The organism is Methermicoccus shengliensis DSM 18856, assembly GCF_000711905.1.
Classification (GTDB): domain Archaea; phylum Halobacteriota; class Methanosarcinia; order DSM-18856; family Methermicoccaceae; genus Methermicoccus; species Methermicoccus shengliensis.
Genome location: NZ_KL543983.1, coordinates 32,370 through 142,706 on the forward strand (window position 1 = coordinate 32,370; position 110,337 = coordinate 142,706).

Consider the following 110,337-nt stretch of genomic DNA (forward strand, 5'->3'; position numbering starts at 1 on the left):
CCTTCTTCGATGACTTTCTGACCGATGAGTACTACAGGGCAGTAAAGGAGAAACTGGATGCCAATCCGAACTGGGTGCCAGAGAAGGTGTCCCCCTCCGAGACCGTAAGAGTGGGACACCTTGCTGCCGACCTGCACGAGCTCGCGGTGTACGTTGCCCAGAAGGAGGGCTACTACGAGCAGGTCGGACTCGTGAGTGGCGAGAACCTCGAGATAAAGCCCCCATTTGCAAATGGTGTAGCAATAATGGAGGCATTCAAGAATGGGGAGATAGACGTTGGATATCTGGGCGGAGCCCCAGCAACGCTAAAGCGCATCAATGACGACGTTAAAATACGCATCATCGCCGGCGCCAACAATGAAGGGTCATCTATTGTTGTAGGGGCACAGTCAGGGATAAACACTCCAGCACAACTTGCAGGGAAGACCATTGCAACTCCGGGCTTCGGTACCGTTCAGGACTTTATCCTCAGACAGCTGGCAGAGGAGAACGGGCTGAGGGTGGTGCTGAAGTGAGGGTGAGGTGAGGGTACCCCCAGAGGGTGCCCCCGCCCTCTTTTTCACCCCGCCCTCTTTTTTAGCATCATTCTTTTATAGGTTGTGGCTCAACACCGAATCGAGGTGCCATTAGGTGAGCATCGAGCACTCGGAAAAGCATCCAAAGAGCATGCAGCTTCCAAGAGAGGTGGTGATAGGAAGAGACGTGCTGGATGGCATCGCAGAGGTGTGCAAGAGATTGGGGGTGATTCCCAGTGGCAGGTCTGCTCTCGTGGTGGCAGACTCCAACACCATGCGCATTGCCGGCAAAAGAACGCTGGAAAGCCTTGAGGATGCGCACATAGATGGCGAGCACATCCTCGTGGAAAGGGCGAGCATGGACGAGGTGGAGAGGGTGGTGGAGGCCTCACAAAGAGCTTCACTGCTCATAGGTGTGGGGGGTGGAACGGTAATAGATGTCACAAAGCTCGCCTCCACCAAGAGGGGCATTCCCTTTGTGAGCGTTCCCACCGTGGCCTCTCACGATGGAATCGTGTCATCGAGGGCGTCCATAAGGGGTGAGCATGGCACCGTATCCGTGGAGGCTCAGGCCCCCATGGCCGTGGTGGCCGACACTGGAATCATCGTGAGGGCTCCATACAGGTTTCTGGCTGCCGGATGTGGTGATATCATCTCCAACAAGACTGCGATACTGGATTGGAAGCTCGCCCACAGGCTCAAAGGAGAGCCCTACAGTGAGTATGCCTCTGCCCTCTCGGAGATGAGTGCAAAGATAATAATGGACTCTGCAGAGAGCATAAAGCCCAACCTTGAGGATGCCGTAAGGATTGTGATGAAGGCACTGGTGTCGAGTGGTGTGGCGATGAGCATCGCTGGAAGCTCGAGGCCTGCGAGCGGCTCGGAGCACAAGTTCAGCCACATGCTGGACATGATAGCCCCGAGACCCGCGCTGCATGGTGAGCAGTGTGGGGTTGGGAGCATAATGATGATGTATCTGCATGGAGGAGACTGGCGGGCGATAAGAGATGCACTCTCCACCATAGGCGCCCCCACCACCGCCAGGCAGCTTGGGATACCCGAGGAGCACATAGTGGAGGCACTCGTGAGAGCCCATGAGGTGCGCCCAGAGAGGTTCACCATACTCGATAGCGGGCTCACGATGGAGGCCGCAATCGCCCTGGCAACGCACACCGAGGTGATAGAATGAGTGTACAGGACGAGGCAGAGTACGCATACGAGTGCTATGTTAAGGCGGGCAAGATATGGCAGAAGGTCATGGAAAGGGCTGTCCCGATGGTGAGAAAGGGCGCAAAGCTGCTCGATGTGGCAAATTTCGTGGAGGAGTACATAGCAGAGCTTGGGGGAAGGCCCGCCTTTCCATGCAACATATCGCTCAACGAGGAGGCTGCCCACAACACACCCTCAGCAGACGATGAGCTGGTGTTTGGAGAGGATATCGTCAAGCTCGATGTGGGTGTGCACGTGGACGGATACATCGCAGACGGCGCCATCACGATTGACCTCTTGGGCCATCCAGAGCTAAAGAGGGCATCTGAGGATGCGCTCAGGGCAGCCATCGAGGTGGTGGAGGCTGGGGTGAGTACTGCAGAGGTGGGGGCAGCGATAGAGAGCACAATCCTCGATGCCGGGTTCAGACCAGTACACAACCTCACTGGCCATGGACTGGAGCGATACATCGCCCACGCACCCCCCACAATCCCCAACAAAAACACCAAAAGGGGCGTGCCCCTCGAGGCAGGAATGGTCATAGCCATAGAGCCGTTTGCCACCACGGGTGTGGGCAAGGTGGCAGATGGCGACAGGGTGGAGATATTCCATACCGTGTCCTCGAGAAGGGCAAGACACCCCACGGCACGAGCCCTTCAGAGAGAGATAGAGCAATACCACACGCTTCCGTATGCGAAAAGGTGGCTGAAGACCGAGAGGATGGAGTACGGGCTTCTCACTCTTCTAAAGGAGGGCATAGTGAAGGGCTATCCGGTGCTGAAAGAGGTCTCGGGAGGGCTGGTATCTCAGAGTGAGCACACCCTCATCGTTATGGATGGGGGATGCGAGCTCACCACGGGCAGGTGAGATATGGCGGCACTGGGAAGCATAGTGGCAGTGGAAGGGCTGGACAGATACGTGGTGGCTGCGAGCGGAGAGGAGAGGGCCACCGTGGGAAGCTTCGTAAAGGTGATGTCCTCTCCAGAGGTCGTGGGCATCATAGTGGGATATGTGAACACCATCAAGGAGGAGCTCATACCATACATGCAGCCCCAGCTGAGGGAGAAGTATCTCCCATACAACATCGACCCAGAGCGCACATACTACACCGTTCTGGGCGTGGGCACGCCATCCTCGAGAGACGTGAGTGTGCCACCCCGTATAGGAGATGAGGTGCACATGCTATCGCCAGAGGAGCTGAGGAGCTTCTACATGACCCATGGAATGTACTATCTCACACAAAAGAGGGATGCCATTGGCAAGGACGTGGCGTTGCTCATCGTGGACAAGCTCGCAAACATCATTGCCGAGGACAAAAGGAGGCTCGAAATAGTAAAAAGGCACATAGGGACATGGTAGCATGTCTGTGCTTGTCTCCCTCTTTGAAAGCGTCGCTGGGCTTCCTGCCCCACTCGCCGTTATGCTGGTTGCCATGCTACCCATCGCAGAGCTCAGGCTGGCAATACCCTTTGCGCTCGCTCCCTCCAGCCTCGGGGGGCTCGGAATGGCTCCAGCAGAGGCATTTTTCTTTGCGGTAATTGGCAACCTCATCCCTGTTCCGATGGTGCTAAAGCTCCTCGAGCCCGTGTCCATCAGACTTCGAAGGTTCTCCCTCTGGGAGTGCTTCTTTGACTGGCTGTTTGACAGGACGAGGAGGAAGACGGAAACCAAGTTCGAGCGCTATGGGCTGGTGGCACTGTGCATGTTCGTGGCCATCCCCCTGCCGTTTACAGGGGCATGGACAGGATGCGTCGCAGCCTCGCTGTTCGATGTGCAGTTCGTCAGGGCGCTCATTGCGATAGCACTGGGCATACTCGTGGCTGGCGTGCTCATAACGCTTGCATCCACTGGAGTGCTCACGGTGCTGAGCGTCTGAGCACCAGTGCCAAGAGGGCGAGCATGGCAAATACGAACTCAAACCCAGGAGTTATGGGAAGCTCCACATCGGGTCTTAAGCCCCCCAGTGGGAGGGTCGAGGTGGCGGTGGGCGAGGTGGCGGTGGGCGAGGTGGCGGTGGGAGTGGATGTGGGAGAAGGTGTGGGAGCGGGCTCTCGTGGTGTGAGGGTGTGCTTGGGTGTTGCAGAAGAGGGTGCTTTCGATGTGTCGCGCTCGACTGGCGGTGGAAGTATGGGCTCGACTGCCCGCGTGAGCAACCACACCTCTCCTGATGCCAGCTGCCTGTCGTACAGTCTCACATGAGCAATCTCGCCCCAGAACCCCTGCTCGCTGGGTGCCCCTCCAATGAACAGCTGGGGTGAGCCATGAAGACCGCTCACGGGTGGGAGGGTGTCTCCCTGCCGCACGCCACTGACATACATCTTCGCCTCATCAGGACCAAACGTGAGGAGAACGTGTATCCACTGGTCCAGTGTGAGGGGGTGCTCTGCATACGCCCCGTGCTCCCACTCTGGCGTGGATATTCGATACAGCAGCTTTCCGCTCTCCCCATCTCTCTCCAGCCTCAGCGTGGTGTGCTCATCACTCAGCATGGCGATGAGCCCACCGCTGGAGTTGTTGCAGTATATCCACAGCGACAGCGTGCCATTGGAGAGAGAGCCCAGTGGCACACTCACATACGCCCTGCCGTCAAAATAAAGGGAGTTGAAATTGCCCCTGTCCACCCACCTTGTACCGTGCAGCACGCCATCGAGACCGCTTCCAGAGTAGTCGTACAGGATGTTTCCACCGCCCTCCTGAAGCGTCCAGTAGCCCACGAGCCCCTCCCGTATCCCAGCCTCACACGTGGGAAGGGTCGCGAGCACCACCAGAGCGAGCACCACCAGAATGCCAACCACCCAAATCCGCATCACTGCACGTTACGCACCCACTTTATATATATGCTTCCATATTTTAGCCCTCGTTCAGGATGTGCACCTCGAAGCGCCGTCTGTATCTTTCGAGCATGGCGATGGTCTTTGGGGCAAGAAACAGCATGAACACCGCATTGCCCAGCGCGTGCATCGTATCAAACCATATGCTCGTCGCCTGAGTGAACAAAAGGGTCTTCCATGTGAGGGGGTAGATATACGTCACCCAGTGCCACACGTTCATTATAAAGCCAAACAGGTAGCCCCACATCACCCCGTACCCCACGAGAAACACCCTCGAGTAGCGCAGGGGCTTTCCAATCCCAAAGAGCACACCACTCGTAAGTCCAGCCAGACCCCACCCCAGTATCTGAAACACCGTCCAGGGTCCCTGCCCCAGAAAGATGTTGGACACTGCTGCCGTGACCGCACCCACCATGAAGCCCGCGATGGGTCCAAACACGATGCCAGAGCATATCACGAGGTACGTGCATGGCTGCACCCCGGGCAGAGTCGCAAAGGGCACTCTGGATACAGCCGATATCGTGCCCAGCATGGCAATGAGGGATATGTGCTTGGCAGAGAGCTCCTTTTCCTCAAACTCGAGAAGGAAGGCACCAATCACAAGCACCACGATGGCAAGCGATACCAGAGACCAGCTTGAGGTGATGCCTCGGCTGAGTTCCATGCTCACTGTGGGTATCACGATGTCGAACAGCCCGAGCAGGAGGGCAGCCATCAGCAGCAGGTGGCTCTTTCTTATCATGCGAGCACATCCATTGCCTCGTCCACCGTGAGCAGGTCGGTGGGCACCCCATACCGCTCGAACGCCTGCACCAGCCTGTTGATCTGGGGAGAGAACAGCAGCGCCTTGGAGAGAGCCTCCCGCTTGGGGGCATCCACCACCACCCTGCCCTCGCTCATAATCACCACCCTGTCGGCACACTCCGCAACGGTCTCAACATCGTGGGTGGAGTATATCACCGCCCTTCCCCGCGTTCTGTACTCATCCAGTATGTCGAGCAGCCTGCGCTTGAGGCCATGGTCGAGACCCCTCGTGGGCTCGTCGAGCACCAGAATCTTTGGCTCAAATGCGAGCACCGAGGCGATTGCCACCCGCTGCTTCTCTCCCCCAGAAAGGGAGCGAGGGTAGGCATGCTTGTAGCACTCGATGCCCAGCATTCTGAGCACCTCGCCCACCCGCTGGTCTATCCTTTCTTTCGGGTATCTGAGGTTCTTCAGTGGAAACCGAATCTCCTCTGCCACGGTGTCTGCAAACAGGTGGTCATTGGGGTTCTGAAACACAAACCCCACATACCTTGCGAGCTGGGCAACCGTCGTGCTCCTCGTGTCCAGCCCACACACCTCAACACTCCCCCTCTGGGGGATGTTCAGCCCTATCAGGTGCTTTAGCAGAGTGGTCTTTCCAGAGGCGTTGCGACCCAGCACCGCCACGAACTCCCCCTCCCTCACCGAGAAGTCCACGCCCCTGAGCACTGGGGTGCTCCCATCATAGGAAAACCACACGTCCCTCATGCTCACCACCTGCTTCCCGTACTCCCGGCGGTCATTGAGCTCGACATCCTTCCCTGAAGCCCTGAAGATGGGGCGCAGTATCTTTCTGCCCTCCTTCACGGTGAGGGGCACCCTGCCGACGCAAACGCCCCTCTCCTCGAGCCTTAGCACGAGGTCGATGATGGGGGGGATGCCCACACCCGTGCTTGCAAGGGCACGCTCTCCCATCACCTCTCTTGGCTCACCGTCCATCACGATTCTGCCGCCCTCCATCACCACCACCCTGTCCACCAGATGCACCACCCTGTCCAGCCTGTGCTCTATGAGCACCACGGTGATGCCCAGCTCGTCGTTGATGCGCTCCACCACTCTGAGGACATCCTCTGCTCCCTTGGGGTCGAGCTCGCTCGTGGGCTCGTCGAGCACGAGCACCTCTGGATGAAGGGCGAGCACCGAGGCGATGGCTATCTTCTGCTTCTCGCCTCCAGAGAGCTCATTGGGCTGCCTGTTTCGAAGGTGCACGATGCCCACCGCATCCAGCGCCTCTTCAATCCTTCGGGCAATCACGCTGCGCGAGAGCCCGAGGTTCTCCAGCCCGAACGCAATCTCCCTTTCAGGGTCAATCGATATCAGCTGGTTTTCAGGGTCCTGAAACACCATGCCCACACGCTGAGAAAGCTCCTTGGTCGAGCTCTTGAGCACATCCAGACCGCACACCACGATGCTGCCCCTGATTCTCCCCCCATAGAAGTGGGGCACGAGCCCGTTGAAGCACCGTGCGAGAGTGCTCTTGCCAGAGCCAGAGGGGCCCGTGATGAGCACGAACTCCCCCTCCTCCACGTGGAGGCTCACGTCCCTCAGGGCAGGGGCATGCGCATCCGAGTAGCAGAACGTCAAGCCACGAACGTCTATCATGCAACACTCCTCCTCGCCAGTGTTGATTACTTCGTAATCAACAGTTGCTTACTTTGTAAGCGGCTCTGTGGAATGGAAAGCATGTTGAGCACCAGCAGAACCACGAGCAGCGCCACAGCGCCCATGGGCTCGAGTGTTATGGGCTCGAGAGAGGGGTAGTAGCGATACGTTCCAAGCCCAAACAGCAGCCTCCCCAAAAGCCCCAGCACCAAGGGCGTGAGCATGAGCAGGGCCATCGCCTTGTCCCATCTGCTCAGCTCCAGCTCCCTGTAGAACGTGCGCTTCTTGGATGAGCCAAATGCCCTCGACTCCATTGCCTCGGCTATCTGCACAGCGCGGTCGAGCGAGTTGGCAACGAGTGGCACCAGAATGGGAACTCTGTTCTTTATCCTCTGGATGATGTTCCCCCTGTCCACCTCCAGACCACGGGAGCGCTGCACATCTGTTATCGTCCTCGCATCCTCAATCAGTGTGGGCAAGAAGCGGGTGGACATCGAGGTGACGAGCACAGAGCGATAGGGCACCTTGAGCTTCAGCATGAGCAGCATGAGGTCATCGGGATGCACCGTGAACGTGAGGATGGCAAACGCCGAAAGTATGGCAAGGAGCCTCACGGACATCATGAGCCCGTACACAAGGGCCTCGAGCGTGATGGTTGGGGTGCCCAAAAAGGGAAGGGCAACACCCGCCTGATATAACACGTGAGAGCCGTTGTGGTTGAACGCCACGTTCAGCGCCACAATCATGGGAGCAAGAAACACCACGAACCTTATCACAGAAAACCACTCCCTTGCGATGTGGCCCACGTACACCACGGGCAGCGTGGCGGCAAACAGCAGCACGAGGTAGATGGGGTCGTCGAATATGAGGCTGAGGGTGAGCACGTCCACCACCCATATCAGCTTCACAACCGCGCTCGTCCTGTGCACCGGCGTGTCCCTGTCCTCATACCTGAACGTAATCATTGGGGTACCCTCACCACATCTCCATTCACCACCGCCACCGAGTAGAAGTAGTGCAGCCTCTCGGGGGTTTTCGCCACGAGCTCTGCAGCGGCATTTGCCTCCTCCTTGGAGGTGCCCGCCACCACCCATACCATGTTCTCATTCACTCCAGTGCCCCTTGGGTTCCATGGGCTGTTGGTGGCAACGATTATGCCACCATCGCCAAGCACACTCTTCTTTCCTCCCACGTCCTCCATCACCACCTTGCCATTCTCGATGTAGGTGTAGATGTTCAGCCTCGCGTGCAGACCAAGCACGAAGTGTATGGGCTCGAATTCGTATGTGCCCACCAGTATGATATTGTCCTGCTCCCTCTGCTGCTGAGTGAGCTCGTCGTATGTAATCACCGACACCCTCGTGGCACCCTCCTGCCGCAGCCGCTCTGCAATCTGCTGTGCACTCTCCTCAAGCCCATCCTCATACACGATGAGGGTGTCCCTTACCACACCATTGTAGCCATGCACGAACGGCTCTGGAAAGGCACCCACCACACACGTGCGCCCATAGTACGCCCACTCGTGATAGTCCCATATCTGCACATCTCCGGGGTGCAACACGTATGCGGGTGCCCCCCTGTCCACGGGAAAGCCATTTACCGTGTAGAACCAGTCCACCTTCTGCCCACCTCCACCTGTAAACTTGGACACGTACCCGTTGATGCCGTTCACAAAGCCACCTCCATATGCGGTTTCCACGCTGGCAACCTGCCTGAGCGCATCCATCGCCGTAAGCCCCTTTTGCCATGGAACGCTTTCATTGAGCAGCAGCACCTTTCCAAAGTAGAGGGTGACCACCACCCTTGTGGGCTCGATGGAAGATGTGCCAGAGGTATGCGCGCCAGCGGGCTGCTGGGTGGTGAATTCAAACCCCTGCTCCTCCTGAGGAGTGGTGGCTGGTGTGGACGTGGGAGCCTGCCCACTCCCATCATCCACACAACCCGCACCTGCCAGCACCAACAGGAACACCATCAACGCCAACCATCTTCTCATATCACATCCTCCTCAGGACAACTATCAGCAGGGCCATAAACGAGGCGATAATGCCGAACGCGGGAGTGGTGGGTGGCCGCGCTGGAGGCTGCGATAGAGGCTGCGCTGGAGAATCCTGCTGCTGGAACACATCCCCCATCTCCAGCATGCGGGGATTTCGTAGATTTCGTTCTGGAGTGGGCTTGCCAGAGGGGGTGGGCAGCACTCGAAGTGTGAACTTCTCGCTCGTGGCAAAACCATCCTTGGTGGCCACAATGTCATACGTTCCCGGCTCATCGAGAGTGAGCGTGAGCCTTCCATCTGCATCCGTGATGAACGTCCTTTCGCCCACCAGCACTTCCGCACCCGGAAGCGGGCTCCACCTCCCGGCGGGGTCGTGATAGAACACCGAGATGTTGACCTGCTCGCCAGCATACACGCTCGTCCTGTCTGCAAATATCGTGGTGGCAACTGTGGTGGCAACTGTGGTGGCAGCTGTGGTGGCAGCTCCAGCCTGTGCAAGCGCCATCTGTGTCCCAAGCAGTGAGAGCACGAGCATAGCAGCCCACATCATCCTCACCTCCTCCACCTCCCAAAGAGCAGCAGAGCCGCCAGCAGGGCACCAAGAGAGAGCACCGCTCCACCACCTCTGGCAGCGGGCTCTGGCTCTCTCCAAGCTGCCTCATCCTCCACGGCACCATTCTCAAGATGCCCTTCCCCACCGGTGGGAGATTCGTTCATATACAGCATGCTGGGCTTGGAGTGCTTTTCGAGCATCCTTTCCACCTCCTGCTGCACCTCTGTCGGGGGAGAGAGCACCTCTATCCTGAACTCGCTGCTATTGTAGTACCTCTTGGATGCCCTCAGCGTATAGGTGCCCGGAGTGGTGATGTTCATCGAGAGGGTGCCAGAGGTGTCCGTGACGAGTACCTGCCCGCCAGCCGACACCTCTGCGCCCGGAAGCGGACGCCATCTCCCCGCATCATAGTAGTACACAAAAACGGTAAACTGCTCACCAGCATACACGCTCGCCCTGTCGGCCCATATGGTGGTCTCGGGAAACACCAGCGTGTAGCTGGGCTCTGGCGTGGGCGTGCTGCTGCTCACCACCGGAATCCTCTTTCCCATAAGAGCGATGATGGCGTATGAGGTGGACATGACGGGGCTCGAACGAGTGTTGGGAAGGTGGAAGAATGCGCCATCCGAGTCCTGCATCGACTTCAGAAAATCCACTGGATTGTCGTTCTTCGTCCACTCACCCGATGTGGGGGACTCTCCCATTGCCAGAATCGCCCATATCGCCCACGAGGTTGCCTCAGAGGTGGGGCTCGTGCCAAACGAGGGGTCGGACACGAACCCCCCGCTGGCGTCCTGAGAGTCCCTGATGAACTGCATGCCCCTCTTCACCTCATCCGAGGTGGTGGACTCGCCTGCCATGAGCAGGGCGAGCACCGCAATGGCGGTGTCATCAGTGTCGCTCGGACCCCCCACGTTCATCGACCAGCCTCCATCTGCATTCTGGTTGTCCTTGATGAACTGCACGCTGTCCTTTATGATGGTGGAGTTGGAGGGGTCCACACCAGCCGCCACCAGCGCAATCACACCCCAGAAGTCGTCGTTTAGCAGCGATGGGTCGCCAATCTGACCCTGCTTGTACAGGTCGCCCAGCTTTTGCACATAATCTATGCCGCTGGAGTTCCGTGGGTCCACACCAAGGCAGAGCAGCGTGAGGATGTGCCGCTCCACATCCGTGGCAAGGTCAGTGTCCACAAGATGCTGGTTTGCAAGGATGTAGTCCGCGAGCGAATTTCCGCCCACCGTCCAGTTGGCGGACGACGCGTTCTCCCCTGCGGCGGTGATGGCCATCACTGCCCACTCGGAAAGCGCATACCCCCCTATCTTACCGCTGGACTTCTGCTGTGAGTGGAGGTAGTAAAGGGCATTTGCGATCACAGAGTCGTTCGCCTGAAGCGGGTAGGCAGTGGCACATGGAAATGTCACCATAGAGGCCATGAGCAACAGCGTCATCCACACCCCTGCCCTCACCGCCCCATCCCCCTCCCCAGCCTGTATGCAATAAACCCGAGCAGCACGACTCCAATGCCAGCCATGAGCAGCAGCCCCCCAACATACGTGCTCATTGCCCGCTGGGATGCCAGCTCGCTCATCCTGGCAGGGTCGAGCACCTGCACCACATACTGGGCATCTGCCTCGTTGAGCTGGAATGTGTACGTGCCAGCCTGCGTGAACACCACCCTCGGGCCAGCTCGCTCATCAGAGCGGAGTATTATGGGAGCATAATAGGGTCTGCCATCCACCCACACCGCTGGGGTATCCTCAGAATCCTCAGATCCATAAATCTTCACGTACACATAGCCCGCCCGGGCATCTGGACCCGGCTCGAGCGCCAGCCTCAGGGTGTATGGAATGCCCACCTCTGCCAGCCTCACCACCCTCCCAGAATCGTCCGATAAGCTCAGCGCACCACTGTAGCCCCTTGCCCTCTCCATTCTCTCCAGTGCCTTTGCGTGGGTGGCGAGGGCATCCTCGAGACTTCCAGAGCGATACTGGGCATACGAGAGCTCCACGAGCAGGCTGATGTTCTCTGGCTCCACATCCAGCGCCCGCTGGTAGTACTGGATGGCGCCCGTGTAGTTTCCCCTCTCCATAAGTGTCCTCGCTGTGAGGATGTAGGTGGGGAGCCTCACCCTCTCGAGCTTCTTGAGGGTGGCATCTGCCCCCTCGTAATCGCCAGCGGCATACTGGGCGTTTGCGAGGTTCTCGAGCACCACCTCGTTGGCTGGGTCCACCCGCAGCGCCCGCTCATAGTACGCAATGGCATCCTCGTAGCGCTTCAGCGCATAGTAGGCATTGGCAATGTTGTTGAGCAACACCACATTATCTGGCTGAACGTCGAGGGCGCGCTCATAATACTCTATGGCCTCAGCATAGCTTTCGAGGGCATACAGGCAGTTGGCCACCCCATACAGGGCAAACACATTGCGCTCATCGAGCTCGAGCACCTTGAGGTATATCTCCTTGGCCTCTGCATACTCGCCGAGGTAGTACTTGGAGCCTGCCTCCTTCAGCAGCTCATCGACAGAGGAGGGTTGGGCCATGGCCGATATAGCCACCACATGCACACACATGAGCACAGCCATCGCAGCCACTACCCAAGCCCTCAATCACACTCCTCCATCCATGTGTTCCAGTTCAGGACGACCCACGTTGTCTCCAGTACATTCACCCCATCGTGTTGTTATCTGATGTGCTGCTGGCACTTTGCACGCCGATATTTCGCAACCTCACTTCAAGCTCCATATTAGCCCCCATCATTCTGCCCGTCGGTTCCAGTTCAGCCCCACGATTGCGGCGTCTAGGATGTTCACTCTGTCGTCGTTGTTCAGGTCTGCTCCATCGTCGTAATCGGCGTTGCCATAGTGGGAGTTCCAGTGCAGACCCACCAATGAGGCATCCAGTATGTTCGATACGCCATCGCCGTTGGCATCCCCAGCCATGTACACCATCACGGGAATGTGGGTGTAGTTGTAAGCACTGGCGTTGTCGTACACTGTCATGTTGACCATGAATGGAGCATAAGAGCCATTGTTCCACATGTAGTGAGTGTACACGTGTGAGGTGGTGCTGTTGTTGGTGTGCAGCCAAGTACCATCTCCAAAGTCCCACACCCATGAGACGATGGAGCCGTCAGGGTCGTAAGAGCCGGAGCCATTGAAGAACACTGGCGAGTCCACGTTGTTGATGGCGTGTCTTACAGCGGCCACGGGAATGGGGGGTATACCGGCGTTGACCATTACCTTCTCACTCCTTATCACATACCTCCAATCACCCCCCGGATAGTCGGCTGTCTGTGCTCCAGCACACCACAGTGTGTAGTTGCCGCTCGCATTGAAGGACATGCTCACGGCACCAGAGGCGTTGGTGGGCCCAGCGATTGGCGCGCCGTTTGCCCACACGTACGCTCCCTCGAGCGGCATCCATCTGGACTGGTTGTAGTAGAGTGCGTGAGCCACAAACGTCCTGTTGACCTGCACGACCTCGGGCACCATGAGAGCGCTGAGCACCGCCTGCTGTGAGCCATAATACCACACCACCCCATCACCGGGTTTTAGCACACAATCCTCTGCCGAAACACTCGCCTTCCCATAGTTCACCGCATACTGCCATCCGTCCGCACCAGAGTTGTTCTCCCCTGCTATGCCCACCACGAAGTAGTTGCCATATGCATCCGTGGTATACACTGGAATGCCGAAGGAGTCGTTCATCGTCTCGAGCTGTGCGGCTACACAGGGCTCGGTGAACGCATCGAACGCATCGCCGCTGTTGTCCGCGATTGCCACATATGGAACGGTGTAGAACACATCGCCCTCGAACAGCGTGGCATTCTTGCCCTCAACCCTGAGGTGGTTGGTAAAGCCGTGGAGGGGGTAGAACTTGCCCAGGAGGGCAACGATGGCGTCTGGCGTGGAGTCTCCAGTGCCATTCCATGCAAAGCTGCCATCTGGCCTCTGAAGGCTGAGCAGATGCTCAACTGGATTGTACCCCTTTGTCCACTCAGCACTGGTGGGGTCCTGTCCAGCCGCCCAAATCGCCATTATGGCATAGGCATCGGAGTCCCCGTTGGACTGTGTATATGTGGCATCCCATCCAAAGCCACCATCGCTGTTCTGCCTGCTCTTTATGAAGGCAAGGGCATTGGTGATGGTGCTCGAGCTCTGTGGCTCGCCTGCCGCAAGAAGTGCGAGGATGGCTGCTGCCGTAGTGTCTGTGTCGCTCGTGGAGCTGAGTGACCAGCTCCATCCACCATCTGCGTTCTGATGGCTTTTGATGTAGTGGAGGGTGGTGTTCACCGTCGAGTTGCCCGTGTTCATACCCACCGAGCACAGCGCGAGCAATGCATAGATGTCGTCATTCAGCCCGCCCGCATCTCCAAACTGGGTGCCATCGAAGTATGTCAGAAGCGTTTGCACATACTTATCGGCAGGCTCGCCAGCTGCCGAGAGAGCGAGTATCTGCCGTGCATAGTCCGTCGCACTCGAAAGAGAGTCCCCCCTCGCGAGCAGATAGTCCACAGCGCTCGGGCTCGTGGGGGACGTCTTGAGAGTGTGCGGGTCTATGCCCGCAGAGGCAAACGCCATAACCGCCCATGCAGTTGTTGAATCGGAAACTATCTTACCATCTGCCGACTGATTCACCTTCAGCGAGTTCAGGGCATTCTGTATCACGCTGTCCGCGGGAGCTATGGGATAATCCGTCTGAGCAGCAGCACACGAGCTTACGAGGAGAATCAAAAACAGGGATGCACACAACCCCCACACAATCCTTCTGGAGCCTTCATCCATACACACACCCTCCACGCCTTAAGGAACTCAAATACACTGAGTCTGTGAGATAATACAAGTAGAGTGAATGAATATAAAGGTTGCTTAATTGTGTGTTGGCCCACAAGCGCTGACTCACAAGCGCTGACTCACAAGCGCTGGCTCCAAGAGGATTGGAGCACGATAAAGCAGAGTAGATGCACGATAAAACAAAGTAGATATGTGATGAGATACGAGCCCGTGGCGTGAGAGAGCTCGGCGTGTCCACGTACATCGACATGCAGGCATCGCTCGAGCAGGTGCTCCATGTGGCAAGGGACGAGCTTGGGCTTGCGTGTGTGGAGATTCTGTGCGATGGTAAGCACGACATCACCCGCGTGGACACCGAGGTGTGCGAGAGCTTTGATTTTACGTACTCGGTGCACGCCCCCATAGATTGCAACCTCGCCTCACTTCGAGAGGTGATGCGAAGGGCTGCGGTGGACCTCGTGGAGCAGGTGCTCATCGCTGCATCAGATATCGATGCACAGCTCGTGGTGGTGCATCCCGGCTACTACATATGGAACTACGAGAGAGAGGAAAGCTACGGGGCATGCCGCCGCTCGCTGCGGGAGCTGGAGGGGCTGCAAGCGGAGTACGGCATCGAGATAGGAATCGAGAACATGACTGGATGGGCGAACACCATTCTCACCCAGCCAGAGGAGCTCGACATGCTGGGAGGGCTCGGGCTCGTGCTGGATGTGGGGCACGCCAACGTGATGGGAAGGCTGTACGACTTCCTGAAGAGCGACAGAATAGTGCACGCCCACATCCACGACAACTCGGGAGAGAACGATGAGCACGCACGGCTCGGCAGTGGAGAGATAGACTTTGAGCGTGTGCTTGGGGTGCTGGAGAGGCTTCCCATCCTGTGCATACTGGAAGTGCAAAGCATAGAGGATGCGAAGGCGAGCATCGAGTGGCTGTGTGGCAATGGCATGCTTCATCTCGTCTCAGATGTCGAGCACCACAGTTAGCTCGTATCCCCCGTTCATCCGCCTCACCGAGAGCTCGTGAAAGGTGATTGCCTTTACCTCTGTTCTCGAGTGGTGGCGGGAGGGGTCAAACGGCTCGCCTCTGCACTTGGCAAATAAATGCCATTTTTCATCGCGCTCAATGCTCACATCAAACTCAGAGAGAGCCATCCCATCGGCATCGAACACGAGCAACAGCTCTGAGAGAAAGTCATACAGCAGTGCCTCTGCATCCTCTGCCTCGATGTCCACAGCGATGCTCACAAGGGGCCTCACGCACGAGGTGTCCAGCATCGTCTCAAAGAGTGCCATTGCCGCATTCCCAAACGCCTCCTCGAGTGTCTCTCCAAAGGCATGGAACTTGACGTCTGCGGTGTGCTCCTCGAACAAAAAGCCCCCGCTCATCTTTTTGTGGCCTCCTCTATCCTTCTTGCAGCCATGAACGCACCCACATCGCTCCATGTCCTGTCTATCAGCTGCGCCACCACATCGGTTTTTCTCCTAAGACCCATGGTGATGGCATCTGGATAGTCCACCTGCACCAGCCAGTGGTGTATCTCCTCGCACACCGAGAGCATGGTGCGTGCATGCTCTATCCTGCCCGCGGCAAGCAGCCCGAGTATGTGTCTTCTGAGCTCGCCCACCGCGTCTGCAACCCCGCTCAGGTATGCCGCATCCATCACACCCAGCTCTTCTGGAGTTGGAATGCGCTCCCCCTTTATCAGCGATATGAATATACAGCCCTCTGCATACTCCTGCTGCGCGTGGTGCACAAAGCCTGCATAGTACACCATGGGATGTGGAGAGAGTGTGCTCTCGATATCGTCCAGTATCTTCCTCGCGCGGGCGAGCATGCGCTCTGCCTCATCGAGATGTGAGGTGTGGGCAGCCCTGATTGCCCTGCTGGAGAGCCTCACCACCTCACGGGTGAGCTTGAGTCCCCTCTCCCTTGCCTCATCCATCACCTCGAGCCGCTCCAGCATCGCTGAGAACAGTTCGTCGAGCACCTCACACCACCTCAAACGTGTTGACAATGCCATGGCACACACATGCCGTGGCAACTGCATACGTATCTCCGCTGCACATCATCTCGAGCTCATCCAGCATGGCACGCACATCCTCGCCCATCACCCCTCCAGAGCCGTCCAGCTGCCAGCTCACGAGCACCTTTGCACGGTCAACCACGTGTGCAAGCGAGCTGGAGATGAGCTCGTGCATGGGTACGTCCTTTCTAAATCCCGTTATGGGACACACGAGGGGCTGGGTGCACCCTTCGGCACACATCTTCCCAGAGGGCATATAGCTCACGATGAGCACGCCGCTTGGAGTGTCAGCCACGAGAACGCTCTCCTTTGGCAGACAGGATGCGAGCTGCGCCGCCAGTGTGCCGCTGACCCGCAGGGGGATGCGCCTCGATGCAGCATGGCACAGGAGGAGCTTTGCAGCCATATGCCCCGGAACTGCGGGCACCACGAGGGCTGGAGTGAGTGTGCTCATCAGCTCGAGCAGCCCACGCACACCATCGCCCACCCAGAGCTGCACATTTCCCGCAACTGGCTCGAACGATGAGATGTCATCGAGCATGCTCTGGGCGATGCGAGATGCCCTGCACCTTGGGTCAGAGTCCATCACGAGCACGCATGCCCCTGCTTGTGCTGCAGCCTGTGCTGCCCTCGTTCCCATTACTCCTCCTCCGACGCACACCACGACGTCCCCATCTCTCACGCGCGCTCGCTCCATCTCCCACCCCTACCTCTACCTCTACTTCTATATGCCGCCAGATGATATAGCTTTTCTTGCTCAAGAACCATATAGCTGGCAACAGATGGTGGGTATATGGGCAGCACTATCAGCGAGAAGATTATCGGCATGAAGGCTGGAAGGGACGTGGAGGCTGGGGAGTTCGTGGAGTGTGCAGTGGACTTGGCAATGGCACACGATGGCACGAGCGTCATCGCCCTCAAGGTGCTCTCAGAGATGGGTGTGGAGAGGGTATGGGATGCGAGCAAGATTGCAATTCCGTTCGACCACATCGTGCCAGCCAACTGTGAGCGCACCGCCATGCTCCACCGCAGGGTGAGGGAGTGGGTGAGGGCACAGCACATCCAGCACTTCTTCGATGTGGGCGAGGGAATATGCCACCAGATTCTCCCAGAGCGGAGGCTCGTGCGTCCGGGGATGCTGGTGGTGGGGGCAGACTCCCACACATGCACATATGGGGCGCTGGGTGCGTTCGCCACGGGGCTCGGCGCGACCGACATAGCAGACGTGTTTGCGCGGGGCATCACGTGGCTCAGAGTGCCAGAGACCATCCGCATCGAGGTCAGCGGAAGACTGCCGCGGGGAGTGGTGGCAAAGGACGTGATACTGAGCATCGTGGGCACGCTCGGTGCAGATGGGGCAAGCTACAGGGCACTGGAGTACTACGGGGACACGATAGCCACGATGTCCATGGACGAGAGGCTCACGCTGTGCAACATGGGGGTGGAAATGGGAGCAAAGGCGAGCATCGTGCCGCCAGACGCCACCACCCTCGAGTACATTGGAGACAGGGGCAGGGACTGCACTCCCGTGCACTCCGACGAGGATGCTCACTTCTGTGAGGAGTACGAGTTCGACGTCTCCAATCTTGCCCCACAGGTGGCGGTGCCCCACAGGGTGGACGATGTGCACCCGGTGGACGAAGTGGTGGGCACTCCCGTTGATCAGGTGTTCATCGGCACGTGCACCAACGGAAGGCTGAGCGACCTCGAGGGGGCTGCCCGAATATTGAAAGGGAGGAGGGTAAAGGTCAGAACCATCATCGCCCCAGCTTCAAGGCGCATACTCGCAGAGGCCTGCAGGAGAGGAATCATCACCACGCTCGTGGAGAGCGGGGCAACAATAATAAACCCGGGATGCGGTCCCTGCCTTGGGGCACATGAAGGGGTGCTCTCGGAGGGCGAGGTGTGCCTGTCAACCGCAAACAGAAACTTCAGGGGCCGCATGGGGGCTGGGGGGCTGATATACCTCGCATCACCGCTCACTGCAGCCGCAACCGCCCTGCACGGCATGATAGCAGACCCTAGGGAGTACGTGTGAGTGTGAGTGTGAGCATGTCCACAGATGACGTAGAGAATGAGGTGCTGGCCATCTCCATCGTGAGAAGAGCGCTCGAGGATGCGGCATCGCTCACTGCCAGGCACATTGAGGACAAAAGGGCGGCGATAGCGTTTTCTGGAGGGCTCGATAGCTCCATTCTGGCATCGCTGCTCGATGTGCCCCTCGTGAGCATAGCGCTCGAGGGCTCGAGGGACGAGCAGTGGGTTGGGCGGGCGGCATCGCTGCTCGGTGCAAGGGAGCGCACAACGATTCACGTGGTGGGTATCGAGGAGGTGCAAAGGGCTCTCTGCGAGGTGGTGGGCATGCTCGACACCTCCTCGGTGCTCGATGTGAGCATAGCACTTCCCCTTTACATGCTGGCCCAGAGAGCCGAGGGAACAGACGTGCTCATCACGGGACAGGGAGCAGATGAGCTGTTTGGTGGATATAAGAGGTACGAGGATGCCGAGGATGTGGGCGAGTGTATGCAGTGTGACCTGAACGAGCTGCTCCAGAGGGGTATTCACAGGGATAAGAAGGTGGCTGCTGCATGGGGAATCGCCCTCGAGGCTCCATACCTGAGTCCCCCCATCATCGAGGCTGCCCAGCGCATCTCCCCCGAGCTAAAGCTCAAGAGGGTCGGCGGCGAGGTGATAAGAAAGTACGTGCTGAGATGTGCAGCCCTCCAGTATGTCCCAGAGGAGATTGCATGGAGAAAAAAGCATGCCCTCCAGTATAGCACCGGCCTGATGCGCGCCATATCGAGGCTTGCCAGCATGCACGGATTCACGAGGGGCACTCCCATGCGGCTCTCACGCTATCTGGAAACTCTCAGAGGCTAATGGAACATGCGAACGCTAAATGCAATCCCAGCCTCCGTCTTTCCCGTCACATACCAAAAAAGTTTATATACATTCACATGTTTACACAATAACTGGTGTGTTCACAGAAATTGTGAACATTCCACATACAGAGGGGATGGGTGCAGAGATGAGGAGGCCCTGCACAAGGATGTGCCATGAGAGTGAGGGTCGAGATAACTACGGACGAAGGAAGAACAACCTCCGCAAGCTTTGAAGCAACTCCGATGCCCCTGTCCATGCTGGAGGAGATAAAGCAGCAAATTTGTTCTTTCCTCGATACTGTAGCCCAATGCCCCCATTCGAGCCCTCAGCTCTCTGGCACATCTTTACACTCGCTACCCCGAATGCCCACTGCTGTACCTCGTGAGAAACCTCCCACTTCAGCCGCTGCCTGGAAAGGTCAGAGTCAGTCTGACCTCACCCTCAGGCAGAGACTGGAGATGTTCATCAAGTACGACTTCGATGCCGAGTGGTTCACCTCCAAGGACGTGAAGAGGGCGTATGAGGAGAAGTTTGACACGATACCTCTGAGCACGGTGTCCACATATCTCGCGAGGATGTATCAGGAGGGCATTCTCGAAAGGCGGGGAAACCGCAATGAGCGAAGGTACAGACTCTCACCACAGGTGGCAGAGGCGCTCTCACAGATAGCCAGCTGGCAGGAGCACGAGTGATTTATAAGCGTGGTCGTGGTGCGTGGATCCTCCCGCTTTCCTCTGAGCCCAACCAGAGTGTTCAGTGGCAGGGTACTTCACCAACAAAGAACTGCACCTCAAATTATACGTCTCAGGCATCGTCAAAAACTTTTTCTATAACAAAGGCGAAGGATAGAACTGTAATAAAGATAAGCGAAGAATAGAATGGTAAAGAATTCGCATAGGAAGGAGGGGGTAATGAAGTGGAGCTGGTGTGTGTTCGTAATACTAAGCGCCTATATGACCTCATCTCAACCAATGAGAGATGGTTAATGCGAAGGGTGGTTGACTACGCAAAAAAGCACGGGTACATAAAATACACTTCTCCTCGTGAAAAGGACTGGGAGGCATCCATTAGAGGCCTCTCAGAATCCATCCTCAAGGCTTTGGAGCACCATCTTGATCTTGGATTGAATATAGCAATCATGGCAGCATATCATAACTCTGTCATCAAACTCTATAAAATGAGGATCAATGCCAGTTCTATCAAACCTCTCTGCTGATTGACGGTGAAGTAGATCTTACCTGTGTAATGCCAGCCCTCGTGAGATTGGATGATTGAAAGCTCAACGTGTGGTTTTGTGATACTTGGCAACTTTTGTCACTTTAGTCACCATAAAACTTTTTCATAACTTCCTCGACCACTTTAGCCTCCTTTATGTGTCCATTTTTAATCAAAACTTCTCTCTGTCTTTCAAGATACCTCACTACACTTTCATCACTCAAATATCTAAACAGTCCAGTTCCCCATGCCATGGAGCCGTCGCTATTCCTGTAGAATTCCCAGAATCTCAACCTTGAATCTCTTGGGATTTTCAAGGTATATTCGGGGTACCCTATGATTTTGGTTGCACCATAGCCGTCTACGTAATCATCCTTTATAACAAAGAAGCCGAATATGTACCTTGTATCACCGCCTTTACCCGGATCAACAGTTGTGAACAGTGCGATTTTTCCGGGTACAACATACCTTATCCTCCTACCAATATTTTTCCTTGGTCCTCTGTGATTAACTCCTGCCCCATATTCAGATTTGGAAAAAATCTCAGTTTCGTAACATGGATAGGGTGGAATTTCTTTTCTCAATCCCATCTCATACTGATAACACGGGTTCTCCGGCTGGATACACCAGGGGAATTGTTTGATATATATGTTCCACCTTCTGCCAGCTTTTCCGCAAGGACCCTCATAGTCTGTATCGAGCCAGTTGCATTTGAATGCAAGATTTCCGTCAATAAAAGGGCTTTTCGGGATCACTCGAGTTGGCTCAGGATTGCAGAGTTTACATTTGTTTCGAAGATAACCATGTTCACAGAACATAATTACAGTTCCACCTCCTCTTTTATAGCTTTCTTCATCGCTGAAATCATTGGACCCATTCCACCAAGACCCTTCAGCGGAGTTATGATTTTCTTCTCTGCAAACACCTTCTTGACTATATTGATATAATTGCTTCCAGCAACAACCACTATCTCATCATATCTCATCAATCCTTTTTGCTCAGCCTGCTTTCTGAGCTCCTCAACGCTTATCGGATTTGTCTTAGGATCGTTAAATGTTACGTTGTAGTTCTCCGGAATGATCTCGTCCGGAAACAGAAATCCATACTTGGCTGAGAGAATGACGTAAGAATCAGGGTAGAATTTCTCGGCATACTCGATACAGGTTCTGGCGAAACTGCCGATGTAGACATCTCTCGCCATTGTAGCTCCTGCATCAGGATACCTACTCCAGATTTTCAGGCTCCCGCAGGGAACTACACATAACCTCATCTCATCACCTCCGCAATTTTTTCTCCAACCTCTCTCAAACCCAGCTTTGCAAAATAGTCCACGATTTCAGTCTTGCTAAGCACACCAATCTGCCATATCAGAGAGTCAAGATGAATCATGTTTATTTCCACTCTACTCCTTATCCCCTCCAAAACTTGGCTCCAGAACCTTCTCACTTCTTCATCATCTATGCTTACGCCAAGCCTTTTCGTAAACTCCTTAACCCTGTAATCGACAGGAATCGGAATTTTTTCAAAGCTAAAGTTGCTCTCCCCAGTCATAAGAAGCGATATGCCAAGGCACTTCATCGCAAAAGCGATGGTTTTTGCGTCCCTGTTCTGCCTCATCGTAGCAGCGAGCTCATACCATATCCCGATAAAGTTCTCCACAACTTCTTTTGGCTCTGCAATCCAGAGCTTATCGGCAAGCTCACTCGAAAGGAAGCGATTTAACCTCTTCAGCTTTAAATCAGCCAGTCTTTCCTTTGTGTAGAACCCTTTAAGCATATCTTCCATCTCTTGTGGAGAAGCAGGGACTTCCTTTCTCTCAAGCAAATCTCTAAGCTTGGGCCAGTAAGCAATCTCAGCCTTTCCTTTGAGCTGAAAATCATTCAAACCAGCAGCAACCATCAAAACGGCAAATCTACCAAATCCGTATTTTTCGAGGAATCTATGCATGTAGCGCCATTCCGGCTCCTCTTCGACTATCCTGTCCCATACTTCAATGGGGATTTGGACAAGTAAACCCTCAATACCCATTCCCATCACCCCCTACTTCACAGTATTCTGGCAGAAGCAGCAAATTATTTTAGTCTTTTCACGATAACATCGATAACAATGAAAACAATCGAAAAAGTCCACATCATACCCCTCGGATTTGAGAGGAGTGTGGCTGTTAAACCGATAAGAGTTCTTGGCGGAGTAAGAGCACATGTCATAACGATAGGCGGAAAATTTGCGGAAAAGTATGAGCTCCATGAGAAGCAGAGGTATTTTGAAAGAGCTGTAGTGGCTGATCTGGAGAAACTTGGACTGGAGGTGAAAGTTCACTATGCAGATCTTTTTGACTTCAGGATGGCTGTTGGAGCGATAGCTGAAGTGGTGGTTGAAGAGAAGAGCGCTGGTAGTGAGGTTTACCTCAATCTTTCATCACACGGCAGGCTTGTGTCAGTAGCATCAGCTCTTGTTGGATGGTATCACGGAGTTAGAATGTTCTACGTTTTCGCTGAAAGATATGCGAGAGATGAAGAGGAAGAGAGAATGTACGGCAGGAGTGTATGTGAGAAGCCAGTTATATTTGAAATACCCAGCCTGGAGTTCGTCAAACTGAGTGAGGAGGAGAGATATGCTATTTCGCTTATCTATTCCCAAAGGGAACATGGTAAGGACTACATGAAACTGCGGGATCTGTCAGAAAGGCTTGAAATACAGTTTCCACACATTTACTCGTTCTCAGGCGAAGGGAGACGCAAAGGGCAAGAGCTGCTAAACAAAGTCAACAGGCGGGTTGTCAGCAGGCTTGAAGCGAGAGGGCTTATTGAAAAGGAGAAAGTTGGCAGAAATGTAATTCTCATGCTAACTAAACTCGGCGAGTTCTTTGCATTGTTAGGTTAGCTGCATGTAATTTGGCAGGTAGCAAATTTCAACGTGTGGAGTTGAAGGTGGTGGAGCGGTCAAGTTTTTCCAGCGAGTTTCATAACTGCAGATTACTTTCTCATCTCCCTGAACAAACTCGAACACAGGAAGTAAATCAGGATAAAGAAGGCAGACGGGAGCACCATAATGACATACTCCAGCTCCCTCATGGGACAGATTCGCAAGACAGATTCGCAAGAATGATAGTTTCCTTTGGTGTCACTGAGGCAAGGAATCACCGCTTGCGCGGCGTCACCCTTCCCATGTTCCTTGGACTTCTGAAGTACTATAGATTGAGCTACATTGACCTCATCCAGCAAGCAGGATTCGAAGGGGACTACAAGGAAGAGTGTGTGTTGTTCATTGAGCGCATATTTGACCTTATCGAGCTGGGAATCATCACAGAGTGGGCGGATTTCTCGCGAAGCAAACTGCTTGGGGGTCTGCAGAAGGCTAACCGGCTCTTAGCGTTGGAGAAGCACAAATACCTCAACATATTCGAAAAAATACGAGAACCAGTGATAGTGCTGGATGATAAAAACCGCATAAAAGAGATGAACCAATCTGCAGCAAAATATTCTAAACAACGCCGCATTCATCATCAAGGGCGGGAAGGTGGTGGCTGGTGGCGGAACAACCGAATTCATCCTATCGCAGATGCTGAAGAGCTACGCCTGCACGCTGCCCCGCAAAGAGCAGCTCGCAGTACTGGAGTTCGCAAGGGCGCTGGAGGCCATACCCATGGCGCTTGCTAGCAATGCTGGAATGAATCCGACCGATGCCCTCGCAGCAATGAGAAACTACTACACACGGGGAATAGACACCATGATCGACTCTTCTGGAAGGGTGACCACGCCTTCAACCATAGAGCCAGTGATTGTGAAGAAGTTGGCTCTCACCTCGGCCACGGAGGCAGCAAATCGCGTCCTCATGATAGATGAGATCGTGCCGAAAAGATAAATAGTGGGCAAGCCACACATGGGCCGGGCGGTGCCATGTCCACAAAGCCCCTTCCGTGAGGAAGGGGCAGAAGGGATGCCCTGCCACTCAGCAGAACCTCTCCTTTGGCACAATTGCCCACGCACACCCGGAGGCGAGCACCGCCTTCAGGATGTCGCCCGGAAGGAATGGCAGGACGCCCTTTATGAGCAGCTCGAGCAGAGTGGGCGGGGTGGAGTGCGCACAGAGCCACGCGTAGAGTTGAAGAAGCCCGAGTCCATATATCACCACCGTTGCCAGAAGGAAGAGCCCGAGCAAGGACGGTGCCCTCCTCGTGCTGGGATGGGTGTCTGAAAGATAGCCCACGAGCCATGCGGCAACCACGAATCCAAGCAGGTATCCACCACTCGCTCCCAAGAGATGCTCATAGCCACCGCTCATGCCATAAAACCACGGCACTCCGATGGCGCCAAGGGCAACATATATGAGCTGTCCAACACCACCCCAGTGCCTTCCCAGCACCACCGCACCGACGAGCACCGCAAACGTCTGGGCAGTGATGGGCACGGGAGTCCAGGGCAAAAAGATGACCACCTGTGCCGCAAGCCCTGTGAGTGCTGCAAACCCGAGGGCAAGCAGCAGCTTGTACTCCCACTCGAGACAAGAGCGCCACTCAAAGAGTCTGAGCCGTGCACGCCTGTAGCCGCTTAAAAACTCCATGCAACCACCCACACTCTCACGGCGAGTATAGTATAAATTCTTTACTATTGGGTATGAGCACGAGTGGGGCGGCATTGGGCGCGACGCTCTGCAAGACCAAAAGATTGTAGAGCCCTCAGAAGAGACACGGGCCACCCTTGCTCTCCTCTCTCCTCGAGAGAGACAGAGAGCAGTTCATACTTTCAATCCTAAGTCTGATTTCAACATGCCTTCTTTTCCCTTATTTCTCTATAGTCTTTTTCCCATGCCTCCTCTCAGACCCCTTCTGTCGTCGACCCCCACTAATCGACATTATCCCAAGAATCTTCTCAAGTTTGCTGCTCTTAGGACATACTCTCCCAAATCTTCGGTTTTGTTTTCCTTTAATGACCCTATAATATGATCTGTTAGTTCTTTATGCTCTTCATCTGGCTGAAAGTCCACTGGAAAATCACTGACTATTGTTTCAAGACCCTTTGGTAAAAACGGTGTATCTTGGTTAAAGTATCTGAGGGCTTCCCCTAAATCATAATCAAAATTTACATAAACTTCTCTGATAAATTGAATGTCCTCTTCATCCAGTGCATTCAAACCCAAAATTTCTGGTGGCAAACCTAAGGAATAAAGAGCGGCTGTAAACGTTATCGCCCGTGGCAATGAGATTTTCCCTATACTACGTGAATACCCGAAGAGACCTATATGCAACTTCCTCCTCCTTCTACTCGGAACATACCTTGCAACTCTGTTGATTACTGGTGCTAATTCTATGATTTGTTTTTGGTATTCTTGAGAGTATTTCCCAATTATCTCCAAACACCTTTCTTCGTATATTTCATGGGGTGAGCGTGTTTTTCTTTCTTGGAGCTTTCTTATGGCCCTTTTAACTTCGTCAGGGGGATTGTCGTATTTGAATGCCGATTGAACGGTAAGGGTATGGGTGCTTGGATACTCTTTTGCAACTCTTTCTACTGTTTGTGGTCTGAGATTGCCCCTGAAAGGGGCCGAGCCAACACCCACAATGGGGTAAATTTCAACACCTATATCCTCAGATAAAGTTTGTAATCTCTGGAGAGCTATCTTGTTTAAAAGAACAGCGCTGACATGTCCGTAATTCATTGCTGGGTCTGACCTTGCCAAGAAGACTCTTTGATGTTCCACATCCTTATCTTTCAAATATTCTCTGGTCATGTTGTGTGCATCAAGCATGTGTTCCATATCTTCAAAAAGAGGTATCACGTTAATTATTTCAGGCTTGAATTCCCCAATCCATTCAGCGATTGTGATATCTCCCTCCCTAAATAGCTTATTCTGTTTCCCCACAACAAAATCGCAATAATACCTGTAGATTCTATCAAGACACATGGGAGAGGCAGTCATTGGTAAGATGACCTCGAATATTGGGGGTGTGTCATCCCCGTAAAATAGCTTGGCAGCGTCAAAAGACCTCGGTATGCTTTCCAATGTTTCCAGTAAAATTTTTGCCTCGGCTTTCTCCACTGTTGGATTTGGAACCCTTAAAGTTATGAACACGTCTCTACCCAGTCGTGTCTCCCGGAAGAACGATTCATATTTTGTCAATAATTTTTTGACCACAAAATTATCGACTTCCTTGCCTTCACAATCCCACATCTGCTCATCACAACCCAGATGAGAGAAGACGTAGTATGCCTCCTGTATTTCGTCTTCCCCGCCAAGTTCAGTGCTCTCTGCAAAAAACGGTAAATGCACATTATCAGGGTGCTGCGTGCTCATGCATTTTGGTATCTTCATAAATAAAACCTCCTCTTTATTTTTTGGTTATCTCTTCAACCTTTCCTTCATTCGATACCCATAATCCTAGTGGGGAATGTCTTAATCTTTTTATTTTTTCTACAGCGATAAGAATTTGTTTCTTATGCGTTTCATCGTCCACGGGATTTCCCCCACCATCATGGTGTCCTACGATAAAAATAATGTTCGAGTTGTGTTTCGTAAGCGATATATCTATTCTGTCCATATTTGAATAATTTTCATCCACTAAAACACCATCCATTCCAGCCTCTGTTATCATATCAACATAATCAACAGCATAATTCTCCTTTATCCAATGGATAACAGGTAATTGCACTCTACCATCCATACAATTTAAGCAGGTGGCAAATTTCATTTTTACCGCTTTGTGGTTTTCTTACAGATAATATAAAACATCTTCGATGTGTCATGTTTTGTGAGGTGGCAGTTAAAATTGCCCAATGCTGGCACGTCCCACACCTCTCAACGCATCCACCACTGCCCGCAGGAAAACCCTTTTAAATTGGGGAGCGCTCGTAGGTTCAATGATGCTGGCACACCCCCTTAAGGTGGTGGCATGGGAGCTCACGGGTGCGTGCAACCTCAGATGCACCCACTGCAGAGCGTCTGCCGGGGCTTCCTCCAAGGACGAGCTCACCACCGATGAGGCTCTCTTCCTGATAGACTCGCTCGCCCCCCACAGCCCGATGCTCATCATGACAGGGGGCGAGCCCCTGATGAGAAAAGACCTGTTTGAGTTGCTCGCCCATGCCAAGCGAAGGGGCGTAAGATGCGTGCTCTCCACCAACGGCACGATGCTCACACCTTCCCTTGCCATGCGCATACGAGAGAATGGTGTTGAGAGGGTGAGCATAAGTCTCGATGGAGCCACCCCCTCGACCCACGACCACATACGGGGGAGGGGAGCCTTTGAGGGAGCCATTGAGGGAGCAAGATGCGCCCTTGAGGCTGGGCTCGAGCTTCAGATAAACACCACCTTCACGAGGGGGAACATCCATGAGAAGGAAGCCATACTGGAGCTGGCGAGGGAGCTGGGGGCAGTTGCCCTTCACGTGTTCATGCTCGTGCCCACTGGAAGGGGTAGGGGTGGGGAGGAGATGAGCCCACCTCAGTACGAGGACACATTGCGATGGCTCCATGAGGCTGCTCTGTGCCATCCAGAGATGGAGATCAGGCCCACGTGTGCCCCCCACTACGTCAGGATAGTGAGCGAGATGGAGGGCATCGTGCCCACAAGGAGGATGGGATGTCTTGGGGGAATCACATTCTGCTTCATATCGAGAAGGGGGGAGGTGTACCCATGCGGGTATCTGCCCCTCAAGGCGGGCAGCATACGAGAGAGCTCAATCGATGAGATATGGGAGAACTCCCCTCTCTTTGCCCGGCTGAGGGAGCCAGAGGCCCTTGGTGGAAAGTGTGGAGAATGCAAGTATAGGGTCGCATGTGGGGGGTGCAGGGCAAGGGCGTACGCCCTCACAGGGGATGTGCTGGGACCAGAGCCCTTCTGCATCCACACCCCCATACCCGTGGAGGAGAGGGAACGATAGTGGACGAGCTGGATAGAAGGATTGTGGACGTGCTGCACACTGGCTTTCCGCTCGAGGCAGAGCCCTATGCCAAAATCGCAAGGGAGCTTGGCATCAGTGAGGAGGAGCTAATGGACAGGGTGCGCTCCCTCATGGATAGGGGAATCATACGCAGGATTGCCCCCATCCTGAACACCCAGAGGGTGGGAGTATGCAGCACTCTCGTTGCCCTGAAGGTCCCAAGCGAGGAGATGGAGAGGGTGGCAGAGAGAATCAATAGCTATGAGGAGGTGTCCCACAACTACGAGCGTGAGCACGAGTACAACATGTGGTTTACAGTCTCTGCCCCAAACCAAAGGCGGCTCGAGCGGATACTCTCCGATATCAGCGCACTTGGATATCCCATGCTAAACCTTCCCACCGTGAAGGTGTTCAAGATAAACGTGAGGTTTGATATAGTATGATTGCACAAGGCTATCTTACCATCTCATGTCCAGTTGCCACCTCTGCCATGTCTGGCATCACCGATGCCTCGTTCGTGAAGAGGTTCGAGGATGCGGGTCTCGTGACGATAGGTGGGTACTCCATCGATGAGCCCACCATCGAGGCATCCAGAAGGATGAGCGAGAGGGGAAGAAGGGAGTTCCTGATAGATGAGCCCTTTGAGCACATCGAGCAGGAGCTTGAGCAGCTCTCTGGCAGGACGGTGGCAGTGAACGTGAGGGCGTCCTCGCTCACACCCCTGATGGAGCTTGCACCCATCATCGCAGAGCACCGTGGGGTGCTGGAAATCGACGCCCATTGCAGACAGCCCGAGATGATGGAGGTCGGGGCTGGACAGGCCCTGTTGCACCAGCCCCACAGGCTCGTGGAATGGGTGAGAAGGCTCAAAGAGACGGGTGTGGTGCTCTCCCTGAAGATGAGGACAAACATCACCAATGAGGTCGCGCTTGCCCGGGCGCTCGAGGGTGCTGGGCTGGACATGCTGCACCTCGACTGCATGGGAGCCCAGAGAAGGGGTGAGTACGCACCCACAGACCATCGCCCCCTGAGGGCGGTGAGGAATGCCACATCGCTTCTCATCATAGGCAACAATGGTGTGAGAGATTACGAGAGCGCCAAGAAGATGTTCTCTAAGGGAGCCGATATGGTATCGGTGGCGCGCCCTCTCGTGGAAAATCCAGAGGTGGTGGGTGCGCTTTCGAGAACCCTCAAGAAGATGGAGGCAGCCTATGGATGGTACAACATGCCCTCCCACATCTGTGCCGGAGGGGACCTGAGGGGGCTCGCGTTCTGCTGTGCTCCTGTGAAGAACTGCCCTCTCCAGTCCGTGCTGAAGCAGATTGGTCTCTCGCCAGCGGAGTTCATGCGCCTCAAAGAGAGCCTTGTGGCAGGCACGCCACTCGAGCAGGGAGAGGGCACCTGCTTTGGCTCGCTCGCTTACTGCTGCAAGCCCACGAGGGCATGTCCCTACAGGGATGCCGCCCTCGCCCGTGCTGGTATCTCCCTCAAGCAGTATGCTCAGTACAAGCGCAAGCTTGCGCAGGACATCGTGCACGTCCTAAAAAGGCGCAGTGCTCGGCAGAGGGTGAGCAAACATAGATAAGGAAGATGAGATTCTGATAGCTTTAAGCCAAGCAGATGGTGGGGACTGATGCTCATGAAGAACATCGAGGTAGAAGCAATCCATCAGGTGCCCATGGAGGAGCAAAAGATAGAGATTGTGGAGAGAAAGGGGATAGGGCATCCAGACAGCATCGCCGATGGTATAGCAGAGGCGATGAGCAGAGCACTGTGCAAGGAATATAAAAAGCGCTTTGGGGTGATTCTGCATCACAACACCGATGAGACCCAGATAGTGGCTGGACGCTCTTTGCCAGCATTTGGGGGAGGAGAGGTGATTTCACCCATATACATTCTTCTCGTGGGCAGGGCAACAAACGAGTTCGATGGGCACGCCATTCCCACCAACAGGGTGGTGGTCAGGGCAGCGAGGGACTACCTGCACGAAAACTTTCCAAACCTTCTGGATGAGTACGTGATAATAGACTGCAGGCTGGGTGTGGGCTCATCTGACCTGAGGGACGTGTTCAACCGAAAGCACAACGCTCCCCTCGCCAACGACACCTCGTTTGGGGTGGCACACGCACCCCTCTCCGAGACAGAGAGCCTCGTGTACCACACCGAGAGATTCCTGATAGAGAAGCTCAGAAAGCGGCTTCCCGCCATCGGTGAGGACATAAAGGTGATGGGACTGAGAAGGGAGGATAGAATATCCCTCACAGTGGCATGTGCCATGATAGACAAGTATGTGGAGGACATTGACCACTACGTGCAGATAAAGGAGCAGATACGGGACGAGATTGAGGGCATCGTGCCCATGTACACCCAGAGGGAGGTGGACGTGTTCGTAAACACCGCCGATGATATCGACAAGGGGTCGTGCTATCTGACCGTGACGGGCACCTCGGCAGAGATGGGGGACGATGGCTCAGTGGGCAGGGGCAACAGGTGTAATGGACTCATCACGCCCTTTAGACCCATGAGTATGGAGGCAACGAGCGGAAAGAACCCACTGAACCACGTGGGAAAGCTGTACAACCTGCTCTCAAGGGAGATTGCCAACGAGATTGCAGCAGAGGTGGAGGGCGTGAAGGAGGTATATGTGCGGGTGCTCTCTCAGATTGGAAAGCCCATAGACGAGCCCCTCCTCGCCAGCGTCCAGTTCATACCCGATGGAAAACAGCACACAGAGCGCATCAGAAGGCAGAGCGAGGAGATTGTGGACAGATGGCTCGACAACATACCACAAATAACCGACATGGTGGCAGATGGCAAGCTCTCCACATTCTGAGGAGGAGTTCATGATTCTTCCCCGAGAGGACTTCGAGGTCATCACGCGGGCGCTGGGCAGGGAGCCCAACATCGTGGAGCAGGGGTGCTTTCTGAACCTGTGGAGCGAGCACTGCTCATACAGGTCGAGTGCCTCGGTGCTCTCCACCCTTCCCACCACTGGCGAGCGTGTGCTCGTGGGGCCCGGTGATGATGCTGCAGTCGTACGACTCGAGAACGGATGGGCGCTTGCCATAGGCATGGAGTCCCACAACCATCCCTCCTATGTTGACCCCTACAACGGTGCGGCAACTGGGGTGGGGGGCATAGTCAGGGACATACTATCCATGGGCGCAAGACCAATTGCCCTGATGGACCCCCTGTACTTTGGAGGGCTGGAAAAGCCCAAGAATGTGTATCTCTTCGAGCACGTGGTGGCTGGCATCGCCGACTATGGCAACTGCATAGGTGTGCCCGTGGTGAGGGGCGAGGTGTTCTTCCACGACAGCTACAGCGGCAATCCCCTCGTGAACGTGGTGTGCATAGGGCTCGTGAGGGAGGAAAACATCACGACCTCTGTGTCCAAGAGGGCGGGGGATGCGCTCGTGCTCATCGGCTCCACCACGGGCAGAGACGGTCTGGGGGGCGCCTCATTTGCCTCGAGAGACCTTTCGAGCTGCTCGGATGAGGACAGACCAAGCGTGCAGATTGGAGACCCATACACCGAAAAGCTGCTGATAGAGGCCACCCTCGAGGCGATTCAGAAGGGGCTCGTCAGGGCGTGCAAGGACCTTGGTGCGGCAGGGCTCACGGGGGCGTCCACTGAGCTTGCCGCCAAGGGCGGTCTTGGCTTGCGCATATATGCGGACAGGGTACCGCTCAGAGAGGAGGGGCTCACCGCATACGAGATTCTCATAGCAGAATCACAGGAGAGAATGGTGCTCGAGGTCGCCCCAGAGAACGTGGACGAGGTGCTCTCAATCGCCGAAAGATATGACCTCGCCCATGCAGTGGTGGGCGAGCTCACCGAGGAGAAGAGATTCGTGGTGATGTTCAGGGGCGAGGTGGTGGTGGATGTGCCCATCGACCTGCTCGTGGGAGGCGCACCCATGTATGAGCGAGAGAGCACCCCACGAATAGCCGTGAGCGCTGAAAGGGCGCCAGAGGCGCACGACCTGAAAGAGGTGCTGCTCGGGCTGCTCTCCAGCCCCAACATCGCCTCAAAGGAGTGGGTGTATCGTCAGTATGACCACGAGGTGCAGATACGAACGCACACCAAGCCCGGGGAAGATGCGGGGGTGCTCGTGTGCCCAGAGGGATTCACGCTGGCGCTCTCCTGCGGGTGCAACCCAAGGCACGTGTCCCTCTCTCCATATGACGGCACCGCCCTGTCCGTGCTGGAGAATGCCTCCAATCTCGCGGTAAAGGGTGCTGAGCCCATAGCAATCGTGAACTGCCTGAACTTTGCAGACCCAGAGGATAGAGAGGTGTACTTCGATTTTGCAGAGAGCGTGAGGGGACTGGCAGAGGCAGCGAGGCTGCTCGGGGTGCCCGTGGTGGGTGGCAACGTGTCGTTCTACAACGAGAGCGAGGAGTTCGACACCAAGGTGCTGCCCACGCCCTCCATCGGCATGGTGGGCATCGTGCGCTCGAGGCACATCCCACCGATGCACCCAGTGGAAGGGCTCGAGCTCGTGCTCGTGGGAGACACCCATGCCGAGCTTGGCGGAAGTGAGTACTGTGCCCTCATGGGCTCCGATGGGGGCGCTGCGCCCACTATGAGAAGGGAGTATGTGAAAAACATCGAGGCAGTGAGAAGGGCCGTGGAAATGGGGCTGGTGAGCGCCGCCCACGACCTCTCCCTTGGTGGCCTTGCGGTGGGAGTGTGCAAGATGGCAGCCAAGTGCGGTGCAGTGGTGGAGCTGGACGAGGCTGCAAATGGGCTCACACCCACCGAGCTGCTGTTCTCGGAGAGCTACGGGAGGTTCCTGCTGGCAACCAAGGAGGCAAGCACCCTAATCGAAGAGCTTGGCGACGTGCCTGCATGGCACATCGGTCACACCGGGGAGGAGGATGTCCACATATCAGTGCGAGGGCAGAGGGTGGTGCTCCATTCGGACGAGCTCCTCCGTGCCGATGGCTCGCTCACACGGCTCATGAGAGTATGAGGCAGACGAAGTTACAGGTGCTGCTAAAAAGGCGACCCGTGGAGGTGCCAGCCGATGCCAGAGTGCTCTACCTCGGGGCGGGCTCGGGCGCCAACATCGGCGTGATGCGCTCCCTGCTACCACACTCGGTGATATATGCAGTGGAGGTTGCTCCTCTTCCCATGAGCAGGCTCCTGAAGGCATTTGCCAACGACGAGATGGTGATACCCATATATGCAGATGCACGCCATCCAGAGCGCTACGCCTGCATCGTGGACAAGGTGGACATGCTCTATCAGGACGTGGCTCAGCCCAATCAGGCAGAAATCGCCGTGAAAAATGCACAGTACTTTCTCGACGAGGGTATGCTGCTCATGATGTGCAAGCTCAAGAGCATAAGCAGCACGCTGCCAAAGAAAAGAATAATAGAGGAGGAGGGCAGCATACTGCAGCGGGCGTTTGAGGTGCTCGATGTGGTGTCCCTCTCACCAGCATTCAAGGAGCATGTGTGCTTTGTGGCACGGAGGGTGAGGACATGAAGGTCGAGGTGCTCGATGAGGTGCACACGTATGATGGAAGCCAGATGAGGCCCCTGTGGGCACACTCGGTGGGTGTGAAGGGCAGCTCCATCGTGGCGTTTCGAGGTCCCATGGATGTGAAAAGCATCTTGGACATGGAGGATGTGCACACCGATATCAGGGGAGACTGCCTCATTCACTTCATCGTGGAGAGGTTTGCCCATCCTCCCACCATGTGGGGTGCATACATGCTTCAGCGGCTGCTGGTGCTCATCCTGTGTGAGGTGCTCGAAGGATATGGCATAAGGGCTGTGCGTGAGGGGGACGATGTGTACGTGAACGGGGGCAAGCTCACGGTGTGCATCGCATCGGCATCCCCCTCATCCGAGAAGGTGCACTGCGGGGTGAACATCACGACCAGCGGCGTGCCAGAGGGTGTTTTGGCATCTGCCCTGAGCGAGATTGTGGAGGGATGGAATGAGGAGCGCTGGAAAGAGTTTGCCATCGCAGTGTGCCACAGGTTCGCACGGGAGATGCACGATATAGAGGAGGACATCGCGAAGACGAGGCCGCTGGGAGGCGAACCATGAGAACCATGAGAACCATGAGAACCATGAGGGCAATTGCGTGGGTGCTTCTCGGGTTGATTGTGCTCGCCCTTCTCATGGTGCTCTCTGGCGCTCCTGGGCAGTGGGGAGGGGTGGTACTCATAGGCCCCATACCCATAGTGCTCGCATCCTCCCCCACCATGGCGGTACTCACCATCGGCATGGCAATCGTGCTCATCGTGGTGGCAATGCTGCTCATGTATGTGAGTCCGCTCCGCCATGAGATGCATATCCCCACGGAAGAGAAGCATGCTGAGGAGCCTGCTGAGGAGCCTGCTGAGGAGCTTGCTGAGGAGGAGCCCAAGAGGAGGGTGGAGGGTGCGGCGGTGATTATGATAGGGCCCATTCCACTGGTGATTGGCTCAGATAAGCGCCTCGCACTCATCGCCATGGGGCTCGCTCTTGCCCTCATGGTGGTGTGGCTCATCTTCTTGCTTCTGCTATGAGAGCCTCGAGCGCCCTTAGCACCTCATGTGCCTGCTGCTCGTCCAGAACCCCCCTCAGATTGACCATTCCACTGCCATACACCATCAGCTCAACCCCCATCAGTGAAAAGCGGGCAACCTCCAGCCTTGGAGAGCATCTCACATTCCCAACCCCCTCTGCGAGTGAGAGCGTCTGGCACAGCCTTGCAAAGCCCACCCCAAGCTCCACCCTTGCCTCTGCGATATACCCCTCTCCTTCCATACAGGGCCTCAGCATCTTTATGTCCATCTGCAGAGCGCTCTCATTTGGGGGATATAGAGCTTGCCTTTGGGCGCAATGTTGAAGTAATCTTCCATGGTGCTCCCCTATGATGAGGATAGGGGTGGTGGTTCACGGACCTGAGGTGATATACAGCGGCTTTGCCAGCCATGTGCTCGATGTGCTCGAGGGATACGGAGAGGTGGAGGCAAGGCTCGGTGGCACGATGGGAAAGTGCGCGCTGTTCGATGTGGGCGAGCACAGGATAGATATGCTCAGCGAGGCGCCAAGCGAGTCCGTGAATGCCCTCTCTGCGTGCGATGTGGTGGTGCTCGCAAATCAGGCAAAGAGCATGGAGTCCGCACTCGCATTTGGGTACATGGTGGCCCAAAACTCCAGCTGTGATGCACTCTGTCAGGTGGAGCCCGGGATGTGCATTCCATGGAGGGGAAGAAAGGAGGGAGAGCACATCGCCAGCATACTCTCTCTGAATATCGTGGAGCCCATTGTGGAGCCCTCTACCATATCGGGTGTTAAACGGCAGGGCTCCACTGTGATGAGAAGGGTGAATGGTGTGAGGGCTGGAGAGAGCATACGGGTAAACGGCATCGTGGTGGGAAGGGCAACGAGCAGCAATGTGGTCCTCGTGGAGAGAAACGGAAAGATTGTGGACATAGTGGGAGGTGTGCTAAAGAGGCACGGCGTGGAAAAGCTCGGACGCGTGAACCTCGAGAATGCCATCGTGCGCACGGGCATGCTCAGACGGTGTGTGGCAAGACGCCGCGTGGTGTCCACAAAGGGAAGCACGATATACCTGATAGACCACGATGCAGAGCACTGCTTTGAGCTCGCTCCTCGAGCTATGGGGGCAATAACGGTGGGGGACGACACCACCACGATATGTGCAGACATCCTCTCGAGGTTCTCGGTGCCAGTTTTGGGCATAGTGGACGGCGATCTGGATGGCAGCCTCGTGGACAGCACGATTTGCCCGGGCTCACTCATCTTAAGGGTAAGAAAGGGGTGTGATGATATCGTGGGAAAGCTCGTGAGAAGGCGGCTGTTCAAAGGGGGCACATTCATCTCTGGCAAATGCTTTGACGAGGTGAGGGCAGAGGTGCTCGATATCGCGGATAGATGGATTGTGGATGCTGCTCATATGTAGCAGCAGTTGATTACTCTGTAATCTCTGTGACCTCCTCCCCCACTAAAGTCGGGGGCTTCCACCGGAAGCCCTTGGGGGAGGTTGGGGAGTGTGCCAAAGGCGCTCCCCTTCGGGCTGGGTCACAGCAGCCCCTGCCATGAGCACGGCTCGTTTCAATTTTTAGCTCCGTTAATACCGGCATTTACCTGATAGCCGCAATCCTCGCAGATGAAAACTCCCTGAGAAGGTCTTTCCGTGTTCATTGAACCACAACGGGAGCATTGCTTTGAAGTGTTGTACTCTGGAACTTCTATTACTGCAATTCCTCTTTCCATTGCTTTGTATTTGATGTATTCCTTTAAGCGGTAGAAGGGTATCGAATTAACCTTTCTGTTCACCTTTCTTCCTTTGTTGTTGTTTCTGACTCCGTTTAGATTACCTATGGCGATTATTGCGTTGTGCTTCTCTGCTTCATCAACTATATCTTTGGCTATCTTGTGTAGCTCATTATTCACAACACCTCCCCTTGCGGAAGGGGGTCCTGCAAGCAACGGGAAGATAAACCTTTTTAGTCTTGGGCCCATGTGCACGTCATGGGCGCTCCCACGATGATGCTAAGGGCCCTGTGGCAGCTCAAGGTAAGGCACAGACCCGTGATACTCTCCCACACGATAAACGCGAAATGTAACCTCAGATGTGCGTTCTGCCCCTACTCGAGGCGGAATGGAAAGGAGATGAGCACAGAGGAGGTCAAGCGGCTGCTCAGCGAGGCTCGGGCAATGGGCATCGTGGTGTATAACGTGTGGGCAACTGAGCCCCTGCTGAGGGCAGACCTTCCCGAGTGTCTTGGATATGCGAAGTCGCTGGGAATGAGCACGTCCATGATTACCAACGGGCTGCTGCTCTCAGAGCGAATAGACGAGCTGGTGGACGTCGTGGACTACCTCTCGGTCTCGCTGGATGGCATTCAGTCCTACAGCGAACTCAGGGGGGCAGATGTGAATGTGGTGCTGGATGGAATACGCATTGCAAGAGAGCAGGGAATGGACGTGCTGCTCAACTGTGTAATCAACGAGCGCAACCTGCATGAGCTTGGAGAGCTGGCAGCGCTCGCCCACAGGCTCGGATGCCTCATATCCTTCGAGCCCGTTGCGGAGTATGAAGAAATACCCAAGAGCACGTGGGAGGAGCTGGGAATACGAAGCAGGGAGCGATACGAGCAGGCGATAGATGGGCTGATGGAGCTAAAGAGAAGGGGACTTCCCATCATGAACTCGTATGCCTATCTCAGAATGATTCGAGAGCTAAAGCCCACATTCCGATGCCGTGTGGGCGAGCTGTTCTTGCACGTGGGGCTCGATGGCGAGGTGGTGAGCTGCAGGGAGAGGGAGCTAACGCTGGGCAGGGTGAGTGACGGGCTGAAGAGGGTGTGGCAAGAGACGAGCCAGAGAAGAAGGGAGATATCGAGCACGTGCGGGGGGTGCCTGTCGTTCGGATATGCCGAGTCGAGCATGGCGCTCGATGGAAATCTCGAGGTGATGCGAAACTACGGGAGGTATCTGTGAGGGCGTGAGTTTATAGCTCGGAGTGAATCTCCTTCATCGCCTCCACCACTCTTTTGGTCTGCTCCCTCGTACCCACACTGATGCGCACATAGGACTTGCCCATTCCATAAAAGCCGGTGCAGTCTCTCACGATGATGCCCTTCTTTAGCAGCCTCTCGCACACCTCTGCAGCGGTAAAGGGAGCAACGTCCACGAGCACGAAGTTTGCCTCTGAGGGGTACGTTTTGAACGGAATGTCATAGAGCAGCTCCCTGTCCCGCCTTATCCGCGACACACACTCTCTCATGTATTCGATGTCCGCAAGTGCCCCCTCGGCTGCTGCCTGCGCCACAGAGGAGAGGGCGAACGGCGTGGCAACCCTCTGGCAGGGCTCCATGAGACAGGAAGGGAGCACGCCATAGCCCACCCGCAAGCCCGCAAGCCCAAACGCCTTGGAGAGCGTTCGGCCAATGACCACGTTATCGTAGTCCAGCAGCTCACCGAGGAGGCTGCACGACGAGAACTCCACATACGCCTCGTCCACGAAAACGATTGCCCTTAGGGAGTCTGCCAGCTCCTCCACCACATCGAGGGGCACGGTGTTCCCGGTGGGGTTGTTGGGTGAGCACACGAACACGACCTTCGTGCGCTCTGATGCACGCTCGAGCACATCATGGGCGCACACCTCAAAGTGCTTCCTTGGTACGTGCACGACCCTTGCCCCACAGGCGAGGGAGGCAATCTCGTAGTACGAAAAGGTGGGTGAGGTGATTATCACCTCGTCTCCATCGCACACGAACGCTCTCAGCACATACTCTATTAGCCCGTCCATGCCGGGGGTGGGCAGCACCCTCTCTGGCTCTGTGCCCACGTACTCTGCCATCCGTTTCCTCAAGCCATGCATGGACTGGCTGGGGTACATATGCACGGTAGAGGCCACACGCTTTATTGCCTCCACCACCTCTGGAGAGGGGCCATAGGGATTCTCGTTTGACGCCAGCTTTGCGATGCTCTCTGGGACGAGCCCATATGCAGCAGCTATCTCCTCTATGCTCTTTCCAGCCACATATGGTGCTATGCTACCCACCTGTGGCTTGGGAGGGGGTGGGGGAGTCATGCAGCCCCCTTTGCTCCTCACAGCTACAAAAGCCTAACCCATGAATGGTGTGGAATGAGCCACGGCGTGCACACACAAAACTATCGTATATATACGATGGAAAAGCTTATATACTTAACAATGTTAATTATGTGTGGAGGCAGAATATGCAGAGAGGAGAACTCAAGAAGGATGTGAGCAGAGAGCAGATTGAGAGGCTGCCCCCGAGCGCCAAGCTGGTGTACAAGGTGCTCGAATACTCTGGGCCACTGACGCAGAAGGAGATTGCAAAGGAGACATATCTGCCAGCAAGAACGGTGAGGTATGCCCTCGACAGACTCAAGAGCGAGGATATGCTCATCGAGAAGTTCTATTTCAAGGATGCAAGACAGAGCCTCTACGAGCTCAAGCAACAGCACATCCCTCCCAAAGCCAGAACAAGAGGGATGGATGATACCTCTTTTCCAGTAGCACAACCATTATAAGTATTCCAGTAGAGCCCATGGATACATGGTAAAAGTAGACAGGTTCATAGAGAAGGCCATAGAGAACATAAGAAGACAGGTGGATGGAAAGGCCCTGCTGGCACTTTCTGGTGGAGTGGATAGCTCTGTATGCCTCGTGCTAGCGAGAAGGGCAATCGGAGACTTGCTCATCCCCGTGTACATAGACACGGGTCTCATGCGAGAGGGCGAGACCGAGAGGATTGTGGAAATTTTTGGCGATGCGGGGCTCAGGGTGGTACATGCGGAGGAGCAGTTTCTCGAGGGGCTAAGGGGCATCACTGACCCAGAGGAGAAGCGAAGGGCATTTGGCGAGGTGTACCTCAGGGTGCTCGAGGATGTTGCCCGCGAGGAAGAAGTAGAGTACCTCATTCAGGGCACGATATATCCCGATTTTATAGAGTCGCTCGGGGGCATCAAGTCCCACCACAACGTCAAGGGGCTTCCAGATGTGTACGAGTTCAAGGCAATCATAGAGCCCATCCGAGACCTGTACAAGGACGAGGTCAGAGAGGTGGCAAGGGCTCTGGGCCTGCCTCCCGAGATTTGCGAGAGGATGCCGTTTCCAGGTCCAGGTCTGTCGGTGCGCATCCTCGGAGAGGTCACCCGTGAGAAGGTGGAGATTGCAAGAAGGGCGAACAGAATCGTGGAGGAGGAGCTGCTGGAAAAGTTCAGACCATGGCAGACGTACGCAGCCCTCGTGGGCAAGGGAACGGGTGTGAAAGGGGACGTTAGGGCATATGGCTGGATTGTGGCTGTGCGGGCAGTGGAGTCGAGAGATGGCATGACTGCCCAGCCTCTCGAGATTCCCCACGAGGTGCTGATGAGGCTCGCATCGAGGCTCACCAGTGAGATACCAGAGGTGACCCACGTAATGTATGACCTCACGCCCAAGCCCCCGGCCACCATAGAGCTGGAGTAGCGGCGACAGTAAAACGCTTAAACTATCAGCACCCATACACAATAGGAGTGATGTGAGTGTGTGAGCTTTCCGTGTACCTCAAGAAAGGTGGTGAGCAAAAGCTGGTGGCAGAGAACATCATCCGCATCGTCCAAAAGGACGATGGCGTGGAGATGTACGGAGTTCTGGGAGATGTCCACACCTCTGAAGGAAGGCTAATCGAGGTGGACATCACCAAGGAGAGTGCATACCTGATTGGGTGAGAGCATGTCCAAGGTCAAGGTCGCAATAAATGGGTATGGAACGATAGGAAAGCGCGTTGCAGACGCCGTGAGCCTTCAGGACGATATGGAGGTGGTGGGCGTTTCCAAGACGCGCCCCAACTTCGAGGCAAGGTTCGCCAAGAAGAGGAAGTACCCACTGTATGCCCCCAATGAACGCATCGAGGCGTTCGAGAAGGCAGGACTCGAGGTGGAGGGGGACGTGCGGGCGATGTGCGAGGCTGCAGATGTCGTGGTTGACTGCACACCGGGCGGTGTGGGTGAGCAGTACAAGGACATGTATATCGATGCGGGATGCAAGGCCATCTGGCAGGGAGGAGAGAAGCACGATATTGCGGGCTTCTCCTTCAACGCCCTCAGCAACTACTCACATGCCATCGGAAGGGACGCTGTGAGGGTGGTATCGTGCAACACCACTGCCCTGTGCAGACTGCTATACCTGCTGGACGGTGCATATGGCATAAAGAAGACGAGGGTCGTGCTGATGAGGAGGGGGACCGACCCGGGAGATGCAAAGAAGGGCCCCATCAACGCCATTGTGCCCAACCCCATTACACTGCCCTCCCATCATGGCCCAGACGTGAACACAGTCATCCCTCACATACCCATAACCACACTGGCTGCAAAGCTCTCCACCACGCTGATGCACATGCATGCAGTCAACGTGGAGCTTGAGAGCTCCCCATCCCGAGAGGAGGTGGCAGAGCTGCTCTCGAGCGAGCCCAGAATGCTGCTCATCGGCTCCGATGTGGGTTCCACTGCCGAGGTCATAGAGATGGCGAGGGACGCAGGAAGACCCAGAAATGATGTGTGGGAGAACGTGATATGGGAGGACTCCATCACCGTGGAGAATGGGGAGCTATACCTGTTTCAGGGAGTGCATCAGGAGTCCATCGTGATACCCGAGAACATCGACGCCATACGGGCGATGTGCGAGCTGGAGCGTGATGCGGCAGCCTCCATGAAGAAGACCAACGGGGCGATGGGCATCGGGGTGCTGTGAGAATGCCCAAAGACGATGTGCGGGCATCCAAGCTGCGCTCGATTGGAATACGCATAAGTGAGGATTCAAACGCAGAGAGCTGCATCCCCATTGCGATGGCCGTGCACTACCTCACGGGCCTGCCCGTGACGATGCGAAGCAAGAACAAGCCCGGCGTTCGAATAGAGAGGGGAACGGTGCTCGACACCGAGTATGACGGGCCCATGCTCCAGCGGGTGTTCGAGGAGAACAGAGTAATCAGGGGAATTCCCTCCACTGGACAGTACAAGGGTGTGCCAATCGTGGCATCCCCGATTCGAGATGCCGGTGGCACCGTGGTGGCAGTGATTGGGATGGTGGACGTGGTGGGAAGCCTGGACATTGGCACGCTGTTCTACGACTACGCCCATGTGCTCCAGCAGGTGAGCAGCTACATAGAAAAGAGCAGAAAATGAAGGGTCAGATGAGCCTCTCCCACCTGTCCCTCGCCTTGCAGATGGGACATACACTGGGTGGTGCATCCCGAGCGCACAGATAGCCGCACACCCTGCACCTCCACACTGGATATGCAAGCTCCATACCAGATAACACCACCTCTTCCCCCTTTTCTCCTTACATCTTTCTCATACTCTCCAGAGGCAAGCCTGCAGGGGCATGAAGGATGGCCATACCTCTCGGTGTTCTTCACGAGTCCCTCCACTATGTCCAGCACGACCTCCTCGTTGGGGTGTAAATGATAGCCCGCAGCCTCAGCATCCTTTTTGAGCTTTTCATACGGCCTGATGACCTCTCCGTAATCAACATAGCCCATTTCCCATCACTTCAGCTTGAGTGCATTCCTTATCCTCTCTGGCTCATAGCCCACGATCACCTCGTCCCCCACGACAAGCGTGGGCACGGTGCAATCTGGGTTATACTGTGCAAGCTCCTCGAGAACGTTCTGCTGCTCGTCCTCATCCATTAGGTCTATGTACACATACTCACACGTCATTGCTCTCGAGAAGCTGCCTCGTCTTTCTGCACCAAACACAGGTGCTCGCAGCATAGAGCTTGGGCTTCATACGGGATATGCGGGCGCTTTTTTTGAGGGGAAAAGCGCACACGAGAAAGACGAGCTTTGACATTCTCGCAGTGCACGACGGTGCGTGGATGCCAGAGTGCCCAACATGCTCGAGGGGTTCGAGGAATACAGGGTGGTGGACAGGGACCACCATGTGGGCACAAGTCGCATCGACCTGCTGCTCGCAGAGCCCTCCTATCTTCTGGAAGTAAAGTCGTGCACGCTCGTAGGGCACGGCATCGCGATGTTTCCGGATGCCCCGACCACAAGGGGAGCAAGGCACGTGGAGAAGCTCACACGGTTTGTGGACGAGGGGGGCAGGGCAGGGGTGATGTTCGTGGTGCAGAGGGAAGATGCCCGCTCCTTCTCGCCCAACACCTCAGATGTGCCCTGAGGCACGTGGGAGGCACACTTTCCATCGAGATGGGCGATGGTCTAACAGTCCTCCACGAGGGGCATCGCCAGCTCTAAGATGCGGGCATGCACCCTCTGAGGAGAGAGAGTGCCATCCACCAGCACGCCCATCCCCTCCTCCACAATGCGCCTGAACACATCCCTCACTGCCCTCAGATACTCCTCCTCCTCGAAGTGGTTGGGACGCTCCCCCCTCTTCAGTATTCTACTCACCCCTACCTCTGGGGGCACGTCGAGCACCACCACCAAATCTGGCACCGGAGCTACGCGCTCGCTCCTCTCCCGTATGAGCTGGGGGTCGATGCCGAGCGCGCCCTGATACGCCATGCTCGATGGATAATACCTGTCCATTATCACCACACGCCCGCTCTCAAGCGCGGGAATGATGTGCTGCTTCGCATTTTCCTCCCTGTCCCTCAAGAAGAGTTCGAGCTCCTCCTCGGGTGACACGTGCCTTCCGAGCTGTGCCAGCCTTCTGACCTTTGAGCCCCACACACCATTGGTGGGCTCCTTTAGCAGCACCACCTCATAGCCCCGCTGCTCCAAAGCCCGCTTGAGCAGCACGGACTGAGTGCTCTTTCCTGCTCCATCTATGCCCTCGATGGCTATCAGCACACCCCTGTTCTTCGCCATCGCCACCCTCATCACCCGCGCCCTGTCCTTCCGCTCTTGTTTCCAACATACACCAGCGAGAGCGTGGTGGCGAGTGCCTTTAGCTCTGGCAGGCTTACATGGGGATGGGCCCTGTAGTACTCTGCCACCTCCCTGATGTGCAGAAGGTGGCAGTCAATGCAGCTCCACACCACGTTGCCCTTCCTGCCTATCACCCAAAAGCCCAGCTCGTAGTCCTCGCATGGATAGAAAGGGCAGTAACAAAAGTCGCACACCTGCCCCTCAAAATGGCATGGGTAGTACTCACAGCTGTGGTCATCACCCTCTTCCATCTACTGCACCCCAAGCCTCTTCATCATGGACTTTGTGAGCCTTCCGCTCCCAAGGCTCTTCATCGCCTTTTGCATCGTCCTGTAGTACTTGAGCAGTGCCCTCACATCCTCAGGGGTGGTGCCAGAGCCCCTCGCAATGCGCACGATGCGAGACTGGTCGATGAGCTTTGGGTCATCGAGCTCTGCACTGGTCATCGAGTCCATGATTACCTTGAACTTGGAGAGCATGCTCTTTGTCATCTCATAGTCCTTCTCAGTGAGCTTGATGCCCATCCCACCAAAGGGCAACATCTGCATCACCTGCTTTAGGGGACCGAGCTTGTTCATCGCCTCGAGCTGCTTGTAGAAGTCCCGTAAGGTGAACCTTCCACTCACGAGCTTGTTCACGTCAATCTCGTCCTCTCTCAGGGTCTCCTGCGCCCTCTCTATGAGCGACTGTATGTCCCCCATGCCCAGCAGCTTGGAGATGAACCTCTCCGGGTCGAATGGCTCGAGCTCATCTGGGGTCTCCCCAGTCCCTATAAAGGCAATGGGCGCTCCAGTCTCGGCAACTGCCGAGAGGGCACCACCCCCCTTTGCCGTGCCATCGAGCTTTGTGATGATTATGCCCGTGATGCCCACCGCCTCGTTGAATGCTCTCGCCTGCACCGATGCCCCCTGCCCAAGGGCAGCATCCAGCACGAGAAATGTGTGGTCGGGATTGGATACCGCATGGATTGCCTTCATCTCCTCGATGAGCTCACTCTCGAGGGCATGTCTTCCCGCGGTATCGATGAGCACCACGTCATGGCCAGCTGCCTCCTTGAGCCCTCGCTCCACCAGCCCAACGGCATCCTTTGTGTCCTTTTCGCCATAGAATGGCACTGCAAGCCGCTCACACAGGGTTGAGAGCTGCTCATACGCCCCAGGACGGTAGGTATCCGCACATATCACATAGGGCCTTAGCCCCTTCCTCTGAAAATAGCGAGCGAGCTTGGCTGTGGTGGAGGTCTTTCCACTGCCCTGCAGCCCCACGAGCATGATGGTGTGCTTGCCGAGCGTCAGAGTGGTGCCCCTGCCGAGTATGCCCACGAGCTCCCTGTACACCACACTGAGAACGTGCGCCTTGGGAGAGGCTCCAGCGGGTGGCTTGGTGTGCAGTGCCTGCTGCTTTATGTTGTTGGACAGCTGAAGCACGAGCTTGACGTTCACATCCGCACTCAGCAGTGCCCTCTGGATGTCCTTGACCACGTCGTTTACGAGGGGTTCGCTTATGTGTCCTGCCCCCATCAGCTTGGAGAGTGCACCCTGCAACCCCTCACTCAGCTTTTCCAGCATCACGAGCTACTTCCTCGATACCTGTATATAAAACCTGTATCTCATGCGATGGTTACACCCCATCGAGCAGCACGCTTGCACTCCTCACCACGAGCACCCTCGGGTCATTCTTGTGCACTGCGGCACGTGCGCTCTCCAATGCCTCGTCCAGTGTTGCAAAGGGTGTAAAAAAGCACGACATTGCCGTTTTTTCAGAGAGTTCGGAGACGAGATAGAGCCTGAAGGTACGGGCGAGCATTGCGAGCCTTGCGAGCTTGTGGGCGCCCATCTCAAACCCCACTTCCCAAAAGGCACGGATGGCCTCCTCCGGGGTGTATCCCCTCCTCGCCCAGCTCTCGAACACGGCATTTCCAAGCCCCTCTGGACACCGTGCCACCAGTATCATCACACCCCCTTCCCTCAGCGCTCCCTTGGCATGCTCCATCGCTTTGTGTGCCTGAAACAGGTTGATGTCCTTTGGATGCCCCCCCGCACTCACCACCAGGATGTCGGCCTTGGGCACCTTTATTCTGGCGGTGCTGTCAAGCAGCCTGCACCCCTCCCTATGGGCGAAAATGCCGTGCCCTGCCACCACACTGCCCACATCACCCACGACGTTCACCAGAAAATCCAGCGGTCGGATGCGGGATAGCTCGTCGATGTCTGCCCTCACGGGACCATCGAGCCTTCCAGCCTGTGCCCCGCTCTCGAGCATCATCGAGTGGTTGCTCACAATGCTCGTCCTCGATGCGATGCCCGGAAGGAGTGCCTTGTATCCCCCACTGTAGCCAGCATAGTAGTGATAGTCTATCCGTCCGAGGGCAATCACTCTGTCGTGCTCGAGCACCTCGTCGAATAGCTCCACGGGTGTTCCACGCGATGTGATGCCCACACGAGTGCACCGGTCGGGGTCGTGCTGAATGCACTCCATGTCTCCCACTGCCGCCACAACCTCATCGTGCGTCATTTTTCTGTGAATCCCAAGACACGCCACGCACGTTATGCAGCCAGCCCCAGCCCTCTCAAGCTCCTCCATGACAGAGGAAAGCATCGTGCGTGTGGGGCAGCTTCTCGTGGCATCTGGAATGAGCACTGCCACGCTATCCCCCCTTCTCACGACCTCAAAGAGGGGCTGAGAGCCGATTGGATGTGAGAGTGCTCTTCTCGTCTGCACATGAATATCCCGATGGGCGCTCTGGAGGGGGCTCACCACCTCGATGCTCGAGGGGCACCGCATGCAAAGGGTGCCCTCCCCATATGGCAGCTCCACCGTCCTCATTGCACATCACTGCTCTGCGGGCTGGAGCACAGCTCCCTCAGGTGCTCCTCACCCGTGATGGTGCCCCTCGCAATCAGCCTATCTCCAGCCCTGAGCACGGTGCTCGCACTCGGGTCGTATATCCACCACCCCCTCCTGCGTATCGCCAGCACGTACATGCCCGTCTCAGTGCCAAGCCTGAGCTCTCCCAACGACCTGCCATCCGCCTGTGAGCCCTCTTCCACGACCACCTGCGTGATAATCTCCTCGGAGTCCCTGACCGCAAGCTGCAAAAGCCTGCTGGGAACCATTCCCCGCAGCACCACGTTTGCCATGTCCAGCGCCGCATCTGACACGAGCTCAGAGGAGCTTGCAAGATGCAATAGCCCCCTGAGCTTTCCCACATCGTCTATTCTTCTCGCAGTCTGAAGCACCCACCTCTGCAGGTCGAATTTCATGTCATCCATCTTTTCCTCTAAGAACTCCACCTCCTTTGCGATCTCCTCCTCGTTGTACAGGAGGGCAAAGTAGGCAAGTCCCACCGAGAGCTCAGAGATGTTCTTCATCTCCACGATGATGTCCACTGCGATGCTCAGGTCATCTATCACCGTGGACGGCTTGAGCCTCGTGGACTCGTACTTCTTGCCCGTGGCCATCTCCACGAAGTGGGGCACACCCTCGTCGTGCCCCCTCGCAAAGAGCACGTCCTGTGGCTTTAGCACCACCTCGTGCCCGGGGTTGTATATCCACTGGCTGCCCCTGCGGATGGCAATCACCCACATCCCTGTCTCGGCCTCAAGCTCGAGCTCCTCTAAGCTCTTTCCACACATCACCGAATCCTCGGAGAGCTTCACCCTGACCACCGTTTCCTCTGCCTGCCGAAGGTCGAGCTTGAGCTCCAGCGGAATCTGCATGTCCCGAAGCACGATGTTGGCGATGTCCGCGGCCGCAGAGGATATCTTCATGGCAGAGTAGGCAGCTCTGAGCACGCCCGCCAGCTCTCTCGCAGTCTCGAGGTTGCGGGCAGACAGCATGGCGGCTATCCACATATGGTACTCCAGCTTCTCCATCTTCTCCTCGAGGCTCATGACCTCCTGTGCGATGTCCCAGTCCTCATAGATCACCGCAGCAAAGGATAGATCCACCATGAGCTCCGAGGTGTCCTTCATATCGATGAGAAGCTCCTTCACACTCTTGGGACAGTAGTCTATGCCTTTGTTCATGTCCCCTCACCGCCCACATCACCTGCTAAGCGATGTGGCTTGTTGGAGATATCGTGCTAAAATTATTCCAATTAGATAAAACATTATGCACCCCTCCCATGCCCATCGTCTGCCCATGGAGACAGCACCGCAGTGGACAGCACAATGAGGGCATTTAGCCCTATGAGTCTGGGGAGGGAAAGCATGGGATGCAGCATGCCAAAGAGGAGGGGCAGGGTGGCAAACCCCAAATACACCATGGTGCTCAGCGTGCCCATCATAAGACCATCGGGTGCAGCCGTCCTTCTCGCCATCTGAGAGGCATAAACCACGGCACCCACGAATACAAACCCGCTGCCCAGCCCAAACACCGTGGGACCCAGGGGGGTATAGATTGTGAGGAGCGTTCCCAGCGCCGTAATGAGCACTCCCCCCCTGAGCATGCGAGCAGAGGAGATGGGGACGTATGCTGCCATGAGGGAGGCGAGTATCCCTCCCACATACACCCCTCCAAGGGCAAGCCCCTGTACGTCCCTGGACAGCAACTCCGCAGTATAGAATGGATACATGGCTATAACGGCCCCAGTGCACCCAAACGTGGTGATGCACACCACCCAGAGGGGGACGAGCTGTCTGCTGAAAAACATGCCAATTGAGGCTCGCACCACATCCCCCACATCCTGAGCTGAATGCGAGGATGCCCCCCCTCTCATGAGGGAGAGCAGTGCATAGGGGGTAAGAAGCAGCATCGGCAGCGTGAACAGATATATGCCTCCCTTGGGGGTGAGAAGGGCGAGCGCGCCGCCCAGAATGACGCCACACGCAAGCCCTGCATTCAGCAGAAGGTTGAATGCTCCCGTTCGCCTCTTGGTCTTGGGAAGATGCGAGAGCATCGAGAGGCTGGGAGGAAAAAATGCCCCGCATCCAACTCCCTCCACGAGCCTTGCAACCGAGAGCACCGCCACGTCCGAGAACAGCGAGAGGGCGATGCCAGAGAGCGTGGTGAGCACAAGACTGATGGCGAGCGTTCTTTGTGCTCCGTATCTGTCGGTGAGCACGCCAAAGGGAATGAGGGATACGAGCGCTCCTCCAAAGTATGCTGAGAACAGCACGCTCGACCAGAATGGTATCCCGCCCAGAATGTCCAGGATGGGCACCACGACGCCAGAGAGCCCCATTATGAGGAACACTCCAGCATACACCAGCACCATCCAGCCCGCATCCTGCTGGCTCATGGGCTCACTCAAGCCGCACGGTCTCTAAGTTCATGGGGGACTTTGTGGATATCTTGAGCTTCTTGTAGATTGAGGAGGCAAGGTCAACGCAGCACTTCTCATCACCATGGTTGGTGAGCACCAGGCTGGGTCTTGGATACATCCTCTGGACAAAACTCATGAGCTGACCTCTATCCGAGTGGCCCGAAAAGCCATCCACGGTCTCCACCTGCATCCTAAGCCCGATGGTCTCAGTTCTGCCATTCCCCGTGGAGAACGGTATCTCGCTCCATCCTTTCTGTATGCGCCTTCCCATCGTGCCCTCTGCCTGATAGCCCACAAACACGAGGGTGTTTTTCTCATTGGGTGCCATTGCCCTGAGGTACTCCATCACAGGTCCACCATTTAGCATTCCAGAGGTGGCGAGTATTACCGAAGGGTGCATCTCGTCTATTATCTCGCTTCTCGTCTGTCTCGAGTCAACGCGCACGAAGCACTCGTTCAAAAATGGGTTCTGGCCCCTCCTGAAAATCATCTCCCTGAGCTCGTTGTTGAGGTACTCAGGATGCGTGGTATGGATGGCAGTGGCCTCCCATATCATACCATCCAGATAGACGGGGATGTCCTGAAGCCTGCCCTTCCGGATTGCCTCCTCCAGCACCAGCATGACCTCCTGACTCCTTCCCACCGCAAAGGCAGGTATGAGAACGCTCCCACCTCTCTCAATCGTGGTCTTCACGAGCTCGATGAGCCTGCGCTCTGCCTCCCTTCGCGGGGGCTGCACATCGCCACTCCCCCCATACGTCGCCTCTATGACGAGCGTCTCGGCCCTTGGAAACTTGTGCACAGCTGGGTCAAACAACCTCGTCTTTTCGAACTTGAAGTCCCCGCTGAACACCACGTTGTGCCTTCCATCGCCTATGTGGAAGTGACATATGGAGGAGCCCAGGATGTGACCAGCGTTGTGGAACGTGAGCTTGATGTCCGGGGCGATGTCCGTCACCTCTCCATAGCTCAGGGTGATGGTGTGCTTGAGCATCTTCCTTATCAAATCGGACTCATAGGGAATCGTTCTGCCCTCTCTGCTCGCCACCTCTATGTAGTCCATCTGAAGCAGCGCCATGAGGTCTCGGGTAGGCGGTGTGCAGTACACCGCCCCCTCGAAGCCATACTTGAACAACAGGGGCACCAGCCCAGAGTGGTCGAGATGGGCATGGGTGAGTACCACAGCATCAATCTCGCTTAAGGGTGTGGCCTCGGGCATCTGAAGATAGGGTGTTCCCCCCTCCTCCATGCTCACACTCACCCCACAGTCCACCAGCACCTTGCTGTCCTGCGTGGAGAGCAGGCTGCAGCTTCTTCCGACCTCTCTAAAGCCCCCCAAAGCCGTGATGCGCACCCACTTCTCTTTTTCGTCAGATATGGGCCTGTGTATCTTTCTTCCAATCCTTCTCAGAATGTCCTTGCGCTCGTCCTTCTTGTCCCTGAGGAACTTTCGGATGTTCTTTACGGTGATGGACTCGATTGGGGGTGTTCTGACCGCAGTGGGTATCCACCCTATCTGCCTTGTAATCTCCCGGAGTGTGCTGCCGTGCTTGCCTATCACTGCCCCGGGCTTTTCGGTCTCGATGATCACCACGCCCGTGTCTGCATCAAAGTGAAAATCGGTGATGCCCGCATCCTCGGGTACGGTGCTCAGAATGACTCTTTTGGCCTCCTCTGGGTCCGCGAGCACCTTGGGGTCTGGCCGCACCACAATCCTCTTCCTGACCTCGCGTGCAAGGGTGCGCACGAGGTCTCCCTTGTCTGCAAACTTTCTTGGGTCTGGCGTGTAGAGCACCAGCTCGTGCCCCTCGAACTGAAGGTCGGTGATGCTGATATCCTCCGGAAGTGTATTTTCTATCCGCTCTCTCAGTTCTTTTAGCACATCTTCTACAGAGCCCATTGTTTTACCCCTGTAAAAAACCTATCAAAAAAAGAGGGTGGGAATGCATTGTGCGTCAGTTGAGTACCTCCCTTATTTTATTTACCTCCTCCTCAGAGAGCTTTGTGAAGCCATCCTGTGTGATCTTTATCACCTCTATGCCATCGCCACTTGCGGCATCCCTCTTCATGGCGGTGTGCAATGCCCTTATCGCAAGCTTCACACCCTCATCCACCATGATGTCCTCGGTGTACCTGTCCTCGAGCACACCATAGGCCACGAGCGAGCCAGAGCCCGTGGCAGCTATCCTCCTCTCCTCTATCTGTCCACCCAGAGGGTCGAGGGAAAACAGACTTGGACCATCAGAGTTCAGGCCGCCCACGAGCAGCTGCACCAAGAACGGAAAGTACTTGGAGCCACTGAGCACGTTGGCGAGCAGTGTGCTCGCAGCCCTCGGGCTCATTGGTTTGTTCCTTCTCATCTTGTAGAGCTTTGCCTCTGCAGCCATGATTCTCGCGAGCTGCTGGGCATCGCCCACACTGCCAGCGGTGGTCATCGCCAGCTTATCATCGAGCTGGTATATCTTCTTGGCCTCCCTGCTCGCAATAAACGTTCCCATTGTGGCCCTCCTCTCGGTGGCCAAAACTACCCCATCCTTGCACACAAGACCTACTGTGGTCGTACCCTTAAGCCCTTCTTCCCGGTTCATCTCAACCCCTCAAAAGGAGGAAAAGCAGATAGCATGCCATCTTTCTTCAAATATATAAGCGTTTTGATTCGAGCTACAGCCCAGTCTCCATGGAAGAGTTGCTTACTTCGTAAGCAACTGTTGATTACTCCGTAATCAACACCATGAATTCAATGCTTCCCAACCAGTCACCCACCTGTGAGCATGGGATGCTCTCGATGACCTCCTCTGGAAGGCGCTCGCCAGATAACATCCTCGCCCCTATGAGAGCTACCAGTTCGAGAGCTCCGTCGAGGTCGTCCTCGCGCTCCATCTCAAGAGCTCTCTCCACGAGCTCCCTTAGGGGCGTGCTCCTGTCCAGCCTTCTGCTCTTGAGCAGCTTTTCACAGGCTGCAAACACCCCCACGAGCCCATCCTGCACGCTGGAGAGCAGCACATCCTTGTCCTCCCCCATGGGCTCAAAGGGAGCGAGGATTATGCTCTTCATCTCCTCTATGTGCTCTGCAGCCTTTCTCTTGCTGAGCTTTCTGCGCCTCACACTGGCAAGAACCTTGTTGCAGGCAAGCAACACATCCTCCTCGATGTCCATGGAGAGGGAGGGAGGATTAGCCTCTGTGAGTTCATCCAGCTTGAACGTGCTCTCCCTCACGGCTCTTATCCAGTTGTTCCATCTCTCCTCGGTATAAAACTGGAGCTCTCTCTGAGCTTCCCTGTCAGCTCCCTTGGCCATCGCTCTCCCCTTATCGGCATAGCCCACACACTTCTGTGATATAACCCTTTGCTCTACCTTCCACCCACGAGCGCCTCGCCAACGAGCAGGTGGGGAGAGCCATCCGAGACTGGCACGAGCTGCCCTGACTTTCCACACCTCCCAGAGTGCAGCGTAAGGTCACATCCCACCCCCTCAATCTTGCGGAGGATGTCCAGCGTATTTCCAGAGAGCGATACGTCCCTGAGCATCCGCACGAGCTCCCCATTCCTCACCTCATACCCATACTCTGCATTGAACTGAAACACCCCTTCTGCAGTGGACACCTGACCCCCGCGCGAGCCCTTGAGATATACGCCATCCTTCAGCTCTGTGAGCATCTCCTCAAACGCCATGTCCCCGTTTTCCACGAAGGTGTTGCTCATCCTGACAATGGGCACATTAGTGCCCTGTGCCCTCGCATTTCCACCCTCGCCATCGCCCAGCCTCGCAGCGGTCTCCCTCGAGTGCAGATAGCCCACGTGCACGCCATCCTCGATGAGAGGCGTCCTCTTGGCCTCGACCCCCTCGTCATCAAACGCGTAGAACCCATACCCATCCCTTATGGTGGGGTCGTCCACCACACTGACACCCTCTGCGGCTATCTGCCTTCCCAGCGTGTCGGCAAGGATTGAGCCGCCCTCGAGCACGATGTCTGCCTCGGTGGCATGGCCAACGGCCTCGTGGGTAAACACTCCCGCCAGTTCGGGGTCAAGCAGCACCCTTCTCCTGCCGCCCTCCACGTGCACCGCATCGAGCAGCTGCACCGCCCTCGTGGCTGCCTTGTGAGCAAGGGCATGAAAGTCGTGCTTTTCCACAAGCTCGTATCCCCCCACATGGGCTCTGGACTCCATTCCCATCTGCAACACCCCTTGCCGTCTTGCCACGCACATCACCGAAAGCATCACCCTCGGATACTCGCTCCACACCTCGATGCCCTCTGAGCTCTGATACTCCGTGCGCACGATGGCCTCGGAGTACACTACCCTCGTACTCACAACCTCGTCCAGCCTCGTGCGCTCGTAAAGCTCCCGCATAAGTCTGAGCTTGTCCTCTATCGCCACATCCCGCACATCGAGCCTGGGCTTTGCCCTAAAGCTGGATGGCGCATGGGGGAGGGGCAAAAGCGATATTTTGTCCCTTTGTACAATCTGCTGGAGGGCAATGGCGTTTTGCTCGGCTCTCTTAAGGCAGCCCTCCTGAAATTCCCCCTCCACGACCGAGTATCCCCAGCTCCCCTGCACAAGACATCTGCACAGCGTGCCTTCAGAGGTGCTCGCTGCGACCATCTGTCCTCTATGGTGCCGTTTTCCATCACGATGTGCAGGCTCTCCATCTGCACATGCCTCGTATCATAAAAGGTGAGCATGTGCAGTGGTTGGGAGATGATGTAGATATGGCTTTTGCATGAGTAGGGTAGGATGACCGTAGGCCGTAGCTCCTACCCTTTCAAGGGCACTTGTTCGCCTTTGAGGAGAAGGCATCTGGAAGCTGGAGGGATGGGCGCTTTGCGATGAGGCTGCGTATCGCCTTTAGCAGCCCCTCCTTCTGCTCCCCTCCCACCAGGCTCTGTTCGAGCACCTCCACGATGTTGCTCACGGGCACGATGTCGATTTTGCCCACATATGCATCCTCTATCAGCACATCGCCCATGTTGCTCTTGGGGATCAGTACCTTCTTGAGACCTGCCTTGGCAGCAGCCTCTATCTTGTACGTCACACCCCCAACTGGGAGCACATCTCCCCTGACCGAGAGCGAGCCCGTCATCGCCACGCTCTGATCCACGGGCACCTGATTCACTGCAGACATGACGGCAGTGGCTATGGACACCGAGGCGCTGTCCCCCTCCACCCCCTCATAGGTGCCTATGAACTGGATGTGGATGTCCATAGAGGAGGGGTCCTGTCCAGTGAGGTTCTTGATGATGGCCGATACGTTCTGCACCGCCTCCTTGGCGATGTCCTGCAATCTTCCAGTGGCTATCACCCGCCCCTCCTCCTTGGACTGCGCAGGCGTCACCTCGGCCATGATGGGCAGCACAATGCCAGAGTCGCCACCCACCACTGCCAGACCGTTCACCCTGCCCACTGCACAGCCCTCTCTGATGAACACTTCGTAGTCTCTCTTCTGCTCTATGTACCGGTCTGCAATCTGCTGCTCCACCGAGCGCGCCATCGTCTTGGCATCTATCACGTGCCTTGCCTCGACAAGGGGCGCCCCCTCGGCTATCGCTATGTCACCAGCCGTCCTTATCAGCCCTCCAAGGTCCCGAAGCTTGAGGGTGAGATGTCCCTTTCTGCCCGCCCTTCTTCTCGCCTCCCTTATTATCTCACGCACAGCTCCCCTGTCGAAGTGGGGAATCTTCTGATCCTTCACCACCTCTTGCGCTACGAACCTCACGAGCTTGCGCCTGTTCTCTGGAGTGTCCTCCATGGTGTCCTGCATGTACACCTCGTAGCCATAGCCCTTAATCCTCGAGCGCAGGGCAGGATGCATGCCCTGTATGGCATCGAGGTTACCAGCACACACCATCACGAAGTCGCATGGCACCGGCTCAGTCTTCACGAGCGCCCCAGAGCTTCTCTCGGACTGTCCAGTGATGGGGAACTTCTTCTCCTGCATCGCCGTGAGCAGATTCTGCTGGCTCTCCAGCCTGAGGGTGTTGATTTCGTCTATGAACAGCACACCCTTGTGGGCCTTGTGAATCGCCCCTGCCTCCACTCTCTCATGGGGAGGTGTCTCGAGTCCTCCCGACTGGAAGGGATCGTGGCGAACATCGCCCAAGAGAGCGCCAGCATGGGCCCCAGTGGCATCCACAAACGGAGCACTCACCTCGCCAGAATGAGACACCAGCAGCTTGGGCACGAGCAGCTCATCCCTCGGCATCATCTGCCTGAGCAGTATGAACATCAGCAGTACAGCTATGATGCCCATGAGCCACTCCCCAGTGATGAACGAGACGAGAATGATGGCAAAGGCAGCCATCATGAATACAGTGTTCTTTGCCTGAGTTCTCTTTCTTGCCTCGAGCTTGTGAGCATCCACGATTTCCTTGCCCTTGCCAGCTGGCACCACCCTCACGAGAGGGGTGTTGGGATCCTCTGGGTTGGGATACACCAGCACATCCTGCATCTCCTCCTTTGGCAAAAGCTCACTCATCGCCCTTGCGAGCATGGACTTTCCAGTGCCCGGCGTGCCTATGAGCATCACATGCCTTCTCTGCACTGCAGCCTTCTTTATGATCTCAACGCCCCTGTCCTGACCTATCACCTGGTCTATCAGGAGCTTGGGCACCTCCACATCCTTTGTGGTCTCAAAATCCAGCCCGCCGAAGATGTCCTCGTCCTGAGATGGGACTTGCTCTGTGCTCCCATTTTGCTTCAGTTGCTCACGGCAACTGTTGATTACTCTGTAACCAGCACTGCTCGCATTCTCTTTTCTCATCTTGCCTCCGATAACCACCAAGCTCCACAAGTCAACATTGCCTTCACGGAGTGGAGTATCCACATGAGAGGCATCACTTGGGACTTGGAGCTTGGAACTTTGTGGAGTATTTTTCTTAATATCATTTTTCCCCATGCTTTTAAACCTTCTCATGGAGACATCAGCACGACATCCTTCTCCCTCAGAACCACAATCTCCTCTCGCCCCTTGTAGAGCTGAAGCCTACCCGTCACCCTGACCTCATCCCCTACGTGCAACCTCTCTGCCATGCTCGCACCTCCTGCCTCCCTTGGCACAAACACCTTCACGAGCTCCCTATCCACATCCAGCGTGATTATGAGGTGCCCACCACTTGCCGTTTTCTTCAGGTGCAGCACAGTGCCGCTCACGCTCACGTGGTCTCCACTCTCCTCATCCGAGAAGGGCGACACCACCCAGTAGAGCACCACGAGCGAGCATGCCACCATGAAGACCAGCACGATGGCCGCACGCTCCTGTCGCGTGAGCCTGTCCATCGGGGCCACATATGTGTGGTCAGATATTTATCTTTCCGTTGTGTTGATTACGGAGTAATCAACAGTTGCTTACTTCGGCAACTCTCTGAAGCTCACTTGTGTCTTATCCTGACCACATCGCCGAGTGTGATTCCCTCCGAGAATGATGAGCCCTCGAACTCCTGCTTTGCTGGGGGAGCAGTGAGCTTCACATCGAGCTCAGCCTCCAGCTTCTTTATCACCCTATCCTCTGGCACGAACTCGCCCCTCTCTATCTTCTTTATGAGGGATACCTTCTCATTGATTTTCTCGGCGAGCTTGTCCTGAGTTAATCCCCTTCTCTCCCTTGCAGTTCTCACGATGTCTGCATAGTCGTCCACAACTTCCTCAAGGGTGCTGAAGATGTCCCGCGCCCTATGCTTTCTTGGCAGCCGTGGTGCAGCTCTCGCCTTGGGCACCTCTGACGAAAAACTCCTCATCTCTGAACCAAGGCTCGAGCACTGGTGACACACCTCAAGCTCCGCGCCCTCTATGAGCACCCTAACGCCTCTTCCCCTTATGGGCTTGCCACATATCTCACAGTTCTTGGTCATGAGTACTCATCTATACAGTGTGGGCAATCCTGCTATTAGAAGCTTTTCAGGCTTCAGGCACCCCGAAGTGCCCTCATGTGCTCCACCCGCCTTCTTATGAGCTCTGGTGTGCCGATGTCTCTTCGGTGATAAAGCGCCCCTCTGATGCCGAGAATGGCACGCTCAGCCTTGGCCTCTGCCTCCTCGATTGTGTGGGCGATGCCCACCACGGCAGCAGCCCTCGACGAGGTGGTGTACACCACGCCCTCCTTCTCATACACACTGGAGTAGAACAGCAAGGCATCATTAACGTCTGCCACCTCGATGGGAGCATCGCTGAGGGGACTCTCTGGATAGCCCTTGGGCACCACATACTTGCACACAGTCGCCATGTGCTCAAACTGCACGTCCAACCGTGAGAGCCTCCCCTCCACGCACGATGCGAGTACGTCGGTGAATGGTGTGCGCAGGAGGGGCAGAACGTTCATCGCCTCTGGGTCCCCAAATCGGGCATTGTACTCCACCACGAACACGCCCTCGGCTGTGAGGATGAATTGCCCATAGAGTATGCCCACATAGGGCACTCCCATCCTCTCCCTCATGGCATCTATGGTATCTCGCATGATAGAGCATGCCTGCTCATACTCCTCCCTGTCCAAAAAGGGCAGCAGGTGGTCGGCATCGCTGTACGAGCCCATGCCCCCAGTGTTGGGCCCCACATCACCTTCGTATGCCCGTTTGTGGTCCTGCACAGCAGGGGAGAATGCGAGGGTGTTGCCATCACAAAATGCCTGCACTGTGAACTCCTCACCCACCAGCCTCTTTTCCATCACCACCGCACCGTGCTCTGGCAACAGACTCACTGCATACCTGTACACCTCGTCCGCATCCGATAGATGCTCGCCCATCACCTTCACGCCCTTGCCCCCAGTAAGTCCTGCTGGCTTTACAGCCACATCACCAAGGCTCTCCACAACCTCCCTTATCTCAGAGGGAGTGGTGCATATGTGGTGGGGTGGGCATCCCGCGATATGGGCTTCCCGCATGAAGGTGCGTGCCCATGCCTTGTCGGTCTCTATTCTGGCCGCCGCCCTTCTCGGTCCCAGCGTGGGCACCCCCTCCTCCTCGAGCGCGTCCACCACGCCCGCGGCAAGGGGCGCCTCAGGCCCCACCACGGCATACTCCGCCCCGCACTGCTGGGCATACTCCCTCACGGCGTCCACATCGGTCTCGGAGGCTATCCTAAAACCGCTGGAAAGGCGGGCAATTCCCGGGTTCTTTCTGGACATGAGACAATACAGCTCGGCATCTGGCGAGCGTGCGATGGCGTCGGCTATCGCGTGCTCCCTCCCACCGCCGCCTATGAGCAGCACCTTCATCCTCGGCACCACCTACTCCGAGAGCATCTGGTCGTACTCACCACTGGAGACTGCCCGCTGCACCTCCCTGGGGTCCTTTCCCTCCACGGTGATGCCAAGAGACAGGCACGTGCCGAGCACCTCCTTGACGGCACTCCTGAGGTCATAGGAGAGCAGGTCCCCCCTCTTCATCTTCGCCACACTCACCACCTGCTCCATCGTGATGTCTGCCACTTTTTGCACTCCCGGGTCGGCAGAGCCCTTCTCGATTTTCATCTCCTGCTTGAGCAGGGCGGTTGTGGGTGGGGTGCCCACTTTGATGGTGAAGCTCTTGTCGGCCTCCACCTCTATCCTCACTGGAACCTGTATGCCCTTGTACTCTGCCGTCACCTTGTTGATTTCATCCACAACTGCCTTCACATTCACCCCAAGGGGACCCAGGGCGGGTCCGAGCGGGGGTCCGGGGTTTGCAGCCCCTCCACTCACGAGAACCTCAACGACTTCTGCCATAACAATCCCTCGATGATCACTCTTCCTCCTTTCTCAGCACCCTCACGTTGTCCCCCCTCACAGTTATGGGAATGGGCACCATCGCCTCGAACAGCTCCACAGTGATTTCCTCGTGCAGCTCGTCCACCCGCTTCACCCTTGCCTTCTCACCCTTGAATGGCCCAGAGATCAGCTCCACGATGCTGCCCTCGAGAATGCCCGTCACAGAGGGCTTGGGTGTGAGAAAGTGCTCAATCTCCCTGAACGTGCTCTCCCCCTTTATCACACCCTTGGCATGGGGAATCGTCTGGACGGCACTCTCCACCACCTCTCTCGAAGGCGCCTCGACGAGCAGGTAACCTTTGAGCTCATCTGGAGCAAGAATCGCCCTGATGTCGAGCTTCTGCTTATCCACTATGCGCTCTATCATGTTGGCAACCGAGCGCTCCTGATTTGCCGTGGTCTTGACCACGAATATGGACACATCCTCATCACGTACATTCTCTTCCATGCTTTCCTCATCCATATCTGGGTAGCACTGTGAGCAGCAGATAGATAACGAACCCTATCAGACCTATGAGCACTATCCCAGCGGCAGCCACCTTCGAGATGGCATAGAACTCCTCCCTCGTGGGCTTTCTGGCAAACCTGAGCACGCGGATGTACTCGTTTATCGTGGACATGATGCGCTCTGCACTCATCCACGAGGTAGTCATGTTGGATGCCTCGAACTTATCCATCACACCCCGCAGCCCTCTGGAGGGTTCCCTTTGCCGCCTTGCCATGTACACCATGCCTCAACTACAGTTGTCGCCGCGAATTGGTGAGGGCAACATGCCCCCCACCTAAAAATACTTTTCCCCTTCACAGAATGTCTATTCCAAACCTCTGCACCTTCCCTCCGGCAGGCCCGTATATCTGGGGAGACCTGACCCCCGTGATTATCAGCATGGTGCGTATGCGGTTTTCCATGTTGGGGTCAACTCTCGCACCCCAGATGAGCCTCGCATCCTCGTGAATGCGGCTGTACACCTCCTCGCATGCCCTCTCTGCCTCTGCAATCGTGAGGTCTGGACCGCCAGTGACATTCACAAGGGCGGCCGTTGCCGTGGACACATCCACATCCAGCAGGGGGCTTCTGAGTGCTTTCTGCACCGACTCCACTGCCTTGTCCTCGCCATCCGCCTCTCCGAGCCCTATCATCGCCACACCACCGTTCTGCATCACCGTCCTGACATCGGCAAAGTCGAGGTTCACGAGACCTGCCCTCGTGATGAGCTCAGTGATGCCGCGCACGGCGTGCATGAGCACCTCGTCTGCCACCTTGAACGCCTGGGCGAGAGGGAGCCTTGGGACCACATCGAGCAGCCTGTCGTTGGGCACCACTATCACCGTGTCTGAGCTGTCCTTGAGCCTCTCGAGCCCAGCTATGGCATTGTCGTGCCTGATCTTGCCCTCCACTGCAAAGGGCAGCGTGACCACGGAGATGGTGAGAGCTCCAGCATCCTGTGCGGCACTTGCCACCACTGGAGCAGAGCCCGTGCCCGTACCTCCTCCAAGGCCACACGTGACGAACACCATGTCCGAGCCCTCCACGAGCTCGGCGATCTCCTCCTTGTTCTCCAGCGCGCTCTCCTCACCCACCTGTGGCCATCCCCCAGCTCCCAGCCCCCTCGTGGTCTTGCGACCTATGAGCAGCTTCCTGTCTGCGGATGACATCAGCAGGTGCTTGGCGTCGGTGTTTATCGCTATGAGTTCTGCACCTTCCATCCCCTCCTCGAACATCCTGGCGATGGTGTTGTTGCCTGCTCCCCCACACCCAATCACCTTGATGGTGGGCCTTATCTGCTCCAGAATCGTCTGAAGCTCGTCGTCAGTCCCCACGAGCTGCTCAGAATCGCTTTTTTTCTCGGCAGGTGTGCTGCGGGCTAATGCCTCCTCAACGATGGACATCATGGTATCTCTCCCTTCCTAACCTCAAAGACCGTGCTGAGCACTATATTTATATCCCGATACACCATGTCTGGTTTAATAGCTTTTCCCCCGACCTCCACACTCTCTCCACTTGAGAGCCTCTGAAGATGAGAACCATCGGCAACCCCCAGCTCCTTGGCCTTCGAGGGGTCGAGCTTTCGCTCCACAACCACCACAGTGTCCTTCCTCCTCTTGACGGGAAGGCGCTGCGCCAGAGCATCCACCCACGTCCCTATGAGCCGCTCGGTGTGGTCTCTGAGCTCACGCTCGTCCTCGGCAAAGAGCAGGGGGAGCGGCACCCCATTGGCATCGAGCGCATACCCCACTCCAGAGTGTTCGAGCGTCCTCTTGAGCTCTGAGAGTATCCTCTTGGCAAGATAGCTCACGAGCTCAGGGGGCAGCAGGGCGAACCACATCTCATCCATCGTGGGTATGGGCTCCTTCACCCTCTTTCCAATGCCCCTTCCCACCAGCACGCTCACATCGCCCATTCTTCTGAGGCTATCGAGCAGCTGGGCATACGCTCTCTCTGAAAGCACGCTCAGTGTGTAGAACTCATGCTCCCTGAGCACGGTGCACCCAAGCCTCCTGAGCATCCCCTCTATTTTTTCCCTGATGTCGGAGTTCACACTCTTCCTGTCGATGTAGGCGTGCGTGGTCCCAGACTTGGCAAATGCCTGCCCCACAAGCTCATCATCGAGCTCGGGGAGCACGTGGCTTGAGAAGCAGTGCCCAAACGTGAGGGCACTCTCGAGGATGAGGTGTGTCTGGCGCTTGGGATAGTGGGAGCCTCCAAACCCCACCACTGGGAGGGCATGCGCTGGTGTGCACTCCATGATGCTCTTGGCGACCACCATGCCAGCCCACTCATCGCCCCACTCCTCCTCGCTGCTGCCAATCTCTGCAAACACGAGGGGTGTGTGCACATCAGTGGGACCATGGTGGGTCGCCTCCATGCTCACCTGCCACTCTGTGCCCTCTGCATACCGTCTCATGCTCTGGAGGATGGGCTTTAGCAGCCACGTGGCTGGTGTGCACAGCTCCCTCTCCCTTCCCCCTAGGGCAGCCCTTGAGGTGTTGCCCGTGTAGTGGGCGCTGAGCAGCTTTCCCGTGCTCTCTGAGCTGTGCTTCGAGGCAAACACGAGGGCAGAAGAGGATACGCCGATGGACTCCAGTATGGTGTCTATCCTGTCGAGATACACGAGAGGCTCGTCCACCTCCACTATTCTGAATGTCGTGTTGGGGCTGTCGTACAGGGCAGTGATTGGAGAGGGAAACGATGAGAACACCTCGTGCCATCGCCCAAGAGCGAAAAGATGCCTCTCGATGTTCATGCTCGCCGCATCCTCAGAAGAGCACACAACAGTAAACCTCTCCTCCATCCACTTAACCCACGCACCGTTCATAGAAAAAGCTTCCCATGTATCGCAAAGCCCGGGAGGTTCAGATAAGAAAGATGGACACACCTCCATGCCCAGAGGATGATGTGCTCATAGAGACCAAGGCATGCCCGATATGCAGCACCGACGTCCACATGTGCCGGCATGAGCACAGGTGTGTTGCTTACAAAGTAAGCAGCACAGAGAAGAGTGCTCCGGTGGGGATTTGAACCCCAGTCGCAGGAGTGAGAGTCCTGCATGATTGGCCGAACTACACTACCGGAGCACTTGCGAGAGATACGCATCACGCTATCCAATAAAAGCCTTTCTATTAGCTATTACTATGCGAGAATTGTTATCGTAGAAGAGGGTGACACCGTAGCTCGTGAACGGCCAGAGCCCGGCCGTGGTGGTGTGCTGAGGGCATCCTGCAACGAGTGATAGTTCACACCACCCTCGTTGCGGGATGCCCCCTTATGGGACGCGTGTGCTCAGAGGTCTCTGCCATCATCACCTCACACATGGCAGCACAGGGAAAGGCGTACTCTGCATACTCTACTGGCCCATAGAGCACGAAGTCTCCACACGCCGCAATCTGAAGGGCGATTGTTGCGGCATCGCATGCCACATACGCCTCAGGATGCCGCTTTCTCCTCTCCCTAAGCCAGCCCCATGAGGATACCACGTTGTGTATCCCAGAGCCACAGGGCAGTCCATACCTTGCCTTCACCACCATGGTCATCCCAAGCACCACGCCAGAGTGTTCTCCAAGGGCGGTGGCGCTGGGGTCGACGAGGGGTTTGGTGATGCCGCACTGCGCTGCCATCTCGAGCAACCCAGTATCTATGAGCCCATCACCATGCTCGAGCACTGCCAGCCTTCCATCGAGAGATGTGTTCCTGGGGTTGAAGGCGAGCACGATGGCCGCCTCCACATCAGAGCGCGCCAGCGCCTCCCTCTCCTCGGGCGTGATGCCGATGTTGATGGAGTTGTACACGCACGCATCTGCAAGCCCCACCTCACTGACGAAGGTGGCAGCATGTGCCCTGACGCTGGCCTCGGTGGAGTCGAGCACGATGGGACACTCATCCACCTCAGAAACGAACGCTATGTAGCGCTCCATTGCCATGCTCGTGCGTGCATACACCACCACCATGCAGGGAATGCCCGTCTCATCAGATAGAACCCGCTGACGATTGATGACGTGCTCTGCTCTCTGCCTGTCAAACACGCCCCTCTCAGCATCCTCCACGATGGTGTGCCCTTCATAGAAGATGCTCCCACACAGCACACACGGAAGGTCCCCAGGCTGCCCACCCACGTGCACGCCCCGTATCACGTGCCTCTTTTGCTCACTCTTGAACCTCAGCATACCTCTTCCTCGCAGAACACCACTCCAGCCATTACATCCACGAGAACACCATCCGCCACCACCGCATCCGCCCCCGAGATCTCGATACACTCCCTGGTTCTGTCCTCCTTGACCCACACCATGGGGGGCTCATCGAAGATTTCCGCCCTGCACAGCTCTTCCACCTTATCGTGTATGCTCTGCACATCCACGACCTCTCTCATGTCCACTATGTCGACCTGCCGCTGAAACCTCTCCACGGCCTGCTTTTGTAGATGCTCCACGTAGGGGATTGCTCCCATCGCACCCCTGATTCTTCCGGCCTCATCAACGCCCCTCGTGTGCAGTGATATCAGGGCATCTCCGGGCAGGTGCCCCTTCGATTCGGCTCCACACACAATGAGGTAGCGGATGTGGCTGTTCGAGATGATGTTGAGCACCACTTTCTCGACTCCGAGGTTTTCAGTCATGCATCCACCCCACAGGGCAGCACGTGTCGAGGGTGGAAGTCTGCTCGCCAGTGTGCACACTGCCACCCCAGAGGTCGGCTCGCCCACCACATACTCACCTTTGATGGGTGGCCATCCTTCACACATTCTCTCCATGTTCCCTTCATTCCACACTATGCTTATGTATATATATTTACACATGAGAGGAGGGAACATGGACATGAGGCTGATGGAGGCTGGAATCACCACGGCTGCTGTGGCAGGGCTGATAGTCGCCCTGATAGCGGTGCACATGTTTGCGGGCAGCTATGCTGGGGTGGGGTATGCCATTATGATTCTCCTGTTCTGTATTGCCATGGCGCTCATTGGGTTCAAGTTTGCCGAGATGGCGTGTGGTTCAGATGAGTGTGAGGACTGAGTACGTGGAGCTGTCCACCGAGGCTGGGTGCACCATATACGACATCACCGACGAGGTGGCAAGGGCGGTAGAGCGCACGCAGCTGAGGAATGGGATGGTGTTGGTGTTCGTTCCTGGCTCCACGGGCGCCATCACCACCATAGAGTACGAGAGCGGGGCGATTTATGACCTTGCGGCGGCAATAGAGCGCCTCTTTCCACAAGACATCGAGTACAGACACAATGTGAGATGGCAAGATGGCAACGGACACTCCCACGTGCGGGCGGCGATGATTGGTCCAAGCCTCACGGTACCGCTCGTGGATGGCAGGATGGTGCTCGGCACATGGCAACAGATTGTATTTGTCGAGCTGGACGTGAGGCCAAGAAGGCGGCGCATTGTGGTGCAGGTGATGGGTGAGTGAGCCTGAAGGTGGCGGTGGCGCCGGGCGATGGGATAGGAAGGGAGGTCATCCCTCAGGCGGTGAGGGTGCTCAAGCTCTTGCAGCCAGACGTGCAGTGTGTGCCCATAGAGGTGGGTTATGCCCGCTACCAGAGGGAGGGTGTGGCAATATCGGACGATGACATCGAGATGATGAGGCAGTGCGACTGCGTGCTGTTTGGCGCCATCACCACCCCACCAGACCCCGACTACTCCAGCGTGGTGGTGCGCATTCGAAGGGAGCTCGGGCTGTATGCGAATGTGCGCCCCTTCAGGGCGTTTTCTGGCATCACCCCCAGCATGTACGAGAATCTCAACCTCACAATCGTTCGGGAGAACACCGAGGGGCTGTACTCCGGTGAGGAGGAAGAGGACGAGCTGGGGGCATACACCAGAAGGGTGGTCACTCGCAAGAGCACACAGAGAATCGCAAAGGTGGCGTGCGAGCTTGCCTGCTCAGAGAGAAAAAGGCTCACGATAGTGCACAAGGCAAACGTGCTGCGCTCCGACAGGCTGTGGAGGCGAGTGTGCATCGAGGTGGCAGAGCGGTATGGAGTGCCGTATGACGAGGTGCTCGTGGATGCATGTGCCCTTCATCTCGTGAGGGAGCCCACCCGATTTGAGCTGTTGCTCACATCCAACCTGTTCGGAGACATACTGAGCGACCTTGCAGCAGGGCTCGTGGGGGGCTTGGGCCTGTGTCCCAGCGCCCAGCTCGGTGATGAGCATGCGATGTTCGAGCCAGTGCATGGCAGCGCCCCGGATATAGCAGGCCGCAACATCGCCAACCCGATAGCAGCCATCCTCTGTGTGGGGCTGATGCTCGACTGGGCAGGGCTCAAAGAGTATGAGCGGATTGAGCAGTCCATAAGATGGGTGCTGGATGCGGGCATCCGCACCCCTGATATCGGAGGAAATGCAAGCACCACGGAGTTCACAGATGCCGTTATCAGCCATCTCGAAAGGTGAGCCTCCGGTATATTGCTTGGCGCTTCCGCCACCCACCTGCATCAGCGAGCAAAAGCCTTTTATCCGCTGGCATTGCCCTTGGCTATATGAGGTGGCTGCCCCTCGTGGTGGTGCTCGGGATGGTAATGCTCATGGCAATGCCGCAGGCATCTGCCCAGAGGGAGCCATACTTTCACGTGGACAGAGTGACAATGCAGCTCGAGGGCTACAATGCCACATTCATGCTCGAATTTCATCTCGACACGCTCGCCAATGCGTATGTGCTGCTGTTTGGTTCAAATGCCATCCGGCCAGATGTGATGAAATTCTTCTCGAACTTCTCTGAGGTGAAGGTGCTGAGTCTTCAGAGGGACAGGGCATACATAAGGGTGGTGAACATCACCCACTCGCTGGACGAAAGGCAGGACAGGATATACTTTCTCTATCCCCCATACCACTTCAGCCAGAGAGTACCCATCATCGTAATCAGGTATCTCGATGGCAGCAGGCTTGAGCTGTACAACCGGGATACCACTCCAGCCAAAATTGCCACTGTGTACAAGTGACCCGTTAGGGGAGGTTGGGGAGTGTGCATAAGACGCCCCTTTCGGCTGGGTCACGGCAGCCCCTGCCCACACCATGTATTTTTAAATAATCTTGTAGTGATACTTCTCTCTTATAGCAGGGTTTTTTGCGAGAATATGTGAGGTTCATATTATTTCTAATTTCTTCTAATCTCCTTAAATCGTCTTCTGATAATGAAAAGACAAATCTTCCTTTCTCATCTCGTTGCTTGCAAGACCCCTTCCGCAAGGGAGGGGATACGCAAGGGGAGGTGGGTGGTCAGGTTTAAATACTCTGAGGATAGAAAGTATAACGACCTCGTAACAGCCGTAAGGCTGGACAGCCCGTAAGGGCTGGTGTGTGAAAGTATCCCGTGAGTCCAGAAGGATAACGGGTAGTGGCTGCGTGAACCAGCCTGTGGGGATAAGGCAGGCAACGACCTGCAAACTCCCCACGAAGCCCCGTCCGTAAGGGCGGGGTAGTTCACATCCTCCTTTCTCTCAACTATGAATTTTGCAGTTGGTAACTTTGGGTCTTTATAAATTCGCCCAAATCCTAACTCTTTTTGTATATACTCTAAACAAGGAAGCTCTTTTATAGACATCTGGACACTAAATCCCATTTCTATTGATGGAGACTTTCTATTTTTTCTTTTTCCAACTCTTATCCAAAAACTTCCTTCCCCATCTACTAAACCTACGAACCACCACCAGAAGTCATCTCTACCAGACATCACTGTGTTGTATGGTCTGGAAGTATAAAAACTACCGCCCACCTCCCCTAATTCATCTCCGCCCTCACGGACGGAGCCTTCTTAGCGATGGAAGGTAAAAGAGCTGTGAGTTCTGTGCGTCAGAGCTTCCAGTCTATATCAGGCTTATTTGGTAGGAATGCTACGTGTAGCAGGTAGCCTATCAAGAACAGGAGGCACACCGGGAAGTATGCGAAATAATAGCCAAAAAACTCGTGAAGCCTGAACTCAAAGCCCAGCTTCCTCGAGAAGCTAAAAAACAACAGAGCAATACATCCAAAGCTCACCAGCGTGCTGATTATCATCCTCATCGCATAGGCCCACTGCTGGTCTGCCAGAAATATCCCTTGGAAAGAGTACAAGATTGGCATGGCGGGGGCAATCAGCACCACATGGGAGGTAGCCTTTGCCATCAGAAGTATGAGAGACGCCATGAGGACGTTAGAAAATAGTATGTTTGGGTCAGTAAGGTCGAGCAGGAGCAAGACCAGAGAGGGGGCAACGAACAGCATAACGGGAATGAATACTTGGGGACTCCTCAAAGCTTTCCATATCAGCTCCCCATACCATTCCTTGAGCCACATGGCTGCACCCAGTGCCCACCTCTTTCTCTGAGCGCGCCACTTCTCCCAGTTTGGGGGAGCAGGGGTATACACCATCAATTTACTCGTATATTTAAAGCGGTAGCCCCTCACAAATGCTCTCATCGCCATATCGAGGTCCTCAGCGACCACCCTTCTAAATCCTCTCAGTGATTCGAAGATGTCCCTCCTGATGGCGAAAGCAGCGCCATTTATGGCGGGAGAGCCAGTTTTGAGCCTCGCCATAAGCCACGAGCCAATGTTAAAGCCAACATACTCATAGTACATCATCTTAGACAAAAACGAGCGTGTGCATATCTTTTTCTTTATATCCAAGATATCTGTATCCTCCATCTCTCGCACTACTTCCTCTAAGAAAGGCACACCTCTGGGAATGTACACATCACCGTCCAGAAAAATGAGGATATCCCCATGCGATAGCTTCGCTGCCTCATTCATGGCATTGACCTTGCCAACCCTCTCCTCATGAAAAATGAAGCGAGCGTTTGGATGCTGTTCAGAGAGCTCCAAGCTATCTCTTGTGGGCTCATCGATGACGACTATTATCTCCTTCTCTTCGTATCCATCCTGTGTCAGTCTCTCCAGCAGGAGGGATAGGAGCTCACACTCTCTGTAAACGGGGATTATGATGGTGGCCCGTGGCTTTCCTGCCATCCCATCCCACGCTCATCTCGCTCCCTTGGCCACCCTCTCCTTGGCATCCTTCTGGCTTATGGCAAAGGACCTGGCATCGTACTCAGCCGCTGCAATGATTTCGGATGCGAGAGCCTCGGCAATCGAGCGCCTGCTCTTGAACGAGGTGGCCCATGCACCCTTGGCTATGAACATGAGTGCCTGGTCCACCCTGCGCTGTGCCGACGTATCCACGGCCTTGGGCACTGCGATGCCACCGTACTTGAGCCTGACAATCTCCTCCCTTGGGCCTGCGTTGGCAATTGCCTCCACCAGCACCTGCACCGGGTTTCTCTTTGTCCTCTGGTAGATGATCTCAAAGGCGTCCCTGACTATATTGTACGCCTTCATCTTCTTGCCAGTGTTGTGCTCCTTTCGCATCATCTTGTTGATGAGCCTCTCCACGATGCACAGCTCGCTCTTGTTGAACACCTGCTTCGCATGTCTGCCCATGGAGTGGGGCACGAGCACTGGCTTCAGGTTCACATATCTGACCAGTCCCGGATCCCTGACCTCGACCTCATCGAGTTCCCACTTGTCAAAAATCTTCGCCATGCACTCACCTTATCGGCTTCTCCTTTCTGCCCCTCACCATCTCAACGAGCGATATGTCATTCACTGCGATTACCTTGAACCTGACACCTGGAATATCTCCCATGGCACCGCCCATTCTTCCACCAATGCGCTCCACCGTGACCTCATCGTGCTCATCGATGAAGTTGATTGCGCCATCGCCTGGACAGAACGCCGTGACCTGCTTACCGTTCTTGATGAGCTGAACCCTGACGCACTTTCTGATGGCAGAGTTGGGCTGCTTTGCCTCCACGCCCACCTTCTCGAGCACGATTCCCTTTGCCTGAGGGGCACCTCCAAGTGGGTCTGCCTTCCTTCTAAGATCGAGTGCTCTCGCTATGTAGTCCTCATCAGACCATCTGAACCGCTTTCTGTCTTGCTTTAGCTTTCTTGCCGTGTACTTTCCTCTTCCCACTGCAGCTCCCCCTACTCTATCACCACGTTATCCACATCATGATGTCGATTCAGAAACAGCCTCGTCTTTAGCACATTCTTTCCGCCCTTGCCTATGGCGAGGCCCTTCTCATCATCCTTCACCTCGACGTAGGCAGTTCGCTTTCCATCTCTCTCCACGAACTCAACGCTCCTGACGGTGGCTGGCTTTATAAGGTTTTTTGCAAACTGCTCGGCATTCTCAGAGAACTCCACGAGTTCCACATGTCTCCCGAGGACCTCCCTCACCTTCTGGATGTGCGCACCGCCCTTGCCTATGGCAAGCCCCATCTCGCCATCCTTTACCACAAACACCACCTTACGCGCCTCATCGTCCAAGAAGCAATCTATGGCATGTGCTCCCGTAATGCCCTCAAAAACGGAGATGTATCTCATCTCCTCCTCTGTAAGCCTGATCTCACCCATCACCTAACACCAGCCAGTATCTCAGACTCACCCTCCTCCACTATGGCGAGGGCTGCGATGGCAAAGGGCTTACCGCACACCGTTCCAAGGTCCACGCCCGTGCCATCAAACCGAATGATGGGCACATTGGCCTCCTCCAACCTCCTCTTCACCGACGGGGGACAGTTGGATGCGACCACAACGAGCTTGGCATTTCCAGCGCTCACTGCCTTGAGGCTCTGCTTGGAGCCCAGCAGCACCTTTCCAGTCTTCACGGCGGACATGAGCTCCTTATTGAGGTTGATACCCATCGGGTTGATACCCATCGACATCATTTCCACCCCCTAACAGGCCCTGATATTTAATCCTTTTGTCTTTCTGCAGCTCTTTTCATCACGTCTCGGAATGGCAATGCCACCAGGTGCACATCTCCCGTGCCAAGCCTTATGGGCTGCCCCACGATGACGTTTTCGGTCACACCCTTGAGCTCATCTATCGTGCCCTCCACCCCGGCATCCAGCAGATGGTTCACAGTCTCCTCGAAGGCAGCCCTTGCCATCACGCTCGCCTTTTCTCCAGAGACACCGTGCCTTCCGATGGCCTTCACCTCGCCATCTGCCGTCATCATGTCCGCCACCAGCATGATGTGCCTGATGTCCACAGTGAGCCCCTGCTCTCTGAGGGTGTCGGTGGCCTCGCGGATGATGGCTGCACGGGCAGCCTCAATGCCCAGCACCTCATACATCTCGATGATGTGGTTCGTCTTCGTCCTTCTTGCATCCACATCTGGGTGCAACATCACTTGTTCCAGTGGTGTGAGCTTTCTTCGGGTACGTCTGTCTGTCGATTTATAGCTGTACTGGGCATACAGCACGTACTCATCATCCTCCTTTCTGATGACCACCCTGCGAATCTCCTTGATGCCCTTGAAGATTAGCCCCTCGATGGTCTTCACGAGCTGCATGAGGCTGCGGTATGAGGCTTCACTGGGCTGTGCCATTATCTCGAGGCCCCGTTGCTCCAGCACGCAGTCCTTTAGCTCGGCATTCATCACCTCGAACACACGCTCAGCGGTGAGCTCCCTTTCCTTGAGTCTATCCTCGGAGAGGCGCACCACCACTCTCATGTTGTTGAGGTCTGCATCGAGCGATGCAATGCTGGAGATGGGCGTTGCCTCAATATCGAGGGCCACCTTCCTTGCCTTCTCCCTGTCTGCTCCATCCTTGAGATAGATGGTCATCATGGGTGTGCTGGGGTCCTTTCTGGCATCGAGTATCTCTATGAGCCTTGGAAGCCCCAGCGTGACGTTAATCTCGGCGACACCAGCATAGTGGAACGTACGCATCGTCATCTGCGTTCCAGGCTCGCCTATTGACTGGGCTGCCACCACTCCAGCAGCATCACAGGGCTCCATCAGAGAGCGCTCGTACACCTCCACAGCCCTCTTTACGATTTCGTCGAGCTCCAGCCTGCTGACCTCTGCCCTGATGCAGCTGTCGATGAGGGCGTTTTTAAGACTCTCTGGAAGCTGTGTTGCCTCAACAGCCCTTCTTATGGTCTCCTCAGATACCGCCATCTACTCCACCCTCCTGCCAGTCACGCTCTCCACGATTTCACGCATCACTGTGGGAGTACAGTATCCGCTCTTTGCCGGGTCTATGCCGTCCTCTCCATACCTGAACTGCACCACAACACCCCTCGTCTCACGAACTGAGCCATCGTACTGTACCTCCAAGTCCTGAAGGGCGTTGATGAGGCGGCGCTGCAGATAACCCGACTGGGACGTTCGCACTGCCGTGTCCACCAGCCCCTCTCTGCCTCCAATCGCATGGAAGAAGTACTCGGTCGGGGAGAGCCCCCGCTTGTAGCTCGCCCTCACGAACCCATGGGCATCTGCCCCGAGGTCTCCCGGTGCGAAGTGGGGGAGGGTTCTCTTGGCATAACCCCTCTGGATACGCTCACCCCTCACTGCCTGCTGACCCACACATCCCGCCATCTGGGTGAGGTTGAGCATCGAGCCCCTCGCACCCGAGCGGGCCATTATCACGGCTGGGTTGTCCAAGCCCAGCTCCCTTCCCGCTATCTGTCCTGCCTGGTCTCTTGCCCTTCCCAGCTCCTGCATGATGAGCAGCTCGAGGGTCTCATCCAGTGTCCTTCCAGGAAGTGGGTCGAGCTCACCGTTCTCGTACGCCTGCACGAGCTGGGTGACCTTCTCTTCTGCGTTGGCTATCACCTCCTCAATCTGCCCAATCGCCTGAGGGCTCACGTCCTCGTCCTTGATGCCAAAGCTGAATCCCGCCTGCATGATGGAGCGTATGGCAAGCTTGGTGAGCTGGTCGATGAACTTCGCCGACCTCGAGGAGGAATAGTGCTTCACGATGTAATCGAGCAAAATGCCCTTGAACGCACCTATTGCCTTCTCCTCTATCGCACCACATATCAGCTTCCCATTCTCTATCACCACATACGCCTCGTGCTCACACTCCTCCTTCTTGCACTGGGAGCAGTTTTGACACAGCCCATTTCTGAAGCTCAAGCACAAATCTGAGGGCAGGATGAGCGAAAACGCCTGCTTCCCAGTCCAGTAGGGATTTCCATGCTCGTCAATGCCCGCAGGCTCCCCGAGGGTGGTGATGCCACACGTCCTGAGCAGCTGCACCATCTCGCGCTTTGAAAAGTGTTTTTCTCCTCTTGTCAGCAGGTATATGCCCGTGATGTGGTCGTGAATTGCGCCTATGATGGGTCCTCCAAACCGTGGCGAGAGTATGTTCTCCTGCACCCTCATGAGCATCCATGCCTCTGCCTGAGCCTCCTGCGTCTGGGGCACGTGCAGGTTCATCTCGTCTCCGTCAAAGTCGGCATTGTAGGGTGGACACACCGCGGGGTTCAGCCTGAATGTCTTTCCTGGAAGCACCCTCACCTGATGTGCCATGATGGACAGCTTGTGCAGTGAGGGTTGCCTGTTGAACAGCACTATATCGCCGTCCTTGAGCTGCCTCTCCACTATCCAGCCGGGCTCGAGCATCTCGGCGAGCTCCTCGGCATTTGCCTCCATCACCTTCACCCTTCTACCATCGGGACGCACCACGTAGTTGGCACCCGGGTGCTCATTGCCCCTTCTAACATAACTTCTGCACTCCTCTATGTTGAGGTGTGTGACGTTGATGGGGACGGTCAGCTGCTCTGCCACCCGCTGGGGAATTCCCACCTCGTTGATGCTCAGGTTGGGGTCTGGCGAGATGACCGTTCTTGCCGAGAAGTTCACCCTCTTTCCAGAGAGGCTTCCCCTGAACCTGCCCTCCTTGCCCTTCAGCCGCTGGGACAGGGTCTTCAGGGGCCTTCCAGACCTGTGCCTTGCAGGGGGCACGCCAGAGACCTCGTTGTCCAAAAAGGTGGTCACATGGTACTGGAGCAGCTCCCACAGATCCTCCACGATGAGCTGGGGGGCTCCGGCCTCCTTGTTCTCCTGAAACCGCTGGCTGATGCGTATGATGTCCACCAGCTTGTGGGTGAGGTCGTCCTCACTCCTCTGACCGCTCTCAAGGGTGATGGAGGGTCTCACGGTCACTGGGGGCACGGGCAGCACCTTCAGAATCATCCACTCTGGGCGGGCATTCTGGGGGTCCATCCCCAGCACCCGAATGTCGTCGTCGGTCATCTTCTCAAAGCGGCTTCGTATCTCGGTGGGCATGAGCTTCTCGCCATCCTCATAGAAGCTCGTGGGCTTTTCGAACTTTATCTCCCCCTGCTCGGCACCACAGTAGGGGCATATGCTGCTCTTGCGTGCCTCTGCGTACACCATCCTTACCACGTCATCGATGGGCTGCTTGAGCTTTCTTCTCCTCTTTATCTCATCGAGAAATGCGCTCTTTTTCTCCTCAGTGAGCATCAGCCTTGAGCACTCGCGGCATATCGCTCTCAGCAGCTTTCTGATGGTCTTCACATAGCCCACGTGAATCACGGGAGCCACGAGCTCGATGTGTCCGAAGTGTCCGGGGCACTCGCCTGCTCGTCCGCCACAGGTCTTGCACCGCAGGCCCGGGTCTATCACCCCAAGCCTCGTGTCCATCAGCCCCATGTCAATCGGAAAACCATCGTCATCGTATGTGTCTGCGGTGATTACCCTGACCACAGACATCTTCCGAAACTCCTGGGGGGAGATGAGCCCGAACCTTATCTTGTCAATGCGCTTTGGGGCACTGTACATCTTACCACCTCACACCGCATCCGCCAGCTCCAGTCTCGGCGCCACGCCCAGACACTTTATTTCGTCCAGCAGCAGCTTGAACGCATACGACATTTCCACCTGATAGATGTCGCTCTCAGAGTCGCATATTGGGCAGTACGCCACATTGCGGCGGTAGTTGTATGTGGCAATCATGCCGCACTTGGCACACACCCACTGCACCACCTTATCGGACTCGTCCAGCAACCTCTCCTTAAGAGCCAATGTGGCTCCATGGCCTATGAGCACGTCTCTCTCCATCTCGCCAAACCTCAAGCCACCCTCTCTGGCACGCCCCTCGGTCGGCTGATGGGTGAGCACCTGCACTGGCCCACGGGAGCGAGCATGCATCTTGGAGGCCACCATGTGGTGAAGCTTCTGATACAGAATCACGCCAACGAACACGTTCGCCTTCATCCGCTCCCCGGTAGTGCCATCATAGAACACCTCCTCACCCGTGTGGGCAAAGCCATACTGCTGAAGCTCGGCTCTCAGCTGCTCCTCGGTCTCACCAGAGAACGGCGTGGCATCCACCACCTCGCCCCTGAGTGAGGCCACCTTGCCACCGATCATCTCCAGCACGTGCCCGATAGTCATCCTCGAGGGGATGGCATGGGGGTTGATTATGAGGTCTGGGACGATGCCATCCTCAGTGAACGGCATGTCCTCGTGGGGCACGATTAATCCTATAACACCCTTCTGCCCATGGCGGGAGGCGAACTTGTCCCCTATCTCTGGAATTCGCTGGTCTCTGACCTTGACCTTCACCAGCCGCTCGCCATTTGTGGATACTGTGAGAATTACGGTGTCCACCACACCCTTCTCGTTGGAGCGCATCGTGATGGATGCCTCACGCCGCTGCTGTGGGGAGAGCCCTATCTCGGAGGGCTCCTCGAGAAACCTCGGTGGGCTCGTCTTGCCTATGAGCACGGCATTGGGTCCCACATAGGTCTCCGGGCTTGCCAGCCCATCCTCATCCAGATGGGCGTATGCGCTGTCTGGCCTTGCTCCCCGCACCTCGGCATCTGGTATCTCAAACTTGTCCACAAGACCGCCCGGGTACTTTCTCTCCTCACCCTCCATCGTGCGGAAGAAGTGGCTTCTGCCAAGCCCACGCTCGATGGAGCCCTTGTTCATTATGAGGGCGTCCTCGATGTTGTATCCCTCGTAGGAGAGCACCGCAACCACAAAGTTCTGTCCAGCGGGTCGCTCATCGAAGCCTATCGTTTTGGCACATCTGGTCTGCACCAGCGCTCGCTGTGGATAGTGAAGCAGGTGCCCCCTCGTGTCTGGTCTCAGCCTGAAGTTCACGGCGCCCACACCCAGCGACTGCTTGACCATCGCAGCACCCATGGTGTTCCTCGGCGAGGCATTGTGCTCTGGATAGGGCACGAGCCCTGCAGCTATTCCCAGTATCAGTGCCGGGTCGATTTCAAGATGGGTGTAGCTATCGCTCTTTGCGAGGTCCTCTTCGTTTATTGCAATGAAGGCATTCTCCTCCTCCTCCGCATCGAGATACTCGATGAGCCCCATCTGAACGAGGTCATCAAACTTCAGCTCCCCCTTCTTGAGCTTCTCGATGTGCTCCTCGGTCACAAGCGGCTCACATCCGCCTCTGCCATTGGGCTTTACCACTATGAGAGGTCTTCTGGCCCTTCCGCTGTCGGTGTTGATGTACACCTCGTTCACATCCTCATAGTACACCACGTTCACCTGTGTTGAGATTCTGCCCCTTCTTCGCTCAGCCCTTATGTGCTCTGCGAGCCATCTGCCATCTGGATGCTCCCCGATGAGCTTTCCATCCACATACACCCTCGCATCCTCGCTCACAGGGCATCACCTCCCATGCGCACTCCCATCTCATGAAGGACGTCCACCACCTTCTGCTGGTCAGTGCCCGTGGACAGCTCCACCATCTGGGCAAAGTTCTTCACCAGACCACAGTTGGGACCCTCTGGGGTCTCAGAGGGGCACAGCCTTCCCCATTGTGTGGGATGCAGGTCTCGAGCCTCGAAGTGGGACTGGGTACGGGACAGCGGCGATATCACCCTTCGAAGATGGGAGAGGGTGGAAATGTAGTCCGTCCTGTCCAGCAGCTGGGAGACGCCCGTCCTGCCACTCACCCAGTTGCCAGTGGCAAGCGGATGCACCAGCCTCTCGGTGAGCACATCACTCCTAACAATGGTGTTCACAGTGAGCTCGCGGTTGCGCATGCTTGCCCTTTCGAGCTGATACTTGATGTCTCGCGTTAGTCTGTTGAACGCCACCCTGAACAGCTCCTCCATGAGGTCACCAGATAGCCTCAGACGCTTGTTGGCATAGTGGTCCTTGTCGTCCTCGGGACGCATGCCCAGTGCGAGCTCGAGCACGGCCTCAGCCATGCGGCACAGGTACCTCGCCTTTGCCTTTCTGTCCGATTCATCAGTGCCTATGTGTGGTAGCAGGTAGCGGTCGAGCACGTAGTTAGCACGTTTAATCTGATACTCCTTTGCCTGCCCAGTGGCCACTTTACTTCCAAGAACACTGAGGGCCTGCTCCTGTGTTTCCACCTCTGCCTCCTCGAGGTTCTCGAGCACGTACTTTATCACCTCTGGGTTATCGGATACTGCCCTCACAATCTCCTCATCAGTCTCGAGGCCAAGCGCCCTGACCATGGTAATGAGGCTCATGCTGTTGGCTATGGAGGGGAATGAAACCTCGAGAATGGACTTGCGGTTTCTCTCCACTGTGGTAAGCGCCCTGTAGCCCCCCCTCTGAGAGTACACCTTGGCCACCTCTATTGTCTCCCCATACTGCTCGGCCCTCTCCACGAATATCTTGTTGGGGGCAAGGTCCTCGAGGGTGATGATCACCCTCTCTGCTCCGTTGATTATGAAGTACCCACCGGGGTCCAGAGGGTCTTCGCCCATCTTCACAATCTCATCCTTTGAGAGACCATACAGGTTGCACGCCTTGGAGAGCAGCATCACTGGGAGCTGTCCTATCTCGGCAACCTCCATCCCCGTGGCTGGCTCGCCATTCTGATATATCTGCATCTCGAGATGGAGGGGTGCGGCATACTTGATGTTCCTCAGCCTTGCCATGTTGGGATAGAGAATTGTCTGGGAGCCATCTGCCTCCCTCACTATGGGCTTTCCCACCGAGATTTTCCCGCACCTCACATAGGTGCCCTCGATGTTGGTCTCAATGATGCCCTCTTCGTCCACAATTCGCTGGAGTCCCCTGTCCAAAAACTCGTTGAACGAATCGAGGTGATGCTTCACAAGCTTATCCCTCGTAAAGTATGCCTCGGATAGCGCCCTTCTGTCCAGCATGTGCCACCTCACTCAATTACCAGCCTGTACGCCACGAATGTGCCAGCTGTGGGACTCACTCGAGTTATCTTCAGAACGTCTCCCACCTGTGCCCCCACCGCCTGAGCTGCTGGGTCGTCCACCCTTATCTTTGGCAGGTCCTCCTTGCTGATGGCATATTTCTGAAGTACTGCCCTGACATCACCCTCACTCAGCACCTCGTGATGAGGTACCATCTCATGCTCGAGCACATTGATTTGCGTCATCATTCATACCCCACTGGTGGAGCTCTAAGCATTATGACGGGCTCGGTGGGACTTGAACCCACGACCACCTGGTTAAAAGCCAGATGCTCTGCCAAGCTGAGCTACGAGCCCCACTCCGTGCCTCACTTAGCAGCGATAACGTCCACTTACCCATGCCACCAAAACTGCACACTGGAAAACACCAGCTAAGCTCGCCTCCACCGCCTCCCATCGTGGGGGCATAGTATTTAAGCCTTGCCCCACTCCAGCTTGTACCTGAGCAGGGCAGCCACACCTCCAAGGTGCATGAGCCTCTCTCCGGGCTCAAACTCGCTCGAGAGCACCACCACTCTTCCTCCACAGCTCTCGGCGGTGAGCAGCAGAGAGTCCACATCCCAGCTCTCCCTCTCCCCTCTCAGCCATTCGTCAGCCACCAGCAGTGTGTCCACTGCCCCCATGTCCACGGCATTTTTCACCTCATCGATGCCATACGCCACGGCACCACCGGTGGCAATCCTCTGCAACAGCTCGTCCATGAGCACTCCCTCCCTTGCCAGCCTCTCATCCTGCATCACCCTCTTGAGGGCGCCGCGCTTTACGACCTCCAGAAAGCCAGCCTTTCCACTCGAGAGAGTACTCTCGAGCACCATCTTGGAGGCAAGCTCTGGCATCTTTTGCCCAACAAAACTTAAAAAGTCATCCTTGGTAAAGCCGGGGCCTGCCACCACCACCCTCTCGGCATCCACGCCCCTCAGCAGCTCGAGCGCCTTTGCAAAGAACTCCTCTCTTGAGCTGCCCCTGTCCTTGCCATAGGAGACCCTCACAGAGGCAACGGACTCTATACCATACTGTCTTACGAGTCCGAGCTCGGCATCCCCCTCCTCTATCGTGAGTATCGCCACACTTGCCCGCTGCGATGCTTTGACGGCCTCTGCTACCCTTTCAAGCTGCTCCTTTTTCCACACCTTCACAATGGACAGCTCCGTGCCCTCCTCGATGTTGAGGGTGTGGTGTGAGCCCACATCGACCCCATGCTCGATGAGCCCATGGATGCGCAGTCTGTTGGCAAACCTGTGAAACTCCACCTTTTCCACCCTAATGCCCAGCCTGACCACGCTCTTTTCGAGCTTTTCGGGACGCAGCTTGTCGGATGCACCCTGAAGCGTGCGCTTCGTGGTGGAGAACACGAGGTCTCCCCTCTCAATGATGTATCTCAAGTGCCAGAGGTCGTCCAGTGTGTCGGGGACGAGCGCAATCTCGCCCTCGCTGCCCTTGAGGATTCTCTTTGCAACCCTCATCACACCCACATATGAAGTGGGCTATAAAGTAGTTTGGGGGGACTGTAAAGTAGTTTGGGATGCACACTCCGTATAGGCTGTAGAGAGCCAATGCGCCTGTCGGGTTGTGAGCATAAATGCTGGTAAAAACCATCATCACTGCCGACCGAGTATGCCTCGACTAACAAAGCCTGGGACAACCTATATATACGTCAAACTGTTTGATGATTACTCAATGAAGGTTTACTTTGTTGGCTTTGGACCTGGTGACCCCGAGCTGCTCACTCTCAGGGGATACAGGCTGCTCAAGGAGGCTGACCTGATAATATATCCGGGCTCGCTCATCGGAGAGGAGTTTCTATCGGAGTTTGACGCTGAAAAGGTGAACAGCTACGGGATGAGCCTTGAGCAGATTGCCGATACGATAGAGGATGCCATAAGGGCTAAAAAGAAGGTGGTCAGGCTTCAAAGTGGAGATCCGAGCGTGTATGGGGCGATAGCCGAGCAGATGAATGCACTGGCGATGAGGGGTATAGAGTGTGAGGTGGTGCCGGGCGTCAGCAGCGTGTTTGCGTCTGCCGCAGCCCTCGGTGCTGAGCTCACCTCCCTCGCACCCTCTGTGGTCATCACCCGCCCTGCGGGAAAGACGCTCGAGCACGACAACTTAAGGGAGCTTGCTGCGCTGCCGTGCACGCTGGTGGTGCTGCTGGGCATCGACAAGGTGGACTACGTGTGTGAGGTGGTGGGAGCCATACGGGGCATGGATGAACCAGCTGCCGTGGTGTATCATGCCTCGAGAGAGGATGAGCGTGTGGTGAGGGGAACGCTGGAGGACATCCCAGAGAAGGTGCACAAGGCCGGAATAGAGCGCACCGCCACGCTGATAATCGGGAGGAGCCTCGAGGGATTCAGGAGGTCTGTGCTATACGCATAGCCGTTGTGGGGTTTGAAAAGGACGTTGCTGCACTGCGGCGCATATCAGAGCACCTCTCGGCAGAGGTGGTGCTCTACACCGATGGTGTGTGGAGCACGCTTGTGAGCTACGACTGCATCGTGGCCTACATGCCCTCTGGAATCGTGGTGAGGGGAATGTGTCCCCATCTAAGGAGCAAGTGGACGGACGCGGCGGTGGTGGTGGTGGACAAGCCAATGAGGTATGCGATTCCCATCCTCGGTGGCCACCATGGTGCCAACGATGTGGCACACATGCTCGAGGGGCTGGGGATGACCCCCGTGATAACCACTGCCATGGAGTACGAGGAGGGGTTGAGCATAGGCGTGGGCTGTCGCAGAGGGATTGGGGCGCAGGAGGTGCTCGATGCGCTGCTGAGCGCCCTCGCCGAGCTGGATGCCAGCCCCAAAGACATACGGGTGATTGCCACTGCCCAGCTCAAGAAAGACGAGAAAGGGCTCATCGAGGCGGCGGACACGCTCAAAAAGCCCCTGATGTTCGCATCAGCCGAGGAGCTGAACTCCATCTCTGTGCCCAGCGGCTCGAGGGCGAACATCGTGGGGTTAAACAGCGTTGCCGAGGCGTGCTCACTGCTCTACTCAAAGCACGGCGAGCTGCTGCTTCCCAAGAGGGTGTATGGAGGAGTGACCGTTGCCATCTCAAGGTAAGCTGTACGTGGTCGGGATTGGACCGGGCATGGAGGACATGCTCACACTGAGGGCGCTCAGGGCACTTGAGCAGTCCGAGTACGTGCTGGGGCACAGGACGTACACCCAGCGAATACGCCATCTCACCCGTGCCCAGATCATCGAGAGCGGTATGGGGCAGGAGGTCAACAGGGTGAAGAGGGCGTGCGAGCTGGCAACAAACAGCATCGTGAGCCTCGTGAGTGGTGGAGACCCCTCGATATACGGGATGGCGTCCCTCGTGGTGGAGTACATCCACAAGCGAAACATCGACGTGTGCTATGAGGTCATTCCCGGCATCACAGCACTGTGTGCAGCCTCTCCACTGCTGGGCTGTGCCATCAGCGGAGACCACGTGGTGATAAGCCTGAGCGACCATCTCACTCCATGGGAGGTGATAGAGAAAAGGCTGAAATGCGCCCTGCATGGCGATTTTGTCGTGGTAATCTACAACCCCTCGAGCAGACAGCGAGGGGACAACCTGCTGAAGGCACTCGAAATCGTGCTCTCGGAGAGGGGTGATGCGCCCATAGGGGTGGTGAAGAATGCGATGAGGGAGGGAGAGCGGGTGTGCATATCGAGCGCCTCCGAGCTTTTCGAGTCTCCAGAGCTGGTGGACATGCACACACTTCTCGTTGTGGGTAGCTCAGAGACCCGCATCGACGATGGGGTGATGATAACTCCAAGAGGGTATGCCAGAAAGTACATCTACAGGTGATGGCATGAGGATAGATATGGGGGACGTGACCGAAGAGGCGAGCCAGATAAAGCACAGGAGCTACCAAATCGTTGAGAGATACGTGAGTGGAGATTCTCCGGAGGATTTCATCCTGAAAAGATGCATAATAGCCACCGGAGACCCCCAGATGAGGGAGCTGATAGCGTTCAGGGGCAATGCCGTAGAGGCGGGCATCGAGGCAGTGAGAAAGAAGAGCAAGATAATAACCGATGTGAGAATGGTCAAGGTGGGTATAAACACCGATGCAGAGGTGCTCTCTGCGGTGGAACACTGTGATGGAGCCAGAGAGGCAGGCATCACCCGCACCTCAATGGGCATGCTCAACCTCAGAGAGGAGCTCAATGGGGCAATGGTGGCGATTGGCAACGCCCCATCGGCTGCGCTCACGCTGTGCAGGCTGGTGGAGGAGGGCGTCTCCCCTGCCGTGATCGTCGCCACGCCCGTGGGGTTCGTGAACGCCGCAGAATCCAAGGAGATGATAAGGGAGCTTGCCATCCCCTCCATAACGAGCATCGGCACGAGGGGTGGAAGCACGCTGTGTGTTGCCATCGTCAACGGCCTTATAAATCTTGCAAAGGCATGATCGATCCGCTGGAGCACTACCGTTACCCAAGACAGTGGATTAGCCAGAGGGCAAAGCTCGAGACGAGAGCAGAAGTGGAAAGAAAGATAGCAAGTGGGCTTTTTATTCTGAGCGAAGATGGGTGGATACGAAGGGGCATCACTACGGGAACCACGGCGTGTGCCGCCCTGTGTGGTGCAATATCGCTCGAGCCACACGTGAAGGTGAGCACCCCCATGGGGCTAACACTCGAGCTCGATGTGAGGGTGGATGGCAAACGTGCCATGGCGGTAAAGTTCTCTGGAGACCATGCCTTTGATGCCACAGATGGCATAGAGGTGGTGGCAGAGAGAACAAAAAGGGCTCTTGTGTTTGGCAGGGGCATAGGCATAAAGCGGGATGGCACAAAGTCGGTGAGTTCGAGTGTGAGAAGGCAGCTTGAGGAAAACCTCGAACGATATTCTCGGGAGTACGGATATGAGGGTGGTGTGCACATAGAGGTGCCAAGGGGCGCCAGTGTGGCAGCCCACACCGATAACCCGCGGCTTGGCATCAAGGATGGAATCTCTCTCCTGGGAAGCACGGGGCTCGTGGAGCCCTGGGGTAAAAGGCTGGTGGACACGAAGCTGAAGATAGCCGCACAGTACGACAAGGTGGTGCTCACCACGGGAAGGAGGGGATGGGGCTGGAGCCGTGAGAACCTCAAAGGCTATCAGCCCTTCGTGTTTGGGGTGTATCTCGATGAGCCGCTTTGCCACCTCAGCGCCCAGAGCATCATCATCGCCGGCATGCCGTCCCTCCTCATCAAGTGGGCAATGCCAGAGCTGAAGGGTAAGCTCCTTGGTGGCATGCGACCCACTGAGGAACACTACAGAGCGGTGCTCTCCAAGGCAAGGGAGTTGAATGAGGGCGTGGAGGATGTGGTGTTCATATGACGGTGCACATCGTTGGGGTGGGTGTTGTAAAGGGGCACCTGACCGGGCGGGCAAGGGCCCTTCTGAGAATGGCGGATGTGATATACGGCAGCAAAAGAGCCCTGCGGCTTGCAGGTGTGGATGGGGTGGAGATGACGAGGTTCACCCCGGAAGTGTATGCACGCATCCAGCAGGAGGGGGAGCACATGAATGTGGTGGTGCTGTCCACGGGAGACCCCATGGTGGCAGGACTGGGAACGAAGCTCTCGGGAGTGGTGGAGCCCGGCATCTCGTGTGTGCAGCTCGCCCTTGCCCGTCTTCGCGTGGACCTTGCGGAGGTGGTGGTGGTGGATGCCCATGGCAAGAGCGCCTATGAGGAGATTGAGAAGGCACTCTCCCTGAGGGATGTGCTGGTGCTGGCAGATTCGAGGTTCGATGTCCAACGGCTTGGGGACAGGGAGGTGGTGCTGCTCGAAAACCTCGGGCTGGAGGACGAGAGGGTGGTGGAGGCGAGGGCTCGGGATGTGGACATCCGCTCAGACCTCGTCATGCTGCTCATCAGACGATGATTTTCTTGCCACCACCATCGTGAAGTAGCTGGACGTTTCTGGCAGCTCATCCAGATGCTCAGTGCGCTCGCCCTCCATGAACACCCTCTCCGCAAGGAAAAACTCGCGGTATCCCCTTTGCCTTAGCTGCTCTGCGAGCTCCCTTGGGCGAGTTGCCTTCAGCACCACACACATCTTCGCCTCCAAGGATGTACTGGTGGTGATGAGCAGTGAGTCGTCCACGAACAGCCCGAGCCTCGAGAGGGCTGCCGATGCCCCAGTTATGCCCGGCACGGTCTCGATTCGCACCCTCGGGTTTCTCGCGCTCACCTCTCCTGCCACATACTGGAATGTGGAGTACAGGGAAGGGTCCCCGATACAGCAGAATGCCACATCCTCCTCCTCACAGCGCTCTGCCAGCTCTGCCCCAAGCCTCTTTGCCACCTCGATGCCGCTTCCCATTGGGAACTCCACAGTCCGCGGCTCGCGTATATGGGCTATGAGTGCATACGCCATCTTGCCGGGCACGATGACCTCGTCTGCCTCTCGAATTGCCCTTACTGCCCTGTAGGTGAGCAGCTCGGGGTCACCAGGCCCGAGCCCTACTCCGAGCAGCATGCCACCACCATGAATACGGGATTCAGATTCTTGAAGGCAGTGCCCTCTGCAAGCTCATAGCTCTTTGAGATGTTCAGGATGAGGGCCTCGCTGAACACGCCCAGCTGTCTCATCTGCGTGATCACCGATGAGGCGACCTCGAGCCTTGCTGCGTTCACGACCACCCGCCTTGCGCGGCTTACCGCATGCTCAAGCATCTCCGAGATGCCCTGCGTTCCCCCAAAAAACACAAGGTCATAGTTGTGCTGGCTCACAAACTCCCTTCCATCCATGTGAAGCACCTCCACGTTGGGATAAGCAGAAAGGTACTGCGCTGCGCCCTGTGCAGCCTTGGCATCGTTCTCCACGGCATACACCTTCCTCACGTAGGGTGAGAAGAACGCAGAGATGCGCCCGCTTCCGCAGCCGATGTCTGCGAGCACATCATCGCTGGTCGGCTGGAGCTTTGTTAGCAGAACCCCAGCTATCTCATCTTTCGTGAACTTCATACCGGCTGACTTGAGTATCAGGGTTATAAAAGCTGTGGTGCACTCTGAATATGAAAGTCATACTCATGCTATGAAAGTCATACTCATGCACCCCCGAAAAGGATGCTGACAAGTGTGCGAATTCTTCAACAACTCCGATATCGAGGACTCACCCATATAGCTCTCCTCTTATACGGGGTATCATCGCCATGAGCACCGCCATCTCAGAGAGCTCCACCCTCGATATGGCGCCCCTGCTGAGAAAGTGCACCGCTCCACCTCTCTCTCCAAGCCCCTTTATGCCACTTATCCCCTCCATCACCTCTCCTACCTCCCTTCCCTCGAGCACCTCTTCTATCACAGATGGGGGGTAGGCAAATCCAGGACCAAAGCCCATAGTATGATGTGTGCCGTCGAACACCGCCGCCACCTGAAAGTCGAGGTAGCCTCCCGCACCTCCACACCTGAACAGCCCAGCCTCTATGCCAATGGAGAGCTCGACATCCTGAGAAAAGGCTGACGTGGCCCGCCAGATTGCCCCCTTGATTGTGTCCTTCCCAAACGGCTGGGCTGGAACTTTCGAGCGCACCGGCATGGGAACTATCTCCACATCGCTGTAGAGCCTCAGAAGGGCCCGCCTTGCACCCTCTATCTTTGCGGGATTGAGGGAACCCATGCTGACCTTCATGGGTGATAGTTTGGATGATGATTAAAAGAGGTTTGTGTGAGTTACTCCACGACTGAAGTCGAGCTTCATGTTTCTCAGTCAAACCCTTAAGGACTACCAGCCCAGAGCCTGAGCCTCACAATGTATCAGGGCTGGCTCACGGCAGCCCCCGACTGAACTGGAGCAGTCTCGCCCATGTATGAGCAAACAAGAGGTCACTAACGACCTCCATGCAAACCACGAGCTTTCTCGCCAAAATGTTGTAAAGGTGCGAAAGCACCCTGAGGATGGAGAGCTGACATTCTTTAGTGGGCAGGGGTTGTTGGTTGTTGGGTTATGCTATTTGCATAATGTTATGTCATGGCTTTTTACAAAAGCCAGCAAAACAGCGCATTAAGGGGTGTGGCTAAGCCACACCCCATTAATCCACTCACGTGCCAGCTTAGTTAAGCTGCTGTGTGGTGGGGGACGAGGTGGTAAGGTACTCTTGAGCGGTCTTTTCTCCTTTCTTTTTTTGTTTTTGGGAGGGTAGTAGGGAGGTGGTGGAAAAGCCTAACAGTCCATTTTCTTGATATGCTCATCTAATTTTTTAATAAGCTCTTCTAATTTAGACTTCACTTCGTTGGCGGCATTAGCAATTAGCTCGCGGAGAGGTAAAGACTCCTTAAACTCATGCCACCCTCCAGAAACATTCATGGTGTTTAACAAGTCATTGAGGTGTCTTACTCTACCATATGTGTCCATTACCTCTTGGTGAAGGGTTTTATCCAAAAGCGTTGGTCTTTCTAAAAACCTCTCATATGCCCCAATCCTTAATGGTCCGATAGATTGATATAAGGAGAGAATAAAATCTGAAATGTGAGATGCATCCCTTAGATTGCACATCTATCAGTTATCAACAGATAAATCAGCAGCAATTAGCAGGTAAGTCAGTGCTGCAGGCAAAGCTACCTCATAAGCTCCTTGAACCTCTCCACACTCAAATCAGCATCCCTGAGGATACTCCTTAGTACCTTTGGGTGCAGAGCCTTTCCTGTGTGATATGGGACAGTCACTCTTCTGCCTTCTTTGTTTTTGTAAATTTTGTGGCTTCCGCTCTGACGGACGAGGACAAACCCCACCTGCTCCAAGACCCTGATTACCTTATCAGCAGGCACACGAGGGAGCTTCTCACTCATACCACTACTTCCAGAGATGTCAAGCTAATGGATTCAATCTCAGGAATATCCTCCCCACTTGCTATCCTGTCCTCAAGATGGAGGCGAATGGCATCCCTGATGTTCTCCAGAGCCTCCTCATAGCTCTCGCCCTGAGTATAGCAGCCCTGAAGCTCAGGGCAGAACGCAAAGTATCCATCTGCATCCTTTTCAATGATTACAGAGAGCCGATAGCTCTTCATAGTTTCACCTCAAAGTGTTTTTTGTTGATTACCGGGTAAAACACTACCAACATAATAGCGTTGCCTCTTTAAATAATCTTTCCATAATATGACCGCAAACAAGAGAAATATGTGAGGCAGTTTATGAGCCCCTCATAGCTTTCCACAGCAACTCTGCGGCTCCCCGCACAGGAAGCACTGAGCGTCAATTGAGATTGGAAAGACAACATCAGATGGTAAGCCACAGCCTATCGATTTTGAGCCCGATGACATCACGCTGTCATCAAAATCAGCACGTGATGACAGCATTGCTGGTAGGGCACCCTCTATCGATGCTGAAGCAGAAGTCAGCGTAAAAATGGAAGATTGGGCAACGGTGGACACTCAGCGTAGAATCAGCAGGTCAGCGGCAGAGCTCTAAATGACGTGCTGGTAGCCCTTGACACTATCTGCAACTCTATGGGATAGGCTGATAGCAAGCCAAGAAGAGAGAAAAGATTTTTTGTGCTCCCTGTTGCCATTGTGGTCAGAGTTGCTTACTTTGTAAGCAACTGTTGATTACTCTGTAATCAGCATGAATGAAATTGTGAGGTGGTTGAGGGCACATGTACCAAAAGTAAGGTGGAAATAGAACGGGGGTGTGACCTCCTCCCCCTGCTCACGCAAGGGGCTTCCACCCCTCTAGGGGTTGGGGAGTGCGTAGTGCTCCCCTTCGGGCTTGTTGTAAAAACATATTAATGATGTTGACAAAAATGTAGCTACGGCACTGTGGTGGATGCCACGCTGGTTAGCCCATGTTGGGGGAGGTGGCGCATATGCAATCGGGAGAGAGGTTTGTTCTCGGGATTTGTGCAAGCCCGAGAAAAAGGGCCACGCATTACGTTCTCGAGCACGCTCTTTCATATCTTCGGGAGAGGGGGTATGCAACCGAACTCTTTCACGTGATGGGAAAGAAGCTCAACTTCTGTATTCACTGTGATAACTGTATCAGAACTGGAGGGACGTGCGTGTTCGAGGATGACCTTCCCCAGCTGTATGAAATGATGGAGCGTGCCGATGGCATAATAATGGCAACTCCAGTGTACAATGGTGGGTGTAGCGCCCAGCTCAAGGCAATTCTCGACAGGACGCGGGCTCCCCTCGCAAGGGACGTCAATATGTTCTCAGGTAAGGTGGGAATGGCGATTGCGGTGGGGGGTGATAGGGTGGGAGGGCAGGAGCTGGCTATGCAGCAGATAATCACATTCTACATCATCAATGGTATCGTGCCTGTGGGAGGGGGAGCGTTTGGTGCCAACCTTGGCGCAACATTCTGGTCGAAGGACACGCTTGATGATGTCAAGGAGGACGAGTACGGATTCAAGACTCTTAGAAAGACTCTGAGGAGATTCATCGCAACAATCGAGCATGAGGAGTACATATGAGGGTAGCATGGGGAATAACGGGATGCGGAGACAGGATAGTGGAGAGCTTCGGTGTGATGAGACACGTGAGGGAAAAATACGGCATCGAAGTGCATGTATTTCTATCAAAGGCCGGAGAGCAGGTGGTAAAGTATTACAAACTACATGATGAGCTGAAGAAGCACTTTGACCGTGTGATGGTGGAAAAAAACGCCAACTCACCCTTTCTTGCGGGATGGCTTCAGACCGGAAAGTATGATATGCTGATAATATGCCCCTGCACCAGCAACACAGTAGCCAAGCTCGTGGCTGGCATTGCCGACACCATGCTAACAAACGCCGCCATCATGGGGGTGAAGGCACATGTGCCGTGCTGCATCATGCCCTCTGACTGGATTGAGGGAGAGGTGACTACCACACTGCCAGATGGAAAGCCCCTCAAGCTCAGGATAAGAAAAGAGGATGTGGAGAACACAGAGCGCCTGAGAAAGATGGAGGGCTTTACAGTGTTCGAAAGCCCTGAGGAGGCAGAGGACATAATACGACGACACCTGAATTTATGATGCACGGACAAAAACATTCCGCATCTCTTTCTTTATCCGTGCTCCAACTGGTTCATGTGTTAGCAATGTTAGGACACAACATTCTCCTGACAGCTACATAAATCCCTGCATGTGGTCTGCCCCCTTGGGCATTATACTGTGGTTACCATTTTCCGCGTTTTTCAGGTGTGCCACACCCAAAACCGCTATACAGCGACGAGAGGGGGATTTGAACCCCCGAGGGCGAAACGCCCACAGGATTAGCAATCCTGCGCCATACCGGGCTTGGCTATCTCGTCTCTTGTCTCTTGTGCAAAACCCAACTTCAGCCGCTCCCTTGCCTTTCGCACTCTCACATTGAGGTTGTATCACTCGCAGTCTATCGCTTTTGCTTCTTGGGTGATTATGACATCATCTTATGTTATTTGAGTTTTTCCATAACACCTCTCGAGGATGAGATATCTCCTGTTATTGAACACTTATGGGTCTGCCCCTCAGTGAGATGTGCCCATACCATGATGTGTTCTCCTTTTGTAATACCAAAACTAAAAATCTTAGTATTAAGTAATAAAAAAGTATATATAGGTAGTAAGAGAGGGAGCGGTGGAGGAGGGAAACTGGATGCACATACCAGATGGATTTCTTTCTACCCCAGTGTGGGTGGCTATGTGGCTCATCACGCTTGTGATCTTGGGCTACTCGGTAAAGCAGGTCAACGGCAGGCTGAGCGAGAAGCACGTACCCCTCATGGGTGTGCTCGCAGCCTTCGTATTTGCCGCCCAGATGCTCAACACCCCGGTTGCGGGAGGCACCTCTGGCCACGTGCTTGGAGGGGTGTTGACGGCAGCAATGCTCGGACCATGGGCCGCCACCATCGTGATGAGCGCGGTGTTTGTGGTGCAGGCCATCGTGTTTCTGGATGGCGGCATTACAACACTGGGCGCGAACATATTCAACATGGGACTGATCGGCACGGTGTTTGGATACCTGATCTACAAGGCTCTTCGCGATAGGGCTCGTCTGCCCATACCGATTGCTGGGGGGATTGCGGGCTGGATAGCGGTGGTTCTGGCATCGGCAGCAACGGCGATTGAGCTGGGGCTGTCTGGTACGGTGCCCATGGGCGTCGCACTGGCTGCCATGGTGTCAGTACACATGGTGATAGGGCTGATAGAGTTTGGCATCACCGCGGTGGTGCTTGGAATGGTGAAGGCAAGGAGGCCAGACCTGCTGGAGATGGAAAAAATATGAGGTGGTGAACATGGGTATGAAGTGGTGGCACTGGGGACTGATAATTTCGCTGCTGATGGCTGGTGGACTTTCCGTGTTCGCATCACCCCTGCCAGACGGTCTCGAGCGCGTTGCAGAGGATTTGGGATTCATACACGCAGCAGAGGAGCTCGTACCTGCGCCAGCACCAGACTATACCATTCCTGGTGTTGGAGGCGCAATATCTGGCTCGCTGGCTGGCATCATCGGCACGCTGCTGATGTTCGCCCTCGTATGGGGAATTGCCAGCCTGATGAGCTCCCGCAGGGAAGGGTGAGGGAGGTGTACCACCTCCCAAACAACTTTTGTTCATGGTAATAACTATCCCCTGAGCAGTAAGATTAATTAACACCCGAATTAATGCAACAGCTACCGGGCGGTTTGCTGGTTGGGTAATGCCACCTCCGAGGCATGGTGATCAGAGGGAAGGGATATGCTGTGCACAACGTGCTCGAGAGATATGCATGGAATGAGAGCCCCATTCACGCGCTGGACGCCCGTGTGAAGGTGGTATCACTCTTAGGATTGCTGGTGGGTGTGGTGCTCTCCAGAGCACCGCTCTACAGCGAGTGGGTGGGTGAGCGTACGCTGTTCTTTCTGCACGCCACCCAGTACGCGATCGTGTTCCTCGTGCTCGTGTGCCTTCTGATCCTTGCCCGTGTGCCCCTGCGGTTTGCTCTCACTCGCACCCTCATGGTGATGCCCTTCGTTGGCGGAATCGCCCTGTTCGTACCGCTCTTCGGGGATGGCAAGGAATTATACACGGTGGGGCCCCTGACACTGACGCTGAGCCCCACGGGACTGGACGTCCTCACCAGGGTGAGCTCCAAGGGCGTGCTTGCCGTGCTCTGCGTGGTGGTGCTCACCTCCACCACCCCATTTCACGACATACTGAGGGCGCTGGAGCACCTGAGAGTCCCGAGGATATATCTGATGGTGATGACGTTCATGTACCGCTATCTCTTCCTGCTGGTGGAGGAGATAACCACCATGAAACGGGCGTGGGAATCCCGCACGGTTCGCGAGAGGCGATGGCTGGGAAGCATGTGGCACATCAGGACGGCTGGAATGATTATAGCGAGCTTGTTTTTACGCTCTTACGAGCGGGGCGAGCGTGTGTACGCAGCCATGCTATCGAGGGGCTACAAGGGGGAGCTGCCCACCCTCGAGAGCATGCCACTCCAAAGGAGGGATGTGGTGGTGGGCGGAATCGTTTTGCTGCTGGGCTTGGGTACCCTGAGCTCAGAGCACTGGCTGTCGCTGATGGGGGTGTTCTCATGAGTCTGGATGGAGGGGGCGAGGACGATGTTGCCCTCATGCTGGATGATGTATGGTACCGCTATCCGGGGGAGGACAGATATGCCCTCGCCGGAGTTTCGCTCTCGGTAAGGAGGGGGGAGGCGGTGGCCCTCATAGGGCCCAACGGGGCTGGTAAGTCAACACTTCTCCTTCATCTAAATGGCATACTGAGACCAGAGCGGGGAAGGGTCCATGTGTTGGGTCGCCATGTAGACGATGACGTGCGCTGGGCACGCTCCAAGGTCGGGCTGGTGTTTCAGAATCCAGACGACCAGCTCTTTTGCCCCACAGTGGAGGAGGATGTGGCATTTGGCCCCCTCAATATGGGGTTGCCCAGAGAAGAGGTGAGAAGAAGAGTGGTAGGGGCGCTGGAGATGGTGGGGCTTGTGGGCAGGGAGTTCCAGAAGCGCCATCCACACCACCTGAGCCAGGGAGAGCGCCAGAGAGCAGCCATTGCTGGGGTGCTGGCCATGCAGCCAGAGGTGCTCGCCCTCGATGAGCCCACGAGTAACCTCGACCCATCGGCGCGAGAGGGACTCATGGAGCTGCTCTGTGAGCTCCCTCAGACCAAGGTGATTGCAACTCACGATATGGAGTTTGCTGCAGAAACGTGTGAGCGGGCCGTGCTCCTCGCTGGGGGAAGAGTGGTATCTTCTGGAGGCACCCACAAGGTGCTCTCGGATGTGCAGCTGCTGCGGTCGCATGGTCTCAAGGAGCCCCTGCTCGTGAGGCTCTTCTCGGAGGCGGGAATGAAGCCACCACTCAGGCTGGAGGAGGCTATAGAGCTACTAAAAAGGATGAGTGGACGATGAGTGAGCTCCCCGCAGATGCGCACACACGACACACACGAACTCGACACGCACCCAGCACACAAAACTTTTTACGTAAAGTAGCACACATTAAATCGCGCATCATCACCCCGATGTGCAGTCCGTGCTCATCTCTTGGAGGGCGAGCACGGACTACAAATCCATTTACTATATAGCAAGCTAATTTGATACTCTCGTCTCATTATAAAAAGCTTTCCAAATGCGGTTCCGTTGATACTCGCTCTTTTGGTTTTGACGTGTTGATTACTCTGTAATAAACATTCATCACCATTGTTGCAAGTATTTTTATTCTCGTCGGACATTACACAGCTGGAAGTGGTAATGGTGCTTGAAAGCTTGGTGGTCGCCATCTGGCTCATGCTTCCAGCCTACGTGGCCAACTGCTCTGCCGCTCTGTTCGGTGGGGGAAGGTCGATCGATGGAGGGCTGGTGCTGTGGGATGGGAGGAGGGCACTTGGAGATGGCAAGACTCTTAGAGGGCTTGCCCTTGGAAGTGCCTGCGGCGTGGGGGTGGGCATCCTTCAGATGTTGATGCTGTCCACGGCTCAGGAGACGTTGCAACATTTGGACGTGAGGCTTCCAGCCTTTGGAGAGGGGCTGGAGGCTGGAATCATCGTGTTCTGTCTATCGGTTGGCGCTCTTCTGGGAGACATGGCAGCGAGCTTTTTCAAGCGAAGATTGGGGCTAAAGCGGGGCTCGCCATTACCTCCCATAGACCAGCTCGACTTCGTGGCTGGGGCATGGCTGCTCACTGCCCTCGTTGCCAGAGAGTGGTTCTTCGAGCAGTTCACCACAGGTGTGATGCTCGCCGTCATCATCATAACGCCCGTGCTCCACGTTGCTTCCAACGTGATTGGGTATCTCATGGGAAAAAAACAGGTGCCATGGTAGGGCTTTTTATAGAAGCTACCGCAAGAAGACCACCAGTTTTAACCGGTGGATGAATTGCGGTTGCCACAATTAGGCAAAAAGATTTTTAGATATTGAATCCTTGAAATAGATTAAGGGATGTTCCCATGAAGAAGGAAGTCCAGTTAACTGTGATAGGAAAAGTATTCAAACCAAACAAGCAGAAGGTTTTAGCTCTGAATAAATGTCTGGAAGAATATCTCAAACTTGTTAACTGGTATTTGGGATTTAACTCAGCTTCAAAGAAATTTCTGCACGAAAATAGCTATAAAAAGGCGAAGCAACTCTTCAACCTCAATAAGCAGAAAAACCAATGGTGGGGAGTATATCAATCAGATTCGACAAGAGGTGTTACTCTTTTACCAAAACAATCAATGTTTTAACACCATACTGGCTTACGCTAAGCCTGAATAGAAGGACAAGAATCTCATTACCGATTAAGTTTGGAGAGACAGCAGAAGTTGATAGAGGAGGCTCTACAAGGAGAGTGGCAGTTCTGCACGGTGGAGATGGTAAAAAAGAATGGAGAGTGGTATGTTCACTTCGTGCTTAAGAAAGAAGTTGAGCTTCCCGACGAACCAGAAACAATCATAGCAATAGACAGGGGTGAGAAGAATCTTGCAGTTGCCGTTGCTGTATCCAAAAACAACCCAGATAAGCCGATGAAAGGACAGCTCTGGAGAGGAGAGGAAATCAAGAGAATTAGAGGAAACTATGGACACATCAGGAGAAACCTCCAGAGAAAGAAGTTGCTGAAAAAGGTCAAAGAGCTCAGAGGAAAAGAAAGATGTATAGTCAACCAGCAACTTCACATGATTGCCAATCAGATAGTCGAGTATGCTAAGCAGTTTCCAAGACCAGTCATAGTAATGGAAAACCTAACGGGAATAAGAGACAGCTTCACCAAATCAAAGAAGCTTAATATGAGATTCCACTCCCTACCATTCAGGAGGCTTCAAACATACATCGAGTATAAAGCCAATCTCGAAAGAATAGAGGTAAGATATCTAAGCAAAAAAGAAGTCAGAAATACATCAAAACAATGCCATAGGTGTGGGCATGTTGCCCGAAAAGTTGATGGTAGAATCTACAGATGCTCGAAATGTGGTATGGAATACGACCGAGATTTAAACGCATGTATAAACATAGCCCGCAGGGTAATGAGCTCTGCGGGATGGGGGAGCTGTGAACCCCCCGAACCAGCAGATGAGGGGGTAAGCGTAAAGCCTACCCTGAACGCTGGAAGCCACCGCCTAAAGGCGGTGGTAGTTCACGGCTGAAGTCGAGCTATGGATGGTGATGGTGCATGGAATGCATATTCTGCAGGATAGCAAAGGGCGAAGTTCCCGCAACGATAGTGTATGAAGATGAGAATGTGCTCGCCTTTCTGGACGTGAACCCCAGAGCCAAGGGGCACACCCTCGTGATTCCAAAGACACATGCTGCAACGCTGCTCGACCTGTCTGAAGAGCAGGCTGGGGTGCTGTTTGCAGCCGTGCGAAAGGTGGCACACAGGCTCACACATGAGCTTGGAGCAGTCGGGCTCAACATTGGCCTCAACAGCGGACAGGTGGCAGGTCAGGTGGTGCCCCATGTGCACGTCCACATCCTCCCCCGCTACGAGGGTGAGGCTCCAAAGGGATTTGAAGAGGCGTTTTTCGTAAAGGAGGAGCTAAAGAAGGGGGTGGAAAGCGCCCCAAAGGGACTCATAGATAATCTCTCACCCTGGATTTGATTGCGTTCGCCATCTCGCTGCTCTTGGCAGCGCCACCCAGGTCATACGTGACATATTTGCCCTCTGATATCACGTCCTCGGTAGCCCTGAATATGGCGTTGGCACACTCCTTATCTCCGAGATACTCCAGAGCCCATGCCCCAGCAAGGATGGTCGCAGTGGGGTTCACCTTGTCCATACCCCTGTACTTGGGGGCAGAGCCATGTGCAGCCTCGAACATCGCATAGGTGTCGCCAATGTTGGCGCTGTATATCAGCCCTATGCTGCCCACGAGCGCAGAACACTCCTCGGAGATGATGTCCATGAACAGGTTGGTGGATGCCAGCACCTTGTGGTTGAACAGCTGGGGGTTCTTGATGAGCTGCTGGGCGATGTTGTCCACATGGTACTCCCACAGCTTGATGTGGGGGAACTCCTCAGACACCCTTCGCATTGCCTGAAGAAACATCCCGCACGTGTGCCGTAAGATGTTGCTCTTGTGGATTGCCACCACGGTGTCCCACCCCCTCCTCATCGCCTCGGCAAAGGAATAGGCAGCAATCTTCTCAGAGGCGTGCCTCGTGATTCTGCGTATCGCTATCGCAACCTCGGGCGTTATCTCGACCTCGTGCCCAAAGTACAGCCCCTCAGTGGCCTCCCTCGTGCACACGAAGTCCACCTCTCCGAGCGGACAGGGTGTGTTGGGAAACGTCTTGATGGGGCGAACGTTGGCATACAGCTCGAATGTCTGCCTTATGGATACAGCCACTGACCTTGGAGCCCCCACGGTGCCGGGTGTGGTGGTGGCCCCCTTGAAGCATGCATCGGCATCAAACAGCACATCCCATGTCTCATCTGGGATGAGCGAATCTCCCCCATGCGTCTGCCACCACTCCGCTCCAGCCTCGCACACGACCATCTCCACATCTGGCTCAGTGGCGCTCATCACGTCCATTGCCAGCCCTATGAGCTCTGGACCCACGCCGTCTCCCCTTATGACCGCTAACTGCTTACTCATGTGAGCAACTGAAGGCTCAAGATATATAAGGGTTGGACTTCTCGCTGTTGGATGTATGAGAGCAACTCATATATACACAGACTCAGAAATAAGGAATGGATAGGCGTGGACACGACTATGAGTGAAAACGGTATGCACAGGGAGGAGAACGGTCTTCACCCCGTCGCCAAGGAATACCTTCTGAGGTTGCTTGGGGAGGAAGGGTTCCAGATGGTGGAGCGGGTGCCCAATGGCGAGATAACGGATGAGGAGATAGCAGCCATAACTCAGGTCAACCTGAACACCGTGAGAAAGTCCCTATTTTTGCTCTATGAGAACAAACTCGCCACCTACAGGCGCCAGAAGGACGAGGAGAGTGGGTGGCTCACATACCTCTGGAGAATTGATCTATCCAGGATAGACAAGGTTCTGGAGAATGAGATGAGAAAACTGCTCGCTAATCTAGAAAGACGCCTTGAATATGAAAGAAACAACATGTTCTATGCATGCAATATCTGTGGATATAAAGTGCCTTTTGCGGAGGCAGCAGAAATGGAGTTCACGTGCGCCAGCTGCTCCTCGATGCTCGTGTTTGAGGACAACACCGAAGTTATAGAGGCGATTGAAGAGCGGATATCCAAGCTCAGGGAGACACTGGGGGTTAAGCGTGAGGACGTTTGAGAAGGCTCGGGCTCTTGTGGAAAGGCTATGTGAGCCACAAGTGTATGCACATTGTGTTGCAGTCGAGGGGCTTGCCCACAGGATAGCAACCGAGCTTGTGCTCTCTCATGGCGTGGATGTGCAGGCCGTGCGGTGCGGTGCCATGCTGCATGACCTCGGAAGGGCCTATACCCACTCCATCGCCCATGCCGTGGTGGGTGCGTGCATAGCCGAGAGGTTCGGGTTTGACGAGGATATATGCCTCATAATCGAGCGTCACATAGGAGGAGGAATTGAAATGGATGAGGCAGAGGCCCTCGGGCTTCCCCCCAAGGACTACACACCAAGGACGCTCGAGGAGAAGATAGTTGCCCATGCCGACAACCTCACGGAGGGTGTGAGGTATGTGAGCATCGAGGATACGCTCTCTGATATGAGAAGAAAGGGCTTGCCAGAGAGGGCGATTGAAAGGGTGGCAAGGCTGGCAGAGGAAATAGAGGGAATGAGGAAGGGGGTGGCGTTGGCGGCTGACAGGACAGGGCACGGCCATTGATGGGGACGAGCTGGCAGAAGCTATTCTTCACTGTCTCCTTCGTATAGTATGACCTTCACCCTCTCCTGTGTGATGAGCCCCCCCTTTACAATCTCGCCGAGTTTGACCTTGATTTTTTCGATTTTGTCCTCTGAGTCTATAACCTCTATGACGATTGGAAGGTCAGCAGAAAGCCTGAGAATGGAGGCAGTATGAAGGCAGCTGGTTTTTCCATATCCCAGAAAGCCCCTTAGAACAGTCGCCCCCGCGATGCCCTCCTTTTTGAACATCTCAACAAGGTATTTGTAGAGTGGCTTTCCTTCATACTTGTCTGAGTCACCCACGAAGATTCTGAGCATAATGGCGTCGGATTCTTTTTTCATCTCAAAGCCTCCACATAGTGACTGCCATCATCTTTCCTAAATATGCAGCGAGCATTACCAATATTAATGTTCCCACTATGTTCTCAATAAAAAGTAAAATCTCGCTCTGCTCGAGCAGTCTTAGTGACTCATAGCCAAAAGTGGACATGGTCGTGAATGCTCCCATAATGCCCACTGTGAGGAACATTCTCACATCACTGCTGAACAGCCCTCCATACTCCGAGAGGTACATCACGGTGCTAAGACCCAGCGTTCCAGTGAAGTTTACGAATAGTGTACCAATGGGGAATGAACCAAACCCGCTCTGAACCCATCCTGAGAGGAGGAATCTCATCACGGCACCTATGAAGCCGCCTAAGCCTATGAGAACCACCTGATACATGGCCCCCTGTAGCCTCGGGGTGCTATATGTAATATGTGGTTTCTCTGGGTAAGTTTGCTGGTTGTACTACTGACCATAAGCAAAAGCCCAATCGCATGGTACGTCAGGGGTGCTGGGTGAATTCAATCCCCGAGCGGAGCATCACGAGCCTATACAGGGGCAGTCCATGGTCTGCTGGGGGCGAGACCTGAAAAGAGATAGAAATGCTCCGGCCGGGATTTGAACCCGGGTCTTCGGCTCGAAAGGCCGAAATGATTGGCCGAGCTACACCACCGGAGCAAGACGCTATGCAGCGGTTGATTTGTGGTGCTGTGGCACCACACCTCCAGAGAGGGGCTGGCAGTATATAAGCCCTTTTGTGGTGGCGGAATGGGGGCAGAGGCTGTTGATTGTGTGATTATGCCATTTCATAATGTTATGTCATGGCTTTTTACAAAAGCCAGCAAAACAGCGCATTAAGGGGGATGGCTATGCCATCCCCCATAATCCACTCACGTCGGCTTTTTACAAAAGCCGGCAAAATAGCGCATTAAGGGGTGTGGTTAAGCCACACCCCATTAATCCACTCACGTGCCAGCACAGCTGTCGTCCAGCTGGCATACAGCGCATTAAGGGGTGTGGTTAAGCCACACCCCATTAATCCACTCACGTGCCAGCTTCGTTAAGCTGCAGCGAGGGGAGCGGGCTGGACATGAGGGTGAGAGTGGGGAAGATACAGAATACGGCGAGCTATTATGTGATGGGGGAGAGGGTGGCTGTGAGCCGTTGAGGTGCCACAGTTCAACCACAATCCGATAAATCAGCACTGATGACAGCACTATCCGCGACCGCTATGCCGTGCTCGCTGACAGTGCGGTCATCACAGTTGAGGATAAAATCAGCGCAAAATGGCAAAACGGCAGACTGTGGGCACTCAGCACAAAATCAGCAAATCAGCAGCACACCCATTCCCACTCAAAAATATTAATTTTTGCATTTCTCGAGAGTGCTGAGCAGCTCCTCTTTTGTTTTCATGTCTTTCCTTTACATCTCCAAGCCCTATCCTGAAGCGGTTATGCTGCCCTTTCAGCTTTTTTACAAACACGATTAGTCCCCCAAGGAGCAACCTTTCTGCAGGGCTCTCTGTTTTCTCCACTCTGGTATTTTTCTCCATCATCAAGAAACTATTTAACAGAAAAGGAATCATCTCAACATGATGAAGAAGAGAATCCTCATCGAGGGCAACCTCCACGAGGTTGGCTACCGTCCCTTTCTGCTTGGGTTGGCAGAGGCGCTTGAGATAGAGAGGCTCTTTGCCGACAACATCCACATCATCAACGGTAAACAGGCCGTTGAGGTGCTCATCGATGCAGATGATGATAAGGTAGAGGCTCTGCTCAATGCCATTAAAGAGAGAAGGCCAGAGAATGCAAGGGTCGATGAGGTGAGGGTGGAGGACTATCGGGGCCATGTGATGAGGACAGAGTCATACTACAGATACCTCACAGCCATGCAGCTCGCAAAGATAGCAACCTATGGCGGAAGGATGCTCGATAAGCAGGACATGACGCTTGAGAAGCAGGATAGGATGTTGGAGAAGCAGGATAGGATGTTGGAGAAGCAGGATGAGACACTGAAAGAGATAAGAGGGGTAAAAGAAGAGGTTGCAAGCATCTCATCTAAGCTCGATAAGACCAATGAGCTGCTCGAGAGCAGGTTTGAGAGGCTCGAGCAGGAGATAGAAAGAGTAAAGAGAGCACTGATTAAGGCAGGAATAGATATTCCTTAAGGCATCCACCTCATTTAATTTTATAAATCCAACCATTAAAACCCTCACCCCATCGGCCATCGAGGCTTGAGGGAAGGGGCACTTACTGGATGTGCAAATACTCTCCCGCACACATCAAAGCTTGCCCTTGAACTCCTCGTATGCCCTCTCTATCTCCTCTATACTTCCCTCGTCTTCTATCGTCGTGATGTCTCCTGGCTCTTTTCCGCTTGCCACCGCCTTTAGAACCCGCCTCATTATCTTGCCGCTTCTCGTCTTGGGAAGGCTCTCAACAACGAAGAGTATAGAAGGTGTCGCGATGGGTCCCATCGTGGCTTTCACATGGTGTATCAACCCGGACTTCAACTCCTCAGTGGGGGCATATCCCTCCTTCAGGACTACAAACGCAACTGGAGTTTCCCCCTTAATCTCGTCCTGTTTTCCTACGACTGCAGCCTCACTCACCGCTGGATGGGCCACTAACACATGTTCTATCTCAGCGGTTCCTATCCTGTGGCCCGCAACGTTCAGGACTTCATCTGCCCTCCCCAGTATCCAAATATAGCCGTCCTCGTCTTTTATGGCGTAGTCCATTGTGCAGTACGTGCCTGGAACTCTCGACCAGTATGCCTTGTACCTCTCCTCATCGTTCCAGAGCGTCATGAGCATCCCAGGCCATGGGTTCCTCACCACCAGAAGACCTTTTTTATTTGGGGGTAATGAGTTTGACTGCTCATCCACGATGTCGGCATCAATACCTATGCCCGGAAACGTCACAGAGCCGGGCTTTAAAGGAAGGAGCTGTACCCCCACTGGTGGGTATATCAGGTGTCCTCCCGTCTCGGTCTGCCAGTAGCAATCACATACTGGACAGCGCTTGTCCCCAATCACCTCATAGTACCATTTCCATGCCTCTGGATTCATGGGCTCTCCAACAGTTCCGAGCAACCTCAGCGTGGAAATGTCGTGCTTTTTGACCCATTCACTCCCGTACTTCATCAGCATCCTTATGGCAGTGGGTGCGGTGTAGAACACCGTTATACCGTGCTTTTCTATAATATCCCAGAATCTGTCTGGGCTGGGGTAGTCGGGTGCACCTTCATAGATTACGGTCGTGGTACCGAGAGAGAGGGGGCCGTACACCACATAGGTGTGTCCTGTTATCCATCCAATATCCGCAGTACACCAGAATACGTCCCTTGGGTTTATACCCCATGTCCACTCCATGGTCTTGGTGGCGTACACCAGATATCCTCCCGTAGAGTGTACAACTCCCTTGGGCTTTCCAGTGGTTCCACTCGTGTACAAGATGAAGGATGGATGAGTGGACTCGACCCTCTCGGGCTCGACGTACCTGCTAGCACCCGACATCAGCTCATCCCAGAAGTAGTCTCTGTCATTCACCATTCTGATATCTTCGGAATCATGCCCCCTCTTGACCACCACAACGTAGTTCACGGATGGACACTCTCTTACTGCCCTGTCCACTGTGGATTTCAGGGAGATGCGCTTTCCTCTCCTGTACATGATGTCTGAAGTAATCACGACCTTCGCTCTGGAATCGTTTATTCTATCTTCGAGCGCCTCGGCAGAAAAGCCTGAGAACACCACGGTGTGGATTGCACCAATCCTCGTGCAGGCGAGCATCGATATCACAGCCTGCGGTATCATAGGCATGTAGATGGCTACTCTATCTCCTTTCTCAACACCCAAGTTCAGTAAAACGCTCGCAAACTTATTCACTTCACGATAGAGCTCGTAAAAGGTCAGCGTTCTGCTGGTGCCGTTCTCTCCTTCCCATATCAAAGCCGCCTTGTTTCTGTTATTTCCATTTATGTGCCTGTCCACACAGTTGTAGCAGATGTTCAGCAGCCCTCCAACGTACCATCTCGCAAAGGGAGGGTCCCACTCAAGCACTACATCCCAGCTCTTATCCCACTCCACACATTTTGCCATTTCCCCCCAGAATTTTTCTGGATTTTCCAGAGCCTGCCTGTGCATGCTCTTTATTTTTTCCAAAGGCACGTATCTCTGCTCGGTCGGAAGTACGTGTTCCATTCCCTCACCCTTCTCCTACATAGTTGTTTGTTATGTATTTAACTCTGTCGGCGGGAAGTCCCCTTCCGAGAGGGAGGGGATACAGCAGGGGAGGTGGGCGGTCAGGTTTAAATACTCTGAGCCGTGAGTCCAGAAGGATAACGGATAGTGGCTGTGTGAACCAGCCTGTGGATAAGGCTGCCTCTGAGCAGCAAACTCCCCACGAAGCTCCTTGCGTGAGCGAGGAGCAGTTCATTTGGGAAGAGGGAAGAGATTATTGAAGAGGTTATAAAATAGGAGGGATGAAATGATAGTAACAAATACAGAATTTGTTCCGGGATATGAGATTGAAATTTTGGGAGTTGTGTTTGGAAATACTGTTAGGGCTAAACACATCGGCAAAGACATTTTAGCTGGTTTGAAAAATATCATAGGGGGAGAATTGCAAGAATACACAGAAATGCTGGCAGATGCAAGAAGAGAGGCGATGAACAGAATGATTAATGAGGCTAAAAAGCTTGGGGCGGATGCGGTTGTTAATGTGAGATTTACAACTTCCCAAACGATGACTGGTGCTGCAGAGCTTTTAGCTTACGGAACTGCTGTAAAGCTGAGAAAAGTGTAAGGTGATTTGATAAAATATTTAACAAACAATTCAGGTGAGCTATATGAAATGTTTTGACACCCATATACACTCTGAGGGAAGAAGTGTTGAAGATTTAGCAAGTATGGCAAAGGAGGGTATAAAAGCAGCGATTACCTGTGCTTTTTATCCAATAAAACCGATGTATCAGGAAACATTGATTGACTTATTCAGAAAACTAATAGATTTCGAAGAGTATAGAGGTAATAAAGCTGGAATGGACTTGTATGCAGCGATTGGAATACATCCTAGATGTATCCCCCACAATTACAATAAAATACTTGAGTTTATGGAAAATGACGACAAATCAATTGCTTTTGGTGAGATAGGGTTGGAAGATGCGACAGATGAGGAAATTGAGGTTTTGACAAAACAGTTGAAGATTGCAGAAAAATTGGATAAGCCTTGCATAATTCACACTCCAAGAAATAACAAAGTTGAGGTGACAAAGAAAACAGTTGAAATTCTGGAAAAAATTGAATTTCCTGAAAGTTTAGCAGTAATTGACCATGCAAGTGTTGAAACAGTGGAACCTATTTTGAAAAAGGGATATTTTGCTGGCTTAACGGTTCAACCGGGCAAGTTAAGCAGTGAAGAAGTCATACAAATCGTTGAGAAATACGGGGTTGAGAAATTCGTACTTAACAGCGATACTGGATTTAGCCCTTCAGATATGACGGCAGTTGCTAAGACTGCCAAAATTTTGTCAGATAAGATGGGTAAAAAGGATGCAGAAAAAATTGTTTGGGGTAATGCTGTTGAATTTTTTAGGTTATAACTTAGATTATAACAACTCTTTTTATTGGTCATCCATTTGGTGTTCTGTCATGGAAATGAACAGCAGAGACGGTGCTCGGTGGCAAGCATCCGCTCGAGCGCATAAGATGCCCTCATCATCGTGTGGCGCAGGATGCCGAGCGAGTTGTTGCTGCCTGTGCTCCGCCATCACATATTTGCGAAAGTCGTATAAAGTCCAAACCATACCATAGCAGTAGTGCGGGGGGTGGGATTTGAACCCACGCAACTCCTGAGAGACAGGATCTTAAGTCCTGCGCCTTTGGCCATGCTCGGCAACCCCCGCTCCTCAAATCGCTATGCAGCGCCTCTCGGCATGGTGAGAGAGGTTGCCCGTTAGCGCCCTTGTCCCCTCTTTCAGAGACCTTCTGATATATATTGTTGTCCTGATTTTATCTTCGTGTTGCTTGCAAGACCCCTTCGGAGGGGGATACGCAAGGGGAGGTGGGTGGGTAAATTTACGTCCATGCAACTCTCAACCCTTAAATATTAAATATCTTCTGACTCTCAGGTGCATCATCATCCAGCCTCATCTATCAAAAGGCGTGGAATGCGGCAAACTTTCTTTGACTACCTTAAGAATCCCGAGAAGTATTTCCCGTAAGAAAGCCGGGATTTGTGGATAAAAAGAAGCCCCATCACACGGTTGTTTACGACAAAACAGGATTTAAGGTGTTCGGGATGAAGATAAGGCTTTCCATACCCGAACAGCTCGGAGAATACTTGAAAAAAGAGTGCGGCTACTCTCAAGTACTCTGGCAGATAGTCTACCAGATCGGAATTGTTTACAGCGTCGGTGAAAACTGCTTACACCATAGACGGAAGGGGTTTAATGAGCCTTTTGAGGAAGTACTTGAAGAAGATCGCCAAGTTGCAATCCCTCAAGGACAATTTGAAGAACAAAGACCTTCCATACAATAAGGTTGACGAGAGGATTGCCAAGCTATGGTGTAAGAAATCTGCTGAGAGATCTTTCGCACAGAGTATCAAACATCATAGTCGGCCCTGCTAAAAAGCTGAAGGTGACGAAGATAATTATAGGAAACGTATATTCTTAACGAGGAGAACGATTTCAGGTCTGGTAAACCAGATGTTTAAGCCAGATGTTTAAGCTACTCCCTCACTGTAAAGTCGTTGAATATCTTAGATACAAGTTCGATGGTGAAGTTGTGGAAATCGACGAGGAGTACACTTCTGGCGTCGACTCCGTTAAGCACGAGTATCCCGGGTGATTCATATAAACTCCCCTTCAAGGATGATGGATATTCCATTCTTGGTGATGCTAAACATTCTGGGCTTTATCCAGTGGCTCACCTTTCTCATCTTCATGACCTCAATGAGCCTGACCGAGCTCTCGGTGCTGGATGCTCGATACGTTCGTAGGCAGATAATGCCGTCCGAGATATACTCCAGTATTCCGCTCGGGGTGTGGCACTCATTACTCTCGCTGCATGCGGACGTCAGATAGGCGGTCACCCCCGGCATTTTGAGGGCCTCTTTAAGGGATACCATCATCCTCCACCGCTCCTTCTCATCGAAGACCGAATCGAGAATGTTTATGGAGTCTATCACCACCCTCGACGTGCCGGCAGAGGAGATGTACGCCGACAGTTCATCCTCCACCTTCATCATGCTCTCCGCGACCTCGAGGGCATCTATGTGAACGATGGTCGCTTCCGAGAGGTCAATGCCGACCAGCCTTGCCTCCTCCAGCAAGTCCTCAGGACTCTCCTCGAAGGACATCAGCATGACCTTTTCCCCGCGGTCAAGTCCTGCCTTCAGGAAGTGGAAGGAGAGGATTGTTTTGCCAACCCCATACATCCCTATTATCGTGACCACTGCGCCCCTTGGGATTCCACCCCCGAGCATTGTATCGAGCTCAGGAAGCCCAGTGCTTACGAACTCTATCATCGCCTACACCCCATACACATACTTCACACTCGTGACGTCGAACCCCGTCCTGGGAGCGATTGTAAACTCCAGATACTCCACTCCCTCCGCAGAGAGCCTGGCGATGTCGCCCTCGAGCTTCTCAAATGACAGTCTGCGCTCTATCTTGTTCGCCTCCATGACCTTCCGGAAGTAGAACACGATGTTTGAGGCATCCATGAACTCCAGCTCCAGCGACGTGCCAAACACCCCGGCGCTCATCATGGGCATTATCACGAGCCCCTTCCTTATGGACACCGACGAGAGCCCCCTCATGAGGGCGATGATGTCCTTCATCTCCACTGTGTCCATATACTTCCTCACAATCGCACTCAGTGAGTCTATGAACAGCAGGGCCCCCTCGAGCTCCTTAATCTCATCCGTGAGGCTTCTTAAGAGGTCGCCTTTGGTGAGTGAAATCTCATCAGTGTACCACCTCGTGGGCACAATTGTGTCAGCATAGAACTCCTTCTCCAGGCTTCTGAATGTGGCGCTCGTTAGAACTTCTTTGGCTGTGTCCTCTCCCAGGAACTTTGTAATGTCTCTCTCAATTGCCTCAAAGGGCCTGTGCACCGAGATATAGAGTATCGGACGCTCCTCCCTGAGATTCCTCATAACGGTGTATGCGAACTCTCTCGCTCCAGCCCCCACTTCCTCCAGCAGCAGCACGAGAGAGCCGTCCGGAATCTCGAACAGAGAATCCAATGCGGCGATGTTCAGCCTCATGTCAGGGATATCACGTCATCGCACAGCATGGCTATCTGCGCCCTCAAGCCCTCGTCAAGCTCCTTCTCCACCGCCAGCACCACTCCCAGATAGCCCAGCATCCTCGATTTGGCAGTTATCTGCCTGAAAAACTTTATGAGGGCATCGCCACTCCGGTACACAGCGAGGGTGGCGAGGGAGTCGAGATAGATGTACCGCTTCTCGGACGAAATGCACAGAAAGAACTGTGTTATCACGTTCATCAGGAGGTTCGGGTCAACGCTCTCAACGAACATCACCCTCTCCCCCTCCTGCACGGGAATGCCAACAGAGGGGCTCACAGCGTCCACAAACCACATGTTCTCAACATTTACGTCATTTTTTCTCAGCGACCTTAACATAGACTTATGGGGCCTCGAGAGTGCGACCACAATACCCTCACCAACGGCAGCGAGCGCCTGTATCACCCGAATGCTGTGCGTAACGTAGTGCTCCGCCGACACCTCGAACATCACGATCTTGCCATCGCTGTCTTCCCAGAGTGTTTGCTTGAGACTCTGAAAATCAAGGTCGTTAGTAGCCATGGACCCTCCAATACCCCCCCCCCTCTTGAAATTATTTCCCTCAAACACCCCCCCCCCCCCGCCCCACCGCACATGTCTTCAGAAGGTGGGTGGCGACGTGGGGGTGGCGAGCCACCTCTGCAGCTCTCCACCCAGACATCTTATTCTACCCTCCAGAACATCTTATTCTACCCTCCAGAGCTTGCTCTCCTCCACATCGAGCACTGTTTCATCAATATACATGTACTCCGTGGTCTTCTTCACTATGTGACCCTCTCTCAGCTCAATGCCCTTCGAGGTAATATCGAAGGGCATCCAGTGGATGGGATGCCTCACACCAAAACGCTTGTAAATCCTCATTGCCCTGACTAACCCGTACTCGACGGGAATCATGCCAAGCAGTATCACCCACTCTGCAAAGTTTCTCGTCTCTCCGAGGCTTTCCACCCCAAAGGGCTTCTCTTCTGTGAGCAGGATCGTCCTTTCCGAGTCTGAATGTGTGATGATATGTGCTAACATCGAGAGGAGGTTTCTGAAGAGAGCCGGGTCAGCCATTACCATCTCAACGGATGTGATCGAGTCGAACACCAGCCTGTCCACCTCAACATCGCGCCCAAATCCCTTGCTCGTAGCCCACTCCTCGATCTTTTTATGGGTGAGTGGCATCAGCTCCTTCACGTCAATCTCAACATCGAGCATGTCGATGTCGTCTATCACATCAGCAAAGCACTCCATCGTGCTGTAGTAGCCCCTCACCTTCTTCACGGGTACCGTGGTGGAAATATAGCGGCAGTTCTCTCCATTTCTCACCCCCTCAGCAAGCCACTGCATAGCGAGCAGAGTTTTCCCCGTTCCGTTCTCACCAATGAGCACTCCGAGAGAGCTCCTCTCTATACCCCCTCCGAGGTAGTGGTCGAGCTTTGAGATGCCAAACCTGGCTGGTCTATCCATGGATACCACTCCACATTCGCGGATGCCAATATAACTATAAAATCTTTTCTTATTGCTTACTGCTGATTACAGAGTAAGCAGCTTTTGTAAGCAACATTACGGAGTAATCAACACAACATTACAGAGACATGTGCGAACATCCCACGAGCCAGAGTTCTCTTTTTTATAGGAAAGTGAGGCAGAAGACACACCGTCCTGACGGTGTGATGAATGCAGTTCGGCTTCCCGCATTAATTATATACAATTACAACCTTAAAAACCTTAGGGATGTTCCCATAGAATATGATAGAGACCTGAACGCATGCATAATCATAGCCCGTAGGGTAACGAGCTCTACGGGATGGGGGAGCTGTGAACCTCCCGAACCAGCAGATGAGGGTGGAAGCGTAAAGCTTCAGCTGAACGCTGGAAGCTCACCTACCTGTGGGTGAGTAGTTCACGGGCTTGCTCCCCCACCCCCATACTCACACTCCCGCGGACGACGCTTCCCGTGCTGGCTCTCACATGGAGCATGCTTACCACGATGGGGGTGGAGTACTCGAGCGCCACCCCATTCCCATTTACCTCCATGCTCACGCCTTCAAGCTGGGAGGCCACCCTCATCCACGCATCGGGGTAAGCTGTGGACAGCTCCAACGTGACCTCAGAAAACACATATTCGCTCGAGGAGTTGAGAGTAGTGGTTATGCCAACCTCATCCCCCGACGCGAGGGAAGACTGCTGAGAGATGAGAACTGGCACCACCACTCTTTTTAATCCGATGGGGGGTGTATTCAGCGGCAGGTCGGTAGAGGGGTAGTGGGCTATCACGAGACCATGCTCGTAGGCGAGCTGGGGCGCGTTGGCATAGTTGTAGTTTCCGTCGAAGGTTATGTATGCACTCTCCCACACCTGCTCGAACTTCTCTGGGCCGGGATATATGCTCAACACCGCCACCTCGGCTTTTGCAACTCTTATCGTGAGGGTGTGAGTGCCCTGCTCGAAGCTTCCGAGCGAGCAGTTTATCTCGTAGGGCGATGGGGAGTACAGACTGACCTGATCAACGACGACGCCATCGAGCAAAATCTCTGCAGTTCCACTCTTCTTATCTTTCCAGAACGTTACGTAGGCGCTCGAGCCCACAAACTCGTAGCTCAGGTACGCGCCAACCTTGTTGGAGCGGACGCCATTTTTGAACCTGTGCCACTTTCCACTCTTTTTTATCGTGCTGTCAGAGGCGTCGATGGTGGATATCCATGCAGTGCCCTCGAGCTTTACAGTGTTCTTTTCGATGTTGAGAGTCCCATGTGTGCCAAGTCCGGGATTGCGAAGGAGAGGTCTCGTCGGGTAGCTCACGCCAAGATCAAGAAACGACTGGGACATCTCGCCATCGAAGGTGAGTGAGAGCACGTTCTCGCTTAATGTTAAGAAGCCTGCCTCCGCCTCCTTCAGATGCTCGTACTCTAACGCCTTGTTCCACTCCGGAACCATCGTGGACTGCACGAAGGAGAGCATTATCACGGCCGTGGTGAGCAGCAGAAGCACCCCCACAACCTCTGACAGAGCCCTCTCGTCCCTCATCATATAATCACCGAATACGCCACTATCGCTATACTCAACATGAGTATGCAATGCTTTATTCCGCTCATCAGGTTTTCCTCACTCATCATTCCGGCCACGAGACCGGAACACACACCCTGAATGAGGGTGGCGTGGTAGAACAGCAGCCTGTACTGGCTCTGTCCTGCCCCTCCCAGCGACATTCCGCCAACGACCTCCGAGGACGTGGGCACTTCCTTCAGGAAGTAATACAGCAGCACGTACACCATGAGAAGGAACAGAAGGAAGGCCATGTACACCACGACCACGTAGATTGAGGTCTCCCTGCGCCTCGCCGTCTGCAGGCTGTGGGTCAGCTTGAAATTGGAGGTGGCAATCTTCAGAACCTCCTCTATGCTGCTCGTGCTCTCAGATGCCTTTGTTATCAGCGTCATCGTTCTTGTTATCATCATGGAGGGAATCTCACGCTCGAGCCTCCTCAAAGCCTCGGAAGTGGTCTTGCCCCACAGCAGAAGGTCATTTCTCATCTGCCTTAAAAGTGGTGTGAGTGCCCCAAGCTCCGACTCTGTTGCTCCAAGGATGGCTTCCCGGAGGGGAAGCCCAACCTCATTGAGGCTCGTGAGCCTCCTCAGAAACTCGGGCATCTTTGCCTCCATCTTTCTCGTCCTTCTCTTTTTGCTCTCGAACAGAACTGAGATGGGGAGCATCATCCCAACCACGCCGAGTGCCACCGGCGTGTCCACGAACTCCACGATGTCCGTGAGGGTGTAGGGGGGCGCCCTGAGCACGAGAAGTATCCCAAGTGCCACAAGAAAGGCTGGAAACGTGATGTAAAGCGTCCTCTCCGGCCTGTCCACAAAATATCTTTTGAGATTCTTGAGCCTCCACATAGAGTTCGCCCTTTGTACGTGCTTTTCCAGCTGCCTCAGCAGCTCCTCTTCCCCTTTGAGAAGGGGTGCAATCTCTATTCCTCTAAGCTCATGGGTTTCGACCTGCCGCGAAGGAGGTGCAATGTCCTTGTAGGGCTCTGTGAGCGTATCGAGCAGCACGATAAAGCCGAGGGTGCTCAATGGCATGAGCAGGTATATCAGCGCATATATCATCGTCAGAGGGGCATTGGTGAGGCTCATCACCACGAACGTTATCAGACCGAACATTGGCCCGAGCACGAAGAGGGTGATGTATGTCTCTGCAAGTCCCCCCAGCATCTGCACATACGATTTCTGCGCGTTGTCCACCATCTCGTGGTAGTGCTCCGTGACGTCCCTGAAGTACTGTGTGTGGCTCCCCCCACTTTTCAGCAGCGATACGAGGTTATCCACGAAATCTTTCAGCATTATGGATGGTGTGGTCTCAGAGAGTCTCTCGAGCGCTTCCAGTGGACTCAACCCCAGGAGCTCCACGCTCTTTACCACCCTTCCAAACTCTGTTGAGGTCTCGCCAAATAGGTATGTGCGGGTGCTGACCTCCTTGAACACAGAGAAAAGCTCCATTCCTCCCCTGCTCAGTGCATACATGAAGGGCACACAGTGTGGGAGCGTGCGGTCTATGTTGCTCTTTCGAAGGCTGACCCTCAGAGAGAGCACGATATCCACCGAGAGGTAGCACACCACCACACCCACGAGCCCAAGCACCAAAGCCCCACTCGCGACAGCGATTGCCAACGGAAGGTGGAAGAGCCTGGATGCCGCAGCCCCCAATCCAGCACCCACCAGCACGAGTGCTGTTAGCACAATTCGCGCGATTAGCGATTGCCGATGAATGTACTGATCAAATGTGCCCCCTATGTTGGCCTTTGCGAACTGTATCCTCAGGGCTGATAGTCTCTTTTCACTAAGGGACAATCCACAAAGCGATCTCATACCTCATGCTCCTCATGCTCCTCATGCTCCTCATGCTCCTCATGCTCCTCATGCTCCTCATGCTCCACATAAGTGCTCATCACTCTCTCTTTGTCCAGATAGTATCTGTGGAACACCTCCGAGAGCACCCTGTAGTCCCTCACATCTCGCTCCAGCAGGGCGGTTAGAAGAGCTTTTCTGTCGGAGAGCTCTCTCTTCAGCTCACCCTCACTCCACCCTCTTTCCCTCATGATGATGCGGTACATCTCCGGTGATGACATCTCAAAGGAGTCGTCATAGGGATTCCACCTGAAGACCTCGTTTATTCTTATGCGTCCCATGTGCGGGTCTATCCCGGTCAGTTCCACCAGAACCTTCGTCCTCCTCAGCCGCTCATCACCCTTATACACAATCTGCTGAATGCAGAATCCGTGGAGAGCATCGAGCATGATGTGTGGGAGGTTGATTGGGTCGCTTTCGAGCCTGTTGATGGCCGACTGCACACTATCCGCGTGCATTGTGGAG

Annotated in this window: 128 protein-coding genes and 5 tRNA genes (1 of these 133 cut by a window edge); 54 read left to right on the forward strand and 79 right to left on the reverse strand. The window is 54.9% G+C overall.

Annotated elements, in window-relative coordinates; all coding sequences use genetic code 11:
- The 5 genes from BP07_RS06615 to BP07_RS06635 all read left to right on the forward strand — a co-directional run.
- A partial coding sequence (locus tag BP07_RS06615) for an ABC transporter substrate-binding protein (RefSeq protein ID WP_042687192.1) occupies window positions 1-515 on the forward strand: 515 nt, incomplete at its 5' end.
- Window positions 516-630: 115 nt separating this feature from the next.
- A complete protein-coding gene (locus tag BP07_RS06620; protein ID WP_042687195.1) occupies window positions 631-1,704 on the forward strand; it encodes an NAD(P)-dependent glycerol-1-phosphate dehydrogenase in 1,074 nt (357 codons plus the stop codon).
- Window positions 1,701-2,591 carry a type II methionyl aminopeptidase gene (map, locus tag BP07_RS06625; RefSeq protein WP_042687197.1) on the forward strand — a complete coding sequence of 297 codons (891 nt, stop codon included), beginning with the start codon at window positions 1,701-1,703 and terminating at the stop codon, window positions 2,589-2,591. Before BP07_RS06620 ends, map begins: the two co-directional genes overlap by 4 nt.
- A gap of 3 nt (window positions 2,592-2,594) precedes the next feature.
- Entirely contained in the window at window positions 2,595-3,083 is a 489-nt protein-coding gene (locus tag BP07_RS06630; protein WP_042687200.1) for a hypothetical protein, read from the forward strand.
- A gap of 1 nt (window position 3,084) precedes the next feature.
- Complete coding sequence (locus BP07_RS06635) at window positions 3,085-3,600, forward strand: COG2426 family protein (protein ID WP_042687202.1); 516 nt, start codon at window positions 3,085-3,087, stop codon at window positions 3,598-3,600.
- On the opposite strand, the gene BP07_RS06640 is transcribed toward BP07_RS06635, so the two are convergent.
- The 9 genes from BP07_RS06640 to BP07_RS06680 form a co-directional block, all read right to left on the reverse strand.
- A complete protein-coding gene (locus BP07_RS06640; RefSeq protein WP_084174155.1) occupies window positions 3,581-4,531 on the reverse strand; it encodes a LamG domain-containing protein in 951 nt (316 codons plus the stop codon). The two genes, BP07_RS06635 and BP07_RS06640, sit on opposite strands and share 20 nt — an antisense overlap.
- Before the next feature lie 43 nt (window positions 4,532-4,574).
- Window positions 4,575-5,297, reverse strand: a complete 723-nt coding sequence (locus BP07_RS06645; protein ID WP_052353311.1) for an ECF transporter S component — start codon at window positions 5,295-5,297, stop codon at window positions 4,575-4,577.
- Window positions 5,294-6,961 carry an ABC transporter ATP-binding protein gene (locus tag BP07_RS06650; protein ID WP_042687206.1) on the reverse strand — a complete coding sequence of 556 codons (1,668 nt, stop codon included), beginning with the start codon at window positions 6,959-6,961 and terminating at the stop codon, window positions 5,294-5,296. The genes BP07_RS06645 and BP07_RS06650 overlap by 4 nt, the downstream gene beginning before the upstream one ends.
- Before the next feature lie 26 nt (window positions 6,962-6,987).
- Complete coding sequence (locus tag BP07_RS08425; protein ID WP_052353312.1) at window positions 6,988-7,926, reverse strand: energy-coupling factor transporter transmembrane component T family protein; 939 nt, start codon at window positions 7,924-7,926, stop codon at window positions 6,988-6,990.
- A complete protein-coding gene (locus BP07_RS06660) occupies window positions 7,923-8,954 on the reverse strand; it encodes a DUF4430 domain-containing protein (RefSeq protein WP_042687209.1) in 1,032 nt (343 codons plus the stop codon). Before BP07_RS06660 ends, BP07_RS08425 begins: the two co-directional genes overlap by 4 nt.
- 1 nt (window position 8,955) lies before the next feature.
- Window positions 8,956-9,507: a carboxypeptidase-like regulatory domain-containing protein gene (locus BP07_RS06665; RefSeq protein ID WP_157203136.1), complete on the reverse strand. Its 552-nt coding sequence runs from the start codon at window positions 9,505-9,507 to the stop codon at window positions 8,956-8,958.
- 2 nt (window positions 9,508-9,509) lie between these two features.
- A complete protein-coding gene (locus BP07_RS06670; protein ID WP_042687213.1) occupies window positions 9,510-10,979 on the reverse strand; it encodes a prenyltransferase/squalene oxidase repeat-containing protein in 1,470 nt (489 codons plus the stop codon).
- Window positions 10,976-12,118: a tetratricopeptide repeat protein gene (locus BP07_RS06675; RefSeq protein ID WP_157203137.1), complete on the reverse strand. Its 1,143-nt coding sequence runs from the start codon at window positions 12,116-12,118 to the stop codon at window positions 10,976-10,978. The genes BP07_RS06670 and BP07_RS06675 overlap by 4 nt, the downstream gene beginning before the upstream one ends.
- Before the next feature lie 147 nt (window positions 12,119-12,265).
- On the reverse strand, window positions 12,266-14,296 hold the full coding sequence (locus tag BP07_RS06680) for a PKD domain-containing protein (RefSeq protein WP_042687217.1): 2,031 nt from the start codon (window positions 14,294-14,296) through the stop codon (window positions 12,266-12,268).
- A 224-nt stretch (window positions 14,297-14,520) separates the two neighbouring features.
- On the opposite strand from BP07_RS06680, the gene BP07_RS06685 reads away from it, so the two are divergent.
- Window positions 14,521-15,291 (forward strand): sugar phosphate isomerase/epimerase family protein, encoded by a 771-nt coding sequence (locus tag BP07_RS06685; protein ID WP_052353313.1) that lies wholly within the window; start codon window positions 14,521-14,523, stop codon window positions 15,289-15,291.
- Here the strand turns inward: BP07_RS06685 and BP07_RS06690 are convergent.
- From BP07_RS06690 to BP07_RS06700, 3 genes are read right to left on the reverse strand one after another with little or no spacing between them, the layout of a single operon-like run.
- Window positions 15,268-15,693: an archease gene (locus BP07_RS06690; protein WP_042687220.1), complete on the reverse strand. Its 426-nt coding sequence runs from the start codon at window positions 15,691-15,693 to the stop codon at window positions 15,268-15,270. The genes BP07_RS06685 and BP07_RS06690 overlap by 24 nt on opposite strands.
- Window positions 15,690-16,295: a translin family protein gene (locus BP07_RS06695; protein ID WP_042687221.1), complete on the reverse strand. Its 606-nt coding sequence runs from the start codon at window positions 16,293-16,295 to the stop codon at window positions 15,690-15,692. Before BP07_RS06695 ends, BP07_RS06690 begins: the two co-directional genes overlap by 4 nt.
- Window position 16,296: 1 nt before the next feature.
- On the reverse strand, window positions 16,297-17,028 hold the full coding sequence (locus tag BP07_RS06700) for a hypothetical protein (protein WP_042687224.1): 732 nt from the start codon (window positions 17,026-17,028) through the stop codon (window positions 16,297-16,299).
- Between the two features lie 96 nt (window positions 17,029-17,124).
- Between BP07_RS06700 and BP07_RS06705 the strand changes: the two genes are divergently transcribed.
- The 4 genes from BP07_RS06705 (at window position 17,125) to BP07_RS06720 (ending at window position 20,430) form a co-directional block, all read left to right on the forward strand.
- Window positions 17,125-18,369 carry a 3-isopropylmalate dehydratase large subunit gene (locus BP07_RS06705; RefSeq protein ID WP_042687227.1) on the forward strand — a complete coding sequence of 415 codons (1,245 nt, stop codon included), beginning with the start codon at window positions 17,125-17,127 and terminating at the stop codon, window positions 18,367-18,369.
- Complete coding sequence (locus BP07_RS06710) at window positions 18,366-19,211, forward strand: asparagine synthase C-terminal domain-containing protein (RefSeq protein WP_052353314.1); 846 nt, start codon at window positions 18,366-18,368, stop codon at window positions 19,209-19,211. Before BP07_RS06705 ends, BP07_RS06710 begins: the two co-directional genes overlap by 4 nt.
- A gap of 176 nt (window positions 19,212-19,387) precedes the next feature.
- Window positions 19,388-19,906: a hypothetical protein gene (locus BP07_RS08870; protein ID WP_157203138.1), complete on the forward strand. Its 519-nt coding sequence runs from the start codon at window positions 19,388-19,390 to the stop codon at window positions 19,904-19,906.
- 293 nt (window positions 19,907-20,199) lie between these two features.
- Window positions 20,200-20,430, forward strand: a complete 231-nt coding sequence (locus BP07_RS06720) for a hypothetical protein (RefSeq protein ID WP_042687230.1) — start codon at window positions 20,200-20,202, stop codon at window positions 20,428-20,430.
- Between the two features lie 103 nt (window positions 20,431-20,533).
- Here the strand turns inward: BP07_RS06720 and BP07_RS06725 are convergent, their stop codons facing one another.
- From BP07_RS06725 to BP07_RS06735, 3 genes are read right to left on the reverse strand one after another with little or no spacing between them, the layout of a single operon-like run.
- A complete protein-coding gene (locus BP07_RS06725) occupies window positions 20,534-21,247 on the reverse strand; it encodes a hypothetical protein (protein WP_042687232.1) in 714 nt (237 codons plus the stop codon).
- Window positions 21,248-21,249: 2 nt separating this feature from the next.
- Entirely contained in the window at window positions 21,250-21,699 is a 450-nt protein-coding gene (locus tag BP07_RS06730; RefSeq protein ID WP_042687234.1) for a DUF6884 domain-containing protein, read from the reverse strand.
- The gene (locus BP07_RS06735) at window positions 21,696-22,457 is read right to left on the reverse strand and encodes an N-glycosylase/DNA lyase (RefSeq protein ID WP_052353316.1); all 762 of its coding nucleotides are present in this window, start codon (window positions 22,455-22,457) and stop codon (window positions 21,696-21,698) included. The genes BP07_RS06730 and BP07_RS06735 overlap by 4 nt, the downstream gene beginning before the upstream one ends.
- A 78-nt stretch (window positions 22,458-22,535) precedes the next feature.
- On the opposite strand from BP07_RS06735, the gene BP07_RS06740 reads away from it, so the two are divergent.
- Both BP07_RS06740 and BP07_RS08625 read left to right on the forward strand, forming a co-directional pair.
- Window positions 22,536-23,312, forward strand: coding sequence for an HFX_2341 family transcriptional regulator domain-containing protein (locus tag BP07_RS06740; RefSeq protein ID WP_042687238.1), 777 nt, complete (start codon window positions 22,536-22,538; stop codon window positions 23,310-23,312).
- Window positions 23,313-23,951: 639 nt separating this feature from the next.
- Complete coding sequence (locus BP07_RS08625) at window positions 23,952-24,293, forward strand: TCP-1/cpn60 chaperonin family protein (RefSeq protein WP_169736261.1); 342 nt, start codon at window positions 23,952-23,954, stop codon at window positions 24,291-24,293.
- An 87-nt stretch (window positions 24,294-24,380) separates the two neighbouring features.
- On the opposite strand, the gene BP07_RS06755 is transcribed toward BP07_RS08625, so the two are convergent.
- From BP07_RS06755 to BP07_RS06765, 3 genes are all read right to left on the reverse strand, one after another.
- Complete coding sequence (locus BP07_RS06755; protein ID WP_211247077.1) at window positions 24,381-25,004, reverse strand: biotin transporter BioY; 624 nt, start codon at window positions 25,002-25,004, stop codon at window positions 24,381-24,383.
- A gap of 279 nt (window positions 25,005-25,283) precedes the next feature.
- Window positions 25,284-26,741: a phosphoenolpyruvate carboxylase gene (gene ppcA / locus BP07_RS06760; RefSeq protein ID WP_042687251.1), complete on the reverse strand. Its 1,458-nt coding sequence runs from the start codon at window positions 26,739-26,741 to the stop codon at window positions 25,284-25,286.
- A 16-nt stretch (window positions 26,742-26,757) separates the two neighbouring features.
- A complete protein-coding gene (locus tag BP07_RS06765; protein ID WP_042687253.1) occupies window positions 26,758-27,117 on the reverse strand; it encodes a carbonic anhydrase in 360 nt (119 codons plus the stop codon).
- Between the two features lie 169 nt (window positions 27,118-27,286).
- On the opposite strand from BP07_RS06765, the gene BP07_RS06770 reads away from it, so the two are divergent.
- Genes BP07_RS06770 through BP07_RS09030 form a run of 8 tightly spaced genes read left to right on the forward strand, consistent with a single transcriptional unit; the run spans window position 27,287 to window position 34,839 of the window.
- On the forward strand, window positions 27,287-28,309 hold the full coding sequence (locus BP07_RS06770; RefSeq protein ID WP_042687257.1) for a radical SAM/SPASM domain-containing protein: 1,023 nt from the start codon (window positions 27,287-27,289) through the stop codon (window positions 28,307-28,309).
- Window positions 28,309-28,752 (forward strand): siroheme decarboxylase subunit alpha, encoded by a 444-nt coding sequence (gene ahbA / locus BP07_RS06775; RefSeq protein ID WP_042687260.1) that lies wholly within the window; start codon window positions 28,309-28,311, stop codon window positions 28,750-28,752. Before BP07_RS06770 ends, ahbA begins: the two co-directional genes overlap by 1 nt.
- Window positions 28,749-29,894 (forward strand): methanogenesis marker 9 domain-containing protein, encoded by a 1,146-nt coding sequence (locus BP07_RS06780; RefSeq protein WP_042687262.1) that lies wholly within the window; start codon window positions 28,749-28,751, stop codon window positions 29,892-29,894. Before ahbA ends, BP07_RS06780 begins: the two co-directional genes overlap by 4 nt.
- 48 nt (window positions 29,895-29,942) lie before the next feature.
- Entirely contained in the window at window positions 29,943-31,142 is a 1,200-nt protein-coding gene (locus tag BP07_RS06785; RefSeq protein WP_042687265.1) for a methionine adenosyltransferase, read from the forward strand.
- A 10-nt stretch (window positions 31,143-31,152) separates the two neighbouring features.
- The gene (purL, locus tag BP07_RS06790; protein WP_276624258.1) at window positions 31,153-33,288 is read left to right on the forward strand and encodes a phosphoribosylformylglycinamidine synthase subunit PurL; all 2,136 of its coding nucleotides are present in this window, start codon (window positions 31,153-31,155) and stop codon (window positions 33,286-33,288) included.
- Complete coding sequence (locus tag BP07_RS06795) at window positions 33,285-33,806, forward strand: fibrillarin-like rRNA/tRNA 2'-O-methyltransferase (protein ID WP_052353319.1); 522 nt, start codon at window positions 33,285-33,287, stop codon at window positions 33,804-33,806. Before purL ends, BP07_RS06795 begins: the two co-directional genes overlap by 4 nt.
- On the forward strand, window positions 33,803-34,375 hold the full coding sequence (locus BP07_RS06800) for a DUF366 family protein (RefSeq protein ID WP_042687268.1): 573 nt from the start codon (window positions 33,803-33,805) through the stop codon (window positions 34,373-34,375). The genes BP07_RS06795 and BP07_RS06800 overlap by 4 nt, the downstream gene beginning before the upstream one ends.
- On the forward strand, window positions 34,372-34,839 hold the full coding sequence (locus BP07_RS09030; protein WP_052353320.1) for a TIGR00304 family membrane protein: 468 nt from the start codon (window positions 34,372-34,374) through the stop codon (window positions 34,837-34,839). Before BP07_RS06800 ends, BP07_RS09030 begins: the two co-directional genes overlap by 4 nt.
- Here the strand turns inward: BP07_RS09030 and BP07_RS06810 are convergent.
- Entirely contained in the window at window positions 34,817-35,107 is a 291-nt protein-coding gene (locus tag BP07_RS06810; RefSeq protein ID WP_042687270.1) for a hypothetical protein, read from the reverse strand. The genes BP07_RS09030 and BP07_RS06810 overlap by 23 nt on opposite strands.
- A 79-nt stretch (window positions 35,108-35,186) precedes the next feature.
- Here BP07_RS06810 and BP07_RS06815 point away from each other — a divergent pair, with 79 nt between their 5' ends.
- A complete protein-coding gene (locus BP07_RS06815) occupies window positions 35,187-36,242 on the forward strand; it encodes a DUF2117 domain-containing protein (protein WP_042687273.1) in 1,056 nt (351 codons plus the stop codon).
- A 152-nt stretch (window positions 36,243-36,394) separates the two neighbouring features.
- On the opposite strand, the gene BP07_RS06820 is transcribed toward BP07_RS06815, so the two are convergent.
- A complete protein-coding gene (locus tag BP07_RS06820; RefSeq protein WP_052353321.1) occupies window positions 36,395-36,736 on the reverse strand; it encodes an RNA-guided endonuclease InsQ/TnpB family protein in 342 nt (113 codons plus the stop codon).
- Between the two features lie 78 nt (window positions 36,737-36,814).
- On the opposite strand from BP07_RS06820, the gene BP07_RS06825 reads away from it, so the two are divergent.
- Entirely contained in the window at window positions 36,815-37,786 is a 972-nt protein-coding gene (locus tag BP07_RS06825; protein ID WP_042687276.1) for a radical SAM protein, read from the forward strand.
- Between the two features lie 10 nt (window positions 37,787-37,796).
- Here BP07_RS06825 and hisC read toward each other — a convergent pair whose 3' ends face one another.
- On the reverse strand, window positions 37,797-38,882 hold the full coding sequence (gene hisC, locus BP07_RS06830; RefSeq protein ID WP_042687277.1) for a histidinol-phosphate transaminase: 1,086 nt from the start codon (window positions 38,880-38,882) through the stop codon (window positions 37,797-37,799).
- Between the two features lie 146 nt (window positions 38,883-39,028).
- Between hisC and BP07_RS06835 the strand changes: the two genes are divergently transcribed.
- Genes BP07_RS06835 through BP07_RS06855 form a run of 5 tightly spaced genes read left to right on the forward strand, consistent with a single transcriptional unit; the run spans window position 39,029 to window position 41,983 of the window.
- The gene (locus BP07_RS06835) at window positions 39,029-39,346 is read left to right on the forward strand and encodes a MarR family transcriptional regulator (protein WP_052353322.1); all 318 of its coding nucleotides are present in this window, start codon (window positions 39,029-39,031) and stop codon (window positions 39,344-39,346) included.
- Window positions 39,347-39,371: 25 nt separating this feature from the next.
- Window positions 39,372-40,286 carry a glutamine-hydrolyzing GMP synthase gene (guaA, locus tag BP07_RS06840; protein ID WP_042687280.1) on the forward strand — a complete coding sequence of 305 codons (915 nt, stop codon included), beginning with the start codon at window positions 39,372-39,374 and terminating at the stop codon, window positions 40,284-40,286.
- Between the two features lie 56 nt (window positions 40,287-40,342).
- A complete protein-coding gene (locus BP07_RS06845) occupies window positions 40,343-40,528 on the forward strand; it encodes a CooT family nickel-binding protein (protein ID WP_042687283.1) in 186 nt (61 codons plus the stop codon).
- 4 nt (window positions 40,529-40,532) lie between these two features.
- Window positions 40,533-41,549, forward strand: coding sequence for a type II glyceraldehyde-3-phosphate dehydrogenase (locus BP07_RS06850; RefSeq protein ID WP_042687286.1), 1,017 nt, complete (start codon window positions 40,533-40,535; stop codon window positions 41,547-41,549).
- Window positions 41,550-41,551: 2 nt separating this feature from the next.
- Window positions 41,552-41,983, forward strand: a complete 432-nt coding sequence (locus BP07_RS06855; RefSeq protein WP_052353323.1) for a DUF2111 domain-containing protein — start codon at window positions 41,552-41,554, stop codon at window positions 41,981-41,983.
- Here the strand turns inward: BP07_RS06855 and BP07_RS09255 are convergent.
- Both BP07_RS09255 and BP07_RS08885 read right to left on the reverse strand, forming a co-directional pair.
- On the reverse strand, window positions 41,959-42,339 hold the full coding sequence (locus BP07_RS09255; protein WP_052353324.1) for a ferredoxin-thioredoxin reductase catalytic domain-containing protein: 381 nt from the start codon (window positions 42,337-42,339) through the stop codon (window positions 41,959-41,961). The genes BP07_RS06855 and BP07_RS09255 overlap by 25 nt on opposite strands.
- 6 nt (window positions 42,340-42,345) lie before the next feature.
- Window positions 42,346-42,573: a glutaredoxin family protein gene (locus BP07_RS08885; RefSeq protein ID WP_157203144.1), complete on the reverse strand. Its 228-nt coding sequence runs from the start codon at window positions 42,571-42,573 to the stop codon at window positions 42,346-42,348.
- A gap of 100 nt (window positions 42,574-42,673) precedes the next feature.
- Between BP07_RS08885 and BP07_RS06870 the strand changes: the two genes are divergently transcribed.
- Window positions 42,674-42,982: a DNA/RNA nuclease SfsA gene (locus BP07_RS06870; protein ID WP_211247078.1), complete on the forward strand. Its 309-nt coding sequence runs from the start codon at window positions 42,674-42,676 to the stop codon at window positions 42,980-42,982.
- A 41-nt stretch (window positions 42,983-43,023) separates the two neighbouring features.
- Here the strand turns inward: BP07_RS06870 and tmk are convergent, their stop codons facing one another.
- From tmk to BP07_RS06985, 22 genes are all read right to left on the reverse strand, one after another.
- Window positions 43,024-43,647, reverse strand: a complete 624-nt coding sequence (tmk, locus tag BP07_RS06875; protein ID WP_211247079.1) for a dTMP kinase — start codon at window positions 43,645-43,647, stop codon at window positions 43,024-43,026.
- The gene (locus BP07_RS08440; RefSeq protein WP_052353326.1) at window positions 43,647-43,946 is read right to left on the reverse strand and encodes a cysteine-rich small domain-containing protein; all 300 of its coding nucleotides are present in this window, start codon (window positions 43,944-43,946) and stop codon (window positions 43,647-43,649) included. The genes tmk and BP07_RS08440 overlap by 1 nt, the downstream gene beginning before the upstream one ends.
- A complete protein-coding gene (locus BP07_RS06885) occupies window positions 43,947-45,266 on the reverse strand; it encodes a signal recognition particle protein Srp54 (RefSeq protein ID WP_042687288.1) in 1,320 nt (439 codons plus the stop codon). It lies immediately after the preceding gene.
- Window positions 45,267-45,315: 49 nt separating this feature from the next.
- Window positions 45,316-46,521 (reverse strand): nickel-dependent lactate racemase, encoded by a 1,206-nt coding sequence (gene larA / locus BP07_RS06890; RefSeq protein ID WP_042687290.1) that lies wholly within the window; start codon window positions 46,519-46,521, stop codon window positions 45,316-45,318.
- Window positions 46,518-47,723, reverse strand: a complete 1,206-nt coding sequence (locus BP07_RS06895; protein WP_042687292.1) for a potassium channel family protein — start codon at window positions 47,721-47,723, stop codon at window positions 46,518-46,520. Before BP07_RS06895 ends, larA begins: the two co-directional genes overlap by 4 nt.
- Before the next feature lie 83 nt (window positions 47,724-47,806).
- Window positions 47,807-48,949: an MFS transporter gene (locus tag BP07_RS08445; protein ID WP_157203145.1), complete on the reverse strand. Its 1,143-nt coding sequence runs from the start codon at window positions 48,947-48,949 to the stop codon at window positions 47,807-47,809.
- Complete coding sequence (locus tag BP07_RS06905; RefSeq protein ID WP_042687294.1) at window positions 48,942-50,861, reverse strand: beta-CASP ribonuclease aCPSF1; 1,920 nt, start codon at window positions 50,859-50,861, stop codon at window positions 48,942-48,944. The genes BP07_RS08445 and BP07_RS06905 overlap by 8 nt, the downstream gene beginning before the upstream one ends.
- A 55-nt stretch (window positions 50,862-50,916) precedes the next feature.
- Window positions 50,917-51,549, reverse strand: a complete 633-nt coding sequence (gene psmB, locus BP07_RS06910) for an archaeal proteasome endopeptidase complex subunit beta (RefSeq protein ID WP_042687296.1) — start codon at window positions 51,547-51,549, stop codon at window positions 50,917-50,919.
- A 124-nt stretch (window positions 51,550-51,673) separates the two neighbouring features.
- Window positions 51,674-52,258 carry a DUF2150 family protein gene (locus tag BP07_RS06915; RefSeq protein ID WP_042687297.1) on the reverse strand — a complete coding sequence of 195 codons (585 nt, stop codon included), beginning with the start codon at window positions 52,256-52,258 and terminating at the stop codon, window positions 51,674-51,676.
- Between the two features lie 53 nt (window positions 52,259-52,311).
- Complete coding sequence (locus BP07_RS06920; protein WP_338045908.1) at window positions 52,312-53,565, reverse strand: TldD/PmbA family protein; 1,254 nt, start codon at window positions 53,563-53,565, stop codon at window positions 52,312-52,314.
- A gap of 160 nt (window positions 53,566-53,725) precedes the next feature.
- A complete protein-coding gene (gene lonB, locus BP07_RS06925) occupies window positions 53,726-55,720 on the reverse strand; it encodes an ATP-dependent protease LonB (RefSeq protein WP_084174160.1) in 1,995 nt (664 codons plus the stop codon).
- 149 nt (window positions 55,721-55,869) lie between these two features.
- A complete protein-coding gene (locus tag BP07_RS06930) occupies window positions 55,870-56,235 on the reverse strand; it encodes an OB-fold nucleic acid binding domain-containing protein (protein WP_042687298.1) in 366 nt (121 codons plus the stop codon).
- 92 nt (window positions 56,236-56,327) lie between these two features.
- Entirely contained in the window at window positions 56,328-56,807 is a 480-nt protein-coding gene (locus tag BP07_RS06935) for a multiprotein bridging factor aMBF1 (RefSeq protein ID WP_042687299.1), read from the reverse strand.
- Window positions 56,808-56,860: 53 nt separating this feature from the next.
- Window positions 56,861-58,165, reverse strand: a complete 1,305-nt coding sequence (purD, locus tag BP07_RS06940; protein WP_042687300.1) for a phosphoribosylamine--glycine ligase — start codon at window positions 58,163-58,165, stop codon at window positions 56,861-56,863.
- A 12-nt stretch (window positions 58,166-58,177) separates the two neighbouring features.
- Window positions 58,178-58,654: a 50S ribosomal protein L11 gene (locus BP07_RS06945; RefSeq protein WP_042687301.1), complete on the reverse strand. Its 477-nt coding sequence runs from the start codon at window positions 58,652-58,654 to the stop codon at window positions 58,178-58,180.
- A 16-nt stretch (window positions 58,655-58,670) separates the two neighbouring features.
- Window positions 58,671-59,144, reverse strand: coding sequence for a transcription elongation factor Spt5 (locus BP07_RS06950; RefSeq protein WP_042687302.1), 474 nt, complete (start codon window positions 59,142-59,144; stop codon window positions 58,671-58,673).
- 7 nt (window positions 59,145-59,151) lie between these two features.
- A complete protein-coding gene (locus BP07_RS06955; RefSeq protein WP_245597077.1) occupies window positions 59,152-59,373 on the reverse strand; it encodes a protein translocase SEC61 complex subunit gamma in 222 nt (73 codons plus the stop codon).
- Between the two features lie 124 nt (window positions 59,374-59,497).
- A complete protein-coding gene (gene ftsZ / locus BP07_RS06960) occupies window positions 59,498-60,589 on the reverse strand; it encodes a cell division protein FtsZ (protein WP_042687303.1) in 1,092 nt (363 codons plus the stop codon).
- Complete coding sequence (locus tag BP07_RS08450) at window positions 60,586-61,989, reverse strand: D-aminoacyl-tRNA deacylase (protein ID WP_169736262.1); 1,404 nt, start codon at window positions 61,987-61,989, stop codon at window positions 60,586-60,588. The genes ftsZ and BP07_RS08450 overlap by 4 nt, the downstream gene beginning before the upstream one ends.
- A gap of 208 nt (window positions 61,990-62,197) precedes the next feature.
- Window positions 62,198-62,272: transfer RNA gene (locus BP07_RS06975), tRNA-Glu, on the reverse strand.
- Between the two features lie 159 nt (window positions 62,273-62,431).
- Window positions 62,432-63,358 (reverse strand): tetrahydromethanopterin S-methyltransferase subunit H, encoded by a 927-nt coding sequence (gene mtrH / locus BP07_RS06980; RefSeq protein WP_042687307.1) that lies wholly within the window; start codon window positions 63,356-63,358, stop codon window positions 62,432-62,434.
- Window positions 63,352-63,942, reverse strand: coding sequence for a tetrahydromethanopterin S-methyltransferase subunit A (locus BP07_RS06985; RefSeq protein ID WP_042687807.1), 591 nt, complete (start codon window positions 63,940-63,942; stop codon window positions 63,352-63,354). Before BP07_RS06985 ends, mtrH begins: the two co-directional genes overlap by 7 nt.
- Window positions 63,943-64,000: 58 nt before the next feature.
- On the opposite strand from BP07_RS06985, the gene BP07_RS06990 reads away from it, so the two are divergent.
- The 4 genes from BP07_RS06990 to BP07_RS07005 all read left to right on the forward strand — a co-directional run bounded on the left by BP07_RS06990 (window position 64,001) and on the right by BP07_RS07005 (window position 66,138).
- On the forward strand, window positions 64,001-64,204 hold the full coding sequence (locus BP07_RS06990) for a hypothetical protein (protein ID WP_042687310.1): 204 nt from the start codon (window positions 64,001-64,003) through the stop codon (window positions 64,202-64,204).
- A complete protein-coding gene (locus tag BP07_RS06995; RefSeq protein ID WP_042687311.1) occupies window positions 64,188-64,607 on the forward strand; it encodes a secondary thiamine-phosphate synthase enzyme YjbQ in 420 nt (139 codons plus the stop codon). Before BP07_RS06990 ends, BP07_RS06995 begins: the two co-directional genes overlap by 17 nt.
- On the forward strand, window positions 64,604-65,593 hold the full coding sequence (locus BP07_RS07000) for an isocitrate/isopropylmalate dehydrogenase family protein (RefSeq protein WP_338045910.1): 990 nt from the start codon (window positions 64,604-64,606) through the stop codon (window positions 65,591-65,593). The genes BP07_RS06995 and BP07_RS07000 overlap by 4 nt, the downstream gene beginning before the upstream one ends.
- Window positions 65,594-65,679: 86 nt before the next feature.
- Window positions 65,680-66,138 carry a hypothetical protein gene (locus tag BP07_RS07005; RefSeq protein ID WP_042687315.1) on the forward strand — a complete coding sequence of 153 codons (459 nt, stop codon included), beginning with the start codon at window positions 65,680-65,682 and terminating at the stop codon, window positions 66,136-66,138.
- A 215-nt stretch (window positions 66,139-66,353) separates the two neighbouring features.
- Here BP07_RS07005 and BP07_RS08630 read toward each other — a convergent pair whose 3' ends face one another.
- The 13 genes from BP07_RS08630 to BP07_RS07065 form a co-directional block, all read right to left on the reverse strand.
- Entirely contained in the window at window positions 66,354-66,869 is a 516-nt protein-coding gene (locus BP07_RS08630; protein WP_157203146.1) for an LAGLIDADG family homing endonuclease, read from the reverse strand.
- A gap of 119 nt (window positions 66,870-66,988) precedes the next feature.
- Entirely contained in the window at window positions 66,989-68,143 is a 1,155-nt protein-coding gene (locus tag BP07_RS07010; RefSeq protein ID WP_042687318.1) for a glycosyltransferase, read from the reverse strand.
- 12 nt (window positions 68,144-68,155) lie between these two features.
- Window positions 68,156-68,716, reverse strand: coding sequence for a 30S ribosomal protein S7 (locus tag BP07_RS07015; protein WP_042687321.1), 561 nt, complete (start codon window positions 68,714-68,716; stop codon window positions 68,156-68,158).
- 4 nt (window positions 68,717-68,720) lie between these two features.
- Window positions 68,721-69,149: a 30S ribosomal protein S12 gene (locus BP07_RS07020; RefSeq protein ID WP_042687324.1), complete on the reverse strand. Its 429-nt coding sequence runs from the start codon at window positions 69,147-69,149 to the stop codon at window positions 68,721-68,723.
- A gap of 11 nt (window positions 69,150-69,160) precedes the next feature.
- Complete coding sequence (locus BP07_RS07025) at window positions 69,161-69,592, reverse strand: NusA-like transcription termination signal-binding factor (protein WP_042687327.1); 432 nt, start codon at window positions 69,590-69,592, stop codon at window positions 69,161-69,163.
- Window positions 69,592-69,906: a 50S ribosomal protein L30e gene (locus BP07_RS07030; RefSeq protein ID WP_245597078.1), complete on the reverse strand. Its 315-nt coding sequence runs from the start codon at window positions 69,904-69,906 to the stop codon at window positions 69,592-69,594. Before BP07_RS07030 ends, BP07_RS07025 begins: the two co-directional genes overlap by 1 nt.
- Window positions 69,907-69,932: 26 nt before the next feature.
- The gene (rpoA2, locus tag BP07_RS07035; RefSeq protein WP_042687330.1) at window positions 69,933-71,147 is read right to left on the reverse strand and encodes a DNA-directed RNA polymerase subunit A''; all 1,215 of its coding nucleotides are present in this window, start codon (window positions 71,145-71,147) and stop codon (window positions 69,933-69,935) included.
- The gene (locus BP07_RS07040) at window positions 71,148-73,778 is read right to left on the reverse strand and encodes a DNA-directed RNA polymerase subunit A' (RefSeq protein WP_042687334.1); all 2,631 of its coding nucleotides are present in this window, start codon (window positions 73,776-73,778) and stop codon (window positions 71,148-71,150) included.
- Window positions 73,779-73,787: 9 nt separating this feature from the next.
- Entirely contained in the window at window positions 73,788-75,626 is a 1,839-nt protein-coding gene (gene rpoB / locus BP07_RS07045; RefSeq protein ID WP_042687336.1) for a DNA-directed RNA polymerase subunit B, read from the reverse strand.
- On the reverse strand, window positions 75,623-77,110 hold the full coding sequence (locus tag BP07_RS07050) for a DNA-directed RNA polymerase subunit B'' (protein ID WP_052353330.1): 1,488 nt from the start codon (window positions 77,108-77,110) through the stop codon (window positions 75,623-75,625). Before BP07_RS07050 ends, rpoB begins: the two co-directional genes overlap by 4 nt.
- Window positions 77,111-77,118: 8 nt before the next feature.
- Complete coding sequence (locus tag BP07_RS07055; RefSeq protein ID WP_394296290.1) at window positions 77,119-77,358, reverse strand: DNA-directed RNA polymerase subunit H; 240 nt, start codon at window positions 77,356-77,358, stop codon at window positions 77,119-77,121.
- Between the two features lie 34 nt (window positions 77,359-77,392).
- Window positions 77,393-77,466: transfer RNA gene (locus tag BP07_RS07060), tRNA-Lys, on the reverse strand.
- Window positions 77,467-77,582: 116 nt separating this feature from the next.
- Window positions 77,583-78,632, reverse strand: coding sequence for an mRNA surveillance protein pelota (locus BP07_RS07065; protein WP_042687342.1), 1,050 nt, complete (start codon window positions 78,630-78,632; stop codon window positions 77,583-77,585).
- A gap of 214 nt (window positions 78,633-78,846) precedes the next feature.
- Here BP07_RS07065 and BP07_RS07070 point away from each other — a divergent pair, with 214 nt between their 5' ends.
- From BP07_RS07070 to BP07_RS07095, 6 genes are read left to right on the forward strand one after another with little or no spacing between them, the layout of a single operon-like run.
- Entirely contained in the window at window positions 78,847-79,545 is a 699-nt protein-coding gene (locus BP07_RS07070; RefSeq protein WP_042687346.1) for a cobalt-precorrin-4/precorrin-4 C(11)-methyltransferase, read from the forward strand.
- Between the two features lie 5 nt (window positions 79,546-79,550).
- Window positions 79,551-80,231, forward strand: a complete 681-nt coding sequence (locus tag BP07_RS07075; RefSeq protein ID WP_245597079.1) for a cobalamin biosynthesis protein — start codon at window positions 79,551-79,553, stop codon at window positions 80,229-80,231.
- Complete coding sequence (gene cobJ / locus BP07_RS08635) at window positions 80,215-80,967, forward strand: precorrin-3B C(17)-methyltransferase (RefSeq protein WP_042687352.1); 753 nt, start codon at window positions 80,215-80,217, stop codon at window positions 80,965-80,967. Before BP07_RS07075 ends, cobJ begins: the two co-directional genes overlap by 17 nt.
- 4 nt (window positions 80,968-80,971) lie before the next feature.
- The gene (locus BP07_RS08640; RefSeq protein ID WP_042687354.1) at window positions 80,972-81,571 is read left to right on the forward strand and encodes a precorrin-8X methylmutase; all 600 of its coding nucleotides are present in this window, start codon (window positions 80,972-80,974) and stop codon (window positions 81,569-81,571) included.
- Complete coding sequence (locus BP07_RS07090) at window positions 81,568-82,485, forward strand: cobalt-precorrin-5B (C(1))-methyltransferase (RefSeq protein ID WP_042687358.1); 918 nt, start codon at window positions 81,568-81,570, stop codon at window positions 82,483-82,485. The genes BP07_RS08640 and BP07_RS07090 overlap by 4 nt, the downstream gene beginning before the upstream one ends.
- Window positions 82,482-83,033 carry an SAM-dependent methyltransferase gene (locus tag BP07_RS07095; protein ID WP_052353331.1) on the forward strand — a complete coding sequence of 184 codons (552 nt, stop codon included), beginning with the start codon at window positions 82,482-82,484 and terminating at the stop codon, window positions 83,031-83,033. Before BP07_RS07090 ends, BP07_RS07095 begins: the two co-directional genes overlap by 4 nt.
- On the opposite strand, the gene BP07_RS07100 is transcribed toward BP07_RS07095, so the two are convergent.
- From BP07_RS07100 to BP07_RS07125, 6 genes are all read right to left on the reverse strand, one after another.
- Window positions 83,001-83,630, reverse strand: a complete 630-nt coding sequence (locus BP07_RS07100; RefSeq protein ID WP_042687361.1) for a precorrin-2 C(20)-methyltransferase — start codon at window positions 83,628-83,630, stop codon at window positions 83,001-83,003. The two genes, BP07_RS07095 and BP07_RS07100, sit on opposite strands and share 33 nt — an antisense overlap.
- Window positions 83,615-84,118 (reverse strand): methyltransferase domain-containing protein, encoded by a 504-nt coding sequence (locus BP07_RS07105; protein ID WP_042687365.1) that lies wholly within the window; start codon window positions 84,116-84,118, stop codon window positions 83,615-83,617. Before BP07_RS07105 ends, BP07_RS07100 begins: the two co-directional genes overlap by 16 nt.
- A 148-nt stretch (window positions 84,119-84,266) precedes the next feature.
- The gene (yjjX, locus tag BP07_RS07110; RefSeq protein WP_042687369.1) at window positions 84,267-84,785 is read right to left on the reverse strand and encodes an inosine/xanthosine triphosphatase; all 519 of its coding nucleotides are present in this window, start codon (window positions 84,783-84,785) and stop codon (window positions 84,267-84,269) included.
- A gap of 531 nt (window positions 84,786-85,316) precedes the next feature.
- Complete coding sequence (locus tag BP07_RS07115; protein WP_157203147.1) at window positions 85,317-85,649, reverse strand: hypothetical protein; 333 nt, start codon at window positions 85,647-85,649, stop codon at window positions 85,317-85,319.
- A 62-nt stretch (window positions 85,650-85,711) separates the two neighbouring features.
- Entirely contained in the window at window positions 85,712-85,942 is a 231-nt protein-coding gene (locus BP07_RS07120; RefSeq protein ID WP_042687373.1) for a type II toxin-antitoxin system HicA family toxin, read from the reverse strand.
- Window positions 85,939-86,163, reverse strand: coding sequence for a type II toxin-antitoxin system HicB family antitoxin (locus BP07_RS07125; protein ID WP_042687376.1), 225 nt, complete (start codon window positions 86,161-86,163; stop codon window positions 85,939-85,941). Before BP07_RS07125 ends, BP07_RS07120 begins: the two co-directional genes overlap by 4 nt.
- 794 nt (window positions 86,164-86,957) lie before the next feature.
- On the opposite strand from BP07_RS07125, the gene BP07_RS07130 reads away from it, so the two are divergent.
- Together BP07_RS07130 and afpA are read left to right on the forward strand one after the other, a co-directional pair.
- Window positions 86,958-87,566, forward strand: coding sequence for a flavodoxin family protein (locus BP07_RS07130; RefSeq protein WP_042687379.1), 609 nt, complete (start codon window positions 86,958-86,960; stop codon window positions 87,564-87,566).
- Entirely contained in the window at window positions 87,563-88,108 is a 546-nt protein-coding gene (gene afpA / locus BP07_RS07135; RefSeq protein ID WP_042687381.1) for an archaeoflavoprotein AfpA, read from the forward strand. Before BP07_RS07130 ends, afpA begins: the two co-directional genes overlap by 4 nt.
- Window positions 88,109-88,301: 193 nt before the next feature.
- On the opposite strand, the gene BP07_RS07140 is transcribed toward afpA, so the two are convergent.
- Window positions 88,302-88,386, reverse strand: a tRNA-Ser gene (locus BP07_RS07140).
- Between the two features lie 304 nt (window positions 88,387-88,690).
- Here BP07_RS07140 and BP07_RS07145 point away from each other — a divergent pair.
- The 8 genes from BP07_RS07145 to BP07_RS07175 all read left to right on the forward strand — a co-directional run bounded on the left by BP07_RS07145 (window position 88,691) and on the right by BP07_RS07175 (window position 94,129).
- Window positions 88,691-89,338, forward strand: coding sequence for an energy-coupling factor ABC transporter permease (locus BP07_RS07145; protein WP_042687383.1), 648 nt, complete (start codon window positions 88,691-88,693; stop codon window positions 89,336-89,338).
- Between the two features lie 10 nt (window positions 89,339-89,348).
- Window positions 89,349-89,633 carry a PDGLE domain-containing protein gene (locus BP07_RS07150; RefSeq protein ID WP_042687824.1) on the forward strand — a complete coding sequence of 95 codons (285 nt, stop codon included), beginning with the start codon at window positions 89,349-89,351 and terminating at the stop codon, window positions 89,631-89,633.
- A gap of 134 nt (window positions 89,634-89,767) precedes the next feature.
- Window positions 89,768-90,637 carry a cobalt ECF transporter T component CbiQ gene (cbiQ, locus tag BP07_RS07155; RefSeq protein WP_052353332.1) on the forward strand — a complete coding sequence of 290 codons (870 nt, stop codon included), beginning with the start codon at window positions 89,768-89,770 and terminating at the stop codon, window positions 90,635-90,637.
- On the forward strand, window positions 90,634-91,467 hold the full coding sequence (locus tag BP07_RS07160; RefSeq protein ID WP_052353333.1) for an energy-coupling factor ABC transporter ATP-binding protein: 834 nt from the start codon (window positions 90,634-90,636) through the stop codon (window positions 91,465-91,467). Before cbiQ ends, BP07_RS07160 begins: the two co-directional genes overlap by 4 nt.
- A gap of 375 nt (window positions 91,468-91,842) precedes the next feature.
- Window positions 91,843-92,376: a CDP-2,3-bis-(O-geranylgeranyl)-sn-glycerol synthase gene (locus tag BP07_RS07165; protein ID WP_042687835.1), complete on the forward strand. Its 534-nt coding sequence runs from the start codon at window positions 91,843-91,845 to the stop codon at window positions 92,374-92,376.
- A 125-nt stretch (window positions 92,377-92,501) separates the two neighbouring features.
- The gene (locus tag BP07_RS09035) at window positions 92,502-92,777 is read left to right on the forward strand and encodes a hypothetical protein (RefSeq protein ID WP_052353334.1); all 276 of its coding nucleotides are present in this window, start codon (window positions 92,502-92,504) and stop codon (window positions 92,775-92,777) included.
- Window positions 92,778-92,855: 78 nt separating this feature from the next.
- Window positions 92,856-93,674: an RNA-guided endonuclease InsQ/TnpB family protein gene (locus tag BP07_RS09040; protein ID WP_211247080.1), complete on the forward strand. Its 819-nt coding sequence runs from the start codon at window positions 92,856-92,858 to the stop codon at window positions 93,672-93,674.
- A gap of 26 nt (window positions 93,675-93,700) precedes the next feature.
- Window positions 93,701-94,129, forward strand: coding sequence for an HIT family protein (locus BP07_RS07175; RefSeq protein ID WP_084174167.1), 429 nt, complete (start codon window positions 93,701-93,703; stop codon window positions 94,127-94,129).
- Here the strand turns inward: BP07_RS07175 and BP07_RS07180 are convergent.
- A complete protein-coding gene (locus tag BP07_RS07180; protein WP_042687386.1) occupies window positions 94,101-95,126 on the reverse strand; it encodes an isocitrate/isopropylmalate dehydrogenase family protein in 1,026 nt (341 codons plus the stop codon). The two genes, BP07_RS07175 and BP07_RS07180, sit on opposite strands and share 29 nt — an antisense overlap.
- A gap of 132 nt (window positions 95,127-95,258) precedes the next feature.
- Here BP07_RS07180 and tfe point away from each other — a divergent pair, with 132 nt between their 5' ends.
- Window positions 95,259-95,786: a transcription factor E gene (gene tfe / locus BP07_RS07185; protein WP_042687390.1), complete on the forward strand. Its 528-nt coding sequence runs from the start codon at window positions 95,259-95,261 to the stop codon at window positions 95,784-95,786.
- Window positions 95,773-96,318, forward strand: a complete 546-nt coding sequence (locus BP07_RS07190) for a TIGR00295 family protein (protein ID WP_052353336.1) — start codon at window positions 95,773-95,775, stop codon at window positions 96,316-96,318. Before tfe ends, BP07_RS07190 begins: the two co-directional genes overlap by 14 nt.
- 20 nt (window positions 96,319-96,338) lie before the next feature.
- Here BP07_RS07190 and BP07_RS07195 read toward each other — a convergent pair whose 3' ends face one another.
- The 4 genes from BP07_RS07195 to BP07_RS07210 form a co-directional block, all read right to left on the reverse strand.
- The gene (locus BP07_RS07195; protein WP_042687393.1) at window positions 96,339-96,680 is read right to left on the reverse strand and encodes a DUF190 domain-containing protein; all 342 of its coding nucleotides are present in this window, start codon (window positions 96,678-96,680) and stop codon (window positions 96,339-96,341) included.
- A gap of 1 nt (window position 96,681) precedes the next feature.
- The gene (crcB, locus tag BP07_RS07200) at window positions 96,682-97,062 is read right to left on the reverse strand and encodes a fluoride efflux transporter CrcB (RefSeq protein WP_042687397.1); all 381 of its coding nucleotides are present in this window, start codon (window positions 97,060-97,062) and stop codon (window positions 96,682-96,684) included.
- 204 nt (window positions 97,063-97,266) lie between these two features.
- Window positions 97,267-97,341, reverse strand: a tRNA-Glu gene (locus tag BP07_RS07205).
- Between the two features lie 634 nt (window positions 97,342-97,975).
- A complete protein-coding gene (locus BP07_RS07210; RefSeq protein ID WP_157203148.1) occupies window positions 97,976-98,221 on the reverse strand; it encodes a hypothetical protein in 246 nt (81 codons plus the stop codon).
- Between the two features lie 33 nt (window positions 98,222-98,254).
- On the opposite strand from BP07_RS07210, the gene BP07_RS07215 reads away from it, so the two are divergent.
- Window positions 98,255-98,830, forward strand: a complete 576-nt coding sequence (locus tag BP07_RS07215; RefSeq protein WP_052353337.1) for an acylphosphatase — start codon at window positions 98,255-98,257, stop codon at window positions 98,828-98,830.
- Between the two features lie 114 nt (window positions 98,831-98,944).
- Here the strand turns inward: BP07_RS07215 and acs are convergent, their stop codons facing one another.
- On the reverse strand, window positions 98,945-100,867 hold the full coding sequence (gene acs / locus BP07_RS07220) for an acetate--CoA ligase (RefSeq protein WP_042687403.1): 1,923 nt from the start codon (window positions 100,865-100,867) through the stop codon (window positions 98,945-98,947).
- Window positions 100,868-101,153: 286 nt separating this feature from the next.
- On the opposite strand from acs, the gene BP07_RS07225 reads away from it, so the two are divergent.
- Together BP07_RS07225 and BP07_RS07230 are read left to right on the forward strand one after the other, a co-directional pair.
- A complete protein-coding gene (locus BP07_RS07225) occupies window positions 101,154-101,471 on the forward strand; it encodes a YbjQ family protein (protein ID WP_042687405.1) in 318 nt (105 codons plus the stop codon).
- 43 nt (window positions 101,472-101,514) lie between these two features.
- Window positions 101,515-102,267, forward strand: coding sequence for a TatD family hydrolase (locus BP07_RS07230; protein WP_042687409.1), 753 nt, complete (start codon window positions 101,515-101,517; stop codon window positions 102,265-102,267).
- A 217-nt stretch (window positions 102,268-102,484) separates the two neighbouring features.
- Here BP07_RS07230 and BP07_RS07235 read toward each other — a convergent pair.
- Window positions 102,485-102,570, reverse strand: a tRNA-Leu gene (locus BP07_RS07235).
- 332 nt (window positions 102,571-102,902) lie between these two features.
- Between BP07_RS07235 and BP07_RS09045 the strand changes: the two genes are divergently transcribed.
- Window positions 102,903-103,205, forward strand: a complete 303-nt coding sequence (locus BP07_RS09045) for a hypothetical protein (RefSeq protein WP_052353338.1) — start codon at window positions 102,903-102,905, stop codon at window positions 103,203-103,205.
- 312 nt (window positions 103,206-103,517) lie between these two features.
- On the opposite strand, the gene BP07_RS07245 is transcribed toward BP07_RS09045, so the two are convergent.
- The 7 genes from BP07_RS07245 to BP07_RS07275 all read right to left on the reverse strand — a co-directional run.
- The gene (locus BP07_RS07245) at window positions 103,518-104,195 is read right to left on the reverse strand and encodes an RAD55 family ATPase (RefSeq protein ID WP_042687414.1); all 678 of its coding nucleotides are present in this window, start codon (window positions 104,193-104,195) and stop codon (window positions 103,518-103,520) included.
- A gap of 3 nt (window positions 104,196-104,198) precedes the next feature.
- Window positions 104,199-104,939 carry an RAD55 family ATPase gene (locus BP07_RS07250; protein ID WP_042687415.1) on the reverse strand — a complete coding sequence of 247 codons (741 nt, stop codon included), beginning with the start codon at window positions 104,937-104,939 and terminating at the stop codon, window positions 104,199-104,201.
- The gene (locus BP07_RS07255; protein ID WP_157203149.1) at window positions 104,936-105,502 is read right to left on the reverse strand and encodes a hypothetical protein; all 567 of its coding nucleotides are present in this window, start codon (window positions 105,500-105,502) and stop codon (window positions 104,936-104,938) included. Before BP07_RS07255 ends, BP07_RS07250 begins: the two co-directional genes overlap by 4 nt.
- Before the next feature lie 162 nt (window positions 105,503-105,664).
- On the reverse strand, window positions 105,665-106,432 hold the full coding sequence (locus BP07_RS07260) for an RAD55 family ATPase (protein ID WP_042687419.1): 768 nt from the start codon (window positions 106,430-106,432) through the stop codon (window positions 105,665-105,667).
- 417 nt (window positions 106,433-106,849) lie between these two features.
- Window positions 106,850-107,995 (reverse strand): hypothetical protein, encoded by a 1,146-nt coding sequence (locus tag BP07_RS07265; RefSeq protein ID WP_042687423.1) that lies wholly within the window; start codon window positions 107,993-107,995, stop codon window positions 106,850-106,852.
- A complete protein-coding gene (locus BP07_RS07270; protein WP_042687433.1) occupies window positions 107,992-109,833 on the reverse strand; it encodes a type II secretion system F family protein in 1,842 nt (613 codons plus the stop codon). The genes BP07_RS07265 and BP07_RS07270 overlap by 4 nt, the downstream gene beginning before the upstream one ends.
- Window positions 109,830-110,337, reverse strand: partial view of a type II/IV secretion system ATPase subunit gene (locus tag BP07_RS07275; protein WP_042687438.1) — the end only. 1,130 nt of this gene lie beyond the right edge of the window; the window shows 508 of its 1,638 coding nt (coding positions 1,131-1,638); its start codon lies off the right edge, out of view — the gene reads right to left on this strand; its stop codon occupies window positions 109,830-109,832. The genes BP07_RS07270 and BP07_RS07275 overlap by 4 nt, the downstream gene beginning before the upstream one ends.

What these genes read in the sequence shown, in the direction of transcription:
- BP07_RS06935 (WP_042687299.1), bottom strand. Translation starts at nt 56,807, where the DNA reads ATGACCAAGAACTGTGAGATATGTGGCAAGCCCATAAGGGGAAGAGGC.
- BP07_RS08870 (WP_157203138.1), top strand. Translation starts at nt 19,388, where the DNA reads ATGAGAGTGAGGGTCGAGATAACTACGGACGAAGGAAGAACAACCTCC.
- BP07_RS07195 (WP_042687393.1), bottom strand. Translation starts at nt 96,680, where the DNA reads ATGAAAAAAGAATCCGACGCCATTATGCTCAGAATCTTCGTGGGTGAC.
- BP07_RS07070 (WP_042687346.1), top strand. Translation starts at nt 78,847, where the DNA reads ATGAAGGTTTACTTTGTTGGCTTTGGACCTGGTGACCCCGAGCTGCTC.
- BP07_RS07055 (WP_394296290.1), bottom strand. Translation starts at nt 77,358, where the DNA reads ATGATGACGCAAATCAATGTGCTCGAGCATGAGATGGTACCTCATCAC.
- purL (WP_276624258.1), top strand. Translation starts at nt 31,153, where the DNA reads ATGATTCTTCCCCGAGAGGACTTCGAGGTCATCACGCGGGCGCTGGGC.
- BP07_RS06905 (WP_042687294.1), bottom strand. Translation starts at nt 50,861, where the DNA reads ATGGGCTCTGTAGAAGATGTGCTAAAAGAACTGAGAGAGCGGATAGAA.
- BP07_RS07025 (WP_042687327.1), bottom strand. Translation starts at nt 69,592, where the DNA reads ATGGGTGAGATCAGGCTTACAGAGGAGGAGATGAGATACATCTCCGTT.
- BP07_RS06930 (WP_042687298.1), bottom strand. Translation starts at nt 56,235, where the DNA reads ATGGACAGGCTCACGCGACAGGAGCGTGCGGCCATCGTGCTGGTCTTC.
- BP07_RS08640 (WP_042687354.1), top strand. Translation starts at nt 80,972, where the DNA reads ATGAGGATAGATATGGGGGACGTGACCGAAGAGGCGAGCCAGATAAAG.
- BP07_RS06660 (WP_042687209.1), bottom strand. Translation starts at nt 8,954, where the DNA reads ATGAGAAGATGGTTGGCGTTGATGGTGTTCCTGTTGGTGCTGGCAGGT.
- BP07_RS06650 (WP_042687206.1), bottom strand. Translation starts at nt 6,961, where the DNA reads ATGATAGACGTTCGTGGCTTGACGTTCTGCTACTCGGATGCGCATGCC.
- BP07_RS06990 (WP_042687310.1), top strand. Translation starts at nt 64,001, where the DNA reads ATGGACATGAGGCTGATGGAGGCTGGAATCACCACGGCTGCTGTGGCA.
- BP07_RS06950 (WP_042687302.1), bottom strand. Translation starts at nt 59,144, where the DNA reads ATGGAAGAGAATGTACGTGATGAGGATGTGTCCATATTCGTGGTCAAG.
- BP07_RS06920 (WP_338045908.1), bottom strand. Translation starts at nt 53,565, where the DNA reads ATGGTCGCAGCGAGCACCTCTGAAGGCACGCTGTGCAGATGTCTTGTG.
- rpoA2 (WP_042687330.1), bottom strand. Translation starts at nt 71,147, where the DNA reads ATGGCGGTATCTGAGGAGACCATAAGAAGGGCTGTTGAGGCAACACAG.
- BP07_RS06780 (WP_042687262.1), top strand. Translation starts at nt 28,749, where the DNA reads ATGATTGCACAAGGCTATCTTACCATCTCATGTCCAGTTGCCACCTCT.
- BP07_RS08440 (WP_052353326.1), bottom strand. Translation starts at nt 43,946, where the DNA reads ATGGAAGAGGGTGATGACCACAGCTGTGAGTACTACCCATGCCATTTT.
- BP07_RS08885 (WP_157203144.1), bottom strand. Translation starts at nt 42,573, where the DNA reads ATGCTGCGAGCACCTGTGTTTGGTGCAGAAAGACGAGGCAGCTTCTCG.
- BP07_RS07245 (WP_042687414.1), bottom strand. Translation starts at nt 104,195, where the DNA reads ATGATAGAGTTCGTAAGCACTGGGCTTCCTGAGCTCGATACAATGCTC.
- BP07_RS07095 (WP_052353331.1), top strand. Translation starts at nt 82,482, where the DNA reads ATGACGGTGCACATCGTTGGGGTGGGTGTTGTAAAGGGGCACCTGACC.
- BP07_RS06690 (WP_042687220.1), bottom strand. Translation starts at nt 15,693, where the DNA reads ATGAGCGGGGGCTTTTTGTTCGAGGAGCACACCGCAGACGTCAAGTTC.
- map (WP_042687197.1), top strand. Translation starts at nt 1,701, where the DNA reads ATGAGTGTACAGGACGAGGCAGAGTACGCATACGAGTGCTATGTTAAG.
- BP07_RS07015 (WP_042687321.1), bottom strand. Translation starts at nt 68,716, where the DNA reads ATGGCGAAGATTTTTGACAAGTGGGAACTCGATGAGGTCGAGGTCAGG.
- BP07_RS06850 (WP_042687286.1), top strand. Translation starts at nt 40,533, where the DNA reads ATGTCCAAGGTCAAGGTCGCAATAAATGGGTATGGAACGATAGGAAAG.
- BP07_RS07180 (WP_042687386.1), bottom strand. Translation starts at nt 95,126, where the DNA reads ATGAGTAAGCAGTTAGCGGTCATAAGGGGAGACGGCGTGGGTCCAGAG.
- BP07_RS06855 (WP_052353323.1), top strand. Translation starts at nt 41,552, where the DNA reads ATGCCCAAAGACGATGTGCGGGCATCCAAGCTGCGCTCGATTGGAATA.
- BP07_RS07065 (WP_042687342.1), bottom strand. Translation starts at nt 78,632, where the DNA reads ATGAGGGTTGCAAAGAGAATCCTCAAGGGCAGCGAGGGCGAGATTGCG.
- BP07_RS06795 (WP_052353319.1), top strand. Translation starts at nt 33,285, where the DNA reads ATGAGGCAGACGAAGTTACAGGTGCTGCTAAAAAGGCGACCCGTGGAG.
- BP07_RS06740 (WP_042687238.1), top strand. Translation starts at nt 22,536, where the DNA reads ATGAAAACAATCGAAAAAGTCCACATCATACCCCTCGGATTTGAGAGG.
- BP07_RS07265 (WP_042687423.1), bottom strand. Translation starts at nt 107,995, where the DNA reads ATGATGAGGGACGAGAGGGCTCTGTCAGAGGTTGTGGGGGTGCTTCTG.
- mtrH (WP_042687307.1), bottom strand. Translation starts at nt 63,358, where the DNA reads ATGCTGAGGTTCAAGAGTGAGCAAAAGAGGCACGTGATACGGGGCGTG.
- acs (WP_042687403.1), bottom strand. Translation starts at nt 100,867, where the DNA reads ATGGAACACGTACTTCCGACCGAGCAGAGATACGTGCCTTTGGAAAAA.
- BP07_RS06720 (WP_042687230.1), top strand. Translation starts at nt 20,200, where the DNA reads ATGCGAAGGGTGGTTGACTACGCAAAAAAGCACGGGTACATAAAATAC.
- BP07_RS07130 (WP_042687379.1), top strand. Translation starts at nt 86,958, where the DNA reads ATGCAATCGGGAGAGAGGTTTGTTCTCGGGATTTGTGCAAGCCCGAGA.
- larA (WP_042687290.1), bottom strand. Translation starts at nt 46,521, where the DNA reads ATGAGGACGGTGGAGCTGCCATATGGGGAGGGCACCCTTTGCATGCGG.
- BP07_RS07100 (WP_042687361.1), bottom strand. Translation starts at nt 83,630, where the DNA reads ATGCTGCTCGGAGTAGGGCTCGGGCCTGGTGACCCCGAGCTGCTCACC.
- BP07_RS07010 (WP_042687318.1), bottom strand. Translation starts at nt 68,143, where the DNA reads ATGGCAGGAAAGCCACGGGCCACCATCATAATCCCCGTTTACAGAGAG.
- BP07_RS06680 (WP_042687217.1), bottom strand. Translation starts at nt 14,296, where the DNA reads ATGGATGAAGGCTCCAGAAGGATTGTGTGGGGGTTGTGTGCATCCCTG.
- BP07_RS07150 (WP_042687824.1), top strand. Translation starts at nt 89,349, where the DNA reads ATGGGTATGAAGTGGTGGCACTGGGGACTGATAATTTCGCTGCTGATG.
- BP07_RS06995 (WP_042687311.1), top strand. Translation starts at nt 64,188, where the DNA reads ATGAGTGTGAGGACTGAGTACGTGGAGCTGTCCACCGAGGCTGGGTGC.
- BP07_RS07250 (WP_042687415.1), bottom strand. Translation starts at nt 104,939, where the DNA reads ATGAGGCTGAACATCGCCGCATTGGATTCTCTGTTCGAGATTCCGGAC.
- BP07_RS07215 (WP_052353337.1), top strand. Translation starts at nt 98,255, where the DNA reads ATGATGAAGAAGAGAATCCTCATCGAGGGCAACCTCCACGAGGTTGGC.
- BP07_RS06810 (WP_042687270.1), bottom strand. Translation starts at nt 35,107, where the DNA reads ATGGACATAAAGATGCTGAGGCCCTGTATGGAAGGAGAGGGGTATATC.
- yjjX (WP_042687369.1), bottom strand. Translation starts at nt 84,785, where the DNA reads ATGAAGGTCAGCATGGGTTCCCTCAATCCCGCAAAGATAGAGGGTGCA.
- ftsZ (WP_042687303.1), bottom strand. Translation starts at nt 60,589, where the DNA reads ATGATGTCCATCGTTGAGGAGGCATTAGCCCGCAGCACACCTGCCGAG.
- BP07_RS06985 (WP_042687807.1), bottom strand. Translation starts at nt 63,942, where the DNA reads ATGGAGAGAATGTGTGAAGGATGGCCACCCATCAAAGGTGAGTATGTG.
- BP07_RS08450 (WP_169736262.1), bottom strand. Translation starts at nt 61,989, where the DNA reads ATGGAGGAGAGGTTTACTGTTGTGTGCTCTTCTGAGGATGCGGCGAGC.
- BP07_RS06770 (WP_042687257.1), top strand. Translation starts at nt 27,287, where the DNA reads ATGATGCTGGCACACCCCCTTAAGGTGGTGGCATGGGAGCTCACGGGT.
- BP07_RS07090 (WP_042687358.1), top strand. Translation starts at nt 81,568, where the DNA reads ATGATCGATCCGCTGGAGCACTACCGTTACCCAAGACAGTGGATTAGC.
- ppcA (WP_042687251.1), bottom strand. Translation starts at nt 26,741, where the DNA reads ATGAAGATACCAAAATGCATGAGCACGCAGCACCCTGATAATGTGCAT.
- BP07_RS09035 (WP_052353334.1), top strand. Translation starts at nt 92,502, where the DNA reads ATGAAGAAGGAAGTCCAGTTAACTGTGATAGGAAAAGTATTCAAACCA.
- BP07_RS07030 (WP_245597078.1), bottom strand. Translation starts at nt 69,906, where the DNA reads ATGATGTCGATGGGTATCAACCCGATGGGTATCAACCTCAATAAGGAG.
- BP07_RS06800 (WP_042687268.1), top strand. Translation starts at nt 33,803, where the DNA reads ATGAAGGTCGAGGTGCTCGATGAGGTGCACACGTATGATGGAAGCCAG.
- hisC (WP_042687277.1), bottom strand. Translation starts at nt 38,882, where the DNA reads ATGACTCCCCCACCCCCTCCCAAGCCACAGGTGGGTAGCATAGCACCA.
- purD (WP_042687300.1), bottom strand. Translation starts at nt 58,165, where the DNA reads ATGAAGGTGCTGCTCATAGGCGGCGGTGGGAGGGAGCACGCGATAGCC.
- BP07_RS06735 (WP_052353316.1), bottom strand. Translation starts at nt 22,457, where the DNA reads ATGGGTATTGAGGGTTTACTTGTCCAAATCCCCATTGAAGTATGGGAC.
- BP07_RS07160 (WP_052353333.1), top strand. Translation starts at nt 90,634, where the DNA reads ATGAGTCTGGATGGAGGGGGCGAGGACGATGTTGCCCTCATGCTGGAT.
- BP07_RS06635 (WP_042687202.1), top strand. Translation starts at nt 3,085, where the DNA reads ATGTCTGTGCTTGTCTCCCTCTTTGAAAGCGTCGCTGGGCTTCCTGCC.
- BP07_RS06945 (WP_042687301.1), bottom strand. Translation starts at nt 58,654, where the DNA reads ATGGCAGAAGTCGTTGAGGTTCTCGTGAGTGGAGGGGCTGCAAACCCC.
- BP07_RS06895 (WP_042687292.1), bottom strand. Translation starts at nt 47,723, where the DNA reads ATGAACAAAGGCATAGACTACTGTCCCAAGAGTGTGAAGGAGCTTCTC.
- BP07_RS07165 (WP_042687835.1), top strand. Translation starts at nt 91,843, where the DNA reads ATGCTTCCAGCCTACGTGGCCAACTGCTCTGCCGCTCTGTTCGGTGGG.
- BP07_RS06815 (WP_042687273.1), top strand. Translation starts at nt 35,187, where the DNA reads ATGATGAGGATAGGGGTGGTGGTTCACGGACCTGAGGTGATATACAGC.
- crcB (WP_042687397.1), bottom strand. Translation starts at nt 97,062, where the DNA reads ATGTATCAGGTGGTTCTCATAGGCTTAGGCGGCTTCATAGGTGCCGTG.
- BP07_RS06915 (WP_042687297.1), bottom strand. Translation starts at nt 52,258, where the DNA reads ATGGCCAAGGGAGCTGACAGGGAAGCTCAGAGAGAGCTCCAGTTTTAT.
- BP07_RS06765 (WP_042687253.1), bottom strand. Translation starts at nt 27,117, where the DNA reads ATGAAATTTGCCACCTGCTTAAATTGTATGGATGGTAGAGTGCAATTA.
- BP07_RS06705 (WP_042687227.1), top strand. Translation starts at nt 17,125, where the DNA reads ATGGGCAGCACTATCAGCGAGAAGATTATCGGCATGAAGGCTGGAAGG.
- BP07_RS07005 (WP_042687315.1), top strand. Translation starts at nt 65,680, where the DNA reads ATGAGGTGGCTGCCCCTCGTGGTGGTGCTCGGGATGGTAATGCTCATG.
- BP07_RS06725 (WP_042687232.1), bottom strand. Translation starts at nt 21,247, where the DNA reads ATGTTCTGTGAACATGGTTATCTTCGAAACAAATGTAAACTCTGCAAT.
- BP07_RS07125 (WP_042687376.1), bottom strand. Translation starts at nt 86,163, where the DNA reads ATGAAGAGCTATCGGCTCTCTGTAATCATTGAAAAGGATGCAGATGGA.
- BP07_RS07050 (WP_052353330.1), bottom strand. Translation starts at nt 77,110, where the DNA reads ATGCTGGACAGAAGGGCGCTATCCGAGGCATACTTTACGAGGGATAAG.
- tfe (WP_042687390.1), top strand. Translation starts at nt 95,259, where the DNA reads ATGCACAGGGAGGAGAACGGTCTTCACCCCGTCGCCAAGGAATACCTT.
- BP07_RS07255 (WP_157203149.1), bottom strand. Translation starts at nt 105,502, where the DNA reads ATGGCTACTAACGACCTTGATTTTCAGAGTCTCAAGCAAACACTCTGG.
- BP07_RS06825 (WP_042687276.1), top strand. Translation starts at nt 36,815, where the DNA reads ATGGGCGCTCCCACGATGATGCTAAGGGCCCTGTGGCAGCTCAAGGTA.
- BP07_RS07270 (WP_042687433.1), bottom strand. Translation starts at nt 109,833, where the DNA reads ATGAGATCGCTTTGTGGATTGTCCCTTAGTGAAAAGAGACTATCAGCC.
- psmB (WP_042687296.1), bottom strand. Translation starts at nt 51,549, where the DNA reads ATGAACCGGGAAGAAGGGCTTAAGGGTACGACCACAGTAGGTCTTGTG.
- BP07_RS09030 (WP_052353320.1), top strand. Translation starts at nt 34,372, where the DNA reads ATGAGAACCATGAGAACCATGAGAACCATGAGGGCAATTGCGTGGGTG.
- cbiQ (WP_052353332.1), top strand. Translation starts at nt 89,768, where the DNA reads ATGGTGATCAGAGGGAAGGGATATGCTGTGCACAACGTGCTCGAGAGA.
- BP07_RS07115 (WP_157203147.1), bottom strand. Translation starts at nt 85,649, where the DNA reads ATGTGCAATCTAAGGGATGCATCTCACATTTCAGATTTTATTCTCTCC.
- BP07_RS06665 (WP_157203136.1), bottom strand. Translation starts at nt 9,507, where the DNA reads ATGATGTGGGCTGCTATGCTCGTGCTCTCACTGCTTGGGACACAGATG.
- afpA (WP_042687381.1), top strand. Translation starts at nt 87,563, where the DNA reads ATGAGGGTAGCATGGGGAATAACGGGATGCGGAGACAGGATAGTGGAG.
- BP07_RS07105 (WP_042687365.1), bottom strand. Translation starts at nt 84,118, where the DNA reads ATGAAGTTCACGAAAGATGAGATAGCTGGGGTTCTGCTAACAAAGCTC.
- tmk (WP_211247079.1), bottom strand. Translation starts at nt 43,647, where the DNA reads ATGAGGGTGGCGATGGCGAAGAACAGGGGTGTGCTGATAGCCATCGAG.
- BP07_RS08425 (WP_052353312.1), bottom strand. Translation starts at nt 7,926, where the DNA reads ATGATTACGTTCAGGTATGAGGACAGGGACACGCCGGTGCACAGGACG.
- BP07_RS06955 (WP_245597077.1), bottom strand. Translation starts at nt 59,373, where the DNA reads ATGGATAAGTTCGAGGCATCCAACATGACTACCTCGTGGATGAGTGCA.
- BP07_RS06700 (WP_042687224.1), bottom strand. Translation starts at nt 17,028, where the DNA reads ATGGAGCGAGCGCGCGTGAGAGATGGGGACGTCGTGGTGTGCGTCGGA.
- lonB (WP_084174160.1), bottom strand. Translation starts at nt 55,720, where the DNA reads ATGAGAAAAGAGAATGCGAGCAGTGCTGGTTACAGAGTAATCAACAGT.
- BP07_RS07230 (WP_042687409.1), top strand. Translation starts at nt 101,515, where the DNA reads ATGAAATGTTTTGACACCCATATACACTCTGAGGGAAGAAGTGTTGAA.
- BP07_RS06645 (WP_052353311.1), bottom strand. Translation starts at nt 5,297, where the DNA reads ATGATAAGAAAGAGCCACCTGCTGCTGATGGCTGCCCTCCTGCTCGGG.
- BP07_RS07120 (WP_042687373.1), bottom strand. Translation starts at nt 85,942, where the DNA reads ATGAGTGAGAAGCTCCCTCGTGTGCCTGCTGATAAGGTAATCAGGGTC.
- BP07_RS07260 (WP_042687419.1), bottom strand. Translation starts at nt 106,432, where the DNA reads ATGGATAGACCAGCCAGGTTTGGCATCTCAAAGCTCGACCACTACCTC.
- BP07_RS06785 (WP_042687265.1), top strand. Translation starts at nt 29,943, where the DNA reads ATGCTCATGAAGAACATCGAGGTAGAAGCAATCCATCAGGTGCCCATG.
- BP07_RS07175 (WP_084174167.1), top strand. Translation starts at nt 93,701, where the DNA reads ATGGAATGCATATTCTGCAGGATAGCAAAGGGCGAAGTTCCCGCAACG.
- BP07_RS06640 (WP_084174155.1), bottom strand. Translation starts at nt 4,531, where the DNA reads ATGCGGATTTGGGTGGTTGGCATTCTGGTGGTGCTCGCTCTGGTGGTG.
- BP07_RS09255 (WP_052353324.1), bottom strand. Translation starts at nt 42,339, where the DNA reads ATGGGCTATGTTGATTACGGAGAGGTCATCAGGCCGTATGAAAAGCTC.
- BP07_RS06630 (WP_042687200.1), top strand. Translation starts at nt 2,595, where the DNA reads ATGGCGGCACTGGGAAGCATAGTGGCAGTGGAAGGGCTGGACAGATAC.
- BP07_RS07225 (WP_042687405.1), top strand. Translation starts at nt 101,154, where the DNA reads ATGATAGTAACAAATACAGAATTTGTTCCGGGATATGAGATTGAAATT.
- BP07_RS06835 (WP_052353322.1), top strand. Translation starts at nt 39,029, where the DNA reads ATGCAGAGAGGAGAACTCAAGAAGGATGTGAGCAGAGAGCAGATTGAG.
- guaA (WP_042687280.1), top strand. Translation starts at nt 39,372, where the DNA reads ATGGTAAAAGTAGACAGGTTCATAGAGAAGGCCATAGAGAACATAAGA.
- BP07_RS08630 (WP_157203146.1), bottom strand. Translation starts at nt 66,869, where the DNA reads ATGTCTGGTAGAGATGACTTCTGGTGGTGGTTCGTAGGTTTAGTAGAT.
- BP07_RS06730 (WP_042687234.1), bottom strand. Translation starts at nt 21,699, where the DNA reads ATGAGGTTATGTGTAGTTCCCTGCGGGAGCCTGAAAATCTGGAGTAGG.
- BP07_RS07040 (WP_042687334.1), bottom strand. Translation starts at nt 73,778, where the DNA reads ATGTACAGTGCCCCAAAGCGCATTGACAAGATAAGGTTCGGGCTCATC.